Annotated in this window: 104 protein-coding genes and 1 tRNA gene (1 of these 105 only partly in view); 65 read left to right on the top strand and 40 right to left on the bottom strand. The window is 65.6% G+C overall.

Annotated elements, in window-relative coordinates; translation table 11 throughout:
• Both xerD and QX041_RS18935 read right to left on the bottom strand, forming a co-directional pair.
• On the bottom strand, positions 1-652 hold the 5' portion of the coding sequence (gene xerD / locus QX041_RS18940) for a site-specific tyrosine recombinase XerD (protein WP_316166245.1). Its footprint begins 305 nt before the window's first position; only the first 652 of its 957 coding nucleotides appear in the window; the start codon lies at positions 650-652; the stop codon falls past the left edge of the window.
• Positions 653-823: 171 nt separating this feature from the next.
• Complete coding sequence (locus QX041_RS18935) at positions 824-970, bottom strand: histidine kinase (RefSeq protein WP_315715424.1); 147 nt, start codon at positions 968-970, stop codon at positions 824-826.
• A gap of 155 nt (positions 971-1,125) precedes the next feature.
• On the opposite strand from QX041_RS18935, the gene QX041_RS18930 reads away from it, so the two are divergent.
• The 3 genes from QX041_RS18930 to QX041_RS18920 all read left to right on the top strand — a co-directional run bounded on the left by QX041_RS18930 (position 1,126) and on the right by QX041_RS18920 (position 4,314).
• Positions 1,126-1,791, top strand: coding sequence for a shikimate kinase (locus QX041_RS18930; RefSeq protein ID WP_315715223.1), 666 nt, complete (start codon positions 1,126-1,128; stop codon positions 1,789-1,791).
• Positions 1,788-2,936, top strand: a complete 1,149-nt coding sequence (aroB, locus tag QX041_RS18925; RefSeq protein WP_315825524.1) for a 3-dehydroquinate synthase — start codon at positions 1,788-1,790, stop codon at positions 2,934-2,936. Before QX041_RS18930 ends, aroB begins: the two co-directional genes overlap by 4 nt.
• Before the next feature lie 73 nt (positions 2,937-3,009).
• A complete protein-coding gene (locus QX041_RS18920) occupies positions 3,010-4,314 on the top strand; it encodes an HlyC/CorC family transporter (protein WP_315715225.1) in 1,305 nt (434 codons plus the stop codon).
• 7 nt (positions 4,315-4,321) lie between these two features.
• Here the strand turns inward: QX041_RS18920 and QX041_RS18915 are convergent, their stop codons facing one another.
• Positions 4,322-4,591: a BolA family protein gene (locus QX041_RS18915; RefSeq protein WP_316166243.1), complete on the bottom strand. Its 270-nt coding sequence runs from the start codon at positions 4,589-4,591 to the stop codon at positions 4,322-4,324.
• 110 nt (positions 4,592-4,701) lie between these two features.
• Between QX041_RS18915 and QX041_RS18910 the strand changes: the two genes are divergently transcribed.
• On the top strand, positions 4,702-5,346 hold the full coding sequence (locus QX041_RS18910; RefSeq protein WP_315715227.1) for a J domain-containing protein: 645 nt from the start codon (positions 4,702-4,704) through the stop codon (positions 5,344-5,346).
• 43 nt (positions 5,347-5,389) lie between these two features.
• Here QX041_RS18910 and QX041_RS18905 read toward each other — a convergent pair whose 3' ends face one another.
• Positions 5,390-6,478, bottom strand: a complete 1,089-nt coding sequence (locus QX041_RS18905; RefSeq protein ID WP_316166241.1) for a citrate synthase/methylcitrate synthase — start codon at positions 6,476-6,478, stop codon at positions 5,390-5,392.
• Between the two features lie 81 nt (positions 6,479-6,559).
• Here QX041_RS18905 and QX041_RS18900 point away from each other — a divergent pair, with 81 nt between their 5' ends.
• Positions 6,560-7,783 (top strand): citrate synthase family protein, encoded by a 1,224-nt coding sequence (locus tag QX041_RS18900; RefSeq protein WP_315715229.1) that lies wholly within the window; start codon positions 6,560-6,562, stop codon positions 7,781-7,783.
• A 14-nt stretch (positions 7,784-7,797) separates the two neighbouring features.
• Here QX041_RS18900 and QX041_RS18895 read toward each other — a convergent pair whose 3' ends face one another.
• Positions 7,798-8,454 (bottom strand): DedA family protein, encoded by a 657-nt coding sequence (locus QX041_RS18895; RefSeq protein WP_315715230.1) that lies wholly within the window; start codon positions 8,452-8,454, stop codon positions 7,798-7,800.
• Positions 8,455-8,749: 295 nt separating this feature from the next.
• Here QX041_RS18895 and cobS point away from each other — a divergent pair, with 295 nt between their 5' ends.
• The 11 genes from cobS (at position 8,750) to QX041_RS18840 (ending at position 21,897) form a co-directional block, all read left to right on the top strand.
• Complete coding sequence (gene cobS, locus QX041_RS18890) at positions 8,750-9,748, top strand: cobaltochelatase subunit CobS (protein ID WP_315715231.1); 999 nt, start codon at positions 8,750-8,752, stop codon at positions 9,746-9,748.
• 144 nt (positions 9,749-9,892) lie between these two features.
• Positions 9,893-11,794: a cobaltochelatase subunit CobT gene (cobT, locus tag QX041_RS18885; RefSeq protein WP_315715232.1), complete on the top strand. Its 1,902-nt coding sequence runs from the start codon at positions 9,893-9,895 to the stop codon at positions 11,792-11,794.
• Between the two features lie 66 nt (positions 11,795-11,860).
• Positions 11,861-12,937 carry an esterase-like activity of phytase family protein gene (locus tag QX041_RS18880; protein ID WP_315715233.1) on the top strand — a complete coding sequence of 359 codons (1,077 nt, stop codon included), beginning with the start codon at positions 11,861-11,863 and terminating at the stop codon, positions 12,935-12,937.
• Positions 12,938-13,040: 103 nt separating this feature from the next.
• Positions 13,041-14,153: an NADH:flavin oxidoreductase/NADH oxidase gene (locus QX041_RS18875; protein ID WP_316166239.1), complete on the top strand. Its 1,113-nt coding sequence runs from the start codon at positions 13,041-13,043 to the stop codon at positions 14,151-14,153.
• Between the two features lie 217 nt (positions 14,154-14,370).
• On the top strand, positions 14,371-15,471 hold the full coding sequence (locus QX041_RS18870) for an LLM class flavin-dependent oxidoreductase (protein WP_315825518.1): 1,101 nt from the start codon (positions 14,371-14,373) through the stop codon (positions 15,469-15,471).
• A gap of 183 nt (positions 15,472-15,654) precedes the next feature.
• Entirely contained in the window at positions 15,655-16,077 is a 423-nt protein-coding gene (locus tag QX041_RS18865; RefSeq protein ID WP_315715425.1) for a hypothetical protein, read from the top strand.
• A gap of 322 nt (positions 16,078-16,399) precedes the next feature.
• Positions 16,400-17,947, top strand: a complete 1,548-nt coding sequence (locus QX041_RS18860) for an ABC transporter substrate-binding protein (RefSeq protein WP_316166238.1) — start codon at positions 16,400-16,402, stop codon at positions 17,945-17,947.
• Between the two features lie 80 nt (positions 17,948-18,027).
• Positions 18,028-18,999 carry an ABC transporter permease gene (locus QX041_RS18855; protein WP_316166237.1) on the top strand — a complete coding sequence of 324 codons (972 nt, stop codon included), beginning with the start codon at positions 18,028-18,030 and terminating at the stop codon, positions 18,997-18,999.
• Positions 18,996-19,835: an ABC transporter permease gene (locus QX041_RS18850; protein ID WP_316166236.1), complete on the top strand. Its 840-nt coding sequence runs from the start codon at positions 18,996-18,998 to the stop codon at positions 19,833-19,835. The genes QX041_RS18855 and QX041_RS18850 overlap by 4 nt, the downstream gene beginning before the upstream one ends.
• Before the next feature lie 3 nt (positions 19,836-19,838).
• Entirely contained in the window at positions 19,839-21,449 is a 1,611-nt protein-coding gene (locus QX041_RS18845) for an ABC transporter ATP-binding protein (protein ID WP_315825514.1), read from the top strand.
• Positions 21,450-21,708: 259 nt separating this feature from the next.
• On the top strand, positions 21,709-21,897 hold the full coding sequence (locus QX041_RS18840) for a hypothetical protein (protein WP_315715240.1): 189 nt from the start codon (positions 21,709-21,711) through the stop codon (positions 21,895-21,897).
• A gap of 47 nt (positions 21,898-21,944) precedes the next feature.
• Here QX041_RS18840 and rpsU read toward each other — a convergent pair whose 3' ends face one another.
• Positions 21,945-22,268, bottom strand: coding sequence for a 30S ribosomal protein S21 (gene rpsU / locus QX041_RS18835; protein ID WP_315715241.1), 324 nt, complete (start codon positions 22,266-22,268; stop codon positions 21,945-21,947).
• Positions 22,269-22,726: 458 nt separating this feature from the next.
• Between rpsU and QX041_RS18830 the strand changes: the two genes are divergently transcribed.
• From QX041_RS18830 to QX041_RS18820, 3 genes are all read left to right on the top strand, one after another.
• A complete protein-coding gene (locus QX041_RS18830) occupies positions 22,727-22,933 on the top strand; it encodes a cold-shock protein (RefSeq protein WP_315715242.1) in 207 nt (68 codons plus the stop codon).
• A gap of 136 nt (positions 22,934-23,069) precedes the next feature.
• Entirely contained in the window at positions 23,070-23,306 is a 237-nt protein-coding gene (locus QX041_RS18825) for a transcriptional regulator (RefSeq protein ID WP_315715243.1), read from the top strand.
• A gap of 158 nt (positions 23,307-23,464) precedes the next feature.
• A complete protein-coding gene (locus tag QX041_RS18820; protein ID WP_316166234.1) occupies positions 23,465-23,713 on the top strand; it encodes a hypothetical protein in 249 nt (82 codons plus the stop codon).
• Positions 23,714-23,773: 60 nt separating this feature from the next.
• Here QX041_RS18820 and QX041_RS18815 read toward each other — a convergent pair whose 3' ends face one another.
• Positions 23,774-25,036: a DUF2235 domain-containing protein gene (locus QX041_RS18815; protein WP_315715245.1), complete on the bottom strand. Its 1,263-nt coding sequence runs from the start codon at positions 25,034-25,036 to the stop codon at positions 23,774-23,776.
• A gap of 343 nt (positions 25,037-25,379) precedes the next feature.
• A complete protein-coding gene (gene rpmB, locus QX041_RS18810; RefSeq protein WP_172114511.1) occupies positions 25,380-25,688 on the bottom strand; it encodes a 50S ribosomal protein L28 in 309 nt (102 codons plus the stop codon).
• A 615-nt stretch (positions 25,689-26,303) separates the two neighbouring features.
• On the opposite strand from rpmB, the gene QX041_RS18805 reads away from it, so the two are divergent.
• From QX041_RS18805 to QX041_RS18785, 5 genes are all read left to right on the top strand, one after another.
• The gene (locus QX041_RS18805; RefSeq protein WP_316166456.1) at positions 26,304-27,080 is read left to right on the top strand and encodes a DUF3108 domain-containing protein; all 777 of its coding nucleotides are present in this window, start codon (positions 26,304-26,306) and stop codon (positions 27,078-27,080) included.
• Between the two features lie 554 nt (positions 27,081-27,634).
• Positions 27,635-31,201 (top strand): helicase-related protein, encoded by a 3,567-nt coding sequence (locus QX041_RS18800; RefSeq protein ID WP_316166233.1) that lies wholly within the window; start codon positions 27,635-27,637, stop codon positions 31,199-31,201.
• A gap of 22 nt (positions 31,202-31,223) precedes the next feature.
• Entirely contained in the window at positions 31,224-31,529 is a 306-nt protein-coding gene (locus QX041_RS18795) for an RNA-binding S4 domain-containing protein (RefSeq protein ID WP_315752296.1), read from the top strand.
• A gap of 114 nt (positions 31,530-31,643) precedes the next feature.
• Positions 31,644-31,982 (top strand): ferredoxin FdxA, encoded by a 339-nt coding sequence (gene fdxA, locus QX041_RS18790; protein WP_315715248.1) that lies wholly within the window; start codon positions 31,644-31,646, stop codon positions 31,980-31,982.
• A gap of 501 nt (positions 31,983-32,483) precedes the next feature.
• Positions 32,484-33,314 carry a CarD family transcriptional regulator gene (locus QX041_RS18785; protein WP_316166232.1) on the top strand — a complete coding sequence of 277 codons (831 nt, stop codon included), beginning with the start codon at positions 32,484-32,486 and terminating at the stop codon, positions 33,312-33,314.
• 363 nt (positions 33,315-33,677) lie between these two features.
• On the opposite strand, the gene QX041_RS18780 is transcribed toward QX041_RS18785, so the two are convergent.
• Together QX041_RS18780 and QX041_RS18775 are read right to left on the bottom strand one after the other, a co-directional pair.
• Positions 33,678-35,144 (bottom strand): M48 family metalloprotease, encoded by a 1,467-nt coding sequence (locus tag QX041_RS18780; RefSeq protein ID WP_315715427.1) that lies wholly within the window; start codon positions 35,142-35,144, stop codon positions 33,678-33,680.
• 48 nt (positions 35,145-35,192) lie between these two features.
• On the bottom strand, positions 35,193-35,969 hold the full coding sequence (locus QX041_RS18775; protein WP_316166231.1) for a thermonuclease family protein: 777 nt from the start codon (positions 35,967-35,969) through the stop codon (positions 35,193-35,195).
• Between the two features lie 223 nt (positions 35,970-36,192).
• Between QX041_RS18775 and QX041_RS18770 the strand changes: the two genes are divergently transcribed.
• The 3 genes from QX041_RS18770 (at position 36,193) to QX041_RS18760 (ending at position 39,272) form a co-directional block, all read left to right on the top strand.
• Positions 36,193-37,377, top strand: coding sequence for an ABC transporter substrate-binding protein (locus tag QX041_RS18770; RefSeq protein WP_316166455.1), 1,185 nt, complete (start codon positions 36,193-36,195; stop codon positions 37,375-37,377).
• A gap of 200 nt (positions 37,378-37,577) precedes the next feature.
• Positions 37,578-38,372 (top strand): enoyl-CoA hydratase, encoded by a 795-nt coding sequence (locus QX041_RS18765; RefSeq protein ID WP_316166230.1) that lies wholly within the window; start codon positions 37,578-37,580, stop codon positions 38,370-38,372.
• A gap of 126 nt (positions 38,373-38,498) precedes the next feature.
• On the top strand, positions 38,499-39,272 hold the full coding sequence (locus QX041_RS18760; protein WP_316166229.1) for a hypothetical protein: 774 nt from the start codon (positions 38,499-38,501) through the stop codon (positions 39,270-39,272).
• Between the two features lie 110 nt (positions 39,273-39,382).
• Here the strand turns inward: QX041_RS18760 and QX041_RS18755 are convergent, their stop codons facing one another.
• From QX041_RS18755 to QX041_RS18745, 3 genes are all read right to left on the bottom strand, one after another.
• Positions 39,383-40,189, bottom strand: coding sequence for an enoyl-CoA hydratase/isomerase family protein (locus QX041_RS18755; RefSeq protein WP_316166228.1), 807 nt, complete (start codon positions 40,187-40,189; stop codon positions 39,383-39,385).
• Positions 40,190-40,342: 153 nt separating this feature from the next.
• Positions 40,343-41,500, bottom strand: coding sequence for an acyl-CoA dehydrogenase family protein (locus tag QX041_RS18750; protein ID WP_315752289.1), 1,158 nt, complete (start codon positions 41,498-41,500; stop codon positions 40,343-40,345).
• A gap of 19 nt (positions 41,501-41,519) precedes the next feature.
• Positions 41,520-42,584, bottom strand: coding sequence for an acyl-CoA dehydrogenase family protein (locus tag QX041_RS18745; RefSeq protein ID WP_315715255.1), 1,065 nt, complete (start codon positions 42,582-42,584; stop codon positions 41,520-41,522).
• 233 nt (positions 42,585-42,817) lie between these two features.
• On the opposite strand from QX041_RS18745, the gene QX041_RS18740 reads away from it, so the two are divergent.
• Positions 42,818-43,597, top strand: a complete 780-nt coding sequence (locus QX041_RS18740; RefSeq protein WP_315715256.1) for an SDR family oxidoreductase — start codon at positions 42,818-42,820, stop codon at positions 43,595-43,597.
• Between the two features lie 55 nt (positions 43,598-43,652).
• Here QX041_RS18740 and QX041_RS18735 read toward each other — a convergent pair whose 3' ends face one another.
• The 3 genes from QX041_RS18735 to QX041_RS18725 all read right to left on the bottom strand — a co-directional run bounded on the left by QX041_RS18735 (position 43,653) and on the right by QX041_RS18725 (position 45,340).
• Complete coding sequence (locus tag QX041_RS18735) at positions 43,653-43,919, bottom strand: GlsB/YeaQ/YmgE family stress response membrane protein (protein WP_315715257.1); 267 nt, start codon at positions 43,917-43,919, stop codon at positions 43,653-43,655.
• Between the two features lie 34 nt (positions 43,920-43,953).
• Positions 43,954-44,538 carry a YidB family protein gene (locus QX041_RS18730; RefSeq protein ID WP_316166227.1) on the bottom strand — a complete coding sequence of 195 codons (585 nt, stop codon included), beginning with the start codon at positions 44,536-44,538 and terminating at the stop codon, positions 43,954-43,956.
• 100 nt (positions 44,539-44,638) lie between these two features.
• A complete protein-coding gene (locus tag QX041_RS18725; protein ID WP_410051881.1) occupies positions 44,639-45,340 on the bottom strand; it encodes a hypothetical protein in 702 nt (233 codons plus the stop codon).
• A gap of 370 nt (positions 45,341-45,710) precedes the next feature.
• Here QX041_RS18725 and QX041_RS18720 point away from each other — a divergent pair, with 370 nt between their 5' ends.
• On the top strand, positions 45,711-47,837 hold the full coding sequence (locus QX041_RS18720) for an NAD(P)/FAD-dependent oxidoreductase (protein ID WP_316166225.1): 2,127 nt from the start codon (positions 45,711-45,713) through the stop codon (positions 47,835-47,837).
• A 28-nt stretch (positions 47,838-47,865) separates the two neighbouring features.
• On the opposite strand, the gene QX041_RS18715 is transcribed toward QX041_RS18720, so the two are convergent.
• From QX041_RS18715 to QX041_RS18705, 3 genes are read right to left on the bottom strand one after another with little or no spacing between them, the layout of a single operon-like run.
• Entirely contained in the window at positions 47,866-48,810 is a 945-nt protein-coding gene (locus QX041_RS18715) for a M28 family peptidase (RefSeq protein ID WP_316166224.1), read from the bottom strand.
• 25 nt (positions 48,811-48,835) lie between these two features.
• Complete coding sequence (locus QX041_RS18710; protein WP_316166223.1) at positions 48,836-49,453, bottom strand: fused MFS/spermidine synthase; 618 nt, start codon at positions 49,451-49,453, stop codon at positions 48,836-48,838.
• Complete coding sequence (locus QX041_RS18705; RefSeq protein ID WP_316166222.1) at positions 49,450-50,373, bottom strand: fused MFS/spermidine synthase; 924 nt, start codon at positions 50,371-50,373, stop codon at positions 49,450-49,452. The genes QX041_RS18710 and QX041_RS18705 overlap by 4 nt, the downstream gene beginning before the upstream one ends.
• 394 nt (positions 50,374-50,767) lie before the next feature.
• On the opposite strand from QX041_RS18705, the gene QX041_RS18700 reads away from it, so the two are divergent.
• From QX041_RS18700 to QX041_RS18690, 3 genes are all read left to right on the top strand, one after another.
• Positions 50,768-50,844, top strand: a tRNA-Arg gene (locus QX041_RS18700).
• Between the two features lie 190 nt (positions 50,845-51,034).
• Complete coding sequence (locus tag QX041_RS18695; RefSeq protein ID WP_315715264.1) at positions 51,035-51,727, top strand: flavin reductase family protein; 693 nt, start codon at positions 51,035-51,037, stop codon at positions 51,725-51,727.
• A gap of 81 nt (positions 51,728-51,808) precedes the next feature.
• Positions 51,809-53,914 (top strand): tetratricopeptide repeat protein, encoded by a 2,106-nt coding sequence (locus tag QX041_RS18690; protein ID WP_316166221.1) that lies wholly within the window; start codon positions 51,809-51,811, stop codon positions 53,912-53,914.
• A gap of 38 nt (positions 53,915-53,952) precedes the next feature.
• Here QX041_RS18690 and QX041_RS18685 read toward each other — a convergent pair whose 3' ends face one another.
• From QX041_RS18685 to QX041_RS18675, 3 genes are all read right to left on the bottom strand, one after another.
• Positions 53,953-54,339 (bottom strand): hypothetical protein, encoded by a 387-nt coding sequence (locus QX041_RS18685; protein WP_315752282.1) that lies wholly within the window; start codon positions 54,337-54,339, stop codon positions 53,953-53,955.
• Between the two features lie 238 nt (positions 54,340-54,577).
• Complete coding sequence (locus QX041_RS18680) at positions 54,578-55,615, bottom strand: LLM class flavin-dependent oxidoreductase (protein ID WP_315752281.1); 1,038 nt, start codon at positions 55,613-55,615, stop codon at positions 54,578-54,580.
• A gap of 147 nt (positions 55,616-55,762) precedes the next feature.
• Positions 55,763-55,999 carry a hypothetical protein gene (locus QX041_RS18675; RefSeq protein WP_315752280.1) on the bottom strand — a complete coding sequence of 79 codons (237 nt, stop codon included), beginning with the start codon at positions 55,997-55,999 and terminating at the stop codon, positions 55,763-55,765.
• Between the two features lie 543 nt (positions 56,000-56,542).
• Here QX041_RS18675 and QX041_RS18670 point away from each other — a divergent pair.
• Together QX041_RS18670 and QX041_RS18665 are read left to right on the top strand one after the other, a co-directional pair.
• Positions 56,543-57,574 carry an alpha/beta fold hydrolase gene (locus QX041_RS18670; RefSeq protein ID WP_315752279.1) on the top strand — a complete coding sequence of 344 codons (1,032 nt, stop codon included), beginning with the start codon at positions 56,543-56,545 and terminating at the stop codon, positions 57,572-57,574.
• Positions 57,575-57,588: 14 nt separating this feature from the next.
• Complete coding sequence (locus QX041_RS18665; protein WP_316166220.1) at positions 57,589-58,548, top strand: fatty acid desaturase family protein; 960 nt, start codon at positions 57,589-57,591, stop codon at positions 58,546-58,548.
• A 292-nt stretch (positions 58,549-58,840) separates the two neighbouring features.
• Here the strand turns inward: QX041_RS18665 and QX041_RS18660 are convergent, their stop codons facing one another.
• Positions 58,841-60,901 (bottom strand): ATP-dependent helicase, encoded by a 2,061-nt coding sequence (locus QX041_RS18660; protein ID WP_316166219.1) that lies wholly within the window; start codon positions 60,899-60,901, stop codon positions 58,841-58,843.
• 196 nt (positions 60,902-61,097) lie between these two features.
• Here QX041_RS18660 and QX041_RS18655 point away from each other — a divergent pair, with 196 nt between their 5' ends.
• From QX041_RS18655 to QX041_RS18610, 10 genes are all read left to right on the top strand, one after another.
• On the top strand, positions 61,098-63,410 hold the full coding sequence (locus QX041_RS18655; protein ID WP_315752276.1) for a Tex family protein: 2,313 nt from the start codon (positions 61,098-61,100) through the stop codon (positions 63,408-63,410).
• A 150-nt stretch (positions 63,411-63,560) separates the two neighbouring features.
• On the top strand, positions 63,561-64,205 hold the full coding sequence (locus tag QX041_RS18650) for an NAD(P)H-binding protein (protein ID WP_316166218.1): 645 nt from the start codon (positions 63,561-63,563) through the stop codon (positions 64,203-64,205).
• Positions 64,206-64,446: 241 nt separating this feature from the next.
• The gene (locus QX041_RS18645) at positions 64,447-65,424 is read left to right on the top strand and encodes a TRAP transporter substrate-binding protein (RefSeq protein ID WP_410051878.1); all 978 of its coding nucleotides are present in this window, start codon (positions 64,447-64,449) and stop codon (positions 65,422-65,424) included.
• Between the two features lie 35 nt (positions 65,425-65,459).
• Positions 65,460-67,475, top strand: a complete 2,016-nt coding sequence (locus QX041_RS18640; protein WP_316166453.1) for a HAMP domain-containing methyl-accepting chemotaxis protein — start codon at positions 65,460-65,462, stop codon at positions 67,473-67,475.
• A gap of 59 nt (positions 67,476-67,534) precedes the next feature.
• Positions 67,535-68,227 carry an alpha/beta family hydrolase gene (locus QX041_RS18635; RefSeq protein ID WP_316166217.1) on the top strand — a complete coding sequence of 231 codons (693 nt, stop codon included), beginning with the start codon at positions 67,535-67,537 and terminating at the stop codon, positions 68,225-68,227.
• A gap of 107 nt (positions 68,228-68,334) precedes the next feature.
• A complete protein-coding gene (locus QX041_RS18630; protein WP_316166216.1) occupies positions 68,335-68,640 on the top strand; it encodes a hypothetical protein in 306 nt (101 codons plus the stop codon).
• Positions 68,637-68,816: a hypothetical protein gene (locus tag QX041_RS18625; protein WP_316166215.1), complete on the top strand. Its 180-nt coding sequence runs from the start codon at positions 68,637-68,639 to the stop codon at positions 68,814-68,816. The genes QX041_RS18630 and QX041_RS18625 overlap by 4 nt, the downstream gene beginning before the upstream one ends.
• A gap of 481 nt (positions 68,817-69,297) precedes the next feature.
• Complete coding sequence (locus QX041_RS18620) at positions 69,298-70,299, top strand: ABC transporter substrate-binding protein (RefSeq protein WP_316166214.1); 1,002 nt, start codon at positions 69,298-69,300, stop codon at positions 70,297-70,299.
• 42 nt (positions 70,300-70,341) lie between these two features.
• Entirely contained in the window at positions 70,342-71,115 is a 774-nt protein-coding gene (locus QX041_RS18615; RefSeq protein ID WP_315825493.1) for an ABC transporter ATP-binding protein, read from the top strand.
• Complete coding sequence (locus QX041_RS18610) at positions 71,108-71,935, top strand: ABC transporter permease (RefSeq protein ID WP_315825492.1); 828 nt, start codon at positions 71,108-71,110, stop codon at positions 71,933-71,935. Before QX041_RS18615 ends, QX041_RS18610 begins: the two co-directional genes overlap by 8 nt.
• 10 nt (positions 71,936-71,945) lie before the next feature.
• On the opposite strand, the gene gtdA is transcribed toward QX041_RS18610, so the two are convergent.
• Positions 71,946-72,983, bottom strand: a complete 1,038-nt coding sequence (gene gtdA, locus QX041_RS18605) for a gentisate 1,2-dioxygenase (RefSeq protein WP_315825491.1) — start codon at positions 72,981-72,983, stop codon at positions 71,946-71,948.
• A gap of 102 nt (positions 72,984-73,085) precedes the next feature.
• Here gtdA and maiA point away from each other — a divergent pair, with 102 nt between their 5' ends.
• Both maiA and QX041_RS18595 read left to right on the top strand, forming a co-directional pair.
• Positions 73,086-73,718 carry a maleylacetoacetate isomerase gene (maiA, locus tag QX041_RS18600; protein WP_316166451.1) on the top strand — a complete coding sequence of 211 codons (633 nt, stop codon included), beginning with the start codon at positions 73,086-73,088 and terminating at the stop codon, positions 73,716-73,718.
• Entirely contained in the window at positions 73,708-74,217 is a 510-nt protein-coding gene (locus QX041_RS18595; protein WP_316166213.1) for a MarR family transcriptional regulator, read from the top strand. The genes maiA and QX041_RS18595 overlap by 11 nt, the downstream gene beginning before the upstream one ends.
• A gap of 38 nt (positions 74,218-74,255) precedes the next feature.
• Here the strand turns inward: QX041_RS18595 and QX041_RS18590 are convergent, their stop codons facing one another.
• From QX041_RS18590 to QX041_RS18580, 3 genes are all read right to left on the bottom strand, one after another.
• Positions 74,256-75,869, bottom strand: a complete 1,614-nt coding sequence (locus tag QX041_RS18590) for a benzoate-CoA ligase family protein (RefSeq protein WP_315715283.1) — start codon at positions 75,867-75,869, stop codon at positions 74,256-74,258.
• Complete coding sequence (locus QX041_RS18585) at positions 75,866-77,005, bottom strand: FAD-dependent monooxygenase (RefSeq protein ID WP_316166212.1); 1,140 nt, start codon at positions 77,003-77,005, stop codon at positions 75,866-75,868. The genes QX041_RS18590 and QX041_RS18585 overlap by 4 nt, the downstream gene beginning before the upstream one ends.
• A gap of 112 nt (positions 77,006-77,117) precedes the next feature.
• Positions 77,118-78,071 carry a RimK-like protein gene (locus QX041_RS18580; protein ID WP_316166211.1) on the bottom strand — a complete coding sequence of 318 codons (954 nt, stop codon included), beginning with the start codon at positions 78,069-78,071 and terminating at the stop codon, positions 77,118-77,120.
• 288 nt (positions 78,072-78,359) lie between these two features.
• On the opposite strand from QX041_RS18580, the gene QX041_RS18575 reads away from it, so the two are divergent.
• The 6 genes from QX041_RS18575 (at position 78,360) to QX041_RS18550 (ending at position 84,464) form a co-directional block, all read left to right on the top strand.
• Positions 78,360-79,133 carry a ferredoxin--NADP reductase gene (locus QX041_RS18575; RefSeq protein WP_315715287.1) on the top strand — a complete coding sequence of 258 codons (774 nt, stop codon included), beginning with the start codon at positions 78,360-78,362 and terminating at the stop codon, positions 79,131-79,133.
• A 210-nt stretch (positions 79,134-79,343) separates the two neighbouring features.
• A complete protein-coding gene (locus QX041_RS18570; protein ID WP_316166210.1) occupies positions 79,344-80,909 on the top strand; it encodes an acyl-CoA synthetase in 1,566 nt (521 codons plus the stop codon).
• Positions 80,910-81,125: 216 nt separating this feature from the next.
• Entirely contained in the window at positions 81,126-82,751 is a 1,626-nt protein-coding gene (locus QX041_RS18565; protein WP_315752267.1) for an FMN-binding glutamate synthase family protein, read from the top strand.
• Between the two features lie 81 nt (positions 82,752-82,832).
• Positions 82,833-83,519, top strand: coding sequence for an RNA polymerase sigma factor (locus QX041_RS18560; protein ID WP_315752266.1), 687 nt, complete (start codon positions 82,833-82,835; stop codon positions 83,517-83,519).
• A 96-nt stretch (positions 83,520-83,615) separates the two neighbouring features.
• The gene (locus tag QX041_RS18555; protein ID WP_315752265.1) at positions 83,616-84,137 is read left to right on the top strand and encodes a DUF4142 domain-containing protein; all 522 of its coding nucleotides are present in this window, start codon (positions 83,616-83,618) and stop codon (positions 84,135-84,137) included.
• Between the two features lie 9 nt (positions 84,138-84,146).
• Positions 84,147-84,464, top strand: a complete 318-nt coding sequence (locus tag QX041_RS18550) for a cupredoxin domain-containing protein (protein ID WP_315715292.1) — start codon at positions 84,147-84,149, stop codon at positions 84,462-84,464.
• Positions 84,465-84,475: 11 nt separating this feature from the next.
• On the opposite strand, the gene QX041_RS18545 is transcribed toward QX041_RS18550, so the two are convergent.
• From QX041_RS18545 to QX041_RS18520, 6 genes are all read right to left on the bottom strand, one after another.
• A complete protein-coding gene (locus tag QX041_RS18545) occupies positions 84,476-85,777 on the bottom strand; it encodes a nitrate/sulfonate/bicarbonate ABC transporter ATP-binding protein (RefSeq protein ID WP_316166209.1) in 1,302 nt (433 codons plus the stop codon).
• A gap of 15 nt (positions 85,778-85,792) precedes the next feature.
• Positions 85,793-87,526, bottom strand: a complete 1,734-nt coding sequence (locus QX041_RS18540) for an ABC transporter permease subunit (RefSeq protein ID WP_315825485.1) — start codon at positions 87,524-87,526, stop codon at positions 85,793-85,795.
• A gap of 370 nt (positions 87,527-87,896) precedes the next feature.
• Positions 87,897-89,207 (bottom strand): hemolysin family protein, encoded by a 1,311-nt coding sequence (locus QX041_RS18535; RefSeq protein WP_316166208.1) that lies wholly within the window; start codon positions 89,205-89,207, stop codon positions 87,897-87,899.
• A 256-nt stretch (positions 89,208-89,463) separates the two neighbouring features.
• A complete protein-coding gene (locus QX041_RS18530; protein WP_316166207.1) occupies positions 89,464-91,449 on the bottom strand; it encodes a carbohydrate porin in 1,986 nt (661 codons plus the stop codon).
• A gap of 345 nt (positions 91,450-91,794) precedes the next feature.
• On the bottom strand, positions 91,795-92,076 hold the full coding sequence (locus tag QX041_RS18525) for a hypothetical protein (RefSeq protein ID WP_316166206.1): 282 nt from the start codon (positions 92,074-92,076) through the stop codon (positions 91,795-91,797).
• A gap of 146 nt (positions 92,077-92,222) precedes the next feature.
• The gene (locus QX041_RS18520) at positions 92,223-93,038 is read right to left on the bottom strand and encodes a creatininase family protein (RefSeq protein WP_316166205.1); all 816 of its coding nucleotides are present in this window, start codon (positions 93,036-93,038) and stop codon (positions 92,223-92,225) included.
• Positions 93,039-93,160: 122 nt separating this feature from the next.
• Here QX041_RS18520 and QX041_RS18515 point away from each other — a divergent pair, with 122 nt between their 5' ends.
• The 7 genes from QX041_RS18515 to QX041_RS18485 all read left to right on the top strand — a co-directional run bounded on the left by QX041_RS18515 (position 93,161) and on the right by QX041_RS18485 (position 99,721).
• Positions 93,161-94,162: an ABC transporter substrate-binding protein gene (locus QX041_RS18515; RefSeq protein WP_315715431.1), complete on the top strand. Its 1,002-nt coding sequence runs from the start codon at positions 93,161-93,163 to the stop codon at positions 94,160-94,162.
• Positions 94,163-94,187: 25 nt separating this feature from the next.
• Positions 94,188-94,988, top strand: coding sequence for an ABC transporter ATP-binding protein (locus QX041_RS18510; protein WP_315715299.1), 801 nt, complete (start codon positions 94,188-94,190; stop codon positions 94,986-94,988).
• Positions 94,989-95,071: 83 nt separating this feature from the next.
• On the top strand, positions 95,072-95,800 hold the full coding sequence (locus QX041_RS18505; protein ID WP_315715432.1) for an ABC transporter permease: 729 nt from the start codon (positions 95,072-95,074) through the stop codon (positions 95,798-95,800).
• Positions 95,800-96,783 (top strand): 2-hydroxyacid dehydrogenase, encoded by a 984-nt coding sequence (locus QX041_RS18500; protein ID WP_315715300.1) that lies wholly within the window; start codon positions 95,800-95,802, stop codon positions 96,781-96,783. Before QX041_RS18505 ends, QX041_RS18500 begins: the two co-directional genes overlap by 1 nt.
• Positions 96,784-96,875: 92 nt before the next feature.
• Positions 96,876-97,472, top strand: a complete 597-nt coding sequence (locus QX041_RS18495; RefSeq protein ID WP_315715433.1) for an AprI/Inh family metalloprotease inhibitor — start codon at positions 96,876-96,878, stop codon at positions 97,470-97,472.
• 159 nt (positions 97,473-97,631) lie between these two features.
• Positions 97,632-99,284, top strand: a complete 1,653-nt coding sequence (locus QX041_RS18490) for a PAS-domain containing protein (RefSeq protein WP_316166204.1) — start codon at positions 97,632-97,634, stop codon at positions 99,282-99,284.
• 107 nt (positions 99,285-99,391) lie between these two features.
• Positions 99,392-99,721, top strand: coding sequence for a hypothetical protein (locus tag QX041_RS18485; protein ID WP_316166203.1), 330 nt, complete (start codon positions 99,392-99,394; stop codon positions 99,719-99,721).
• 3 nt (positions 99,722-99,724) lie between these two features.
• On the opposite strand, the gene QX041_RS18480 is transcribed toward QX041_RS18485, so the two are convergent.
• The gene (locus QX041_RS18480) at positions 99,725-101,200 is read right to left on the bottom strand and encodes a PLP-dependent aminotransferase family protein (protein ID WP_316166202.1); all 1,476 of its coding nucleotides are present in this window, start codon (positions 101,198-101,200) and stop codon (positions 99,725-99,727) included.
• Between the two features lie 85 nt (positions 101,201-101,285).
• Here QX041_RS18480 and QX041_RS18475 point away from each other — a divergent pair, with 85 nt between their 5' ends.
• The gene (locus QX041_RS18475) at positions 101,286-102,146 is read left to right on the top strand and encodes a DMT family transporter (RefSeq protein WP_316166201.1); all 861 of its coding nucleotides are present in this window, start codon (positions 101,286-101,288) and stop codon (positions 102,144-102,146) included.
• An 11-nt stretch (positions 102,147-102,157) separates the two neighbouring features.
• On the opposite strand, the gene QX041_RS18470 is transcribed toward QX041_RS18475, so the two are convergent.
• From QX041_RS18470 to QX041_RS18445, 6 genes are all read right to left on the bottom strand, one after another.
• On the bottom strand, positions 102,158-102,871 hold the full coding sequence (locus tag QX041_RS18470; RefSeq protein ID WP_316166200.1) for a hypothetical protein: 714 nt from the start codon (positions 102,869-102,871) through the stop codon (positions 102,158-102,160).
• Between the two features lie 149 nt (positions 102,872-103,020).
• Positions 103,021-103,215: a JAB domain-containing protein gene (locus QX041_RS18465; protein ID WP_315752322.1), complete on the bottom strand. Its 195-nt coding sequence runs from the start codon at positions 103,213-103,215 to the stop codon at positions 103,021-103,023.
• Between the two features lie 73 nt (positions 103,216-103,288).
• Positions 103,289-103,519 carry a helix-turn-helix domain-containing protein gene (locus QX041_RS18460; RefSeq protein WP_083938734.1) on the bottom strand — a complete coding sequence of 77 codons (231 nt, stop codon included), beginning with the start codon at positions 103,517-103,519 and terminating at the stop codon, positions 103,289-103,291.
• Positions 103,520-104,031: 512 nt separating this feature from the next.
• Entirely contained in the window at positions 104,032-106,920 is a 2,889-nt protein-coding gene (locus tag QX041_RS18455) for an ATP-binding protein (protein ID WP_316159290.1), read from the bottom strand.
• Between the two features lie 202 nt (positions 106,921-107,122).
• On the bottom strand, positions 107,123-108,130 hold the full coding sequence (locus QX041_RS18450; protein WP_316159289.1) for an aldo/keto reductase: 1,008 nt from the start codon (positions 108,128-108,130) through the stop codon (positions 107,123-107,125).
• 55 nt (positions 108,131-108,185) lie between these two features.
• Positions 108,186-108,941, bottom strand: a complete 756-nt coding sequence (locus QX041_RS18445) for an alpha/beta fold hydrolase (RefSeq protein WP_015669966.1) — start codon at positions 108,939-108,941, stop codon at positions 108,186-108,188.
• 338 nt (positions 108,942-109,279) lie between these two features.
• Here QX041_RS18445 and QX041_RS18440 point away from each other — a divergent pair, with 338 nt between their 5' ends.
• The 5 genes from QX041_RS18440 to QX041_RS18420 all read left to right on the top strand — a co-directional run bounded on the left by QX041_RS18440 (position 109,280) and on the right by QX041_RS18420 (position 113,212).
• Positions 109,280-110,215 (top strand): helix-turn-helix domain-containing protein, encoded by a 936-nt coding sequence (locus tag QX041_RS18440; protein WP_015669965.1) that lies wholly within the window; start codon positions 109,280-109,282, stop codon positions 110,213-110,215.
• 91 nt (positions 110,216-110,306) lie between these two features.
• On the top strand, positions 110,307-110,978 hold the full coding sequence (locus QX041_RS18435) for a type 1 glutamine amidotransferase domain-containing protein (RefSeq protein WP_015669964.1): 672 nt from the start codon (positions 110,307-110,309) through the stop codon (positions 110,976-110,978).
• Between the two features lie 70 nt (positions 110,979-111,048).
• Positions 111,049-111,339 carry a putative quinol monooxygenase gene (locus tag QX041_RS18430; RefSeq protein ID WP_315706373.1) on the top strand — a complete coding sequence of 97 codons (291 nt, stop codon included), beginning with the start codon at positions 111,049-111,051 and terminating at the stop codon, positions 111,337-111,339.
• Between the two features lie 159 nt (positions 111,340-111,498).
• Entirely contained in the window at positions 111,499-112,389 is an 891-nt protein-coding gene (locus QX041_RS18425; RefSeq protein WP_316159288.1) for an alpha/beta hydrolase, read from the top strand.
• Between the two features lie 97 nt (positions 112,390-112,486).
• Entirely contained in the window at positions 112,487-113,212 is a 726-nt protein-coding gene (locus QX041_RS18420; RefSeq protein ID WP_042340409.1) for an alpha/beta hydrolase, read from the top strand.
• Positions 113,213-113,796 lie beyond the last annotated feature (584 nt).

The raw sequence follows: 113,796 nt of genomic DNA, 5'->3' as shown, positions 1-113,796 counted from the left end.
CCTTCTTCTCGGGCTTCAGCGCATCCAGGGCGGCGAGATAGTCGGCCATCGCCTGGCGCGAGGCCTGGTTCAGCGGCACCAGCCGCTCCTTGTTGCCCTTGCCGCGCACCACGATCATGCGGGCGTCGTTGCGCGCCGCGGTGCGCGGCAGCGCCACCAGCTCGGAGACGCGCAGGCCGGTGGCGTAGAGCACCTCGAGCAGGCAATACAGTCGCAGCGCCCGCAGCCGCTGCGACGGCGAGGCGTCGGCGACCTCGGAGAGCTCCTTGGCGCGGGTCAGCATGCGGTCGACATCGCCGATCGACAGCACCTTGGGCAACGGCCGGCCGCGTTTCGGGCCCGACAGGATGGCGGCGGGATCGTCGCTGCGGATGCGCTCGCTCAGCAGGAAGCGAAACAGGTGCCGCATCGCCGACAGCCGCCGCGCCACGCTGGAGGATTTGAAACCCCTGGTGTCGAGATCGGCGAGATAGTCGCGCAAGGCCTGGGTGTCGGCCGTGGCGAAGCCGTTGGCCTTGCCGCCGAGAAATTCGGAGAGATCGGTGAGGTCGCGGCGATAGGCGTCCAGCGTGTTCTGACCGGCGCCCTGCTCGGCGGCCATCATGTCGAGGAACAGGCTCATCAGCCCGGCGTCGGAGGCCTTGACCTTCATGTCGTGAAATCCGCTGCGTCCGAGGCGATCGAATCACTACGATGTATTCGTGCCGGCACGGCGAGCGGTGACTGCAAATCTGGCCGATATCGCGGCGCCCGGCCGCCTCAGACAACCGCAAAATTCTTAATCAATGCCCTGTGGCTTTTCGGTTCGTCGCAGCGCCGCCGCTCATCTCTTCTGGAACCTGTCCGGCGGGATCGTCACCGTCATCTCGCGCGGCTTCGGATTGACGAAATTCGCCAGCGCGTAGATCGCGCCATAGACCACGCCGACGATGACGGCGATGACGGTCAGGAAGCGGAACAGGCTGGGCATGTCGGTCGCGCAGGCTACCAGAAGGGGAACGGTTTCATCCAACATGTTCGCATCGGCCTTGCAAGCCCGTCGGGCAGACTGGGCAGCTCGCCTTGGCTCGGGGGACGGAACAGGATGCCTTTGAAAGCAGCAGGGGCTGGGTTAGAAGCCTGGAGATGACCGACACGACGCAACCCGCACCCAGCCCAGCCGCTCCGGAGGCCGCGATTCTCGCAGGCCTCGGCAAGCGGCTGATCGTGCTGGTCGGCATGATGGGTGTCGGCAAGTCGACCGTGGGCCGGCGGCTCGCGGCGCGGTTGCGGCTGCCCTTCGTCGATGCGGACACAGAGATCGAGACCGCGGCCGGCATGACCATACCGGAAATCTTCGAGTCGCGCGGCGAGGACTATTTCCGCAACGGCGAGGCCAGGGTGATCGCCCGCCTGCTCGAAAATGGTCCGGCGGTGCTGGCAACCGGTGGCGGCGCCTTCATGCGCGAGGAGACGCGGCGGCGCATCCAGGAGAAGGCGGTCTCGGTGTGGCTCAAGGCCGATGCCGACGTGATCATGCGCCGCGTCCGGCGGCGGGCCGACCGGCCGCTGCTGCAGACCGCCGATCCGGAAGGCACGGTCGCTCGCCTGCTCGTCGAGCGCGAGCCGGTCTACCAGCTTGCCGATCTCACGATCTGCTCGCGCGATGTGCCGCATGATCGCGTTGTCGAGGACTGCATGGAGGCGCTGCAGGCGTTCTTCTCGCCACCGGAGACCGAGGCGGGGCCGGCCGGACCACAACCCGATCCAGTTCAACCCGATCCTCCGCAGGCGATGGGCGCGCTCCGATGACAGCACCACTGAAGCATTCCGATCCGATCATCGTCGACGTCGCGCTCGGCGAGCGCGCCTATGACATCGTCATCGGCCGCGGCGTGCTGGCTTCACTCGGCCAGCGGATCGCGGCGCTGCGGCCCGGCGTGCGCACCGCCATCGTCACCGACCGTACCGTGGCCGCGCATTGGCTGAAGCCGGCCGAGGCGATCCTGGCGGAGGCGGGCATCCCGGCGTCCACGATCGTGGTCGATGAGGGCGAGGGCTCCAAGACCTATGCCGGCCTGGAGAAGGTCAGCGAGGCGCTGATCGCTGCCAGGATCGAGCGCAACGATCTCGTCATCGCGCTCGGCGGCGGGGTGGTCGGGGATCTCGCCGGCTTCGCGGCCGCCATCCTGCGCCGCGGCGTCGATTTCGTGCAGGTGCCGACCTCGCTGCTGGCGCAGGTCGATTCCTCCGTCGGCGGCAAGACCGGCATCAATTCGCCCCAGGGCAAGAACCTGCTCGGCGCCTTCCACCAGCCGGTGCTGGTGATCGCCGACACGGCCGTGCTCGACACCCTGTCGCCGCGCCAGTTCCGCGCCGGCTATGCCGAGGTCGCCAAATACGGCCTGCTCGGCGATGCGAGCTTCTTCGCCTGGCTCGAGGCCAACCATGCCGACATCGTCAAGGGCGGTGCGGCGCGTGAGCACGCGGTCGCGACCTCCTGTCGCGCCAAGGCGGCGATCGTCGCCCGCGACGAGCGCGAGACCGGCGACCGGGCGCTGCTCAATCTCGGCCACACCTTCGGCCATGCGCTGGAGGCCGTGACCGGCTTCTCCGACCGGCTGTTCCACGGCGAGGGCGTCGCGGTCGGCATGGTGCTGGCGGCGCAGTTCTCGGCCGAGCTCGGCATGCTGCCGCCCGACGACGTCGTCAGGATCGAGCGTCACCTTGCCGCGGTCGGTCTGCCGACCCATCTGCAGGACATCGCCGGCTTCGCCCAGGAGGGGATCGGCGACGCCGATCGGCTCTTGGCCTTGATGGCGCAGGACAAGAAGGTCAAGCGCGGCAAGCTCACCTTCATCCTGATGGAAGCCATCGGCCGCGCCGTCATCGCGAAGGACGTCGATCCGGCGCGCGTCCGCGACTTTCTCCAGGCCAAATTGCGCAGCAGAAGCTGATCCCGGGCTTTACGCCGTATTGAGCAGTGCCAACGGATCATCGGCGGCCTCCCTACAGAGCGACATCGGCGTCATGGACTGGTTCACACTCTCCGTCGTCATCCTCCTCCTCGCCGCCTCGGCCTTCTTTGCGCTGAGCGAGACCGCGCTGACCGGTGCCTCCCGCGCCTCGATGCTGCGGCTGTCGAAGCAGGGCAATCGCGATGCCGATGTGGTGTCGAGCCTGTTCGACATGCGCGAACGGCTGATCGGCGCCCTGCTGCTCGGCAACAACATCGCCAATATCGGCGCCTCCGCGCTGGCGACCGGTATTTTTACCGCCTGGTTCGGTGAGGTCGGCGTGCTCTACGCGACCGGCGTGATGACCGCGCTGGTCGTGATCTTTGCCGAGGTGCTGCCGAAGACGATCGCGATCAATGCGCCGGATCGCGTCTCGCTCGCGGTCGCCAGGCCGATGCGCGCGACTGTGTTCGTGCTCGGTCCGGTGCTTGCCGTGATCGAGGCGATCGTGCGCGGGCTGATGCGGCTGATCGGCTTCAAGGTCGGGGCCAATCAGCCGATCCTGTCGCCGACCGAACGCCTGCGCGGTGCCGTCGATCTGTTGCATCATGAAGGCAAGGTCGAGAAGCAGGACCGCGACATGCTCGGCGGCCTGCTCGATCTGCGCGAATTGCAGGTGTCCGACGTGATGGTCCACCGCACCGAAATGGTGATGGTGAATGCGGACCTGCCGCAGGAGGAACTGGTGCGCGAGGTGCTCGCCACCGAGTACACACGCATCCCGCTGTGGCGCGGCACGCCGGAGAACATCATCGGCGTGCTGCATGCGAAGGACCTGCTGCGTGCGATCCGCGCCGCCGAGGGCGATGTGTCGCACATCGACGTTGCTTCACTGGCGCTGCCGCCGTGGTTCGTACCGGAGATGCGCTCCGTGTCGGAACAGCTGAAGGCGTTCCGCCGGCGCAAGACGCATTTCGCGCTCGTGGTCGACGAGTATGGCGAGGTCGAAGGCATCGTCACGCTGGAGGATATTCTGGAGGAGATCGTCGGCGACATCTCCGACGAGCAAGATGTGCAGGTCGCGGGTGTGCGCCTGCAGCCGGACGGGTCCGTCGTCGTCGATGGCTCAGTGCCGATCCGCGATCTCAATCGCGCGATGGACTGGACGCTGCCCGATGAGGAAGCAACGACAGTTGCCGGTCTCGTCATTCACGAGGCGCGTTCGATCCCCGAGCGCGGCCAGAGCTTCACGTTCCACGGCTTCCGCTTTCGCGTGCTGCGCCGGGAGCGCAATCGCATCACCGCGCTGCGCATCGTACCGGTGCCGCGCGGCGAAACCGAGGAGGCGCGGCCGCGCCGTGCGGGCACGGCGTTCTAATTGGGGATCAAGCCTCGCCCGGCGCCTTCGCATGCAGCGCGAGCGCGTGCACCGAGCCGGCAAGTTCCGCTGCCAATGCGGCGTTGATCAGGCGGTGGCGATCGACACGGCTCTTGCCGGCGAAGGCCTGCGACACAATATACACGCGGAAATGGGTCTCACCGCTCGGCTGATGGCCCACATGGCCTTCATGCAGATGTGATTCGTCTTGAACATCGAGGCTTTCGGGCGAGAAAGCTTCGCGCAACTTATCGATGATAGCATCTCGGGTCCGCATGGTCTCTGGAAATACGCATCAAATTATTTTTCGTCAATCGGCGGTCCCCGCCTGAGGTATTCGCAATGTCAAGACTTGAAGCTTTTCGCGTTGCGTAGTCAAAGTCCGCCATGCCGATCGATTCAAACAAATTCTTCGACTCCATCCGCATCAAGCCCAAGAAACAGGCTGCGCGGCAGCCGGTGGTGCGCGAGGAGGCCCAGCCCTGTCAGTGGCCGGACTGCAAGAACAAGGGCTCGCATCGCGCGCCCAAGGGACGCGAGAACGCGCGCGAGTATTGGCACTTCTGTCTCGATCACGTGCGCGAGTACAACCAGTCCTACAATTTCTTCTCGGGGATGAACGCCGAAGCGGTCGCGCGCTATCAGAAGGATGCGCTGACCGGACACCGCCCGACCTGGAAGATGGGTGCCAACACGTCGGCCAAGCGCGGCACCGGCAGCGCCGAGGGCGATCTCGGCGATGCCGCCGATCCGTTCAGCGTATTCGCCGAGATCAACGGCCGCGGCAGTTGGCGTCCGGATCCCCGCTCGGCTCCCAAGGCCGAGACGCGCAAGGTCTTCAACGCCGAGCGCAAGGCGCTGCAGGTGATGGGCCTCGGTCCCGACGCGACGCTCGAGGATGTCAAGGTCAAGTACAAGGCGCTGGTGAAGCAGCACCATCCCGATGCCAATGGCGGCGACCGCTCCACCGAGGATCGCCTGATCGAGATCATCAAGGCCTACAACTACCTGAAGACGGTGGTGAAGGGCTGACGCGCGGCAGCGCGCGAGGCTGCCGCACGTCGCGTTGAAGGTATCAGGGCTTCGGCCCGATATAGGCCGAGCTCGGCCGGATCAACCGCCCGGTGCGCTGTTGCTCGCGGGCATGCGCCGTCCAGCCGGCGGCACGCGCCACCGCGAAGATCGGCGTGAACGCCTGGCGCGGAATCTTCAGCGCATCGAGCAGGATGGCGGTGAAGAACTCGACATTGGTGTCGAGCACGCGCTCCGGATTCTTCCGCCGCAGCGCTTGGCGAATGTAAGCCTCTACCTCGCTCGCAAAAGGCAGATCAGCCCCGCTGCCCGCCAGCCGCTCGATCGCGCCCTTGAGCACGTCGGCCCGCGGATCGCGCACGCGATAGATCCGATGCCCGAACCCCATCAGCCGCTCGCCACGGCCGAGCGCCGCGTCGACCCACGGCCTGATGTTGTCGCGCGTGCCGATCGCGTTGAGCATTTCCAGCACCGGCTCCGGCGCGCCGCCATGCAGCGGGCCGGTGAGCGCGCAATAGCCGGCGGTGACTGACGCGAACAGGTCGGCCTGGGTCGAGGCGACGACGCGCGCGGCGAAGGTCGAGGCGTTCATGCCGTGATCGCTGACGGTGACGAGATACGTGTCCAGCGCCGCCACCTCGCCGCTCTCGGGCGTGTCGCCGCGGACCATCCGCAACGTGTCTGCGGCGTGACCGGCGTCAGGGTCGGGCGCGATCGGCTGTGTTCCCTGGGCGCGCTGGACCAGGGCGCCGGCGATCACCGGGCAGGCGCCGACGATCGTGGCTTCGTCGTCGAGCCCGGGTTCGGACCGCAGCGCCGCGACGGCGGCGCGGAAGCCGTCGATGATCGACAGGCCGGAGGTCGCGGCGAGCAGCTCGGGCAGCCGGGCAAAGGCACGCTCGCGGGCACGGCCAAGGCCGGCGCGGACCTCGGCCTCGCCGACGGTGCGCTTCGTCGCCGCGCTCCATAGCCGGGCGGTCACGCCCTCGAAGCCGCTGGCGGCGGCGAGATCGGCCACACGCGCTCCGGCGATGATGAGCTCCCCCCGCTGGCCGTCGACGTGGCTGAGCACGGTCTCGGCGGCGGCGATGCCGTCGAGGCCGATGGGGGTCTTGCCGAGCTGGATGGTCATGGCGGGTCTCCTTCGAGAATGATCACGCTGACAAGATCCGCCCAGTCGACAACTTGATCAATCTTGATTAAGCTGATCAATATGAAAAAAGACAGCGGCCTTTACCTATCTGCTCGTGAAGCTTCGGCGGAACTCGCGATCTCGCCGGCCACCCTCTACGCCTATGTCAGCCGCGGACTGGTCCGCTCCGAGCCGTCTCCGAATTCGCGCAGCAACCGCTATCGCGCCGAGGACATCCGAGCCCTGAAGGAAAGGCGCGCACCGGCCCCCGAGCCGCGCGCCTTCCGTAGCTTCGATGCGGACCTCCCCGTGTTCGATTCCGCCGTGTCGACGATCACCGAAGCCGGTCCGATCTATCGCGGCGTCAATTGCGTCGACCTGGCCGTGCGCGGCACGCTGGAGCATGCTGCGACGCTGCTGTGGGACGTGACCGCGCTCGATCCGTTTGCGCCAGGCAACCTTCCGGCCGTGTCGGAGGAGATGGGTTTCATCGCCGATGCTGCGCGGCGCGCGGCGCCGATCGACCGCGCCATCGCGGTACTGGCGCTGGCGACACATGCTGATCCCGCGGCTTTCAACCGCGCTCCCGACGGTCGGGCGCTGGTCGGCGCGCGCATCGTTCGGCTTGTGGTCGCAACCATGTTGAACCAGCCAGCGTCAGCCGATCCGCTCCATGTTCAGGTCGCGCGGAGCTGGGCGCCCGGACATGAACATGCGCCGGACCTGATCCGTCGCACCCTGGTGCTGCTGGCCGATCATGAGCTGAACGCGTCGACCTTCACCGTCCGCTGTGCGGCGTCGACGGGCCTCAGCCTCTACGATGCCGTCATCGCGGGTCTTGCGGCGCTCAAGGGACCGCAGCACGGCGGCGCCGGCGTCCTGGCGTCGCAGCTGGTGAAGGCACTCATCGATCGCGATGTCGCGCCGCTGATCCGCGAGCGGGTGGCGCTCGGCGAGCGCTTCGCCGGCTTCGGCCACGGCGTTTACAAGCACGGCGACCCTCGCGCCATCTCGCTCCTGGAGGCGCTGACGCGCGCCGGTGCGCCGCGCAAATTCACCCGCGAGGTGCCCGAGCGGATCGCGGAAGCGACCGGTGAATTCGTGAACATCGATTACGCGCTGGCCGTGCTGGTTCACAGCCTGCGGCTGCCCGCGGGAAGCGAGCTGGCGCTGTTCGCGATGGCGCGCTGCGTCGGCTGGATCGCCCATGCCTGCGAGCAGCTGCAGTTCGGCCGCCTGATCCGGCCGCGCGCCCGCTACACCGGACCCATCCCGGGGCGCGGCGCTACCCTGGAGACGCTCTAGCGACCGCCGTCCGCCTATTCCGCCGTGCCGGCCGCCAGCTGAGTTTCGCGTCGCTTCCGCACGAGCCACAGCACGAGCCAGACCACGATCGTGCCCGCGACAGTCGCGATGATCCAGGTGGACTTGGCGATATGGCTATGATGCGGAATGCCGCCATAACGGTGCAACAGCTGCACGGCGAACACTCCGGGCAGGACATGGGCGCCGGCCCACAGCACGATGGCAGGGATGTTCACGGCGTAGAAGCGGGGCGGAGGGATGTCGAGCGCGCCGGCCGTGATCGGTACGACGGCGCGGATCGGCGCGATAAAGCGGGCGAAGAAGATCGCCAGGGTGCCGAAACGGTGGAACAGGGCCTCGCTCTGCGCCACCAGGCGCGGATAGTTCGAGAACGGCCAGCTCGTCAAGATCTCGCGCTGCCTGCGATGGCCGACCCAGAACGCCCCGCCGTCCCCCAGCACCGCGCCCAGGATCGCCGCCGCCAGCACCCATTGCAGGGTCAGCTCGCCGCCCGGAATCAATGCGCTCAGCGCCAGGATGATGGTCGTGCCTGGAACCACCGAGCCCACGATCGGGATCGCCTCCAGCAGGGCGGCCAGAAACAGGGTGAGATAAGCCAGTCCCGCATGCGCTGAGACGAAGGCAATGAGGGGATCGAGCAGATGGGCCACGCGGTTCCTGTTGGTGCAGAGGGTGGGCGGGGAGCTCCTCGATAAGTAGGAACCCCGGCTCCGGGTGCCACGTCGAGATCCTGGGAAGAGCCGGTGGGCGGAAAGGTGGCACGATTCGCAGGGCAGCCTTTCGAAAACGGCCACTCATGCCTATCTCGATGATATAACGACGGAACTTTGATCAAGGCTTAGGCTTCTGCCCGCGCGTGCTCTCTGCTAGGCTGGCGTCGAAGCCCTTCAACCGCAGCCAAACATGAAATCTGGTTTCGGGAATGCCCGGGACCTCGGAGGATGAATGACGACCGCCGCTACGACCAATGCGCAGGAGATGACCGGTGTGCCCGACATGAAGGTGTCGGTGCGGCAGGTGTTCGGGATCGACAGCGACCTTGAGGTGCCGGCCTTTTCCGCAAGCGACCCGCATGTTCCCGAAGTCGACGCCGACTACCGCTTCGACCGCGCCACCACCCTTGCGATCCTGGCTGGCTTCGCCAAGAACCGCCGCGTGATGGTGACTGGTTACCACGGGACGGGCAAGTCGACCCATATCGAGCAGGTCGCGGCGCGACTCAATTGGCCCTGCGTGCGCGTCAACCTCGACAGCCATATCAGCCGCATCGACCTCGTCGGCAAGGACGCGATCGTGGTGAAGGACGGCAAGCAGGTCACCGAATTTCGCGACGGCATCCTGCCCTGGGCGCTGCAGCACAACGTCGCACTGGTGTTCGACGAATATGATGCCGGCCGCCCCGACGTGATGTTCGTGATCCAGCGCGTGCTCGAAGTGTCGGGCCGCCTGACCCTGCTCGACCAGAACAAGGTCATCAAGCCGCATCCGGCGTTCCGTCTGTTCGCGACCGCCAACACCATCGGGCTCGGCGACACTTCGGGCCTCTATCACGGCACCCAGCAGATCAACCAGGGCCAGATGGACCGCTGGTCGATCGTCACCACGCTCAACTACCTCGCCCATGACGAGGAGGTCGAGATCGTGCTGGCCAAGGCCAAGCACTATCAGAACCCACAGGGCCGCGACACCGTCAACAAGATGGTGCGGCTCGCCGACCTCACGCGCAACGCCTTCGCCAATGGCGATCTGTCGACGGTGATGAGCCCGCGCACGGTGATCACCTGGGCCGAGAACGCCGAGATCTTCAGTGACATCGGCTTCGCCTTCCGTGTGACGTTCCTCAACAAGTGCGACGAGCTCGAGCGTCCGCTGGTCGCGGAATTCTATCAGCGCTGCTTCAATGCGGAGCTGCCGGAATCCTCCATCAACGTGGCGCTGAGCTGACACACCGGCGTCGTTCTGGCCTCGGGCCGGGACCCATACGCCGCGGCCTCTCTCGTCGGGTGATGCGGAAGAGCGAGTGCGAACAAACGAACGCCGGTGGTTATCGGGCCTGGCGTTCGCCGGGACGATAGCCGCAGGAATCAGATGACCACACCGAGCAACAAGCCCCGTCCTGGCGTCAAGGAAGCACCGACCGAACCTTTCAAGAGGTCGGTCACGGGGTGCCTGCGCGCGATCGCCAGGGCGCCTGAGCTCGAAGTCTCCTTCGCGGCCGAGCGTCCCGGCCTCGCGCCGGGCAAGGCGCGGCTGCCGGAGCCGGCGCGCAAGATGACCAAGCGCGACGCCGCCGTCGTGCGCGGCCATGCCGACTCGATCGCGCTGAAGCTCGCCTGCCATGATCCGAAGATCCATCGCAAGCTGATCCCGGGCAATCCGCAGGCGCGTGGCGTGTTCGAGGCGGTCGAGCAGGCGCGTGTCGAGGCGATCGGTGCAAAACGCATGGCCGGCGTCGCCAAGAATCTCACGGCGATGCTCGACGACCATTTCCATCGCGGCAAGTATGACGAGATCACCGACCGCGCCGACGCACCGCTGTCGGATGCGCTGGCGATGCTGGTGCGCGAGCGGCTGACCGGCATGGCGCCGCCGAACGCGGCGCGCAAGGTGGTCGATCTCTGGCGTCCGTTCCTGGAGGACAGGATCGGCCAGCGCCTCGATGAACTCGGCCGTTTCACCGAGGACCAGGCCAAGTTCGGCGACCTGGTTCACGATCTGCTCTCGGCGCTGGATCTCGGCGACGAGCGCAACGCGGATTCGGAAGAGGACGAGGACAACGACGACAATCGCGATGGCGACAATGAGCAGTCCGGCGCCGAGGGCTCGCCGGATTCCGACGCTGCCCAGGAGATGAGCGCCGACCAGGCGCAGACGACGTCGGACGAGATGTCGGAGAGCGCGATGGAGGCGGCCCAGGCCTCGGCGTCTGACACGCTCGACGACGGCGAACTCGGCGACGACGAGACGCCGGGCGAGGCGACGCGTCCGAACCGCGGCGGCGCCAACGAGCCGCGCGGCCCCGAATATCACGCCTTCGCGCCGAAATTCGACGAGGTCATTGCCGCGGAAGACCTGTGCGACCATGACGAGCTGGAGCGGTTGCGCTCCTATCTCGACAAGCAGCTCGCGCATCTGCAGGGCATCGTGGCGCGGCTCGCCAACCGGCTGCAGCGCCGGCTGATGGCGCAGCAGAACCGCGCCTGGGAGTTCGATCTCGAGGAGGGCATCCTCGATCCGGCGCGGCTGTCGCGCGTCGTCATCGACCCCTATCAGCCGTTGTCGTTCATGCGCGAGAAGGAAGCGACCTTCCGCGACACCGTGGTGACGCTGCTGCTCGACAATTCCGGCTCGATGCGTGGGCGGCCGATCACGGTGGCCGCGACCTGCGCCGACATTCTCGCGCGCACGCTGGAGCGCTGCGGCGTCAAGGTCGAGATCCTCGGCTTCACGACGCGGGCGTGGAAGGGCGGACAGTCGCGCGAGGCGTGGCTTGCCGCCGGCAAGCCGGCCAATCCCGGCCGCCTCAACGACCTCCGCCACATCATCTACAAATCGGCCGATGCGCCGTGGCGGCGGGCGCGCAAGAATCTCGGTCTGATGATGCGCGAGGGGTTGTTGAAAGAGAACATCGACGGCGAGGCGCTCGACTGGGCGCACAAGCGCCTGCTCGGGCGTGCCGAGCAGCGCAAGATCCTGATGATGATCTCGGACGGTGCGCCGGTCGATGACTCCACGCTGTCGGTCAATCCCGGTAACTATCTCGAGCGGCATCTGCGCCACATCATCGAGGAGATCGAGACCCGCTCGCCGGTCGAGCTGATCGCGATCGGCATCGGCCACGACGTCACGCGTTACTACCGTCGCGCGGTGACCATCGTCGATGCCGAGGAGCTCGGTGGCGCCATCACCGAGAAGCTCGCCGAATTGTTCACGGAGACCCACGCCGCACCGCAGCCTGCGCCGGGGCAAAAGCGCAGGCTGCATTCGTAAGCGGCCGTCGGCCGGCTGCGTCCCTCCTCCGGCTCGGAGGAGGTGGGGGAGGGGGCTCCGCTAACGATGTCGCTGCAGGCGATTGCCGACCGCAGGCGCTTTCTTGCGCTGACCATCGGCGGAGTGTCGGCATTCGCATGGTCCAGGACGGCTGTTGCGCAGCTTGCGCCGGCGCCGGTTCGCAGACGCGTCACCATTGACGAGCACTCCGTCACATCGGCGGTCAAGATCGAGGTCAACGCGCGACCGCTGCCCTCGTTCGACCTCCGCGATCGGACGCATCTGCGCTTCGGGATGCTGCAATATCGCAGCGGCGTGGCGCTGACCTCGTCCTTTCCCGGCTTTGGCGGCCTGTCCGGCATCCGGCTCGATGCCAAGGGTGAACGCTTCCTCGCGGTCAGCGACAAGGGCGGCTGGTTCACTGGCCGCATTGCCTATTCCGGCCGCGAGATCGCGGGGCTCGCCGATGTCGAAGCGGCGCCGCTGCTTGGTCTGGACGGACGTCCCATCACCGATCGCGGTTGGTATGATTCCGAGTCGCTCGCGCGCGATGGAGACATCGTCTATGTCGGCCTCGAACGCGTCAACCAGCTCTTGCGCTACGACTTCGCCAAGGGTGGAACCGGCGCGCGCGGCGAGATCGTGCCGCTGCCGCCGGCCGCCAAGCGGCTACCCCACAACAAGGGACTGGAGGCGTTGGTGGTCGTGCCGAAGGGCCTGCCGCTCGCCGGCACCCTGATCGCGCTCTCCGAGCGCGGTCTGGACCCGAACGGCAATCTGCTGGCCTTCCTGATCGGCGGACCGGCCGCGGGACAGTTCAGCATCGTTCGCAGCAACGACTTCGACGTCAGCGATGCCGTGCTGCTGCCGTCGGGCGATCTTCTGGTACTCGAACGCAAGTTCTCGCTGTTCAACGGGGTCGGCATTCGAATCCGCCGGCTGACGCTGGCGCAGATTGCGCCGGGCGCGCTGGTCGATGGTCCGGCGATCTTCTCCGCCGATCTCGGCCAGGAGATCGACAATCTCGAGGGCATCGATGCGCATGTGACGCCGGAGGGCGAGACCGTGCTGACGCTGGTGTCCGACGACAACTTCTCGATGATCCAGCGCACGCTCCTGCTGCAGTTCACGCTGATGGAGTGAGCTGCGACGCCGCTGCGGCGGCTCGCGTTGACCGCGGCTCGTCCATGATCGACACTCGCGGCCATCAGATCATCGCGTCAACGGTCACAACCTGGAACTCAGCATGAGCGCCCTGTTCACTCCGATCAAGCTGCGCAGTCTCGAACTCGCCAACCGCATCATGGTGTCGCCGATGTGCCAGTACTCGGCCGATAATGGCGCGGCCAATGACTGGCACTTCACCCACATCAACACGCTGGCGCTGTCGGGCGCGGCGATGTTCTGCATCGAGGCGACGCATGTCGAGCCGATCGGGCGCATCACTCCCGGCTGTCTCGGGTTGTGGGACGACGTGACGGAAGCTGCGCTGAAGCCGATCCTGGCCTCGGTTCGCAAACATGCGAAGGCTGCGGTTGCGATGCAGCTCGCCCATGCCGGCCGCAAGGGCTCCAGCCACAAGCCGTGGGATGGCGGACAGCAGATTCCGCTCGCGGACGGCGGATGGCAGACGGTCGCGCCGTCGGCCCTGCCGCACAAGGAGGGCGAGCTCGCGCCGGAGGCGCTCGATCTCGCGGGCCTGGCCCGCATCCGCGATGCGTTCGTTTCCGCATCGCAACGGGCGGCGCGCCTCGGCATCGACGCGATCGAGCTCCACGGCGCGCATGGCTATCTGTTGCATCAGTTTCTGTCGCCGATCGCCAACCAGCGCACCGACAGCTACGGCGGGTCTCTGGAGAATCGCATGCGCTTTCCGCTCGAAGTCTACGATGCGGTGCGCGCCGTCTTCCCTGCGGACAAGCCGGTCGGCATGCGTGTCTCGGCCACCGACTGGGTCGACGGCGGCTGGGATCTCGATCAGACCATCATATTTGCGCAAGCGTTGACGCACCGCGGCGCCGATTGGATCGACGTCTCCTCGGGCGGCGTGTCGCCGTTGCAGAAGATCACGCTCGGACCCGGCTATCAGGTGCCGTTCGCCGCGGCCGTGAAACAGGCGACGGGGCTTCCCACCATTGCGGTCGGTCTCATCACGCAGGCGCAGCAGGCCGAGGAGATCGTGGCCTCGGGCAAGGCCGACATGGTCGCGCTGGCCCGCGGCATGCTCTATGACCCGCGCTGGGGCTGGCACGCGGCAGCAGAGCTCGGCGGACAAGTCGCCGCACCTCCGCAATATTGGCGTTCGCAGCCGTCGACGCAGAAGGAGCTGTTCGGCAAGACGACGTTCGGCGCACGCTGACGTGCAATTGATGACCGCAATGTTGCGCATCAGCGTTGCAAAATTCTGCGGTCATCATTCCGCCCGCGACACGGCTGACGATTGTCGCTGTCCGACGAAGTGCTAGACTTCGCAGACCACGTGCGGCGATGCCGACTCGTCTGGTCGTGTTTCGTCTCGCGTGACGATGAGCGCATCACGAAGATGCGCCGCAATACAAACGCGAGAGGAAAGCGCCATGGAAATCGGATATTTCACGATGCCCTCGCATCCGCCGGAGTGCGGATTGAAGGAAGGGCAGGAATGGGATCTGCAGGTCCTGCGGTGGCTCGACGAGCTCGGCTATCAGGAAGCCTGGATCGGCGAGCATCACACCGCGCCCTGGGAGCCCCACCCGGCACCCGATCTCATTCTGGCGCAGGCCTTCCGTGAAACCAAGAACATCCGGCTCGGGCCCGGCGGTTTCCTGCTGCCCTATCATCACCCGGCCGAGCTCGCCAATCGCGTCGCGATGCTCGATCACCTCTCCGACGGCCGGCTCAATTTCGGCATTGCCGCATCCGGCCTGCCGAGCGACTGGGCGATGTTCAACGTCGACGGCATGAGCGGCCAGAACCGCGAGATGACGCGCGAGGCGCTGGAGATCATCCTGAAGATGTGGTCCGAGGACGCGCCATGGACGTACAAGGGCAAGTACTGGACGGTGACCAAGCCCGACGTGATGTTCGACTTCCTCAAGCCGCACATCAAGCCGGTGCAGGCGCCGCATCCGCCGATCGGCGTCGCCGGCCTGTCGAAGAACTCCGATACGCTGAAGCTCGCCGGTGAACGTGGCTTCATCCCGATGAGCCTCAACCTCAACCCCGCCTATGTGTCGTCGCACTGGGACTCGGTCGAGGCCGGCGCCGCCAAGTCCGGTCGCAAGCCCAGCCGCAGCGATTGGCGGCTGGTGCGCGAGGTGTTCGTCGCCGATACGGACGAGGAAGCCTGGCGTTTGTCCTCCGGCGACATGATGGGACGGATGATGGGCGAGTACTTCCTGCCCCTGCTCGGTCATTTCGGCTTCAAGGACTATCTGAAGCACTCACCCGACGTGCCCGATTCCGACGTGACGGTGGACTATTGCGCCAGGCGCAACTGGATCGTCGGCTCGCCGGCGACGGTGACCGAGAAGATCGAGAAGATCTGGCATGAGGTCGGCGGCTTCGGCACCCTGTGCGTGTTCGGCTTCGACTACAAGCACAAGCCGGAAGCCTGGCACAACTCGCTGCGCCTGTTGAAGCAGGAGGTGATGCCGAGATTGAGCCACCTCAATGCCGGCCTCACCAAGGCCGCCTAGTCTCTCTTGGCGCCAGCATTCACCCTCCCTTTCGGGCAATGCTGGCGTCAAAAGAAATGTAGCTAAAATTTTCGCGCGAGTGCAGCTTCAGATTTGACGTTTGGGTGACGGTCTTGCCGTTAGGACGGATCCAGGCGCCGAATCCGCCGCATGCGTGTGGCGGTCTGACATTGGGGGCAGGTCATGCGGTTTCGCGTCAGGAAGTTTGCCCATATCCTCGAACGCTCGGGTCTGGCTCTGGCGGGCGCCGCCTGCGGCGTCTTCGTCGGGGCCCATGTCGGCTCCAGCGTTCCGTTGCTGACCACGCAGGGCTTCCTGATCGTGATGATGCTGTCTGGGGCACTGGGCTTCTATCTCGGCATCGACACGCCGCAACTGCCTTTTCATCCTCATGAGGAGAACTCGCCGGAGGCGAAGATCGATACGGCCGAATTTCTGAGTGCCTTCGGGACCTTCCTCGCAACCCTCACGGCGTTCTTCGCCGTTGCCATCATCATCCTGCGCGAGGATCCGCACATCGTCTGGACGTCGCTGATCATGGTCGGCTGGATCATCGGCGTGATCATGCAGATCGTTTCCGGCGCGATCGCCCGTCTGCGGCGCTGATTTTCCCTGTTCAATTTTTGGGCTAACGCTGTCGCGAGTTTCATCTTGCGGCGGCGATCGCGGTCGTGTGAGCTCCTGCATCAGGGGCTCGACCTGTGATGCCACGTCGTTCGTGGGCGCATTGCGCGACCGACACAGGTCCTGGCGACGTTTCCAAAGCGTTGCCCGCAGTCGTATTGGAGCCGTTCTACAGCGCTGCGCGCGGACGATCCAACAGTCCATGCGCCCAGAGCAGGCATCACATCAGAAGCTGCATGGCGATATCGCGCACCTTGGCGCGCTTGATGCATCGCGGCCGGTAATGACATTTGGGAAGTTCATCATGTTGAAACGGGTGCTGCTGGGTGTGGTCATTGGCTGCGGACTGTCCGCGGCGCAAGCGGAGGAGCCGAAGGTCGGCGGCGTGGTCAACGCGGTGATCCAGCCCGAGCCGCCCGGCCTGATGCTGGCGATGGTCCAGAACGGCCCGACGCAGATGGTGTCCGGCAACATCTTCGAAGGCCTGCTGCGCTACAGTCCCAAGCTGGAGCCGCTGCCCGGCCTCGCCGAGAGCTGGACCATCAGCCCGGATGCCAAGGTCTACACCTTCAAGCTCAAGAAGGGCGTGACCTGGCACGACGGCAAGCCGTTCACGTCGGCCGACGTGCTGTTCTCGATCGACATGCTGAAGCAGACGCATGCGCGCGCTCGCAACAACCTCGCAATTGTCGAGAAGGTCGAGGCGCCGGATGATCTCACGGTGGTGTTCAGGCTGAAGGAGCCGTTCGGTCCCTTCATCGGCATCTTCGAGGTCGGCTCGATGCCGATGGTGCCGAAGCACCTGTATGAAGGCACCGACTACAAGACCAATCCGAACAACAACGCGCCTGTTGGCACCGGCCCCTTCATGTTCAAGGAATGGCAGAAGGGATCCTTCATCCGGATGGTGAAAAATCCGAACTACCATGAGAAGGGCAAGCCCTATCTCGATGAGGTCTACTGGCAGATCATTCCCGACGCCGCCGCGCGCGCGGTTGCCTTCGAGACCGGCAAGGTCGACGTGCTGCCGGGCGGCTCGATCGAGAATTTCGACGTGCCGCGCGTCTCCAAGCTGCCGGGCGCCTGCGTCACCGGGGCCGGCTGGGAGTTCTTCTCGCCGCTGTCGTGGATGTGGCTCAACAACCGCCACCCGATCCTGGCCAACAAGAAGGTGCGCCAGGCCATCATGTATGCCATCGATCGCGACTTCGCCAAGGACGTGATCTGGAACGGCCTCGGCAAGGTCGCAACCGGACCTTCGGCATCGACCATCAAGTTCTATTCCGACGACGTGCCGAGATATCCGTACGACCCGGCCAAAGCCAAGGCGCTGCTCAAGGAGGCCGGCTACAAGGGCGAGAAGATTCGCATGCTGCCGCTCGCCTATGGCGAGACCTGGCAGCGCTGGGGCGAGGCGGTGAAGCAGAACCTTCAGGACGTCGGCATGAACATCGAGACGATTGCGACCGACGTGCCCGGCGGCAACCAGAAGATCATGGAGTGGGACTACGACATCGCCTTCACCTATCTGTATCAGTACGGCGATCCCGCGCTCGGCGTGTCCCGCAACTACATCACCTCGGCGATCGCCAAGGGCCAGCTCTTCAACAATGTCGAGGGCTATTCGAACCCGGAGGTCGACAAGCTGTTCGCGGAGGGCGCCACGGCGCCGACCGACGCCAAACGCAAGGAGGCCTATGACAAGGTGCAGAAGATATTGGCTGAGGACGTGCCCGTGGCCTGGCTGCTCGAGCTCCAGTTCCCGACCATCACCAAGTGCAAGGTGAAGAACCTGATCACCACCGGCATCGGCGTCAACGACGGGTTCCGAGACGCTTGGCTCGACAAATAGCGGTGCACTCCGGGGCGCGGCCATGATCCCCGCGCTCCGGTGTTTCGCTGTCCCGCCGAGCTGACCTTCACGGACCTTTCATGCTCTCCTTCATCGCCCAGCGCGTCGTGAAAGGCGTCATCGTCCTTCTCGCCATCATCGTGCTGAATTTCTTCCTGATCCGGCTGGCGCCGGGCGATCCGGCCGTGGTCATGGCCGGCGAGGCCGGTGCCTCGGACCAGATCTTCGTGGCGCAGTTGCGCGAAAAATTCGGCCTCGACCGTCCGCTGCCGGAGCAGCTCCTCATCTACGTCAAGGGTATCGCCAGCCTGGATCTCGGCTTCTCGTTCCGTCAGCAGGCGCCGGTCGCCGGGCTGATCGCCGAACGATTGCCGGCGACCCTGCTGCTGACGCTCACGGCGTTCGCGATCTCGCTCGGTCTCGGCGTCCTGTTCGGCGCGCTCGCCGCGCGCTTCGCCGGCACGATCCTCGATACTGCAATTACCGTGCTCGCGTTGATCTTCTACGCGACGCCGCTGTTCTGGATCGCGCTGATCGCGATCCTGCTGTTCTCGGTCTGGGTCGATTGGTTGCCGAGCTTCGGCTATGAAACGGTCGGTGGCGGCTATACGGGAGTCCGCCACGCGCTCGACGTCGCCGCCCATCTCGCGATGCCGGCCGCGACGCTCGGCCTGTTCTTCATGGCGACCTACACCCGCATGACCCGCGCTTCGATGCTCGAGGTCAAGCGGCTCGACTTCGTCAAGACCGCGCGCGCCAAGGGCCTGCGTGACGGCGTCATCCTGCGCCGCCACGTGCTGCGCAACGCGCTGCTGCCGGTGGTGACCCTCGCCGGCGTCCACGCCGGAACGCTGGTCGGCGGCGCGGTATTGACCGAGACCGTGTTCGCGTGGCCCGGCATCGGCCGGCTGATGTATGACGCGCTGATCCAGCGCGACTACAATCTCCTGCTCGGTGTGTTCGTGGTCTCCTCGGCGATGGTGCTGATCTTCAACCTCGTCACCGACCTCGTCTATCGCCTGGTCGATCCGCGCATCGAGTACGCGTCATGAGGCAGTTCTGGCGAACCATGCTGCGCAGCCCGAGCGGCATCATCGGGCTGATCATTCTCGCACTGGCGATCGTCGTCGCGGTGGCCGGCCCGTTCTACTTTCCCAACTCGCCGTGGCGCATGGCGCAGCGGCCGTTCGTTCCGCCGTTCACGCTGTCGAAGGTCCCGCTCGGCACCGATGCGCTCGGCCGCGACGTGCTCGCCGGCCTGATCTTCGGCGCGCGCGTCTCGCTGCTGGTCGGCCTCGTCTCGACATTGGTGGCGTTGATCGTCGGCGTGCCGCTCGGCGCCATCGCCGGCTATTTCGGCGGCCGGGTCGATGACGCGCTGATGCGCTTCACCGAGTTCTTCCAGACCATCCCGAGCTTTGCGCTCGCGATCGTGCTGGTCGCGATCCTGCAGCCGTCGATCTATTCGATCATCGCCGCGATCGGCCTCGTCAGCTGGCCGCCGGTGGCGCGCCTGGTCCGCGGCGAGGTGCTGAGCCTGCGGACCCGCGAATATGTCCAGGCTGCGGTCGTCACCGGCCAGAGCAATGCCTGGATCATCTGGCGCGAGATCCTACCCAACGCGCTGTCGCCTGTCATCGTGCTGGCCTCGCTGATGGTCGCGACCGCGATCCTCCTGGAGTCCTCGCTGTCGTTCCTCGGCCTCGGCGATCCCAACCTGATCTCCTGGGGCTATATGGTCGGCGCCGGCCGCACCGTCATTCGCCAGGCGTGGTGGATCACCGTGTTTCCCGGCGTCGCGATCCTGGTGTCGGTGCTTGGCCTCAATTTGATCGGCGAGGGCCTGAACGATGCGCTCAACCCGCGCCTGTCGCGCGAGGGCAGGTGAGCCGTGGCTGATCCCGTCGTTGCCATCCGCAACCTCCGTATCGCTTTGCCGCCGGGCGCCGAGCGCGCCCACGCCGTCGACGGCGTCTCCTTCGATCTTACCGCGGGCAGGATCGTCTGCGTGGTCGGCGAATCCGGCTCGGGCAAGTCGATGTGCGCGCATGCGCTGCTCGGGCTGCTGCCCGATACGGTGAAAGTGGAGAGCGGCGAGATGCGCTTCGAGGGGCGCGACCTGCTTGCCGTCGATGAGGACGGCTGGCGCGATCTGCGCGGCCGCCGCATCGCGATGGTGTTCCAGGAGCCGATGACCGCGCTCAATCCCTTGATGCGGATCGGCGAGCAACTGATGGAGGTGTTCGAGGCGCATGATCTGCTGAACCCCCGCGAGCGCCGCGCCAAGGCGCTGGCGCTGGTGCGCGAGGTCGGCCTGCCCGATCCCGAACGGATCATCCGCGCCTATCCTCATCAGCTCTCCGGCGGCCAGCGCCAGCGTGCGATGATCGCGATGGCGCTGGCGCTCGAGCCTGCGGTGCTCGTCGCGGACGAGCCAACCACCGCGCTCGACGTGACGACGCAGGCGCAGATCCTCAAGCTGATCCGCAACCTGCAGGCCAGCCACAACATGGCGGTGATGTTCATCACCCATGATTTCGGCGTCGTCGCCGACATCGCCGACCAGGTCGTCGTTCTGCGCCATGGCAAGGTGGTGGAGGAGGGTACGGCCGCCGCCGTGCTCGGCCAGCCGCAGCACGACTACACCAAGGCGCTGCTCGCCGCCGTGCCGTCGTTCGACCCGCCGCCGCGGCAGTCACGCGAGGCTGCGCCTCGGGCGGTGGAGGTGATCGGCCTCGACAAGACCTATGTGACGCCGACCGGCTGGTTCCGCCCGAAGCGCGAGACGCGCGCCGCGCATGCGGTCAATTTCGCGATCCACCAGGGCGAGACGCTCGGACTCGTCGGCGAGTCCGGCTCGGGGAAGTCATCCGTTGCGCGTCTGGTGATGCGGCTGATCGAGGCCGATCGCGGCACGGTGCGGATCGGCGATGTCGATCTCACGGCGCTGGAGGGTCGCGCCTTGCGCGCGCAGCGTCACCGCATCCAGATGATTTTCCAGGATCCGTTCGCCTCGCTCAACCCGCGCCGCAAGGTCGGCCGCATCATTGCCGACGGCATGGTCGCGCGCGGCACGCCGCTCGACGCGGCGCTGAAGCGCGCCCAGGATCTGCTCGGCATGGTCGGGCTCGACGCCGGCGCCATCGGCCGCTATCCGCACGAATTCTCCGGCGGCCAGCGTCAGCGCATCGGCATTGCGCGCGCGCTCGCGCTGGATCCGGAGATCATCGTCGCGGACGAAGCAGTGTCGGCGCTCGATGTGTCAGTCCAGGCGCAGGTGTTGCGGCTCCTGGAAGATTTGAAGGCGCGCCTTGGTCTGTCGATGCTGTTCATCACGCATGACCTGCGGGTGGCCGCGCAGATCTGCGATCGGATCGCCGTCATGCAAAAGGGCGAGATCGTCGAGCTGAAGCCGACCGCGGCGCTGTTCGCCAATCCCGAACACGCCTATACGCGCGAGCTGCTCGCTGCCGTTCCCGGCCGCAAGCACGGTACGGCGTGATTTGCGTAAGCCGGCCGCCGGTCGGAACCATGGAGCATCGTGCCGGGTCGGGTTCAAATGCTTGCAACATCTTCGGCGTATTTGGATTATAGTAAGACTGGACCCCGATGGGGCCGCAGGGTGGTCGCCCGAGCTGGTACGCGCCAAGACAGCGGGCTCGTGCTCCCTCTACCCGCGGCCTTCATTGAACCGTGCCGTGCTGCGCCAGTCTCGACAGGATGTCGCAGCGGCGTTCACCATCCCAACGAGGACTCTCATCATGTCGGAGCGCAAGCCAACGGCCGCCGTGCGCGAGGCTCAAAAAGCCTTCAAGCCGGCCGAGCCGACGAGAAGCGATTATGAAAAGGCGCAGAGCGCCTTCGATCAGAACCGCGAGCGACTGAAGGCCGAGCGATTGGCGCGTGAAGCGGCTGACGGCGCCGGCAAACAGCCGAAGAAGCTGGCGTGAACCGCCAGCCTCTTCCCGTCGATTTCGGCGGGCATGCCGTCGCTTGCTCAGCTGCGCGGGGGCGTAGCGGTAAGCTGGTCCCGCGGCCGTTCACGATCGGTGTGCGTCGAGGTCGTTGAGGGGAGCGCGCCCGGCCGCGCTGCGGGTACCTTCTTGACCGGCGCCGGCAGCAACCCTTCGCGGATGGCCTGCTTGCGCGCGACTTTGCGATGGCGCCTGATCGCATCGGATTTCTCGCGCGTCTTGCGCTCCGATGGCTTCTCATAGGATCTGCGGCGCTTCATCTCGCGGAATACGCCTTCGCGCTGCATCTTTCGCTTCAGGATGCGCAACGCCTTCTCGACGTCGTTGTCACGAACAAGAACCTGCAAAAGTGTCCTCCTTGTCTTCATCTCTATCGATGAAATTCGGTTGGCAAAGCCGAGCGGCGCTGCGGCGGGGCGAACGGCGCGCTCAGCAGAGCGGCGTCAATGAAACGTGTTGCTCACAATGTTATGAGTCACGATACGTGCGAGACACGGTGATCCCCTTCGTCGGAAGGCGGGAGCACGAGTGTCTCTCAGCCATCGATGGCCATGCCGTTACCGATGGTGCTGTGAAGATAGGGGCAATCTGCTGATATTGCCAGCGCGAGCCGACTCAACGGTTCCGGCCCTCGGCAAACTATATTTGCCGCGCGGCCTTGTAATCCCCGAGAAAATCTCTACCTTGAGGTAGTTCGATTAGCCGCTGTGCCTTTCTGAATGTGCCTGTGGGCTATTTCCAAAAGTCATCGCTCAGTTGAATGAGATCGCGTGATGGTCGCGCGGTGAATGATTTGGAGATAGACATGCAGGGTACGGTCAAGTGGTTCAATGGCCAGAAGGGCTTTGGTTTCATTCAGCCGCAGGATGGCGGGAACGACGTGTTCGTTCACATCAGCGCTGTTGAACGCGCTGGTCTCGCCGGTCTGGCTGAAGGCCAGAAAGTCAGTTTTGAGGTCAAGACGGACAAGATGCGCGGTAAAACCAGCGCAGAAAATCTCGCGCTGGTCTGATCGCACTGATCTGACGTCTCTGACGTCTTGGGCCATTTCACGGATGTACTGAAATGGCCGGTTTGCCCGCTCGATCCTGTATTGAGCGGGCTTTCTGCGTCTCGACGGTAACCCGCGTTTCCGGAAGGATCAGTCGATGGCCACCAAGAAGATGTCAGAACGCTCCCCCGAAAGCATTGCGCGGTCGGAGCGCCAGCGCGTCGCCGCCGAGGACGGGGCGAAGGCGCGCGCCGAATGGGATCAGCGCGCGACCGCGGTCCGCAAGAACATGGAGCGGCTGCGCGTGTTGCGGCTCGCCAAGGAAGCGGAAGCTGCGCAAGCGGGTTCTGACGCGGCGCCTGCGCCGAAGCGGCGGAAGAAGGTCGCTCGCTAGGGCGGTTTCGTCTCGCCTTCCGACGTCGGCTGCCCGGTGGAACTATCGGAACTTCAGATCCGTTGCCGGTGCTCGAACAGACGGGCGATCCATGCCTGATCATTACGTCTCAACCGCGTCCCGCGTACAGACCCGACCTTCGTACCGAGGAGGCTGACGTGGCCAAGTCGACAGCTACAGACGTTCGCATCGCCAAGGACGAGACGCAGCGTGGAGGCCAGACGATCGCATTCGCGCTCGCAATCGGCGCCACGCGGCAGGTCTGTCATCTCGAGACCTGCTTTTGCACCCGCAACCAGGCGTTCGCCTATCTGCAGCGAAACCGCACGGCGTTCGAGCAGATGGCGCGCGAGCAGTTCGCCCGTGGCGAGGTGACCGACGGCGTCATCCATCTGCACATGATCTGAGGCGATCCGCCACACGCGGGCCTCTGAAGACGCTGCCCGACGCGCAACGCGCCGTTGCTGCTACTCCGCCTTCTGTTTGACCGGAAGCGGGACGCGCTCATAGGACGCGGGCAGATTGACGGGCCGGTAGTCCTGCGATTCCGCGATCCGCATCAGCACGCTCTCGTGGATGAACGCGCCCTCGGGAATGAAGCGCGGCTCGCAATTCGGAACGTACAATCCGAAATGCGCCTTGCGCTCCGGCCACTCCTTGTACGTCGCGCTCTTCGGCAGCCATTCCAGCAGCCGCCAGGCCGGCGTCATCGAATCGTGCAGGGGGCCCTGGACGCTCGGCGCCACATAGGAGAACGGACTGTTCTTGCGCTGCACGCCCCAGGCGAGCTGATTCACCGTGCGCGGATTGACCGTCAGCCCGGCCTCGACCGCCTCGTCGATCATCCACAGCAGCGGATATTTCGAAGCCGCCGACCGCACCTCGGGATAGCCGCCGCCGACGTCGGAATGCACGCCGGCGAACCACACCTGTTTGGCGTCCTGCGGTCGCGCCTGCGCCTTGTTGAAGCGGTTCGGCGTGAAGGTCTGCGGCATCCCCCACGGCTTCAGCCGGAACATGCAGCGGCGCTCGTCGATCGCCGCAGCCTGACGGAAGATCTTCACGCTCGGGTTCTCGATCGTGAAGGCGAGCTCCTCGAGGCTCGGCAGCGCAAACAGCCGGTCGGTGCGCGGCACGATCACGCTCGCCACCGTGTCCCACACGCCGACGAAATGGATCGTCGGCCAGCGCGTCGAGGTGATCCGCGCGAACTGCGCGGCCTGGTCGGCGCGGCTCTCCGGGATCGGCCCGTCCTCCTCGGTGCTCTCGAGCTCCTTGGTGATGCCGCGCCCGGCCTTCGGATTGTCGGAGGAGTACTTCTTGTAGGCAATCACGCCTGGGCCGACGAGATTGATCTGACCCGGCGAGATCAGCCCGATCTTGTGGATCAGCCCGGCCAGCACGCGCACGGTGTAGGCGCCCCGCGAGAAGCCGAACAGGAAGATGCGATCGCCGTCCTGGTACTGCGTGGCCAGGAAAGAGTAGGCGTTGATGACGTTGTCGTCGAGGCCGTAGCCCGTCGCGAGCCCCAGCACCATGTTGAAATTGGCCTTGAAGCGATGCCAGCTGTCGGGCTGCGTCAACGTGCCGACGCCGGGATCGTAGAACACGACCTGATGCGGTGTCGTCTTGTCGGTCTTGCGCAGGCACCGATAAAGCTTGAGCACGTTCGAGATGTTCTCGCTGATCTCGTTGCCGGTGCCGTCGCAGCAGATGACAATATTCTTCATGGCAAAGGAATGTCCGCAATAATGCTACCGCAACGAGTGTAGAGCATCCGGCTGGTGTTGGGGAGGTCGGTTCCCTATGGCACTTCGTCTGGGTCGCTGTTGCGCGCGGCGCGGCGGACATCGCGAAGTGACTGCGGGGCGCCGTTGTACGAACGGATGGTCACCCGACCAGTCCTGCCGCCCCACGCCTGCTGCCCGTGTCCAGAGTTGTCAGTTGGTCACGGCATCCGCAAGCAAAACGGCCGGATCTCTCGACCCGGCCGTTTCGACATCTCGTTCAGCTTGAAGCCGCGCCCGTGACGCGTCCGGCTTCTGCATCAATCCTGAATTTCGGCGCGCTCTCTCAGCTCGCCTTGGCGACCGGGGCAGCGTCCGCCGCCTTCTTCTCGATGGCGCGCTTCAGCTCCAGCGCGCGCGGCGACAGGGTCGCGGCGTTGGCCTTGAGCAGATAGGCATCGAGGCCGCCATTGTGGTCGACGCTCTTGAGCGCGTTGGTGGAGACGCGCAGGCGCACGTTGCGGCCGAGTGCATCCGAGATGAAGGTCACGTTGCACAGGTTCGGCAGGAAGCGCCGCTTGGTCTTGATGTTGGAGTGGCTGACCTTGTGGCCAACCTGGGGACCCTTGGCCGTCAGTTCACAGCGCCGCGACATGGCAATAAATCCTCTCTCATCCCCGCACCCTTCGTCCGCCTGTGTCGGCGGGCCGCGGGGGTCCAAAACTCGTCCAGCTCGTCTCTGGGAGATGCGGTCGTATAGGGGGGATGCGGCTTTTCGTCAAGGTTTTGAAGGCCGCAGCGAATAGAGGGAGCCGGGCCGGCGAACCCGAAGGGCGCGACCCATGCATCCTCCTGGTCGGGCCGAAATCGCCAACCAGCAGAAAAGCAGGCGTATAATCAATAGTATAGCCGATAGTTTAGACCATATAAAGGGCGCATTCGGACGTGATGGATGGATATCCCGCGAACAGTCCGAAATGCCGGAATGGCGGCATGCTGGCGCGGTCGGAGGTTCGCGGCTCGGTTCCGGCAGAGCTGCGGATGACGGTCTGAGTGCTGTTCAGCTGCAAAGCGCTGGACAAACCGCCATTGTCGGACGGTTCGCGTTGTTTGAAGGCGTTTTTGGCTTAAGTAGCAAGGACGGCGCGTCGGATCGGTCCGGCGCTCAGGCAGGCGGATCGGTAGGATCATTCGTCACGTGACCATCATCTCGGTTCCCTCATTTCTCTCCTGTCGCCTGGCCGCGGCCGGGGCAGCGCTCTGCCTGTTGTTGCTGGCGCAAAACGCCCAGGCGCAGGCTCGGTTGGACGCTCAATACGAGGCTTCCCTGGCTGGCATCCCCGTCGGCAAGGGCACCTGGGCGGTCGAGATCGGGGATGATCAGTATGGTGCCGCGGCTCAGGGCGGCACCGCCGGCCTGCTCAAGAGCTTCTCGCAAGGATCAGGCACCGGCTCGGTGCAGGGGCGCGTCGTCAACGGCGCCCTGGTCGGCCAGAGCTACCAGGCCTCGACCACGACGGGAAAGAAATCCGAGCAGATCCGCATCAATCTGCAGAACGGTACTGTGAAGGACTTCGCCATCGAGCCGGCGCCTCCGGTCGATCCCGACCGCATTCCGGTGACGGATGCCCACAAGCGTGGCGTGCTCGATCCGATGACGGCCTCTCTGGTGCGCGTGCCGGGCAACGGCGAGCTGCTGTCGCCGGACTCGTGCCGCGGCGCTGCGCCCGTGTTCGACGGCCGCATGCGCTACGAGCTCAAGCTCGACTACAAGCGCATGGAGAACGTCAAGGCAGACAAGGGTTATCGTGGCCCGGCCCTGGTCTGCGCGATCTACTTCACGCCAGTCGCGGGCTACATCCCGGACCGGCCGGTCATCAAATATCTGGCTCAGGCCCGCAACATGGAGATCTTCTTCGTGCCGATCGCCGGCACCCGTGTGCTGGTGCCGTTCAAGATGGTGATCCCGACCCCGCTGGGGACCGCGATGCTGGAAGCGACGTCGTTCATCACCCAGGCGGCGCCGCACGTCGCCAAGACCCAGTAGTGCGTCGTTTCGCTGCTCCTCCACATCGGAATCTCGTCGTTGCGGCACAGCCCCGTCAGCGGCCGTGGCGTGAAGGCCTGACGGCATGCCGTCCGCTATCGCTTGAATCCGATGGAGATTCGGGGTTCGCGCTGCATGATCTCCGGACTGACGGGCTCATGAGCTCCGATTTGTCGGGACCCCCTATGGATACTGTCTGCTGCGCGTGAATCCGTTTGACTCTTCCCTGATTCTGATTCGACTCGGGACGCGCTGAACGCGCGCCAGTTCCATCGCGAAAGCGTTGCTTGTGGAGCCCGCGAAAACTTGATCTAGTGCTGGCTTGATGGCAGAGCGCGAGATGTTGCGGTGAACGAAGCCGGAAAGCCGACGGAGTCAGCGATTCCTTCGCGATTCGTTCTCAAGGCGTTCCGAAGCTTAAGCTGCGTCACTATATGCGTCACAATGTGAGACAGGGGTCAGCATCGCAGCCTCTCCAGACACACGATTATTCCGCATCCGTCGCGCGTGAACGGCGCGCTTCCAACGCCGGCTTCGAGACCCACATTTAACGAATGGCTTTTTCGTCCTCTTCGGCTGCCTCGCCTTTCGAGCGCACGTCCGACCGCGCTCCCGGAAGCGGCGTCACCGCCGTGCTCGGCCCCACCAACACCGGCAAGACGCATCTGGCGATCGAGCGCATGCTCGCGCATTCCTCCGGCATCATCGGACTGCCGCTGCGGCTGCTCGCGCGTGAGGTCTACAACAAGATCGCCGATCGCGTCGGCAGCGAGGCCGTCGCGCTGATCACCGGCGAGGAGAAGATCAAGCCGAAAAATCCGCGCTACTGGGTGTCGACCGTCGAAGCGATGCCCAGGGATCTCGACGTGTCGTTCCTGGCCGTCGACGAGATCCAGATCGCGTCCGATCTGGAGCGCGGCCACGTCTTCACCGACCGCATCCTCAATCGCCGCGGTCGCGACGAGACGCTGCTGCTGGGTGCTGCGACGATGCGTCCCATCATCGAGCGCCTGCTGCCGGGCGCGTCGATGGTGACACGGCCACGATTGTCGCAACTCGAATTCGCCGGTGATCGCAAGATCACGCGACAGCCGCGCCGGACCGCCATCGTGGCGTTCTCGGCCGACGAGGTCTACGCCATCGCCGAGCTGATCCGCCGCCAGCATGGCGGCGCCGCTGTCGTGCTGGGATCGCTGTCGCCGCGAACCCGCAACGCGCAGGTGGCGATGTTCCAGAACGGCGACGTCGACTATCTCGTCGCCACCGATGCGGTCGGCATGGGGCTCAACCTCGACGTCGATCACGTTGCCTTCGCGTCCGACCGCAAATATGACGGCTATCAGTTCCGCCGGCTCACGCCGTCGGAATTTGCCCAGATCGCCGGCCGTGCCGGACGCGCGACGCGCAATGGCACGTTCGGCACCACCGGACGTTGTGCGCCATTCGAGCCCGAGCTGGTCAATGCGCTTCAGAACCATGCCTTCGATACCGTGAAGGTGCTGCAATGGCGCAACTCCCGGCTTGATTTCGCGTCCTTGAGCGCGCTTCAGGTCTCCCTGGCGGTCGCGCCGGCGCATGAGGCGCTGACGCGCGCGCCGATTGCGGAGGATCTGCGCGTGCTCGATCATGCCGCGCGCGATGCCGAGGTGCGCGACATGGCTCACGGCGCGGCCGCGGTCGAGCGTCTGTGGGAAACCTGCCAGATTCCCGACTATCGCAGGCTGGCGCCGGCCGCCCATGCGGAGCTGGTGACCACCGTGTTCGGCTTCCTGATGCAGAAGGGGCGTATTCCGGACGCCTGGTACGCGGCCCAGGTCGATCAGGCCGACCGCGTCGATGGCGACATCGATACGCTGTCGGGGCGGATTGCACAGATCCGTACCTGGACCTTCGTGGCCAACCGGCCCGACTGGCTGCGCGACCCTGATTATTGGCAGGGGATTACCCGCGAACTCGAAAATAAATTGTCAGACGCCCTTCATGAACGGCTCACGGAGCGTTTCGTTGATCGTCGTACCAGTGTATTGATGCGGCGCCTGCGGGAGAACAGTGTTTTGAATACGGAAATCGGCAAGACCGGCGAAGTGATCGTTGAAGGGCACGCGATCGGCCGCCTGGATGGATTCACCTTCGCGCCCGACGCCGCCGAAGCCGGCTCGGAGGCCAAGGCCTTGCAGGCTGCTGCCCAGAAGGCGCTGGCCGGCGAGATCGAGGCGCGCGCCGAGAAGCTGTCCAGCGCGCCCGACGAGCACATCGTGCTCACCGCCGACGGCACGGTGCGCTGGACCGGCGACGCGGTCGCCAAGCTGGTCGCGGCCGACGACGCGCTGCATCCGCGCCTGCGCATCATCGCCGACGAGCGGCTGACCGGTGCTGCGCGCGACAAGGTCCAGGCGCGGCTCGATCTGTGGCTGAAGACGCATATCGAGAAGCTGCTCGGCCCGCTGTTCGAGTTGTCCAAGGCCGAGGACATCACCGGCATCGGCCGCGGCATCGCGTTCCAGCTGGTGGAGGCTCTCGGCGTCATCGAGCGCGCCAAGATCGCCGCCGAGATGAAGGATCTGGACCAGCCGTCGCGCGCCACCTTGCGCAAGTATGGCGTCCGCTTCGGTGCCTACCACATCTACGTCCCGGCGCTGCTCAAGCCCGCCGCGCGCGCGCTCGCTGCGCTGCTGTGGGCCGAGAAGCAGGGCAATGTCGACATGTCCGCGCTGACCGGCGCGCAGCATCTGGCGAGCTCGGGCCGGACCTCGTTCCCGGTCGACAAGGCGCTGCCGCGCGATGCCTATCGCGTGCTCGGCTACAAGCAGGCGGGCGAGCGCGCCGTGCGCGTCGACATCCTGGAGCGGCTGGCCGACCTAATTCGTCCCGCCCTGGCCTGGCGCGACAATGCACCGGGCGAAAAGCCGGCCGGCGCCTTCGACGGCCGCGGCTTCGTGGTGACGCAGGCGATGACCTCGCTCACCGGCTCGGCCGGCGAGGACTTCGCCTCGATCCTGCGCGCGCTCGGCTATCGCATGGAGAAGCGCCCGCCGCTGCCGCCCAAGCCGATTGAGAAGCCCGTCGAGGCTGCTGCCGCCGCGGGAGCCGCTGCGGAAGCCGCTCCGGCTGAGCCGGCAGATGCGCAGGCCATGCCGGGCGAGGACCTCGCAGTTGTCGCCGGCGAGCCGGCCGACGAGCAGGTTCCCACCGTCGCGGAGGCCGCAGTCGCTCCGGTGACCGAGCAGGCCGTCGCCGTGCCCGCGGTGGTCGGTGAGGAGCAGGCGGAAACCGCGTCGGTGTCGGCCCTGGCATCGCTGCCGACTGTCGATTTCGTCACGCCGGATGTGGCGGACGAGGCGTCCGTGGCCGAGACGGCTGCCGAAAGCGTCGTCGCCGAGGCGGAAACCGCCGTCGCTGCGGATGCGCCGCGGCCCGAAGCCGCTGAGGCCGTCGCGAACGAGGCAACGAGCATCGGCGACGCTTCGGCTGAAGCCGCCGCGGCGGAAACTGCTGCTGGATCGACCGCTACCGAGGCTTCTCCCGCCGAGGCCGCGCCTGCTGCCGAGCCCGTCCTGGTCGAGGTCTGGCGGCCGGGCGGGCGCTCGGAGGAGCGCCGGCCGCGTCACGACCATCATCATCGCGGCCGGCCCAACCGTCCGCAGCATGAGCGCGGGCAGGCTGCCGGCGGCGGCCAGGCACCGGCCGGGACCGCTCCGGCCGAGGGCGGCGAGGCGCGCGAGCGCCATCACCGCGGCCATGGCCGGCGCGACCGGATGAAGGAGTTCGGCAAGGACTTCCGCAAGGGCCCGCCGGAGGCTGGTGCGGCTCCACCAGCCGAGGGCGCATCGACACCGGCGCGCGAGGATCGCGGGCCGCGCCGCGATCATGATGCCAAGGGGCGCGACCAGAACCGGGATCGCAACAAGGGTGGCAAGTTCGGCGGTGACCGCGAGGGGCGCGGCGGCCGCGACTTCGGCAAGGGGGGGCGCGACAAGCGCGACAGCGGCCCGGCGCTGCGGCCCTACGCATCGAGCAGCGGCGGCGGCCGGGATCGCGACCGTCCGGTCGATCCCAATTCGCCGTTCGCCAAGCTCGCCGCGCTCAAGGAGCAACTCGCGGGGAACAACCGCAAGGACTGAGCGGCAAGATCGGTTGGCAAGATTGGTTGGAAGGACAACGCCGACGTCCGACACCCCGTCAGAGCGCCAGCGCCTCGACAAATGGCTGTGGCATGCGCGGCTGGTGAAGGCGCGCACCAGCGCCGCGGCGCTGGTGTCGTCGGGGCACGTCCGGGTCAATGGTGTGCGCGAGACCTCGCCGGGCCATGGGGTGAAGACCGGTGATGTGCTGACCATCGCGCTCGATCGCAGCGTGCGCGTTCTCAAGGTGACCGGCTTTGCCGAGCGTCGCGGCGATGCTGCCTCGGTGCGCGGACTGTACGATGATCTGGATGGCGGACGATCCTGATCTATTGCGCCAGAGCAATGTCCGGTTCAGTTCTTCGCCCCGCTTCACTTGCGGCACATCACGTCCTGCGCTAGTCCAAGCCAGCCGAATTGTCGATCCGTTCCGGAGCCTTGGATGACTTACGTCGTCACCGAAAACTGTATCAAGTGCAAATACACCGATTGCGTTGAGGTCTGCCCGGTAGACTGCTTCTACGAGGGTGACAACATGCTGGTCATTCATCCGGACGAGTGCATCGATTGCGGCGTGTGCGAGCCGGAATGCCCGGCCGACGCGATCAAGCCGGATACCGAGCCGGGTCTGGAGAAGTGGCTGGGTGTGAACGCTGAATATGCCAAGTCCTGGCCCAACATCACCCAGAAGAAGGACCCGCCGGCCGACGCCAAGGAGCACGACGGCGAGGATGGAAAGTTCCAGAAATATTTTTCGTCGAAGCCCGGCGCCGGAGACTGACGGTCGTCTCGCTACCTGCGAGGCACCAGCGCGCCCCGTCCTGCGGGGCGCCATCGCGCCGATCGAAATCGTTGCGCGGAAACAATGGCCTAGAACACCTCATGCGGTGAGCGGGAACCGCTGCATGAGTTGTTCTATTCCGGCACGTTGCACTTAACCCTAACTTCGTGGATCCGTCACAATACCGCCCCTGCGGCCTCTAAATCATTGATTTTTGCGGCAAATGTGCTATATATAGCACATTCTCAGAGCCGAACCCGGCCATGCGTAACCTTTTTTGGCCGCCCTTTTAGGTTCCCGCAACATCAAACAGGGGCGTGGCAGTTCCGCGCGCAGGCTGTGTCACAGAAAACGCGTAAAAAGAGTGCTTCCAAGAGTACAAAAAAAGCCGCCGCGGCCAGCCGCAGCGTTTCCAAGGGCCGTGCCCGGGCTCCTGTAAAGGAGATTCGGGCTGCCGCGAAGGCCTCGGCTGCCAAGTCCACCAAGAACAAAAGAAGCGCAATGCCTGAAAAGACTGCCAAGACTGCCGCGAAAGCATCCGCCGCGAAGACCACTCTTGCAAAGGACTCTGTTGCCAAGGCTGCGCCTGCCAAGGCCGCCGCTGCGCCCAAGGCTGCCACCAAGACCGCCGTTCCCGCGGCCGCTGCCCCTGTTGCCAAGCCCGCCGTCGCCGCCAAGCCGGCTGTTCCCGCCGCGGCCGCGCCGCGCGTCGAGGAAAAGAAGCTGCCGACCCAGCGCCAGGGCTTCAAGACCAACGAATTCGTCGTCTATCCGGCTCACGGCGTCGGCCAGATCCTGGCCATCGAGGAGCAGGAGATCGCGGGCGCCAAGCTCGAGCTGTTCGTCATCAACTTCATCAAGGACAAGATGACGCTGCGGGTGCCGACCGCCAAGGTCGCCAATGTCGGCATGCGCAAGCTGTCCGACCCGGCGCTGGTGAAGAAGGCGCTGGAGACCCTGAAGGGCCGTGCCCGCGTCAAGCGCACCATGTGGTCGCGTCGCGCCCAGGAATACGAAGCGAAGATCAATTCGGGCGACATCGTCGCGATCGCCGAGGTCGTGCGCGATCTCTACCGTTCGGAGTCGCAGCCCGAGCAGTCCTACAGCGAACGCCAGCTCTACGAAGCAGCGCTCGACCGTCTGTCGCGCGAGATCGCCGTCGTGCAGCACTCGACCGAGACCGAGGCCGTCAAGGAGATCGAGACGCAGCTCGCCAAGAGCCCGCGCCGCGGTGCCAAGACCGAAGCCGATGCGGTCGCCGAAGGTGATGCCGACGCCGAGGGCGATGATATCGACGGCGACGACACCGCCGTGGCCGACGAGGCCGCCTGATCGACCGTTTGCGCGTTTTCTAATTAGTTGCTTAGCAAAGCCCGGCCGCGAGGTCGGGCTTTTTGCTTTGCGCGTTTCGCCGCGACCCTCGCGCGGCTGGACAGACGATAGCGGATTGTCGCCAAAGGCCGCACCATCACATAAAAGGCCGCAACCGTAGCCCGCTCGCGCCCCGCGCAGGCCGACCGGAGCAGCGATACCGGCGCGCTGGCGCGGCTCAGGCAGATGGTCGCCTATATCGAGCGGCGCGAGCCAGTGTTCGGCGGAGCGCAACCTGCGCGACGACCGCCGTCAGGCTGGCCGTTCTGAGCAGATCATTTCCGAAGTCGTGGGCCGGCTGCTGGAAGGCGCGTTCGCGTCCGCTCACTCCACCACGATCTTGACGCGGTCGCGGACCTTGACCTGGGCGCGGGCGTCGAGGCCGTTGAGAACGCGGAAGCGCTCGACCGGGCGGTCGACGCCGGTCATGCGGTGCGCAAGCGATTCGACGGTATCGCCCGGCTGCACGGTGATCACCTTGATCCGCAGCGGCCGGGCCGACTGGATCTCCTCCAGGCTGAGCCGGCGGAACGAGTTCACCGTCTCCCGCGCATTGCGCTCGCTCTCGGTGGATTTCTGCCGCGAGGCGAAGATGAAACGGTAGACGTCGCTGCCGACGCGCAACGCGTAGACCTTGAACTGCCAGGGATCGCCGCTCGCCGTGGTCGAGGCCGCTGGGAAGCCGTTGATCGTCAGCTCCTCGGTCGCCGACTTGTCGACGTTCTCCATCCAGCCGGAATTCAGATAGTCGCCGAGCGTCTGCTGGGCCGGCACGCGCACCACGTCGAAGCGCATCGCCTGCGCGCCGCCTTCGCGCACGCCGATCACCGCCTGCGCGGTGTTGTCGAGCGTGAAGTTCTCCGGCGCCTGGAAGGTGAAGCCGAGCTTCGGATGCAGGAAGCGCCGGCCGCGCACGAAGCCCTCGCTCGGGTCCTCGCCGTAGACGATGTTGTCGACTGCAGCCAAGTAGGTCTCGCGGTCATGCTCCCTGGCCTCGGGGGAGACGTATTGCTTGGCGATGGCGGCGGCGTTCTGCACCCGCTCCGGCGTCGCCGGATGCGACGACAGGAAGTCCTGCGCGCGCGGGTCGATTGCGACTTTACCGGCCTTCAACTCGGCATTGCGCTCCATCGAGCTCAGGAAGCGCGCCGCGCCGTAGGGATCGAACTTCGCCTTGGCGGAGATGCCGACGCCGATGCCGTCGGCCTCGAACTCCTGAGTGCGCGAGAAGCTCGCCATCGTCAGCTTGGTCTTGGCGAGCGCCAGCGCCGTCAGGTCCGGATCGTTGCCCATGTCTGAGACGACGCGGGTCACCACGGCGGCCTGCCGCGCCTGGTCCTCGCGGATCGCGGCATGGCGCGCCAGCACGTGCGCCATCTCGTGGCTCAGCACCGACGACAATTCGGAGGTGTCGTTGGCGAGCGCAATCAAGCCGCGTGTCACGTAGAGCTGGCCGGTCGGCAGCGCGAAGGCGTTGACCGCACCGGAATTCAGGATCGTGACCTTGTAGCCCTGGTCGGGGCGATCGGACACGGCCACGAGCCGGTCGACGATCTTGCCGATCAGGCCCTCGAGCTGGGGATCCTCATAGGCGCCGCCATAGGTTGCGAGAATGCGCTCGTGCTCGCGATCACTCGCCGGCGTCGTCTGCACCATCGCCGGCTTCGGCCGTGGCGTCGGCATCGGCGCCGTCGCCTGCTGCAACTTGCCCATGTCGCTGCAACCGGCCAACGCCAGTCCCAGGCACAGCAGCGCCGGTGCGATCCGCGAACCGCAGTTCATCACCGTCATGCGCTTTCGAACAGACAGGTTCACGTCGCTACTCACGTACCTCAGCGGTCAATTCCCGCTCAAAATCTCGATCTGGGCAGTCTGTGTCAGTTCCAGTCTCGGACCCGCATGCGCCTCAACCCAACCGCGCACGCGAACCTGCCGATTCGCAAGTGATTTGACGTCGATACCGGCACCTTCCAATACCGCCATCATACGCTTTGGAATAATCACCGCGAAGCCCCGTGTCCAGCTACGAGCGAAGTTCAGATAAGTTGTTGTCCCCGTCTGTCGTACGGACAACACCTTCCCTTCGACAACCGTAAATAGCCCTACGCGAGACAAAATATCGTCTGGACTTTCCGTGTTTTTTATGACGGTCCCAATCTTCCAGAGGCCGCGCCCGGCGCTGCGTGCCTCGGCTTCCGCCGCGCCCAGGCTGAGGGCGCAATCCCGGTCGGGCAGGTCGACCCCGCGCAGCACGGCGCCCTGCCGGAGCAGCTCGCTCTGCACTGGCTGGTCTGCGCCGGCCACGAACGCGAAGGCCCGCTGCCGGCCATAGCGGTCAGGGGTGTCGTCCTCTCCGCGCAGCACGACGTCGCGGCCGCGCAGCAGCACGCCCAGCGCTTCCATCGACGTCGCGCGCTGCTCCTCCGGCGGCACCTCGATGCCGGCGAGCCTGACCTCGCGACCGTCGTCGAGACGGAAGCTGCGTGCATCGATGATCTCGCTGACGTGGCCTTCGCCGAGCTCCGCGAACATGCACGGTGTGGCGTGACTCGCCGACATCATCGCGATGGTCGCGACGCTCGCGCCGAGCGCGATCAGCCTCCGTCTGCTCCGCATCCTGCGCTCTCTCGTCATGCTGCATCATCGCACGAAATTTCCATTCCACTGAGCGGAAAGCGGCGACCGGCGACGCTTTTGCTGAGCGTGCTGAGCGCTTGCCGCATGCGAAAGCGTGGGCCATGATGCGAACTATCAAAGAGGCCGTCGCCATGTAGCGACGCGCCCGGCAGGGAGGATATCGATGAGCAGAACCATCCGCGGCGCGGCGGCGTCGTTGTTCATGCTGGCGTCGGCGCTGACGTTGTCCGCAGGCGTGGCGCATGCGCAGAGCAAGCCGCCACTGAAGATCGGCGGCATTCTCGACATGTCGAGCCTCTACGCCGACATCACCGGTCCCGGCAGCGAGACCGCGGCGAAGATGGCGGTGGAGGATTTCGGCGGCGAGGTGCTGGGCCGCAAGATCGAGGTGATCGCGGCCGACCATCTCAACAAGGCTGATCTCGCCGCCAACATCGCGCGCGACATGCTCGACAACCAGGGCGTCGAGATGATCTGGGATGTCGCAGCCTCCGCCACCGCGCTGGCCGCCGGCGAGATCGCCAAGGCGCGCAACAAGATCATCATCTTCAATGGTCCCGGCTCTGTCAGGCTCTCCAACGAGGCCTGCGGCCCGTTCACCGTGCACTACGTGTTCGACACTTTTGCGCAGGCCAACGTCACGGGCCTGGCGGCGGTGAAGTCTGGCCTCGACAGCTGGTTCTTCCTGACGGCGGACTACGCGTTCGGCCAGGATCTGGAAAAGGACACCACCGCCGTGGTGGTGAAGTCGGGCGGCAAGGTGCTCGGCAGCGTGCGTCATCCGCTCAACACCTCGGACTTCTCCTCCTTCCTGCTGCAGGCCCAGGCCTCCAAGGCCAAGGTGATCGGGCTCGCCAATGCCGGCGGCGACACCATCAACGCGATCAAGCAGGCGGCCGAGTTCGGCATCAGCAAAGGCGGCCAGAAGCTGTCGCCGCTGCTCGCCTTCGTCTCCGACATCGACAGCGTCGGGCTCGAGACGGCGCAGGGGCTGCTGGTCGCGGAAGCGTTCTACTGGGATCTCAACGACGACACCCGCGCCTTCACCAAGCGCTTCATGGAGCGCACCAAGCGCGTGCCGACCTCGGCCCAGGCCGGCGTGTATTCCTCCGTCACGCACTATCTGAAAGCCGTGAAGGCCGCGGGCACCACGGATGCGGACGCCGTCATGAAGCTGATGCGGGCGACCCCGATCAACGACATGTTCGCCAAGGGCGGCCGCATTCGCGAGGACGGCCGCATGGTGCACGACATGTATCTGTTCGAGGTCAAGAAGCCATCGGAATCGAAGAGCAGGTCCGACGACTACAAGCTGCTCGCGACCGTGTCTGGCAACGAGGCGTTCCAGCCGCTGGAAGCGTCGCGCTGCCCGCTGGTGAAGAAGTGACGGCCGGGGCGACGGCATTCCGGGGCGCGCCTGAGCAAGGCGCAAACGCTGCCGCGACATCCGTCGTTCCGGGGCAACGCGCAGCGTTGAACCCGGAACCTCGATGTGAGTCCATCAGCTCGGGATTCCGGGTTCGACGCTGACGCGTCGCCCTGGAATGACGGAGACATAACACCGGGAAACAACAAGGAGCGCCGGCCATGACCACCAACACCACAGTTCTGCAGCACCTCGAGTCCGGCCTGCTCACGATCACGATGAACCGGCCGGAGCGGCGCAACGCGCTCAACAGCGACTTGACCAAGGGCCTGGTCGAGGCGGCGCATCGTGCGGCCAATGATCCGGATGTGCGCGCCGTGCTGCTCAAGGGCGCCGGCGGCACGTTCTGCGTCGGCGGCGACGTCAAGGCGATGGCCGAAGCCAAGACCGCGCCCTCGTTCGAGACCAAGGTGACGACCTTGCGCGAGCGCATGGAGGTGTCGCGGCTGCTGCACCAGATGCAGAAGCCGGTGGTGGCGCAGATCGACGGCGCGGCCGCCGGCGCCGGCCTGTCGATCGCGCTGGCCTGCGATCTGCGGGTGGCCGGCGAGTCGGCCAAGATCACGACGGCCTTCGCCAAGGTCGGGCTGTCGGGCGATTTCGGCGGCACCTATTTCCTCACCCAACTGCTCGGCAGCGCCAAGGCACGGGAGCTGTATCTGACCTCGCCAGTCCTGACAGCGCAGGAGGCGCTCACCCTGGGCCTGGTCACCAAGGTCGTGCCCGACGCCGAGGTCGAAGCGGCCACGCGCGCGCTGGCGATGTCGCTGGCGCAGGGGCCGAGCGTGACGCTCGGCTACATCAAGCGCAACATCAACAATGCCGAGACGATGACGCTGGAGGCCTGTTTCGACGCCGAGGCGATGCATCACTCGCGCTGCAGCGACACCGAGGATCACAAGGAGGCGGCGAAAGCCTTCGTCGAGAAGCGCGCGGCGGTGTTTCAGGGCCGATAGCTCCGCGTTCTCCGTCATTGCGAGCGCAGCAATCCAGGGTTATGGCCTGAGCTCTGGATTGCTTCGCGTCGCTCGCAATGACGCCGCGGGCTTGTGTGAACAGGGGATTTCGCAAAGAGGGCTGCGATGGCTTACCTCCACCTCCGTCAGATCTGCCTGGTCGCGCCCCGGCTCGAGCCGGTGGTCTCGGACATCGCCGCGATCATGGGGCTGGAGGTCTGCTACCGCGATCCGCATGTCGGCAAATACGGGCTGGAGAATGCGCTGCTGCCGGTCGGGCCGATCCTGCTCGAGGTGATCGCGCCGACCCGCGAGGACACCGCGGCGGGACGCTTCCTGGACAAGACCGGCGGCCGCGGCGGCTACATGGCGATCTTCGCCTGCGATGATCCCGATGGCCGTGCCGCCCGTGCCAACGAGATGGGTGTGCGGACCGCCAACGTCATCGATCATCCGCCCTATCACGGGGTGCAACTGCATCCCCGCGACTGCCGCGCCGCCTTCATCGAGCTCAATCACACCGAGGGCAGCGACGATGTGCTCGGCCCGTATCCGCCCGCCGGGCCGGATTGGACGCGAGCGATCCGCAGCGACGTGACGTCGGCGCTGACCGAGGTGGTGCTGCAGAGCCCCGCGCCGGCTTCACTTGCCGCGAATTGGGGGCGCATTCTCGATGTGGTGCCGACGGCCGGCAGCGATGGTGTTGAGCAGTTGTACTTGCCGAACGCCCGTATCCGTGTCGAACCCGGCGAGCGCGAACTCATGAGCGGCCTGACGTTCCGCGTCGCCGATGCTGCACGTGTGGCCGACGCTGCGCGCGCCCGTGGCTATGCGGTTTCAGGCGGTTGCTTCACAACTGGCGGCGTTGCCTTCGCGTTGCAGGGGGCGGTCGCCAATTAGTCGATCGGCATGCCCGAGCTTGACCGGGCATCCACGTTCTTCTTTCCTCGTATCAAGACGTCATGGCCGGGACGAGCCCGGCCATGACGTCGATCGAAGCTCGCGGTTCGTCACCGCCCCTTGAAGTTCGCGAAGCGCCGCTCCTCCGTTGCCTTGACGCCTTCCTTGAAATCCTCGGTCGCGCGCAGCCGGGTCTGTTCGGCGAGCTCGTGCTCGGTTGCTGTCATCACACGGTCGGCGAGATTGGCGCGCATCGTGGCGCGGGTCGATAGCAGGCCGAGCGGCGAGCATTCGGCGATTTCCGCGGCGAGCTTCATCGCAGCTGTCCGCACCTGGTCCTGCGGCACGCATTCATTGGCGAGGCCCATCCTCAGCGCTTCCTCGCCGGTGACGCGGCGGCTGGTGTAGAACATCAGCTCGGCGTTGTTCTTGCCGACCAGTTCCGGCAGCGTCACCGTCAGCCCGAAGCCGGGATGGAAGCCGAGCTTGGTGAAATTGGCGGAGAAGCGCGCTTCCGGACAGGTGACGCGGAAGTCGGCCGAGACGGCGAGGCCGAGCCCGCCGCCGATGGCGGCGCCGTGCACGGCGGCGACCACCGGTTTCTTGCAGCGGAAGATCCGCACCGCCTGCATGTAGAGATGGTTGATCGCCCCGAGGCTGTCGGCCGGATCGCCTTTGGCGCCGGCCGCTTCCTGCGCCTGGCGCGCCGGATCGGTGAAATTGGCGCCGGCGCAGAACGCCTTGCCCTGCGCCGCCAGCACCGAGGCGCGGATCTCGATGTCGCGGTCGAAGCCTTCGAGCGCGTCGGCGATCTGGTTGATCAGCGCAATGTCGAAGAAATTGAGCGGCGGCCGGCGAATCTCGATCAGGCCGACATGGCCGTGGATCTCGACGCCGATGTCAGGGAAGTGGGTCATGGTGGGTCTCCGATTCTGCTTCTCCAGCGTCATTGTGAGCGCAGCGAAGCAATCCAGACTGTTGGTGCGGTCCTGGATCGCTCTCTGCGCTCGCGATGACGGAGCTACTTCCCCGCGCGTGCGGCTGCGACGATCGCGGCGTGTCGTCGACCCTCACCTTAATCCCAGCCCGCGCGCGATGATGCCGCGCAGCACCTCGGTGGTGCCGCCCTGGATCGTCAGCTTCGGCGCGGTCTGCATCGCAAAGGTCAGCTGGTTCTCCAAGGTTTCGCGATTTCCTGCGTTCTCCTCGACGAACGCGGCGAGGTCGCGGACGCGGTGCGGCAGCTGCTGCTCCCAGATCGTGCCGACGTCCTTGACGATCGAGGCCTCGACCACCGGCTCCTTGCCGGCCTGCAGCATGCCGGCGACCGACACCGACATCCGCCGCATCGTGTGCAGCTGAGCCACCAGCCGGCCGATGCCCTCCGCGCTGCGCGTGTCGGGGTTGGGACCGACCGCGCGCACCAGCTCGGTCAGCACGTAATAGGTTTCGAGGAAGCGCTCCGGTCCCGAGCGCTCATAGGCGAGCTCGGAGGTCGCTTGCTTCCAGGCGCCGTCGATCTCGCCGAGCTGATGATCGTCCGGCACGAAGGCGTCGGTGAAGACGACCTCGTTGAACTCCTTCTGCCCGGTGATCTGCCCAATCGGGTTCACCTTGATGCCGGGCGTTTTCATGTTCACCAGGAACTGCGTCAAGCCATGACGCCTGTTCTCCTTGGTCGACGGCGAGGTGCGGAAGATCGCGATCATGTAGTCGGCCATGTGCGCCGACGTCGTCCAGATCTTCGAGCCGTTGATCAGCCAGCCGCCCTCGGTCTTCGTCGCGCGTGTCTTGGCGGCGAACAGGTCGGAGCCCGAGTTCGGCTCGCTCATGCCGATCGCGAAGCACAGCTCGCCGCGGCAGATGCGCGGCAGGATGTCCATCTTGATATGCTCGGGCGCGTAGCGCAGCAGGATCGGCCCGCTCTGCCGGTCGGCGACGAAGAAGCGCCTGACCGGCGCGTTGGCGACGCGCATTTCCTCGGTCACGACGTAGCGCTCCAGGAACGAGCGCTCGTGGCCGCCATATTGCTTCGGCCAGGTCATGCCGATCCAGCCGCGCGCGCCGACGCGGGCTGCAAACTCGCGCGCGTCGGCGTCCTCGCGCTTGGGCTGGTACGGGTTGAAGGTGCCGGCCGCGATCTCATCAGCGAGGAAGGCGCGCACCTCCTTGCGCAGCTCCTCGCATTCCCTCGGCAGCCGGATCGGATCGAAACGAAGTGCGCTCATGCAACAATCCTCTTCGTGGTCAGCGCGAGGCGACCAGCGGCCACAGCTCATCGGCGCCGCGCGCAGCGACGCGCTTGCCGAGCTCGACGGCCCAATGACTCTCGGAGCCGAAATCGTCGCGCCAGGCCAGCGCGCGCAGCGAGAAGCGGTGCAGGATGTGCTCGGTGGTGAAGCCGATGGCTCCGTGGACCTGATGCGCGATCGCCGCGCCCTTCTCGGCGGCCTCGGCGCAGCGGATCTTGGCCGCGGCGGCTTCGAGAAACACCGCCTCGTCGAATGCGGCGGCCCGCGCGATCGCATCCGCGGCGGATGTCGCGGCCGCGCTCGCGGCGGCGCTCTCACCGGCCAGCCGTGCCAGGTTGTGCTGCACCGCCTGGAATTTGCCGATCGGCTTCTCGAAGGCGACGCGCTCACCCGCATAGTTGACGCTGATCGCGAGCAGCCGATCCAGCGCGCCGGCGATCTGCAGTCCGCGGGCGACGCCGCCCATCAGCATCAAGGTGGTGGCGTCGAAGCCGGCCGGTGCCGGCCGGCATGCCAGCGGCATGATCTTGTCGAACGTCACCGTGTCGCTGGGATCGTTGGCGAGGTTGAGGCCCGCGTCGATGCGCAGCCGCGCGGTCTCGACCAGCGCGATCGACACGCCGTCTCCGCCCTCGGCGAGCACGGCAACGTGCTGCGCCGTCCTTGCGAACGGCACGCCGCGGGCACGGCCGGACAAGGTGCCGTCAGTGTCGAGCGTGATCCGGTCCCTCGGATGAGCCGGCGCGATCGTCATGGCGCCGTCGGGGGAGGCAATGCCGCCTTGTTGCAGCAGCCAGCCCGCGAGCAGCGTCTCGGCCAGCGGCACCGCAATCGCAAAACGGCCGGCGGCATTGATGATCTCAAAGCCATCGGCGAGGTCAGTGCCGGCGCCGCCGAACTCCTCGCCCACCCAGGCGAGCGTCAGGCCGGCCTCGCTCAGCGCCCGCCACAGCGGCGCCGTCCAGCGGCCGTCCTTGTCGTGGTTGATCGTCTGCGGGTCGGCGAGATCGGCGAAGATCCTTTCCGCGGTCGCAACGACGATGTTCTCAGCTTCCGCCACAGCGCTCCTCGCCCTCGTTGTCGTCGGTCTCGGCGCGCCATGTCCTGCGCGCGCCGGCGATGTTTTGCCGGCATGATGAGCGCAAGCGACGGCCCTGACAAGCGTAGCCCGCTGCAGGGCCCCGTCCGCTCGCCGCATGGAGGCGAGCGATTTCCGCGCTGCGGAGATTGTGCCGATTTTGCAGATGCAGCGATGTTGGCTAAGAAGAAGCAAGGCAAACAGGGAGGTGCGGAATGGCTGAAGGTCTGTGCGCGGTCGTGACGGGGTCGGCGTCCGGCCTCGGAGCCGCGACCGCGTTGCTGCTGGCGAAGGCCGGCATGCGCATCGTCGTGAACTATTCGAACAGCAAGAGTGAAGCCGAGCAGACCGCTGATCTCTGCCGCAAGGAAGGAGTCGAGGTCGTCGTCATTCAAGGCGACGTGTCGCGCGATGAGGATTGCCGCAAGATCGTCGCCGCCGCTGCGGCTTGGGGCCGGCTGGATGCCCTCGTCAACAATGCCGGCACCACCAAGCACGTGCCGCACGATCAGCTCGATGGCCTTTCGGCGGAGGATTTCCAGCGCATCTTCGCAGTCAACACCATCGGCCCCTTCCAGATGGTGCGCGCCGCGCGGCCGCTGCTGGAAGCGGCGGCCAAGGCGACGGCGCGTGCGTCCGCGGTCGTCAACGTCTCGTCGGTAGCCGGCATCAGCGGCATCGGCTCGTCGGTCGCCTACGCCGCCAGCAAGGGCGCGCTGAACACGATGACGCTATCGCTGGCGCGCGCCCTGGCGCCTGCGATCCGCGTCAACACCGTCTGCCCCGGCTACATCGATACGCCCTGGTTCACCAAGGGCCGCGGCGAGGCCGGTGCCAAGCAGGTGCGCGATGCGGTGGTCGCGCGGGTGCCGCTGCGCGCGGCTTCATCCGCTGAGGACATCGCGCAGCTCGTGGCGTTCCTGGCGAGCCCGGCGTCAGGCCACATGACCGGCGAGGTCGTGCGCATGGATGCGGGGATGCATCTGTTGGGGTGAAATCGTCATGGCGAGCGGCCGCTGTGGTCGCTCGCCATGACGTGGCGCGCGGCCGTTACCGATTGAAATCGCGGATCGTGCCGCTCGCGACCAGCCTGTTCCAGATGAACAGCACCACGATCGCGCCGAGGGTTGCGGTCACGTAGCCCGCGCCCTGGTCGGGGCTGTAATGGCCGATGGCCTGCCCGATGGCGGTGGCGATGAACGCGCCGACGATTCCGAGCACGATGGTCAGGATGAAGCCGGAGGGATTGTTGGGACCCGGCGATAGAAGCCGCGCCAGGAAGCCGGCGACCAGCCCGACGATCAGAATGTGCAGCATGAGTCTCGTCCTTCCCGTCAACGATCGCGGAGCGTCAGATCCGGCCCGCCAACTCATGCTCGGTCGGCAGCCGACCGTCCGGCGTGAGCTGATCGATCACTTTCGGCAGGTACTGGCTCAGCCCGTTCAACAGCTCGTCGCGCGACAGCCCGCTCTGCGCGGTGAGCTGATCGATCTGATCGGCGCCGAGCGCATTGGCGAGATCGCCGGGCGAGATCGGCTTGTTCTCGCCGGGGGAGACCCAGGAGTTCGCGGTGTCGCCATGGCCTTTGTCCTGGAACTGGCGCAGGAGATCGCCGAGCCCGCCCGACAACACGCTGCCGGCCGCGCCGCCCGCAAGCAGGCCGCCCAGGCCGCCGGCGATGATGTTGCCGAGGCCGCCACCAAGCGCACCGCCGAGCGGTCCGCCTTGATTCCCGGTCGGCTGGGGCGGCGGGACTGGCGCAGGCGCCGCGTTCGGCTGCTGTCCATTCTGCGAGAAATGCTTCACCGCTTTCCACGCCAGCAAAGCGAGGATCGCCATCGTCATCGGCGACATGCCGCCGTTCCTCTGCGTGGTCGGATGACTCGGCCCGCTCGGGCCGTTCTGCATGCCGTTGAGGATATCGAGTAGACCCATGACCTGCTCCTGCGCCCCGCGCCGACAAACCTATGGGCTTGCACGCGGCGTTACAAGCCGCGGTCAGATTCGTCGCACAGGGGAACGTGTCGCGCGCGGCTCAGTTCCGGGCTTCGGCCCGTTTTGGCGCCTTGGCTCCGGGCGGTGCGGCTGCGGCCTGGCTCGGGCCGGTGAACATCCGCTTCAGCTCGTCGAGCTTCTCCGACAGGACTGGAAAGTTGCACGAGAACGAATCGCGGCGCCAGCCGTCCTTGGCGCATTGCGCTGCCTTGATGCGGGCGCGTGCCTCCACGTTCGACGCCGGCGGTGGCAATCCGCCCTGCGCGGTCGCGGCCGGGGGCTTGTTCGGCCGTTGCGGCGGCGGGGCCGGCATGGCCGGCTTCGGCGGCTCGATCGCGGCCCGCGCCGTCATGTCCCGGAGCGAGGGCTGGAGGTCCTGCGTTTGCGGCCGCGACATCATCGCCGAACTCATGTTGGCGTGGCGCTGGCGCTCGAGGTATTGCGTATACTGCTGGTCGATGAACTTCTGCTCTTCGGCCGTGGGATTGGGGCCGGCGATGTCGAAGCTGCGATCCTGCATGAAGTCGTAATAGACGTAGCCGCCGCCCGGCTTCCGTCTCCCGGCAAATTTCGCGTTGCATTGCGCCAGCGCCGCCGTCTTCTCCTCCTTGGAGGCGGACTTCTCGGCAGCGTCGGCACACTCCTCGAAATCCGTGGGGGAGCGGCTCCACCATTCCGCATGCGCGCGTTGAGGTTGCACGGCAGGCAGGCAGGTGATCGCTGCAAAGACCAGTACTGGCAGGCGGGGTGGGTACACGAACGGTAATCCTCAGCGGCTCCCCGCCTCAGATGACGGGAGATTGTCGCCATTTTGCGGCGGGGTGTGACTCCAATGCTGCGTAAATTGAGACTTTCTTCTTTATCTGCCGTGGTTCCGTGATCTCGTTGCCACAGTCGGGCCGGCAATGACGGCAGCGCCGTTCGTGAATCGCGCCTTGCTGTGGCGCCGGAACGATACGCAGCATTTTTCCACCATTTTCATCCCGCCGTAGTTGACGAAACTAATCTTGACGTTGGAAAGATTGGTGTTGACGAGACCGGGCAAGCGCTCCTATGAATATCTTGACAATGGAAAGATGAGCTGCGCCGCCCGGTGCGGAGGAGAGGCTGCGATGAAAGTGTTCCTCACGGTCAAGCTGGCGCTGTTGCCGTTCGTCGCGTTCTGGACCCTGCTGGCCTGGCATCAGCCGGCATGGGCGGTGTGGTCCGCGCTGGCCCTGGCGCTCGCCGCCAACGTCTGGCGAGCCTCCCGGAGCGAGCTCGCGCTGCTGGAGCTCGGAAGCCTCGCCCTTTTCGTCGTGCTGGCGATCGCCAACGACGTCGCGCCGAATTGGACGGCCGGCAACGCGCTGTGGCTGTCCTTCGCAGGGCTCGGCCTCATCAGCTTCGCTTCGCTCGCCGTCGGCCGTCCCTGGACCGCGGACTATTCCCGCTCGGCCTATGCCGACAGCGCCTCGACGCCCCAATTCCACCTGATCAACATGATGATGACCGGGCTCTGGGGCGTCCTGTTCCTGGTCCTCGGCCTGTGCCGCTGGGCCGGCGTCGCCTCCTGGATCGCGACGATGATCGTCGTCGGCGGCGCGCTGATCTCGATCTTCGGCCCGCGCTTCGCAATTCGCCAGGCCTTGCTGCGCATGCGGGCCGCGCGCGAGGAGTGCCATTGGCCGGCACCGGGCTTCACCCCCGCGGCCGGCGTCGACTGCGACGTCGCGGTGATCGGCGCCGGAATCGGCGGGCTGACGGCCGCCGCCCTGCTCGCGGAGTCCGGGTTGAAGGTGAAGGTGTTCGATCACCACGTGGTGCCGGGCGGCTTCTGCCACACTTATCTTCGCAAGGCTCACCACGACAACAAGCCGGTGCTGTATCGCTTCGATGCAGGGCCGCACGATTTCTCCGGCGTCTGGCCGGGCGGGCCTGTCGACAGCGTGCTGCGCCGGCTCGGCGTCGCCGACCGCATCCAGTGGCGGCGGGTCACCCACTCCTACCGTCTCGCCGGCCGCCGCGTCGACGTGCCAGCGGACTGGCGTGCTTATGTCCGACTGCTCTGCGAGATGTTTCCCGCCAGCGCGGACGGGCTCACCCGGCTGTTCGACACCATCCATGCCATTTTCGAAAGCATGTACGCGACGGGGCAGGGTCGCAGCGGCATTCCCGGCATGCCCGCCACATTGGAGGAGATGCTGGCCTTCCCGCGCAAGCATCCGCAGGCGTTCAGGTGGATGAACCGCCCGTTCGATGAGCTCGTCGCCGCCCATGTCTCCGATCCCGAACTCATCTCCTATCTCAATGCGCTGTCGGGCTATCTCGGCGACGGCAGCGAGACGCTGAGCTGCGCCCAGATGGTCCCGATCTTCGGCTACTATTTCAAGGGTGGCTTCTATCCGGTCGGCGGCTCCGGCCGCCTCGCGGACGTGCTCGCCGAGGCGGTCACCGCCAGGGATGGCGAGGTGCATCTGAAATCTAGGGTCACCCGCATCCTGGTCGAGGAGGGCCGCGCCGTCGGCGTCGTGCTCGGCAACGGCCGCACGGTCCGCGCGCAGGCGGTGGTCTCGAATGCCGATCTCGGCCGTACCTTCACCGAGCTTCTGAGTCCCGACGATCTGCCCGCCGGTTTTCGCGAGCGTGCCCGCACCCTCGCGCCGGCGACGTCGTGCTTCTCGGTGCATCTCGGCCTCGACATGGTGCCCGACATCGCGCCCGCCACGCATCTCGATACGCCGATGGGAATCGGCCTTGCCGTGATGTCCAAGCTCGACCCGTCGGCGGCGCCAGAAGGCCATGCGACGATGACGATCATCACCCTCGTGCCGCACGATCAGGCCACGCGCTGGTTTCCGGGCGAGGGCGGCGACGACTGGAAGGCGTGGCGGCGCTCGCCGGACTACGAGGCCCGCAAGCAGCAGCTCGGCGATGCCATGGTTGCCGCTGCCGCGACCGTCATTCCCGACTTGTCCAGGCATATCGTCTATCGGACCGACGCCAGCCCGGTGACCTATGCACGCTATGATCTCGCCAGCGCCGGCGCGATCTATGGCGTGGCGCAGTCGGGACGGCTGAAGGGCGCCAAGGCGCCGGTGCGCAATCTCGTCATCGCCGGCGGCGGCAATGCCGGAGCGGGCGTCGAGGCCGTGGTGATCTCGGGCGCGGAGGCGGCCGAGGCGCTGGTGCCGGGTCTGCTGGCGCGCGCGTCGGCAGTCGCGTCGGACGCGGTGACGGCGCGGCCGCGGGCGGCGTGAGCGCGGCGCCTGCCGCAGCTCGGGCGTATCAAGGCGTGTAGAGGTAGCGCAGCAGGGTGCGGCCGACGGTCTCCAGGCTCTGCGCCGAGCACTGCTCGATCGTATCCTGCGTGGTGTTGAAATAGGGCTCGTAGTCGAAGTCGATGACGAGGAAGCTCGGAATGCCGGCCTGCTGCAGCGCCGTGTGGTCGTCGCTGATCGGATACGCCGTGGGCTCCGGCGAGAACGCCGATGGCGCGATACGGCTGCCGATGCTCCAGAACCTCTTGACCTCGGGCAACGCCGAGTCCAGCGACGACGGCTCCGGCTGCAGCTTGAGATCCTTGTCGCAGACCATGTCGAAATCGACTGCCTTCTCCGGCTTGTGCGTCGGATAATAGGTCTTCAGGTTGGCCGCGAAATGCGGCGAGCCCAGCGGGCGCCAGGTCGGATCGCCGGCGCCGAGCGATTTCGGCCCCTCCTCGCCGTCGAAGAAGATCATGTCGATGCCGACGTCGGGCTTCGGCGACAGCGACAGCACGCGTGCGGTCTCGAGCAGCAGCGCCACCGCCGAGGCGGAGTTGTTGGCGCCCGGCATCGGTGCGTCCGGCGATTTGGGATCGCGATAGGCCTTGATGATGCTGTCGTAATGGGTGGCGACGATGACGCGCCGCGGGTTCTGCACCTGGAAGCGGGCGATGATGTTGGTCAGCGGGATCGCCTTGCCGTCATCGCCCTTGGCGGTGAAGCTCTGCGTGAGCACGGCGTCCGCCGCGCTCTTGGCCATCGCTGCCTTGATGTAGTCGATCGTTTTCTGATGTCCCGGCTCGCCCATCGATCGCGGCGTGAACCGCAGCAGATCGGCGATGACAGCCATTGCGCGCTGACCGTCCCACAATTCGATCTGCGCGTCCGCGGCGTAGGCGGTCGGCGACATCAGCAGCAATACGGCCGCTGTCGCGGTGGCGGCGAGGCGAGGCCAGAACTCAGTCATCCGCAAAGCTCTTCAATGATGGAAATCAGGACGTCTTCTTGCCGAAGGGAATGAACAGGATGCCGGCGCAGCCAGCCAGCGCCACGGCGAAATAATAGGTGATCGCGCGCGAGCCGATCGTCGGAATCAGCGCAAACGTCGTGACCAGCGTGCCGACGACGTTGCCGATGGTCGAGACGCCGTAGACCAATCCGGCGACACGGCCGGCCTCGCTGGCCGAGCGCGTCAACAGGCTGACGGCGATCGGCGAGAAGGTGCCGAGCAGGGTCAGCGGCACCAGCAGCAGCGCGGTCGAGGCCATCAGCGTCGCCATCGGTCCGTCGCCGATGCTGTCGAGGATGTCGGCCATGACGGTGTCGGCGGTCGCCGGCACCAGCGCCATGTAGGCGGCGGCGATCAGGATCATGGTGCCGATGGTGCGCGTCGTCGGCTGCCGGTCGACGATGGCGCTGCCGGCGAAATAGCCGATCGCGAGCGCGCACAGCACGGTCGAGATCAGGCTGGCCCAGGCGCCGATGCCGCTGCCGAAATACGGGTTGAGGTAGCGGCTGCCGAGCATCTCGAAGCCCATCAGCACGCAGCCGACCAGGAACGAACAGAGATAGATCGCCAGCATGCCGGCGCGGGACACCGGCGCGCTCATGGCAGCTTCTTGTTGTGGCGCTCGATGCTCTTCAGCGCCTCGACCGGCGCGAAGTCGTCGGTCAGCACCTTGGCCTTGGCGTCGATCACCTGGCCGTTATCGATGTCGATGCGCTTGCGCTGCGCCAGCATGTCGGCGAGCTTGTAGCGGAAGCCGAATTCCTTGTCGCGCTCCTGCGCGATGGCGGCGAGATCCTCGGGCTTCCGCTCGTCGCCGGGATAGGCGACCATCACGATGTTGCCGCCGGCCTCGTAGAAGTCGACCTGCGGGAACACGCTGTGGATGGTCTTGACCGCGGCGTCGAACAGCATGGTCGACGGCTCGACGTTCTGCGCCACCACGCCGCCCTCGGCGAGATGCTCCTTGACGAGCTGGTAGAATTCCTTGGTCAGCAGGTGGAACGGCACGAACGGTCCGCGATAGGCGTCGATCAGGATGATGTCGTAGCGCTCCTTGGATTCCTGCACGAACAGCCGGCCGTCGCGGTTGGCGACGTGGAAGTTCGGCTCCTCCTTGATGCCGAAATACTTCTTGGCGAGCTCCAGCACGGTCGGATCGAGCTCGACCGAGGTCACCTGCATCTTGGGCAGGAAGCGGTGCAGGTACCAGGCGGTGCGGCCGCCACCGAAGCCGATCTCCAGGACCGAGCCGACATTCTTTGCGTACATGACGCTCGCGGTCATGAAGCGGGTATAGTCGACCGGCAGATCGAGCTCGTCCTGGGTGTTGTAGACGCTCTCGGTATAGATGCGCCGGTTGTGACCGAACGTCATGCTGCGGTAGGGCGCCTGCTCATAGACATAGATGTTGTTGTAGAGCGACTCCTTCGACTCCAGCAGGTGGCGGGTGTCCTGCGCGCTTGCGGCGGCGATGGAGAGGAAGCTTGCGAACACGCCTGAAATGACCGACCGGATGAGCATCGACTTGTCTGTGTCCCTCGGCTGAAATGGGCAGGCGCGCTGAATCAAGCGGATCTCGTGGCGCCGGACGCCTGGCCCGGCCACGAGATGCGCTCAGGCACGACCAATACGGCAATCCCGAGGCCGGGTTCCGGATTGGCGCCGTTCTCTTAGACCATCGGCTGCCGTCCGGATAGTCAAACCGCCCCTCCCAAACGGGGGTGTGATCGGGCATGAGCGGCCCCGCTCTAACCGGGATCGCGCGGCTGCGTTCCCGTCGCCGTCCCCTCAGGGGACCCGAACATCGTTGTGCCCCGGTCGGCCGCCCGGTCCAGGCTCCGACCGGAGAGGCTTCCGGTCGGTGGCCGGGTCTGCTATGGAGGCGGCGAAGCAGGTGCACTTCGGTGCAGGCTCCGGTCCCGTAGCTCAGCTGGATAGAGCGGCGGTTTCCTAAACCGTAGGTCGCATGTTCGAGTCATGCCGGGATCGCCATCTGCCGCAGCCTTGCACGCGCAGACAATCTCCAGATCAAACCCAGGGCGCGCCTGATCCGGCCCGTTCGGGAATCGGGTGGAGCGCTTCGCTGCCATCGAGGAACTTCTTCGGGTGAGACGGCGGCCTGAGCCCCGTCCGCGCGGCGCGCGCAATCGCCGCCGAGATGCATCACCCTGGAGAGCTTTCCATGCATACGACCATCGAGCCGGGCATCCTCTATTTCGGGACGCCGGTCGTCCTCATCAGCACCGTCAACGAGGACGGCGGCTTCAATCTCGCGCCGATGTCGTCGGCATTCTGGCTCGGCTGGCGCTGCATGCTGGGCCTCGCCGCCGGATCGAAGACGCCGCAGAACATGCGCCGCACCGGCGAGTGCGTGCTGAACCTGCCGTCGGTCGATCTCGTCGCCGCCGTCGATCGCCTGGCGCTGACCACGGGATCGGACCCGGTGCCGGCGATGAAGCAGCGCAAGGGCTATCGCCACGTGTCCGACAAGTTCGCCGCCGCCGGGTTGACCGCAACGGCGTCGGAAACCGTTGCGGCTCCGCGCGTCGCGGAATGCGCGGTGCAGCTCGAAGCCCGCATCGAGTCGGTGCATGGCATCGCCGACGACGACGCGATCCTGAAGGGGCACATCCAGTGCTTCGAGGTGCGGGTGCAGCGGGTCCATGTCGATGAGGCCATCCTGATGGACGGTACGCGTGACCGCATCGACCCGGACAAATGGCGGCCGCTGATCATGAGCTTCCAGCAGTTCTATGGCCTGGGCGCGCGCCTTCACGAGTCGCGGCTGGGCACCATTCCGGAGGCGGCCTATCGCACGCCCGACGTCGAGCGCGCCCGCGAGGCGGCCATGCGGATGGAGGTGGCGGCAGGCTGAGCCGGCTCGGCCTGGAGTCTCGCCTGAAATCGCCCGGCCGCACGTTGAAGCTTGCATTCGAGTGCGAGAGGTGGGGACATCATGGGGGCTGTGGCTGCCGACCGGCTGCTGATCGAGGCGGCTGATCATTACAATGCGGGGCGCGCCGGTCCGGCCAAGGCGCTGTGCAGCGACATCCTCCAAGCGGTGCCGGATCATCTGCCGGCGTTGCATCTGTCCGCGATCCTCGCCTTCGCCGACGGCGGCATGGCGGAGGGTGCGGAGCTGCTCGGGCGCGTCTTCGCCCGCGATCCCCACCATGCACCGGCCTATGTCACGCTCGGCGATGCGCTCGCCGTGAAAGGCGAGCGCAAGGGCGCCGCCGATGCGTTCGCGCGCGCAGCGGCTTTGCGGCCGCTCGATGCGGCGATTCACAGCAGGCTCGGCAGCGCGCTGCTCGAGCTGTCGCGCTTCGCCGAGGCCGAGGCCGCCTATCGCCATGCGCTGACGCTCGATCCCGCGCTCGGGCACGCGCGCTGGAATCTCGCGCTCGCCTTCAACCGGCAGGGGCGACTTGCCGAGGCGGAAGCGGCTTATCGCGAGTTGCTCGAGCGCGAGCCCTCCTATCCCGGTGCATGGCGGGCGCTGGCGCATGTGCTCGCCGACCAGGCCAGATATGACGAGGCCGTGCCCGCCTATCTGCATGCGCTGGCGGCGCAGCCGGCCGATGCGGGCCTCCACCTCGCCCTCGGCGACGTGCTCTACAAGCAGCGCGCCTACGCTGACGCCGCGATCCATTACCGCCGCGCCGGCGATCTCGCGCCCGGCGATGCCAACGCTGCACGGCTGCTCGGGCACGCGCTGCATGAGGCCGACCGCCCGGCCGAGGCCGTCGAGGCCTATCGGCGCGCCGCCATGCTCGATCCCACCGATGTGGTCGTGCTCAGCAATCTCGCGGCCTGCCTGTGCGGGACGGGCCAGCTCGATGCGGCCATTGCCGCCTGCGAGCACGCGCTGGCGCTGCAGCCCGATCACGCCCCGGCGCATACCAATCTGGGCATCATCCACGAGATGCGCGGCGAGACCATCGAGGCCGTCGCGGCGCATCGCCGCGCCGTCGCCTCCGATCCCGGTTACGCCAAGGGTCACGCCAACCTCGCGGTGGCGCTGCGCAACGCGGGCGACATCGACGCGGCGCTGGCCGCCTCGCATCGTGCGATCGCGCTGGCGCCCGACAATGCGCTCGCCCGCTACAATCACGCGCATTTCCTGCTGATGTGCGGCGACCTCGTGAACGGCTTTGCCGAGCATCGCTGGGGCCGCGACTGTCCGGACCTCTCCGCGGGCATGCCCCGCTTCGACGCGCCGCAATGGCAGGGCGCGCCGCTCGACGGACGCACGCTGCTGCTGTTCGCCGAATATGGCATCGGCGATGCGCTGCAATTCGTGCGCTACATCGATCGCGTCAGGATGATGGGGGGACCGGTCGTGCTGCAGGTGCAGCCGGCGATCGCGCCGCTGCTGCGCTGTCTGGAGGGCGTGACCGTGGTGCCACGCGGCGCGCCGCTGCCGCCATTCGACCTGCAGGCACCGCTGATGGATCTGCCGCGCATCTTCGGCACCACGCTGGAGACGATCCCGGCCGAGGTGCCTTATCTCGCGGCCGATCCGATCAAGATGGCCGCGTGGCGCAACGTGCTCGGGCGCGCGCCGTCGTTGAAGGTCGGCGTCGTCTGGGCCGGCAATCCCAGGCACAAGGGCGACCGCCAGCGCTCGCTCACCGCGCAGGCGGTGCTGCCGCGGCTGGTGATGCCGGGCGTGCAGCTCTATTCCTTGCAGAAGGAGCCGCGGCCGGACGATGCGCTAGGGCTCGCCGAGCTTGGCACCGACGTCATCGATCTCGCGCCGTTGCTGAGCGACTTCGCCGAGACCGCGGCCGCCGTCGCCGCGCTCGATCTCGTCATCTCCGTCGACACGTCGGTGGCGCATCTCGCCGGCGCGCTCGGCCGTCCGGTCTGGGTGCTCTTGCCCTATGCGCTCGACTGGCGCTGGTTGCGCGATCGCGCCGACACCCCGTGGTATCCGACCATGCGGCTGTTCAGGCAGGAGAAGCCGATGGCTTGGGACGGTGTGCTGGCGCGGACGGCAGGGGAGCTTGCGCGGCTGGCGGCAGGCGAGCGCGGGCCGTTGTTGCCCGGGCTGGTATGAGGCGGTGAGCGATGTCGAAGGCTGACAGGGCCTGACGCTTATCGCATGGCCATGCGTGCGAGACCGGTCTGATCCGAGCGCGTGGACGGAAACGACAATCGCCACAAGCTGAAGAGCATCGGGAGTTGGAAAACGAAGCTGATCGCCGCAGCGCCCGCCAGCACCTCGAAACGTTGTGCCTCGATCAGGGCCTTGGCGCTCGGGACCACGTGGACCAGGCCGTCGGCGACGTAGACAAGCGCAACGGTCCGCCAGATGTTGGCGGACAGCCAGCCCATCCTGAAGGCGTGATCGAACAGCGCGAGCAATCCGCCGAGCGCGAGCGTCGAGCTCGCCATGTGAGACGGCGTGTCGTAGAAGCCGGGCTCCAACGCGGCCTGGACGAACCAGAGTCCGTAGACCACCGCGACGATCTTCAGCAACATCAGTTCGTTCCCAGGCTCGCGAGCTTGTCGTCTGCCTCCGGGCAACCGATCGGATTGCGCCCCCTTGATCGGAGCAGGCACGCGCGACATCGAGCCTACGATGCGTGTCACGAAGGCTCTATTAATCGGCTCGCTTGGATTGTCCTGAACGAGCCGTTTTGCTCGCGCCTTTGATCCAGGTCCCGTGATGCAAGGGCCGGGCGCAGTTGCGGACATGGTGAAGGACCGCGTAGCCGGCCTACTGCTCCGCCAGCAACTCCCTCACCCTCGGCACCACCACCTTGCCATACAGCTCGATGCTCCGCATCAGTTTCGCATGCGGCAGCGGACCGGCTGAGTATTTCAGCTGAAACCGCGACAGGCCGAGCGCCTTGATCGTCGCGGCGATCTTCTGCGCCACGGTCTCCGGCGAGCCGACATAGAGCGAGCCGTGATCGGCCTCCTGGACGAACTCGTCGCGGCCCATCGGCGGCCAGCCTCGCTCGCGGCCGATGCGGTCGCGCATGGTCTTGTAGTCCGGCCACAGCTCCTCGCGCGCCACTTCGTCGGTGTCGGCGACATAGCCCGGCGAATGCACGCCGATCGGCTTCGTCTCGCGGCCGAACTGCTTGAGCGCGCGATGGTACAGCTCGACATAGGGCGCGAACCGTTTCGGGTCGCCGCCGATGATCGCGAGCATCAGCGGCAGCTCGTAATGCGCGGCGCGCACCACGGACTCGGGACTGCCGCCGACGCCGATCCAGGCCCTCAGCCGTCCATGCTCGACCGGCGGATAGACCAGTTGATCCCTGAGCGGCGGGCGCAACCGGCCCTGCCAGGTCAGTGGCTGCTGCGGCAGCAGGCTGACGAACAGATCGAGCTTCTCCTCGAACAGCGCCTCGTAGTCCTTGAGATCGAAGCCGAACAGCGGGAAGGACTCGGTGAACGAGCCGCGGCCGAGGATAACCTCGGCGCGGCCGTTCGACGCCGCGTCCAGCGTCGAGAAGCGCTGGAACACGCGGATCGGGTCATCCGAGCTCAGCACCGTCACCGCCGAGCCGAGCTTGATCTTCGTGGTGCGCGCGGCGATCGCCGCCAACGCCACCTCCGGCGCCGAGATCGCGAAATCGCCGCGATGGTGCTCGCCGAGCCCGATGAAATCGAGCCCGAGCTGGTCGGCGAGCACCGCCTCCGCGACGACGTCGCGGATCACCTGGGCATGCGAGGCCATCGCGCCCTCCGCGTTGCGGGTGACGTCGCCGAACGTGTCCAGGCCGAATTCGATCGCTGTGCTCATGTCTCATTCCGTTGCGTCGGGCCGTCATACGGCCTCTGCTCGTCAGCTGGAAGGGGCCGCACCGGATTGCAAGCGGAGGAAAGCGAAACACAAGGTTTCCGTGAGCTTGAGCGCATCACGAGAAGGTTGGGCCGTCGCCATTCTCCGTCATTCCGGGGCAATCGTCGATGCGCAGGCGCGGAGCGGCTGCGTGTTGACGATTGAACCCGGAATCTCGAAGTCGTTCAGAATGGACGCAAGACAATATCGAGATTCCGGGTTCAAGGCCTCTCGGCCTTGCCCCGGAATGACGGTGGTCGTGATACCGAGCGGATCAGACGGTCCGGACGACCGGCAAAAATTTTTTCTTTCGTTTTTCCAGAAAGTATGCTCTACTGCGCCCATCCTGCCTCATCGATGAGGGGCGTACGCGCGGTCGTCACGAGACGCGAGGCAGGGATGCGGTGGCCGTAGCGGGTCGCAGCGCGGTGTCGCGCCGACGAACGATCCGATGCGGACAGTCAAGTCGCGTGGTCCTGGCCTCCCGATGCTGAGGTCAAGCCGGATGATGGTGCGGAAGCGCATCACGCCGACGATGGGGGCAACACAGCCGGTCCCCAGGGAGAGCGCGAAGCAGCTGTTAAGACCATCGCGCAGGGAAGGCCGGGATGTTCCAGCCGAACCTGTGGTTCCTGCCGCCTGCATTTTTTTCGCAGGCGGGCCATGGGGGCGGCGAGCTCCCGGTCTTCCCTGCGCCCTCACGTTTCAGAGGGCACGCGATCCGGACAAAGCTCGGGCTTGAGCGGCCGCGAGGGTACGAACCCATGGCCTCGGCTGATGCGATTGCCGCCCGCGCCTCCTGCGCGGTCATGCCATGCCAAAAAATGGGCGTGTGGCCCGGCCGCGCATCACCTAGGCTCCGTTCATCGATCACACGGGATGACGTGCATGGCGGCGGGCAGCGACTATCAGATCTTCGAGGCGGGCGACGTCGTGCTGCAATCGGGCGTGACGTTCCCGTCGCTGCGGCTCGCCTACAAGACCTATGGCACGCTGAACGCGGCCAAGGACAACGTCATCCTCTATCCGACCTCGTTCGGCGCCCAGCATGTCGACACCGAGTGGCTGATCGCGCCCGGCGGCGCGCTCGATCCGAGCAGCTACTTCATCATCATTCCCAACCTGTTCGGCAATGGTCTGTCGTCGTCGCCTTCGAATACGCGCGAGCTGTTCGGCGACGCGCCGTTCCCGGCCATCAGCTATCACGACGCGGTCGCGGTGCAGCGCCGGCTCGTTGAGGAACAGTTCGGGATCAGCCGGATCGCGCTGGTCTATGGCTGGTCGATGGGCGGCATGCAGGCCTATCACTGGGCCGCCTGTCATCCGGACATGGTGGAGCGTGCGGCGGTGGTGTGCGGCAGCGCGCGCTGCTCGCCCTACAATCACCTGTTTCTCGACGCGGTGAAGGCGGCGCTGATGGCCGATCCCGCGTTTCGCAACGGCCGCTTCGCCGGGAAGCCGGTGGCCGGCCTGCGCGCGATGGGGCGGATCTATGCGGGCTGGGCGATGTCCTACGAGTTCTACCGCGACGAGGTCTGGCGCGAGCAGGGCTTCGGCTCGCAGGAGGACTATCTCGCCGCCACCTGGGACTTGGCCTTCGCGCATCGCGATGCCGACAACCTGCTGGCGCAGATCGCGATCTGGCAGGGCGGCGATATCAGCAGCTGCGCGGCGTTCGGCGGCGATCTGGATCGGGCGCTCGGCGCGATCACCGCCCGCATGTTGCTGATGCCGGGCCAGACCGACCGCTACTTCGATTGGCGCGACAACGAGCGAGAACTCCCCAAGCTCGTGAACGCCCGCTCCGCGGCGCTGCGGCCGATCCCGTCGATCCACGGCCACCGCGCGGGCAATCCGATCCGCATCCCGGCGGACCGCGATTTCATCAACGCCAACGTCTCCGCCCTTCTCCAGAGCTGACACCCGAGCTCGACATGACCGACGTGCCCACCGACGAATTCGCGCCCCGTCCGAAGCGGCTGACACCGCCGGTGCTGCAGCAGCTCTGCACGCGCTCCAACATGCAGGGCGCGCTACGCACGCTCAGCCATTACGGCGCGATCATCGGCGTGGGTGCGCTGATCGGAGCGATCGCATCGACGCATGGTGTGCTCTGGGCGCTGTCCTTGCTGCCGGTGCAGGGCGTGCTCATCGCGTTCCTGTTCATGGCGGTGCATGAGACCGCACACAAGACCGCCTTCGACAGCCGCAGGCTCAACCTCGCGGTCGGCTATCTCTCCGGCTTCCTGATCGGACTGCCTTATGAATATTACTGCCTGTTCCATTGGGAGCATCACCGCCACACCCAGGATCCCCTGCGCGATCCGGAGCTGATCGTCGGCCCCAAGCCGCGCTCCGAGACGCAACTCGCGATTGCCTATTCCGGCCTGGTCCAGGTGGCCGGCCGTCTCAGGCTGCTGCTGAAGCATGCGGTGACCGGCGAGGTGACGGTTCCGTGGGTCCCCGCGGGCCGCCGGGCGATCGTCGTGCGGGAGGCGCGCGCCTATGTCGCGGGCTATGCACTGCTGCTCATCGCCTCGCTGGTGCTGCACAGCGCGCTGCTGCTGTGGGTCTGGGTGCTGCCGCTGCTCGTCGGACAACTCATCCTGCGGCCCTATCTCTACGCCGAGCACACCGGCTGCGATCATGCGAGGAGCGCCTTCCAGAACACGCGGACCACCCTCACCACGCGGTTTGTGCATTGGCTGGCCTGGAACATGCCGTATCACGTCGAGCACCATGCCTATCCGGCGGTGCCGTTCCATGCGCTGCCGAAGCTGCACGCGATCGTCGACGGCGAGATCAAATATCGCGGGCAGGGATACGTCGCCGTGACGCGGCAGACCTGGGCGTGGTTTCGCGCGCAGTGGAAGGAAACGAAGTCTCATCCATGATGAGTTTGGATCCGAGTTATCGCCGCTCGGCCGGTGCGCTCCCTCTCCCGCTTGCGGGGGAGGGCTGGGGTGGGGGCGCCACAACGGCAGTCTTTCCAGAGCATCCCTCACCCGCATCGCATCTCTCGATGCGATGCGACCTCCCCCGCAAGCGGGGGAGGCGCAGACCGACCACGTCGCCAGGGATGTCAGCAAGCCATCGTGCCCGACCGGTGCGCGTCCTCCCGGCACGCCCCTTGTGGGAGAAGTGCAGTGATTGGCGTCGTGTTGATATGGTCGCAGCGACGCTGGCTCACCGCCATCGCTCGCGCATCCGCGCGCCGAGATCGATGCGCGGCCCGGAGCGCGCATATGCCGACCCCGGCTGCGCCCGCGGCCAGCTGGCGCGTTCGAACAGCGGCACCAGCGCTTCCGGAATGAACCGCGTGCGTGAGGCATAGACATGACGATCGCCGCGCACCGGCTGGCCGTGGACGAAGAACCGCTGCGGCACCAGGAGATGCAGATCGTCCTTGGCGCGGGTCATCGCGACATAGAGCAGCCGGCGCTCCTCCTCCAATTCGGCGCTGGAGCCGGCGCCGAGATCGGACGGCATGCAGCCGTCGACGACGTTGAGGACGTGCACGGAATTCCACTCCATGCCCTTGGCGGAATGGATGGTGGAGAGGATCAGATAGTCCTCGTCGAGCAAAGGCACGCCGGACTGATCGGAGGTGGCGTCGGGCGGGTCGAGCGTCAGCTCGGTGAGGAAGCGCTCGCGCGACGGATAGCCGCTCGCGATCTGCTCGAGCTGCAGCAGGTCGGCGGCTCGCACCTCCGCATCCTCATGAACGCGCTCGAGATGCGGTTGATACCAGTGCCTGACGCGCTCGATATCTCCGGGCCATTCCGAGACGCGCAACTGCTCCAGCGTGCGCACGAACGCGGTCCAGTCATCGCCAGCGCGCGCCGGTGCGGGCTGCTCGCACAGGCGCGCGATCGGATCGGCACTGTCGCTGGCGGCATCGAGCAGCCGCTGCGCCGACGCCGGGCCGATGCCCGGGATCAGATGCAGCACGCGGAAGCCGGCGATGCGGTCGCGCGGATTGGCCACGAAGCGCAAGCAAGCCAGCACGTCCTTCACGTGGGCGGCATCGAGGAACTTCAGCCCGCCGAACTTCACGAACGGGATGTTGCGGCGCGTGAGCTCGAATTCCAAGGGACCGCTGTGCGACGACGTGCGGAACAGCACGGCCTGTTGCTTCAGCACAATGCCTTCCTCGCGCTTCGCCAGCACCTGCTCGACGATGTAGCGCGCCTGGTCGGTCTCGTCGCTGACCGTCACGAGCTGCGGCTTGCGCGGGCTCGTGCGGTCGGTCCACAAATTCTTGGTGAAGCGCTCCCGCGCCAGCCCGATCACGCCGTTGGCCGCCGTGAGGATCGGCTGCGTCGAGCGGTAGTTGCGGTCCAGCGTGACGATGTCGGCGCGCGGACTGAACTGATCGGGAAATTCCAGGATGTTGCGCACGGTGGCGGCGCGGAAGGCGTAGATCGACTGCGCGTCGTCGCCGACCACCGTCAGTCCCGCGCCGTCGGGCTTCAAGCCGAGCAGGATTTGCGACTGCAGCCGGTTCGTGTCCTGATATTCGTCGACCAGCACGTGGTCGAAGCGATCGCCGATCTCGCGCGCGATGATGTCGTCCGCCATCATCTGCGCCCAGTACAGCAGCAGGTCGTCGTAGTCGAGCACGGCATTGGCCTGCTTGGCTTCGACATAGGCCGCGAACAGGCCCTTCAGCTCGCCGGCCCATTCCGCGCACCACGGAAAATGCCGTACCAGTGCCTCGTCGAGCGGCATGTCGGCGTTGACGCAGCGCGAATAGATCGCGAGGCAGGTTCCCTTGGTCGGGAAGCGTCGCTGCGTGTTGGACAGGCCGCGTTCGTGCCGCACCAGATTCATCAGGTCGGCGGAATCCTCGCGATCATGGATCGTGAACACAGGGTCGAGGCCGACGCGCTCGGCGTAGTCGCGCAGCATCCGCGCGCCCAGGCCATGAAACGTGCCGGCCCAGGTGAGCGCGGCCGTGATCGGCTCGGCCTTGCCGCCCAGCACCTTGCGGGCGATGCGCTCGACCCTGCGGCTCATCTCGCTCGCCGCGCGGCGCGAGAACGTCATCAACAGGATACGGCGCGGATCGGCGCCATTGACGAGCAGATGTGCGACGCGATGCGCGAGCGTGTTGGTCTTGCCCGAGCCCGCGCCGGCAATGATCAGCAGCGGCGGGCCAGGCGCGGCGCAGGCACCGCCATGCTCGACGGCGCGGCGCTGCTCCGGATTGAGATCGTCGAGATATGTCGCAGCCGTGGCCTGCACGAATCGTCCCTCAGCCTGCAAGAATCAGTGATTTGCGCCGCATGTGCAACGCGATGGCCCGGTCGCGGCAGCGTTTTACATGATTCGCAACCGGTCTTTTTTGTCACGGTTGCCCACAGAGCGTCTGCCAGCCGCTTGCGCTGGCGCGCGTGCACTCCTATCCAATCAGCCCCGTCACGAATCTCGGAAGAACACCGTGTCGAATTTTGCCTCCATCATCGCTGCTGAGCTCTCAGTCAAGGATGCCCAGGTCCAAGCCGCGATCGACCTGCTCGACGGCGGCGCGACCGTGCCGTTCATCGCGCGCTATCGCAAGGAGGCGACCGGCATGCTGGACGACACGCAGTTGCGTACGCTGGAGGAACGGCTGCGATATCTGCGCGAGATGGATGCACGGCGCACCGCGATCATCGAGAGTATCAAGGCGCAGGGCAAGATGACCCCCGAGATCGAGCTGGCGCTGGCGACCGCCGACACCAAGGCCCGGCTCGAGGACATCTATCTGCCGTTCAAGGAGAAGCGCCGCACCAAGGCGCAGATCGCGAAGGAAGCCGGGCTCGAGCCGCTCGCCGACATGCTGATCGGTGATCCGATGAAGGCGCCGGAGGTCGAGGCCAAGGCCTTCATCAAGAAGGATGGCGACAACCCGGTCAAGGACGTCAAGGCCGCCCTCGACGGCGCCCGCGCGATCCTGGTCGAACGTTTCGCCGAGCATGCCGATCTCGTCGGCTCGCTGCGCGAGGAGATGTGGACCCGCGGCGCGGTGAAATCGTCCGTGCGGCATGGCAAGAAGACCGAGGGCGCCAAGTTCGCCGACTACTTCGATTTCTCCGAGCCGTTCACCAAGCTGCCGTCGCACCGCATCCTGGCGATGCTGCGCGGCGAAAAGGAAGAGGTGCTGCAGCTCGATTTCGGCGATGGCGAGCCGGAGGATTCGAAGGACCCGACGCTGTATGAGAACCGCATCGCGGTGACCTTCGGCATCTCGCGCCAGGGCCGCCCGGCCGATCAGTTCCTGTCGGACTCCGTGCGCTGGGCCTGGCGCACCCGCATCAAGACCTCGCTGGCGCTCGATATCCGCATGCGGCTGTGGCAGGAGGCGGAGAAGGAGGCGGTGCGCGTGTTCGCGGCCAACCTGCGCGATCTGCTGCTTGCCGCGCCGGCCGGCGGCCGCGCCACGCTCGGGCTCGATCCCGGCTTCCGCACCGGCGTCAAGGTCGCGGTGATCGACCGCACCGGAAAGTTCGTCGATCACGCCACGATCTATCCGCACGAGCCGCAGCGACAGTGGAACGAGAGCATGCTGACCCTGGCGCAGCTCTGCGTGAAGCACGGCATCGATCTCGTCGCGATCGGCAACGGCACAGCGTCGCGCGAGACCGAGAAGCTCGTCAACGATTTGATGAAGCTGAAGCCGGATCTCAAGCTGACCAAGGCGATCGTGTCGGAAGCCGGCGCGTCGGTCTATTCGGCCTCGGAGTTCGCTGCGAAGGAATTCCCCAATCTCGACGTCTCGATCCGCGGCGCCGTCTCGATCGCGCGCCGCCTGCAGGATCCGCTCGGCGAACTCGTCAAGGTGCCGCCGGCCTCGATCGGCGTCGGCCAGTATCAGCACGACCTCAACCAGTATGAGCTCGCCCGTGCGCTCGATGCCACCGTCGAGGACTGCGTGAATGCCGTCGGCGTCGATCTCAACACCGCCTCGGCGCCGTTGCTGGCGCGGGTGTCGGGCATCGGCGAGAGCCTGGCTCAGAACATCGTCGCGCATCGCGATGCCAACGGTCCGTTCCCGACCCGCGACAAGCTCAAGGAGGTGCCGCGGCTCGGACCGAAGGCGTTCGAGCAGTGCGCCGGCTTCCTGCGCATCCGCGATGGCGACAACCCGCTCGATGCCTCCGGTGTCCACCCGGAATCCTATCCGGTCGTGAAGAAGATTCTCGAGACCACCAAGAGCGACATCAAGGTGCTGATCGGCGACACCAAAACCTTGAAGACGCTCAATCCGGCGAAATTCGCCGACGAGCGCTTCGGCGTCCCGACCGTGACCGACATCATCAAGGAGCTGGAGAAGCCCGGCCGCGATCCGCGCCCGGAGTTCAAGACCGCGACCTTCCAGGAGGGCGTCGAGAAGATCACCCATCTCAAGCCCGGCATGATCCTGGAGGCGACCATCACCAACGTCGCGGCCTTCGGCGCCTTCGCCGATATCGGCGTGCACCAGGACGGCCTGATCCACATCTCGGCGATGTCGGAGAAGCGCATCAACGATCCGCGCGAGGTGGTGAAGCCGGGGCAGGTCGTGAAGGTCAAGGTGCTCGACGTCGATGTGCCGCGCAACCGCATCTCGCTGACGCTTCGGCTGTCCGATCCGCTGCCGGCCAAGGGCGAGAAGCGGACCAGCGCACGGCCGCCCGCGGGGCGCATGACCTCGCGTGAGGAGAAGCCGTCTGGCGGCGGCGCGTTCGCCGCGGCGATGGCCAAGGCCGCAGAGCGGCGCAAGGGCGCCTGAGGCGAATGGTGACGAGGCGCCGCGGAGGGAATGTCTCGTCTGCGGCGTCATATCTGCGGCGCCATGGCATTCGGCGTCGTGTCGTTGCGGTCTTCCCTATCTCCGCGGCCAGGCTTACCTTGGGCGGCGAGTTGTGAGTGGGGACCGCGCATGACGAACCGGACCGTGATCATTGCCGGCGCGACTGGGCTGGTGGGACGGGAGCTGCTTCGCGGTCTGCTTGCCGACCCGGCCGTGGATCATGTGCATGTCGTCGGCCGCCGCGCGCCGACTGACCATTCGCCCAAGCTGACGGCGCATGTCGTGGATTTCACTGCGCTGCCGTCCCTGCCGCTGGCCGACGAGCTCTACCTGGCTCTCGGGACCACGATCAAGGTGGCCGGGAGCCAGGCCGCCTTCCGCGCCATCGATCACGACGCCAACCTCGCCGTCGCCAAGGCCGCGCTCGCGAGCGGCACTAGGCGCGTTGGTCTGGTCAGCGCGATGGGCGCCGACAGCAGGTCGCCCGTCTTCTATAGCCGGGTGAAAGGCGAGCTCGAGGACGATCTGACCGCGTTGCCCTTCGAGGGACTGGTGATCGCGCGGCCTTCGCTGCTGGTCGGCCCGCGGGCGGAGCTCGGACAGCCGAGTCGTCCGGGCGAGGAATGGGGCAACAGGCTGAACAACATCATCGGCTTCCTGATCCCGGCGAACTACAAGCCCATCGCGGCGGCGGACGTCGCCAACGCCCTGCTGATGGCTGTTCCTACGGTTGCCGGCAAGCGAGTGATGCTGTCAGGGGCCATGCGCCGATGATCGAGCCTGCCGCTCTTGCGTAGCGGCCTGGTCTCGCTATTTACGGTAAATCGAAATCTGATATCGCGCCGCGCCTCAGGCTCGGATCGACTAGTCGACTCCCCTCCGTGGTTTTACGGCTCTCTCGCATGCGACTATCAGCGAGTGAATGGCTGGAGCGGGCAAGACGGGAATCGCATCTTAACATCTTAACCATATATCGCTGTTAGTTGTGCATCGAGGAAAAACAGCCCGGTGTTTCATGCGCAGACAGCTGCTTGAATTTTGCTTCTTGGCATTGATGGGAACCCTGCTCGGATCCCAAGCGGCGACGGCGTCTCCGCGAATGGTGTCGCTGGTCTACAACTCGCAGATTCAGAACCCGCAGCAGGTCGGGTCGGACGAATTTCGCGTGAAGCTGCAGGCGTTGGCCGGCAAGCGGCTCATCATTGATGAGCGTGCGGGCAACGCATTCGGCAGCGAGGCGGCGGTGCTGGCTGCAACCCGGAGCGGCGCAGTGGACGTGGCCGTGGTGTCCGGCGGCATCGCCAGCGCGGTGGTCCCCGAGCTTGGCGTCTTCGACATCCCGTTCCTGTTCCGCGACACTGCGCATGCCAAGGCGGTTGCGCAAGGGCCGGTCGCCGCCGCGATCGGCGCCAAGTTCGCCGACAAGGGACTGGTGCTGCTGGCGCTGGGCAAGCAGGGCTTTCGCAATCTCACCAACTCGAAGCGCCCGGTCCGTACCGTCGATGACGTCAAGGGACTCAGGATCCGCGTGATCCCCAATCCGGTCTACCAGATGACTTTCAAGGCGCTCGGCGCCGACGTGATGCCGATGGATTTCCCGCTGGTCTATGCCGCCCTCAAGGACGGTCGGCTCGACGGTCAGGAAAATCCGGTTGCCACCATCGCGGCCAATCGCTTCGACGAGGTGCAGAAATATCTGACGCTCACCGGGCATTTCTTCGCGCCGATCGCCTTCGTCGCCAACCGCGCGATGTTCGACCATCTCGATGCGGCGGATCGTGATGCGCTGGTTGCCGCCGCCAAGGCGGCTGCGGAGGTCACCTGGCAGGCCCAGCTCGATGCGCAGAAGCTCGATGAGTTGCGCAAGACCGGCATGGAGGTGATCGAGACGTTCGACCGCAAGACCTTCGTCGATGCGGTCAGGCCGCTCGATGCCGACTTCGAGAAGCGCTTCGGCAAGGAGCTGCTCGCCACCATCAGGTCCACTCCGTGAAACAGCCGGGCAAATCGATGAAATTGTCTTCTCTGATGTCTTGGATCGGCGTCCGCCCGCGCATCTTCGGCGGATTCGCCCTGATCCTGAGCTTCCTGGTGTTGCTCGGCGGCTTCGCCATGGTCCAGGTCGGCCGCATCGGCGGCACCGTGGATGAACTCGTTACCAGCGCGGCCGGGGACGCCGGCATGTCGCAGGTGCGTGCCGCGCTGCTCGGCGCCAACGGCGCGGTCGAGAGATTCGTCCGGACCTGGAACGTCGGTGACAAGGATGCGGCCAGCAAGGCCATCGACGCTGTCGGCGGTCTCGCCGATCAGGTCGAGAAGCAGTCCGGCAGCCTGAAGGTGCTGGCTGACGGCGTGGGGCCGGTACGGAGCGCGCTGGCGGCCTACCGCTCATCGTTCGTCGCCGCGGCCGAGGCCGTGGACCGCCTGCGGGCGGCGACGACCAAGACCGACGCATTGGGCGCCGTTGCCGGCATCAACATGGGCGGCATCCAGGTTGCCCTTGCCAATCGTGCGGGCAGCGAGCCGCTGATGAATCCGTTACGCCTGGCCAGCGTCGTCGACGCGGTTCGCATCGCGATGATGCGCTATACTAACACGTTATCGAATGGCGATGCCGACGATGCCAGGCTCACCTTCGTCTATGCGAAGCTCGCGATTGCCGATACGGAGGCCGAGATCGCGGGTGTCGATGATGCCAAGCTGAAGGCGCTGGTTGCTGCGCTGAAAGAGGCTCTCACGGCGGATGCCGCCGCGCTCGAGGACGTGATCAAGGTGGCCGCTGACCTGCGCGCCAAGCAGGCGGAGCTCGCCAAGGCGAGCGCCTCGATCGATACCCAGGTCAGCCAGATCAACCGGCAGCTTGGTACCGCGCGTGCAGAGCAGGCCGCGAGGACCGGCGTCGCGGTCGAAGATACCAAGCAGACCGTGATCGTGACCGCAGCCGCAGCGGTGATATTCGGAGCGGTGCTGGCTTGGCTGATCGGCGCCAGCGTGTCGACCCCGATCCGCGGCATGACCGACCGCATGCAGTCGCTGGCGGCCGGCGAATTGGATCAGCCGATTCCCGGCGGCGAGCAGCGCGACGAGATCGGCCGGATGGCGCGCGCCGTGGAGATTTTCCGTGACAACGCGCTTGCCGTGCGCCGCATGGAGCAGGAGGCTGCGGCACAGCGTGAAGCTGCGGAGGCCGAGCGCGCCCGCATGATGTCCGATCTGGCTGGTCGATTCGAGCAGGGCATGCAGGGTGTCATCACCGGCGTCGGCGGGCGTGCGACCGAGATGGGCGAGAGCGCCAGCGAGCTGGCGCGCGTCGCCGAACGCGGCCGTGGCCTTGCGGAAGCGGTCGCCAGCCGGGCCGAGCAGGCCTCCGTCAATGTGCAGACCGTGGCCTCGGCGACCCAGGAGCTCGCGGCCTCGATCAGGGAGATCTCCTCCCAGGTCCAGCGCTCGGTCACGGTGTCGACCCGGGCGACGCACGAGACGCAGCGGACATCCGAGCTGATCGACGGGCTGTCCAGCGCGGCGGAGAGGATCGGCACCATCGTGCAGCTGATCCAGGCGATCGCGAGCCAGACCAACCTGCTGGCGCTCAACGCCACCATCGAGGCGGCGCGCGCCGGCGAGGCCGGCCGCGGATTTGCGATCGTCGCGAGCGAAGTGAAGAACCTGGCGTCGCAGACCGCGCAGGCGACGGAGCAGATCTCGAGCCAGATCGCGACCATCCAGAGCGCGACGCAGGAGACGGTCGGCGCGATCGCCCAGTTCGGCACGACCGTGCGGGAGATTGCCGAGATCTCCAATGCGATCGCCGCCGCGGTGGAGCAGCAGGGGGCGGCGACCAGCGAGATTGCCCGCAACGTCGAGCAGGCGGCCAGCGGTACGGCGGCGGTCACGCAGGAGATCGGCGACGTGCGCAACGTGGCCGGGCAAACCGATGCCGGCGCTGAAGCTGCGCTGGCGGCGGCCGCGGCGCTGCAGCAGCAGGCCGCTTCGCTGAAGAGCAATGTCGCCGACTTCCTGCAGACGATCCGGACCGCGGCCTGAGCTGCAAAGTCGGTGGCGACTGGAGTTGACGCAAGGAGCGCAGGCTCACACTCTGGGGCATGACCGGGTACCAGCCGCGTTCCCTTGCGTTTCCCGTCGACGGCGCGGACGTCGTGTCCGCGCTGTTCATGGCCCCGCCGCGGCCGCGCGCCTGTTTCGTGTTCGCCCATGGCGCGGGCGCCGGCATGACCCACGTCTTCATGAACCGAGTGGCCGCAAGCCTTGCCGCGCGCGGCATCGCGACGCTCCGCTTCCAGTTTCCCTATATGGAGAAGGGCAGCAAGCGCCCTGATACGCCCGCGCTCGCCCACGCCGCGGTGCGGGCTGCCGTGGCGGAGGCCGCGCGGCTCTGTCCGGGGCTGCCGCTCGTTGCGGGCGGCAAGTCGTTCGGGGCGCGCATGACGTCGCAGGCGCAGAGTGCAGCGCCGCTGCCAGGCGTGGCCGGGCTCGTCTTTCTCGGCTTTCCGCTTCACCCCGCCGGCAAGCCCTCCATCGCGCGCGCCGATCATCTCGATGCGATCGAGGTCCCGATGCTGTTCCTGCAGGGGACGCGCGACAAGCTGGCGGAGATGGAGCTGCTCGCGCCCGTCGTGAAGCGGCTGGGACCGCGCGCGACCTTGCATTGGATCGATCAGGCCGACCACGCCTTCCACGTGCCTGCGCGCTCCGGCCGGAATGATCAGGCCGTCATGGAGGACCTGACGGAGGCGTTTGCGGCGTGGCTGGAGACTCTCGAAGCGTGTGCCGGCTGACGCGCCGAGCGCCTCTTTCGGAAAAAATGGCATGAGAACAAAAATAGAACTTTTCTGCCGCCGGAGGTTGAGGCATAGTCCTATTGAAAGGTAGGGGAGGGGGTTCGATGAAGTCAGCAGTGGTGGCGCTATCGGTGTGCGCGCTTGGCGTGCTGATGATCTCTGCAGCTCCATCGCTCGCCGATGCCAGGCTGACCGGCATGGTGGTCGTGAAGGGAACTTGCCAGAAGCTCATCGTCGCGGGAAAGGATCGCAGCTCGGAATGCAAGGGCGCGCTGCTCAATACCGACTATGACGATCAGCGCACCGGCTTCTACTTCACCTTGCTCGACGGCAGCGTGGTCACGTTCTCGAACCGCGGCGATCTGCAAGAGCAACCCGGCCTGACAAGTTCGTCACGCCGGTCGACATGATGATCATTGGCCAAAGTCGCAAGACGATCAACAAGGTGACGGCCAAGGGGCAATGCCGTCACGGCAATCCATTCAAGGGACCCGACCTGCTCGAATGCACAGCCGACAGCGAGATCGGCCGTTTTGAAGGGCTATTTCTGTCCAATGGCGAGAAGCCGGTGATGCAGACCTTCTGAGGCCGTTACCCCTGCGCACAAGCAGGATGGGCCAGCAGGAGAGCTCGTCGCGGCGTCGCCGGTCGTCACTCGCGATCGTACGGTCCACGCGGCAAAATCCGGCCCGCTCGGCAATATCCACTTTGTCAGAAGATCGCGATGAAAAAGACAGCTTCATCCGTTTGGCTGCTGGCCCTCGGTGCGGCGAGCCGCCGGCCATGTCGGTCCGTGCAGAGGACGGATTGAAAGGGATCGAGACGTTTCACGGCCCCTGCAGGAAGCTCACGGTCGCGGCAAAGGACCGGACCGCCGATTGCAAGGGCGTTTAGCTCAATACGCGTTACCGTGACGGACGAGGCGGCTTGGAGCAAGACGCCCGGCCTCTGAGGCTGCGATCTCCCGACTCCCGAAAATTTGGCGCGACATCAAGCGCGAAATATTGCAACAAGTCGGCGTCGTGGGTGAGGCCGGGCGTGCGGGTCGCCAGAACTTGGAGAGTGTGATGTTCCGATACGTTGGGGTCGTCCTGGGGCTGCTCTGGAGCCTCGTATCGATCAGCACCGCGCTGGCCGACGACGCCAAGCTCCGGATCGGCGTTCTCCGGCTGTCCTCGTCCGCGCCAGTGTTCATCGCGTTGGACAAAGGCTATTTCCGCGAAGCTGGACTGGACGTCGAGCTGAAGTTTTTCGATGCAGCGCAACCGATCGCCGTGGCGACGGCCACCGGCGACGTCGACGTCGGGGTGACCGCCTTCACCGCAGGACTGTATAACCTCGCAGGCAAGGGCGCGTTGAAGATCATCGCCGGTATGAGCCGTGACCGCCCGGGCTTTCCGCTGATTGGCTACTTTGCCAGCAACAAGGCCTATGAGGCAGGTCTCAGGACGCCGAAGGACATTGCCGGCAAACGCGTGGCGATGACCCAGGTCGGGTCGAGCTTTCACTATTCGGTGGGGCTGCTGGCCGATAAATATGGCTTCAAGCTCGCCGACGTGAAGATCGTGCCGCTGCAGTCGATGTCCAACATGTCGGCGGCCATCAAAGGGGAAACCGTCGACGCGGCGCTGATGCCGGTTTCGGTGGCGCGCAAGCTGATGGAGGAGGGCGCCGTCAAGCATCTTGGCTGGGTCGGCGACGAGACGCCGTGGCAGGTCAGCGGCGTGTTCGCGGGGCCGAAAATCTTGGCCAACACGGCGCTGGTCGGTAAGCTGCTGGCGTCGCTTCAGCGCGCCGAGCGCGAGTATCATGATGTCGTGCTCGCCTCGGTCAAGGACGGCACCGCCGCCATCGACGACAAGACCAAGCCGTTGCTCGAGATCATCGGCAAGTACACGAACCTGCCGGTCGAGCAGGTCGTGGGCAATTGCGCCTATATCGATCCCGACGGCAAGCTCGATGTGAAGAACATCGACAGCCAGATCAAATGGCTGCAGGCTCAGGGGTTCGCGGACCAGGGCTATGATGCGGCCGCGATCATTGCCAAAGGCTTCGTGAAGCCGGATTGATGAAGGCAGGCGCAGCGCGGGCCTGCAGCGGGATCGCTTGACATGGACCTGATCGCCGAGACCATCAGCCACCGTTTCGACGCGCTCGATGTGCTCGATGGCGTGTCGTTCACGGTCGGAGCCGGCGAGGTGGTCGCCCTCGTTGGGCCGTCCGGCTGCGGCAAGAGCACGCTGCTGGCAATCCTCGGAGGGTTGTTGCAGCCAAGCAAGGGACAGGCGGTGCTGCGCGGAGCTCCGCCGCCCGGCAGCCTCAATCCCCTGACGTTCGTGTTCCAGGACTTCGCGCTGCTGCCGTGGGCAAGCGTCGCCGACAATGTTGCCTTTCCGCTCCTCCATACATCCCTGTCGACGCAGCAGCGCGCCGCCGCCGTCGACGATGCGTTGCGGCGAACCGGCCTGGCAGACTTCCGGACCGTCTATCCCAAGCAGTTGTCGGGCGGCATGCGACAGCGGGTCGGGATTGCCCGGGCGCTGGCGGTCCGCCCGGCGATCCTGCTGATGGATGAGCCGTTGTCGGCGCTGGACTCGCAGACCCGCGAACTGCTGATGGAGGACTTCGTCGATCTGCTCGCCGACGGCACCATGGGCGCGGTCTATGTCACGCATAATCTCGAGGAGGCCGTGCGGCTCGCCGACCGCATCGTCGTGCTGTCGCGTCGTCCCGGCCGCATCCGGAAGGTCGTCAGCGTCCCGGCGACGCGGCGCAGCCGCGGCGATGCCGGAGTACGCGCGCAACTGCTGGACCTGCAGAACGAGCTCTGGGGGCTGATCCGGACCGAGGCAATCGATGCCGAGCGCGAGGTTCAGAATGCTTGAACGCTCCCCGGCCGGAACGCCTGAGGTCGTCGGCAAGCAGAGCCGGAAAGTGCCGTTCCGGGGCGGCGGCTTCACGCCAGCCGCAAGCCGATGGGCCGGCTGGCTCGCGCTCGCGGCGGCTCTCGGCCTGTGGCAACTCATCGGCAGCCTCGCACTGGCCAACCCATTGTTCCTGCCGGCGCCGCTGACGATCTTGCGCGCCCTGTATCGATTGGCCGAAAGCGGCGCGCTCTGGCAGCATGTCTCGGCATCGTTCGTGCGCATTGTATCCGGCTGGGCGCTCGGCACGGCCACCGGCATCGTCGTCGGCTTCGCGATCGGCCTCTGGCGCATTGCGCGCAGCATCGGCATCACGTTCGTCTCTGCGCTGTTTCCGATTCCGAAGATCGCCGTGCTGCCGCTGCTGATTCTTTGGCTCGGCATCGGCGAGCAGCCGAAGATCGCGACGATCGCGCTGGGCGTGTTCTTCTCGACCACGATCTCGGTCTATAGCGGCGTCGATGCGGTGCCGCGCAACCTGATCCGCATGGCGCAGAGCTTCAACGTGCCGTTCCCGACCATCGTCCGCCGCGTGATCTGGCCCGGCGCGCTGCCGTCGATCCTCGCCGGTTTCCGCATCACCGCGTCGGTCGCGCTGATGCTCGTGGTTTCGGCGGAGATGATCGGCGCCGAGACCGGCATCGGCACCTTCGTGCTGCAGGCCGGCAATCTGATGCAGACCGATCAGCTGATGGCGGGGATCCTGATCCTGTCGCTGTTCGGTCTCGCCGTCGGCCGGCTGATCAGCATGCTCGAAGCGCGGCTCCTGCGCTGGCGCTGATCCGGCGGTGTCAGGCGTTGCCGCGGTCTTCCCGGAACAAGTCGAGCTTCTCCTGCACCGGGCGATCCGAGAACGAGAACAGTACCGCATCCTCGTCCGGCTCATGGCTGACCCATTGCCAGCTCGGAACGACGAACAGGTCGCGCGGGCCCCATTCGAAGGTCTGGTCGCCGATGCGGCTGCGGCCCCTGCCTTCGATCGCGGTGAACACGGTCGCGTCGGTCGAGCGATAGCGCGCAGTCTTGAAGCCCTTCGGCAGCAGCTGGATGAAGGTGCCGATCGTCGGCATCGCGAAATCACCCGTCTCCGGGTTGGAGAATTTCAGCTTCAGCCCGTGGCAGGCGTCCCATTCCTCGCTCCGCTTCGCGTTCTCCAGCGCCTCGCGCGTATAGGCGTAGGGATAGTTGAAGATCGGCGATGTCCTGGATTTGCGCTTCGCATCGACCGGCAGCAGATTGTGGCCGTAGCGGGCGAAGCTGTCGCCCGCGGGGCGCGCGACCTTCTGCTGGTCCTCCTGCGCGCCTTGCGCGAACGACGCGTCGAGAAACTGCACCAGGGGAATGTCGAGGCCATCGAGCCAGAACATCGGCTCGGTGGTCTCATTGCCGTGATCGTGCCAAGTCATCGACGGGGTGATGATGAAGTCGCCCGGCTCCATCAGGGTGCGCTCGCCCTCGACGGTCGTGAAGGCTCCCTTTCCTTCCAGCACGAAGCGCAATGCGGACTGGCTGTGCCGATGGGCGGGCGCAACATCGCCTGGGATCACCATCTGAACGCCGGCATAGAGCGATGTGGTGATCTTGGACTGCCCGCGCAGTCCCGGATTCTCCAGGATCAGCACGCGCCGCTCGGCTTCCTTCGCCGTGATCAGCCGCCCGGCTTCGACCATGTAGTCGCGGATCGCCGCGAACTGCCACAGATGCGGGCGGCAGGCGCTCTTCGGCTCGGGCGTGATGAGATCGCTCATCACGGTCCACAGCGCCGTCATGTTTTCGCCGTCGATCTTCTTGTAGAACGCCTCGCGCTCCGGTGTCGAAACCGCGGCCATGCGCGCCTCCCATGATCAGATGTCGTTCTTGATTGACAGTATACTGCCAATTTGATTACCGTCAAATACAACCAGAGCTGTCGCATCGGGAGGACTGCCATGATGAAGCTGCACGGCTATTTCCGCAGCAGCGCATCCTATCGCGTCAGGATCGCGCTCAACCTCAAGGGTCTCACGGCCGAGCATCTGCCGCATCACCTCCGCAAGGGCGAGCAGCGCGCGCCCGCCTATCTCGCGCTCAATCCGCAGGGTTTGGTCCCGGCGCTCGAGGACGACAGCGGCGCCACGTTGATCCAGTCGCTTGCGATCATCGAATGGCTCGACGAGACTCATCCCGAGCCGCCGCTGCTGCCGAAGGATCCGTTGCGACGCGCCCAGGTCCGCGCCTTCGCGCAGGTGCTCGCCTGCGACACCCATCCGGTGCAGAACCTGAAGGTGCTGGCGCGGCTCCGGGAGCTCGGCCTGCCCGAGGACAAGGTCACGGCCTGGGCCGGCTGGGCCAACCGCGAGGGGCTTGCTGTCTGCGAAGCGCTGATCAAGCATGAGCCTGGCCCATTCTGCTTCGGTGCGGCGCCAACCTTGGCCGATCTCTGCCTGGTGCCGCAGCTCGGCAATGCACGCCGCTTCGGCGTCGATGTCGCAGCGTTTCCGCGCCTGCTGCAGGCCGAAGCCGCGGCGAAGGCGCTGCCGGCCTTCGCCGCTGCTGCTCCGGAGCGTCAGCCCGATGCCGAGTAGGCCGGCCGACATCACGATGGACGCAGTCTACACCAAGCCGGGCTATCTGTTCCGGCGGATGCAGCAGATTGCCGTGTCCATCTTCGTCGAGGAGTGCCGCGAGTTCGACCTGACGCCGGTGCAATATGCGGCGCTGGTCGCGATCCAGACGCACCCCGGCATCGATGCCACCAGGCTGTCGGCGGTGATCGCCTTCGACCGTTCGACGCTCGGCAGCGTGATCGAGCGGCTGGAGAGCAAGGGCCATATCGAGCGCAGGCCGTCGGCCGAGGACAAGCGCGTCAAGCTGCTTTATCTGACCAGGGCGGGCGGAGCCCTTCTCCGTGCGATCATGCCGGCGGTCGATCGCGCCCAGGCCCGCATGCTGGCGCCGCTGAAGGCCGCGGATCGCAAGATGCTGATGGCGTTGCTGGCGCAGCTCGTCGATCTCAACAACGAGGTGTCGCGGGTGCCGCTGCGCGCCGAGGATGCGCTGGAGCATCTCGGCAAAACCGGCTGATCGCGGAACTCCGCAGTTGTCGGGCGCAAGGCGTAGGCTCACAGCCGCATCACCGCCTGACGATCGATCTTGCCGGTGCCCGTCTTCGGCAATTCGTCGATGAAGACGATCTCGCGCGGATATTTGTAGGGCAGCAGTTTCGCCTTCACGTAGTCCTGAAGCGCCTTGACGGTCGGGATTTGGTCGGGGGATCCGCCGTTGGTGACCACCACGGCCTTCAGGCTCATGCGACGATCCGGCAGCTCGTGCGCAAACACGGCGCATTCTCTGATATCGGGATGCTCGGCGAGGCAGAGCTCGACCTCGAGCGGATAGACCCATTGGCCGGAGATCTTGACCAGGTCGTCGGCGCGGCCGCGGAAGAAATGGAAGCCGTCGGCATCGCGCACGAAACGGTCGCCGGTGTAGATCCAGCCGCCATCGCGGATCGTCTCCGCGGTCTTGTCCGGACGGTTCCAGTAGAGCGGCGTGTTGGAGTCGCCGCGTACCCAGAGAATGCCCTCTTCGCCGTTGGCGACCTCGCGTCCTTCGCCGTCGCGCAGCGCGATCTCGTAGCCGGGAACGCGCAGTCCGGCGGCGCCGAGCTTCTTGCGGTCCTCGCGGTTCGAGAGATAGACGTGGAGAACCTCGGTCGAGCCGAGACCTTCGACGATCTCCAAGCCGGTCAGGCTCTTCCAACCGTTGAAGACCTCGGCCGAGAGCACCTCGGCCGCAGAAACCGCGAGCCGCAGTGACGAGACGTCGGCCTGCTTCGCACCCTCGGCCTTGGTGAGCGCGGTGTAGAGCGTCGGCAGGCCGAAGAACACGGTTGGTCGGAAGCGGCCGATCGCATCGAAGATGGCGGCGGGTTTCGGCTGGCCGGGCAGCAGCAGCGTCGTCGCTCCGGCCGAGAATGGAAAGGTGATCGCATTGCCGAAGCCGTAGGCGAAGAAGATCTTGGGCACCGAGAAGCAGATGTCGTCCGGCTTGAGCCGCAGCACGTTGCGGGCGAACGCCTGCTCGCTATAGGCCATGTCGTGCTGCAGATGGACGATGCCCTTGGGGCGTCCGGTGGAGCCGGACGAATACATCCAGAATGCCATCTCGTCGCGGTGGGTGTCGGCCTCCGCCAACTGATCGGTGAAGTTGGGCAGCCACGCATCGACCGCGACCGTCGTTGCGACGGCGGTGGCCGGCGCCTCGCCATTGACGACGACCAGTGTACGCAGCGCGGTCTCGGCGCAGGCCTGTGCGTCGAACCGTGCGGCAAACTCGGCGTCGGCGACCGCGATCTTGGCGCCGGAATCAGCGAGATAGAATTGCAGCAGATCCGGCGGCGTCAATGTGTTGATCAGCAGCGGCACGAAGCCGGCGCGCACTGCGCCGAAGAACGCGGCCGGATAGGCCGGTGTATCGTCGAGGAACAGCAGGACCCGGTCGCCGCGGCTGAGCCCGAGCGCGGTGAAGCCGTTGCCCCAACGGCAGGCGTCGGCACACAGCTCGGCATAGCTGCGCTGGCCGGCCGGACCGATCAGCGCAGTCTTGTTGGCGTTGCCCTTGGCGAGGTTGTCGAACAGCACGCGGCTGGCATTGTAGCGGGCGGGAATTGCGAAGCCGATCTCGCGCGCGCCGGCGCTGTCGCGCGGAACCTGGTCGGCGATCTCTCTGGTCATGCGCGTGCTCCCGTGCTCCGAGATGCCTCGTAGCGGGCCATGAACTGCGGAGCCATCGCGCGCAGCCTGGTCTCATCGATGCGCCCGGACCGGGTGATGTAGCTGTAGGCAAAATCCAACAGGCTGAGCGTCATGTGAGCCGGGAAGGACTCATACCAGTCGCTGCTGGTCCGGGCCGCCGTCACCAGCTTCTTCACGATCGGCTGGCGCTCGGCCTGATAGCGGGCGAGGCCGTCCGAGAGGCTGGTCTCGGCATCGAGCGCCTTGGCGAGCGCGATCGCGTCCTCGATCGCCAGCCGCGTCCCGGAGCCGATCGAGAAGTGCGCCGTATGCAGCGCGTCGCCGATCAGCACCATGTTCCGGTGCCACCAGTGCTCATTCCAGACCCAAGGGAAATTGCGCCATACCGATCGGTTGGAGACCAGCGCGTGACCATCGAGCGTGGCGGCGAACACCTGCTCGCAGACGCGCCGGGATTCATCGACCGACATCTCGGCGAAGCCATGGGCGTGCCACGTGGCGCGATCGCATTCCACCAGGAACGTGCTCATGTCCGGCGAATAGCGATAATGGTGCGCGTTGAAGCTGCCGCGGTCGGTCGCGACGAAGGTCTGCGACAGCGTGGCAAAGGTCTTCGACGTGCCGTACCATGCGAACTTGTTGCTGGAGTAGGAGACGGAGAAGCCGAAATCGCCTTCGAAGCTGCGGCGAACCAGCGAGTTCAGCCCGTCGGCAGCGACGATGAGGTCGTAGCCTGCGAGCTGGTCCAGCGACTGGATGGTCGTGCCGTAGCGGGCGACGACGCCCACGCTCTCGGCGCGGGCCTGCAGCAGCTTCAACAGCTCGAGCCGGCCGATCGCGGAAAAGCCGACGCCGTCGATCTCGACAGTCTCGCCGCGCAGATTGAGCGTGATGTTGTGCCAGCTCTCCATGTGCGGCGCGATCGCGTCCACGGTGTCGGGATCGTCGGCGCGCAGGAATTCGAGCGCCTGATCGGAGAACACGACGCCAAAGCCCCAGGTCGCCCTGGCCGGATTCTGCTCGAACAGATCGACCACGGCGGCGGGGTGCCGCTTCTTCCAGAGATAGGCGAAATACAGCCCGCCAGGGCCGCCGCCGAGCACGGCGATGCGCAAGGGCGTCCTCCACATTGACAGTATACTGTTTATTTTGGATCGGAGACTAATCCCTCATCTCGATCGAGGCCAGGGAAATCTTATTGCTGGAAATCGGGCCAGCGGCCGCAAGTCATCCCGACCGGCCTCTGCCGAAGATCGCGTCGAGCGCGGCGAAATATGTGCTTTCGACCAGCTCCGGCGCATGCCGGCCGAGCGCCTCCATCTTCACGCCCGAATTGATCTCGAGCACCTGCCAGTGTCCATCGGCCAGCACGAGGTCGACCGATGCGTAGCGGATGCCAATGACGCGTGCCGCCGCGGTGGCGAGTGCGGCACAAAGGTCCCGCTGCGCGCCTGGTTCGAGCAGCACGGGCTGAGCTCCGAATTCGAGATTGTGCCGCCAGCTCAGCAGGCGCTGCTCGCCGCGCGGCACGACGGCGCGCCAGGCCGACGCGTCGAATTCCGCATCGAGGTGCCGCAGGAGTTGCGCGTGCCCCGTGGCCGGAGTGGCCGCCAGCGCGAGGGCGAGCAGCGGCTTCACGCCGTCGCCGGCCACGATGGGGCGCTGCTTGCGGTAGACGATCAGGGACGCGTCATCGAGCTGCACGACACGGACTTCGTCGACGATGTCCATGAGCGGCGCGATCGCGACATTCGCGCCGGTCTCGAAGATGCTGTTCACTGCGCGCAGCAGGTCATCCTTCGCCGTGACGCGGACGACCGACCGTCCAGAGGTCCCCTCGTTGGGCTTGACCACCAGCCCGCGCGGATGCGTTTCGAGCAGCGCCAGCGCGGCCTCGGCCGTCTGCCCGGACTGGCCGCCGAGGGCCGGCGCCAGAAAGAATGCGTGTGGAACCGCGGCAATCCCGTCGGCTCTCAGCAGCGCCGAGGTCGCCGCCTTGTCACAGGCCAGTCTGTGCGCCACCGCACTGTTCAGGCCGAGATCATAGCCGAAGATCAGGTGACGCCGGGTGGCATCCTCGAGCACCAGCAGCCAGCCGTCCTCCCGCACGTCGAGCGCGATGCCTCGTTCGGCGCAGTAGCGGGTGATGGCGGCGAGCTGGGCCTGCGGATGGTTAATCATTGCTCAAGGATTGGGCCAGAGATGCGGAATTAAAGTGCTGGAAAATCGGAATATCGGCAAGTAAATTACCCATATCGTTTGTGTACGAACGAACAGCCGATCGAGGCGAATCCGGACATCAGCCGGCATGCATTTGATCGTGATCAATGGTGCGTCCATGCGGGTTGATTATTCGCTGTTTTCACGTACATCAGGCGCCGAAATCGCTGGATCTATAGGGGTTTTGCGGTCCTGCCTCCGTCACGACTTGCTTCTTCCAACTTCAGCCCACGTGAAAAAACAAACGACATGAGCGCGTTCTATAAAGAGAAAGTTCTTTCCGTTCACCACTGGACGGACACCCTGTTCTCCTTCCGAGCCACCCGCGATGCGGGCTTCCGCTTCCAGAATGGTCAGTTCGCGATGATCGGCCTCGAGGTCGAGGGCCGCCCGCTGCTGCGCGCCTACAGCATGGCCAGCGCCAATCACGAGGAGGAACTCGAGTTCTTCAGCATCAAGGTGCAAGACGGCCCGCTGACCTCCCGGCTGCAGAAGATCAAGGAAGGCGACACCATCCTGGTCGGCCGCAAGGCGACCGGCACGCTGATCCCCGACAACCTGCTGCCCGGCAGCCGGCTTCTGCTGCTGTCGACCGGCACCGGCCTTGCCCCGTTCGCCAGCCTGATCAAGGACCCCGACGTCTACGAGCGGTTCGAGAGCATCGTGCTGGTCCATGGCTGCCGCCAGGTCGCCGAGCTCGCCTATGGCGAGAGCGTCGTCGCCAAGCTGCGCGAGGACGAGTTGTTCGGAGAACTGCTCGACGGCAAGCTGCAGTATTATCCGACCGTCACACGCGAGCCGTTCCGCAACCGTGGCCGCATCACCGACCTGATCTCGTCGCAGCAGCTGTTCAACGATATCGGCCAGCATGAGCTCGATATCGCCAAGGACCGTATCATGATGTGCGGCAGCCCGGCGATGCTGGAGGAGCTCAAGACCATGTTCGAGTCGCGCGGCTTCCTCGAAGGCAGCGGCAACGAGCCGGGCCATTTCGTGATCGAGAAGGCCTTCGTCGAGCGCTGAGCCGTCGCCCCTTCGTCTCCGACTTTTCTGAAAGAGCGCCTCGACGCAATCGGGGCGCTCTTTTCGTTGGCAATATCCTCCTTGCGCGTTTCGAAGCGGCTGTGCGATTTTCGGCAGCAAGACCGGACCTGCAGACGTCCGGCGCGACACAGGGAGGGGACTTGGATTGCCTGAGCGGCGGCCATCCCCGATACAATAAGGGGTACGGCCATGGATTCCATCGTTCGCAGACAGACGCTCGGTGACCTCCTGCGGCGGAGCGCGGCGCGCACGCCGGGAAAGACGGCCGTGATCTGCGGCGAGGTCAGCTGGACCTACGCCGAGTTCAATGCCATCGTCGACCGCCTCGCGGCCGGCCTCGCCATCCGCGGTGTCGGCAAGGGCGAGCGCGTGGCCATCCTCGCCCGCAATTCGCATGCCTTCGCGGCCTTGCGCTTCGCGCTGGCGCGGCTCGGCGCCGTGCTGGTGCCGATCAACTTCATGCTCAAGCCCGAGGAGGTTGCCTACATCCTCAAGCATGCCGGCGCGCGGCTGCTGGCGACCGACAGCGGCTTTGCCGGCGTGGCCCGCGCCGCCAAGACGCTGGTGCCGGCGGTCGAGCAGATGATCTGGCTGCCGTCGGAAGGTCCGAGCGAGCGGCAAAGCGACATGATCGACTTTGCGGAGCTCGCGGCGTCGACGGCGACGGTGCCTGCCGTCGAAATCGCCGGAAGCGACGTCGCGCAGATCGTCTACACCTCTGGTACGGAGTCGCTGCCGAAGGGCGCCATGCTCACCCATGACGCCGTCATTTGGCAGTATGTGAGCTGTATCGTCGATGCTGGCATCGCCGCCGATGACGTCACCCTGCACGCGCTGCCGCTGTATCATTGCGCGCAGCTCGACGTGTTCTTCGGCCCTTCGATCTATGTCGGCGCGACCAACATCATCACGGCGTTTCCGACGCCCGACAATCTGCTGCCGCTGATCGCGAAATATCGGATCACATCGTTCTTCGCGCCGCCCACCGTCTGGATCTCGATCCTGCGCTCGCCGCTGTTCGAGACCACCGACGTATCCACCTTGCGCAAGGGCTATTACGGCGCCTCGATCATGCCGGTCGAGGTGCTGCGCGAGCTGGCGCAGCGGCTGCCCAAGGTGCGGCTGTGGAATCTCTACGGCCAGACCGAGATCGCTCCGCTGGCGACGATGCTCGGACCCGAGGATCAACTGCGCAAGCCAGGCTCCTGCGGCCGCGCCGTGCTCAACGTCGAGACGCGGGTCGTCGATGACGACATGAATGATGTCGCACCAGGCGAGGTCGGCGAGGTCGTGCACCGCTCGCCGCATCTGATGCTCGGCTACTTCCACGACGACGAGCGCACCGCCGCCGCCTTCCAGGGCGACTGGTTTCACTCCGGCGATCTCGCGACCATCGACGGGGAAGGCTACATCACCATCGTCGATCGCAAGAAGGACATGATCAAGACCGGCGGTGAGAACGTCGCCAGCCGCGAGGTCGAGGAGGCGCTCTATCTGATCCCGGAAGTGTCGGAGGTCGCCGTCGTCGGCCTGCCGCATCCGCGCTGGGTCGAGGCCGTTGTGGCGATGGTCGTGGTCAAGTCCGGCTGTGAGCTGACCGAGGCGGCCGTGCTCGAGCAGGCTTCGGCCAGGCTGGCCTCGTTCAAGACGCCGAAGCGGATCGTGTTCGTCGATGCGCTGCCCAAGAACCCCAGCGGCAAGCTGCTGAAGCGGCAGTTGCGCGAGACGCATTCGGGGCTGTTTGCGCAGGGGTAAGCGGCTGCCGTCGTCGAGCAACGCGTAGCGGCGCCGGGAGTCCCGGAGGCCGGCCCGGCGCTGCGGCTCGATCCCGCAGCGCGGCAGTCGATAGAAGGCGGCTATCGACGTTGTGATATGATCGATGGCCGATTGCGCGCGCTTGTGTAACGATTGCTTCGCGATATCAGTAGTATCGTGATCAAAGATCTTCCACGAGCCGCCCCGAGGCCTTCCATGGATACGCTGCTGCTCCCGTTTTCGCCGCGCTTCATCGTGCTGACGATCTGCGCCACGGCGACCGCTTTGCTGCTGATCCTCGGCATCTACGACCGCAAGATCTTTGATCTCGTCCTGATCCCGCTGTTGATCTTCGGCGCGCTCACCCTGCTCGGCGTGCGCGACCTCATGCAGAAGAGCCACGCGGTGCTGCGCAACTACCCGATCGCGGCACACCTGCGTTTCCTGCTCGAGGAGATGCGGCCCGAGATGCGGCAGTATTTCTTCGAGAGCGAGAAGGACGGCATGCCGTTCTCGCGCGACACCCGTGCGGTGGTCTATCAGCGCGCCAAGATGGTGCTCGACAAGCGCCCGTTCGGCACCCAGGAAGACGTCTACCGCGAGGGCTATGAATGGATGCACCATTCGATGTCGCCCAAGCCGCGTGCGGAGGAAAAATACCGCATCACCATCGGCGGCCCCGACTGCGCAAAACCCTATTCCGCCTCGGTGTTCAACATCTCGGCGATGAGCTTTGGCGCCCTGAGCCCGAATGCGGTGCGCGCACTCAATGGTGGCGCCAAGCGCGGCGGCTTCGCGCACGACACCGGCGAGGGCGGCTTCAGCCCGTACCATGCCGAGATGGGCGGCGACATCATCTGGGAGATCGGATCCGGCTATTTCGGCTGCCGCCGCCATGACGGCACGTTCGACCCCGACGCGTTCGCGCGGGTCGCAGCCGCCGAGCAGATCAAGATGGTCGAGCTCAAGATCAGCCAGGGCGCCAAGCCCGGCCACGGCGGCGTGCTGCCGGCGGCGAAGGTGTCCGAGGAGATCTCCAAGATCCGCGGCGTCGCGATGGGCGAGGACTGCATCTCGCCGGCGGCGCACCGCGCGTTCTCGACGCCAATCGGGATGATGCAGTTCATCGGCGAGATGCGGCGGCTGTCGGGCGGCAAGCCGGCCGGCTTCAAGCTGTGCATTGGCCATCCCTGGGAGTTCCTTGCGATCTGCAAGGCGATGCTGGAGACCGGCATCTATCCCGACTTCATCGTGGTCGACGGCAATGAGGGCGGCACCGGCGCGGCGCCGCTGGAGTTCATGGACCACCTCGGCATGCCGATGCGCGAGGGCGTCAATTTCGTGCACAATGCGCTGGTCGGGCTGAACGTCCGCGATCGTATCAAGATCGGCGCCTCCGGCAAGATCGCCACCGCCTTCGACATGGCGCGCGCGATGTCGATCGGCGCCGACTGGTGCAACTCGGCGCGCGGCTTCATGTTCGCGCTCGGCTGCATCCAGTCCTTGAGCTGCCACACCGACCGCTGCCCGACGGGCGTCGCGACGCAGGATCCGACGCGCGCCCGCGCGCTGGTCGTGCCGCACAAGCTCGACCGCGTCTACAACTATCATCACGCGACCCTGCATGCGCTGGCCGAGCTGCTCGCCGCCGCCGGCCTCGAGCATCCGCAGGATCTGCGGCCCATCCACTTCTCACAGCGGACGTCGACCACCGATGTCTCCTCCTTTGCCAAGCTGTATCCATCGCTGCGGCCGGGCGAACTGCTCGAGGGCACCCAGGACGTCCGATTCCGCGACGCCTGGGCGATGGCGCGAGCCGATACGTTTGCGGCGGTGCAGTGAAACGCCTTGCGTGATCGTTCTTGGGAACTTTCCGGCTCCAATTCCATCTAAGCCACGTGTACTCAGCTTGGATGATCGACAATGCCTTGGACCACAGCGACCACGGTCTCCGCGGCGACGAGCGGCGAGGATGACCTGATCCGACGGGCGAAAGCCCGCGACGAGGCGGCCATTCGGGCCATCCTGCAGGCCAACAACCGCCGCCTGTTCCGGATCGCCCGCGGCATCCTGCGCAACGACAGCGAGGCGGAGGACGTCGTGCAGGAAACCTATGTCCGGGCACTCACCCACCTGGACGCGTTTCGCGGCCAGTCCAGCCTGTCGACGTGGCTGGTTCGCATCGCGATGAACGAGGCGATGGGGCGGCTGCGCGGGCGGCGACCGGCACTGCAACTGGATGCGGAGCGAGAGAACAAGCCTCGGGCCGAGGTGATCCAATTTCCCGCCACGTCGAGCGATCCGGAGAAGTCGGTGGCGCAGCGCCAGATCCAGGCCGTTGTCGAACGGGCGATCGATGACCTGTCCGAGCCGTTTCGCCTGGTGTTCATCGCCCGCGTGATCGAGGAGATGAGCATCGACGAGACGGCGGACTTGCTCGGATTGAAGCCCGAGACCGTGAAGACGCGCCTGCATCGCGCCCGCGGCATGTTGCGCGAGAACGTCGAAAAAGAGATCGGTCCCGTCCTTCTGGACGCGTTTCCCTTCGCCGGCCCGCGTTGCGAGCGGCTGACCGAGGCCGTGCTCGATCGTCTTCGACGTCCGACCTGAAGATTCTCGGGAACGTCGGCTCCCGCTTTTCATCCAATCCCTGTGCAGTCATTCACCCGCCGGCCACGAGGTCCGGCGGCACAGGAGATGAGAACCATGTTCAAGCATATCGGTACGATCGCCCTCGCGCTCTGCCTCACGAGCAGCGTCGCCCTGTCGCAGGGCGCCAAGCTCAGCGATCCGCAGATCGCGCATATCGCCTACACCGCCGGCGAAATCGACATCAAGGCGGCGAAGCAGGCCTTGGACAAGTCCGGCAGCAAGGAGGTCAAGGAGTTCGCGCAAGGCATGGTGCGGGACCACGAGGCGGTCAACAAGCAGGCCCTCGCCCTGGTCAAGAAGCTGAAAGTGACGCCGGAAGACAACGACACCAGCCGCGCGCTGTCGAAGCAGGCGAGCGAGAAGCTCGACGAGCTCAGCAAGCTCAAGGGCGCGGCATTCGACAAGGCCTATATCGCCAACGAGGTCGCCTACCACAAGACGGTGAACGGCGCGCTGGAGACGCAGCTCATTCCGTCCGCAACCAACGCCGAGCTGAAGGAGTTGCTGCAGACCGGCTTGAAGCTCTTCCAGGGCCACGAGCAGCACGCCGAGCATGTCGCGGCGGATCTGAAGTAGGACGATCCGATGCTGTCGGGACGCATCACTCTCGTGAGTGTGGTTGTGCTCGCCGCCATGAGCGTTCCGGCGCGCGCTGCCACGATCCGGATCTTGGTGGACAAGCTCGAATTCTCGCCGGCCGCGGCTTCGGCCAAGGTCGGCGATACCGTCGAATGGGTCAACAAGGATGCGCTGGCTCATACGGCCACGGCGCGGGATGGCGCCTTCGATGTCACTTTGCCGCCGAGCAAGACGGTGAGCTCGGTCCTCAAGAAGGCGGGCACGGTCGACTACTACTGCCGCTTTCATCCCAACATGAAGGCGACACTGACCATCGCGCCGTGACGCCGTTGGCCTCAATGCGGGTTCTCCAGGCTGAAGGTCTCGGACTGCTCGTCATAGGCGAACAGCTCGGCATAGCGGCCCCATGACACGATGGTGTGCAAGGTCTCGTCGGCGTAGTGCTCGGACATGTAGTCCTCGAGCTCGATGCGGAAGCGCGCAGCCGGAGCGGCGTGCGAGGGGCGGTCGTCGAGCACGCGGCGGATCAGCCCCATCAGCGGCACGTTCTCCATCAAATGCTTCGCGAACAGCTTCTTGCGCTCGTCGGTCTCCTGATGGGCGAACCGCCGTCCGTCCTCGGTCAAGGTCAGGTCGCCTTCACTGAGCTGGGCGAAGCGCAAGAGCTGAAGCGCTTCGGCCAGCGGAAAGATCTCGTCGACCTCGAGCTGCAGATGGCCCGCCAGCACCGGCAGGTCGGCATGCCCATTATAGGGTTCGCCGGCGAGCGTCTCGATCAGGCCGGAGATCGAGTTCGACGACACGTGGTTGAGCACCATGCCCACGCCGGCGCTGGCGGTGCTCGGCAGCTTCGGCTCGGGCCGCTGCGTCATGCGGGCATAGAGACTGTCGACGAGCTGGCGGAACGCGGGATCGAGCCGGTTGCGCGGATGCGGCAGGTCGATCCTGAACTCGGCGGCGACGCGGCCGGGATTGGACGAGAACACCAGGACGCGGTCGCACATCAGCACCGCTTCCTCGATGTTGTGCGTCACCATCAGCACCGACTTGATCGGCAGCCGGCCGTCGGTCCAGAGATCGACGAGGTCGGTGCGCAGCGTCTCGGCGGTGAGCACGTCGAGCGCGGAGAACGGCTCGTCCATCAGCAGGAGGTCAGGATGCACGACGAGCGCGCGGGCAAAGCCGACGCGCTGGCGCATGCCGCCGGACAGCTCCTTCGGAAAAGCCGATTCGAAACCGTCGAGACCTATCAGGTCGATCGCGGCCAGCGCGCGTTTGCGCCGCTCGGCACTGTCGACACCGAGCGCCTCCAGGCCGAGTTCGACGTTTTGCAGCACGGTGAGCCAGGGAAACAGCGCGAACGACTGGAACACCATGGCGACGCCAACAGGGGGGCCGGCGATGATCTCGCCGCGGCATCGTGCTTCGCCTGAGGATGGCGACACCAGGCCGGCGATGATCCGCAGCAGGGTCGACTTGCCTGAGCCGGAGCGTCCGAGCAGGCCGACGATTTCGCCGGCTCGGATCGTGAGGTCGACCTTCTCCAGCACGACGAGATCCTCGCCGCTGCCCTTCGGGAAGAGCCGGCTGAGGCTCTTGATCTCGATCAGCGATGTGTCCTTGACCTGGTCGCGCATGATGATCTCTCCCGGTCAGCCGAGCCGCAGCCGGCGCTCGCCGAAGGCATACAGCGGCCGCCACAGCAGCCGGTTGAACAGAGTGACGAGGATGCACATCACGGCAATGCCGAGTACCACGCGCGGAAAGTCGCCGCGCTCCGTCGCCGCGGCGATGTAGGCGCCGAGCCCCGACGCCGTCAGATGCGTGTCGCCCCAGCTCGCGACCTCGGCGACGATCGCCGCGTTCCATGAGCCGCCCGAGGCGGTGATGGCGCCGGTGATGTAATAGGGGAAGATTCCGGGCAGCACGACCTTGAACCACCAGCGCCAGCCGGTCAGGTGCAGGCTCGCGGCCGCCTCGCGCAGGTCGGTCGGGAAGGCGCTGGCACCGGCGATGACGTTGAATAGGATGTACCATTGTGTGCCCAGGATCATCAGCGGGCTCAGCCAGACATTGGCGTCGAGGCGAAAGCGCACGATCAGCACGACGAACACCGGGAAGGCGAGGTTGGCCGGGAAGGCGGCGAGGAACTGCGCCAGCGGCTGGATGCGCTCGGCGAGCTTGGGCCGCAGCCCGATCCAGACGCCGACGGGGACCCAGATCAGCGACGCCAGCCCGATCAGCACCACCACGCGGATCAGCGTGATCAGGCCATAGCCGATGGCGGAGAGGACATCGGCGGGCGCCAGCGTGGCCGAGAGGTAGAGGTACGTCTTCCAGCCGGCATAGGCGCAACCGAGAACGACGACGGCGAGCCAGAGGCCGTCGACGAGCTGCGACGGTGGCGCGTGCCGCACCGGGCCGCTCCAGGTTTTCGGCCAGTTGATCCGCAGGTTCGAGACGGCGCGATTGACCGCGGCGAACGGGACGGACAGCGAGCGCAGCGCGCGGGTGCGCCGGAACAGGTCGAGCATCCACGAGCTCGGCGGATTGCCCGAGGCGGTCTGCTCGAAGCGGAATTTGTCGGCCCAGGCCACGATCGGACGGAATAGCAGCTGATCGTAGGCGGTGATGACCAGCAGCATGGTCAGCAGCGCGGCGCCGATCGCGGCGAGATCCTTCTGCTGAATTGCCAGCGCGACGTAGGAGCCGATGCCGGGCAGGGTGACGGTGGTGTTGCCGACCGTGATCGCCTCGGAGGCCACGACGAAGAACCAGCCGCCGGACATCGACATCATCGCATTCCAGATCAGGCCGGGCATCGCATAGGGGACGTCGAGCCGCCAGAAGCGCTGCCAGCCGGAGAGGTGGAAGCTGCGCGTCGCCTCCTCCAGATCCTTCGGCACGTTGCGCATCGACTGGTACATGCTGAAGGTCATGTTCCAGGCCTGGCTGGTGAAGATCGCGAACACGCAGGCGAGCTCGGCGCCCAGCACCTTGCCGGGGAGCAGGTTCATGAAGAACACGACGGTGAAGGTGAGGAAGCCGAGGATCGGCACCGACTGCAGGATGTCGAGCAGCGGGATCAGCACGATCTCGGCGCGCCGGCTCTTGGCCGCCAGCGCGGCGTAGACGAAGGTGAACACGAGCGAGCACGCGATCGCGAGCAGCATGCGCAAGGTCGTGCGCAGCGCGTAGAGCGGAAGGTTGGCCGGATCGAGCGACACCGGGGCGGTATCCAGCGCCGACAGCGGCTGGGTGGTCTGCTCGCCGCCATAGACGATCAGCACCATCGCGCCCACCACGATCACCAGCGCGACCACGTCCCAGATGTTGGGACGGACGGCGTCGCGCAGCACTGTGGTCCGGAGCTCCTGAAGCATCATCGGCGTGTCTCGTCTCGTCGTCCGCAGCCATCGGCGGTGGCTGCGGACGGTGCTTGTCATGGCGTATGGGCTGGTTCGCGCCGGCTGGGCTGCCGGCCGAATCCGTACCCTAAGTGCCCTGTGTGATGGTTTGATATCAAGCGGCGGCGGCCGGGATCCGGTACCACATGTCGGCCTATCAAAGGATACGCAGGCCGCGTCTTCACGTTCCCGCGACATCGGCTGTCCGGGGTATGCCTGATCGCGCGCCACTCGCTCGATCTGCGCCTCCGCCGCGTGCGAGGGAGGTCGCATCGCATGGCAGATGCGATGCGGGTGCGAGAATGCTCCGGCGGGGCGCACTGTCGTTGCGGCGACAGCACGGGTTCAGCTACCCCACATTCGGCTCGCCGCCCTCCGGCGCGAGCCTGGTCGCCAGGATCTTGTCGATGCGGCGGCCGTCGAGGTCGATGATCTCGAAGCGCCACCCCTGCAGCTCGAAGCTCTGGCCGACCTCGGGCACGCTGCCGAAGTGCTGCAGCACCAGGCCGGCGACGGTGTGATAGCCGCGATGTGGCGGCACCTCGATGGCGAGGACGTCGGCGAACTCGTCGAGCGGCATCCAGCCGGAGACCAGCAGCGAGCCGTCGTCGCGGCGGACGCAGGCGGGCTCGGGGGGACCCTGCTCGGACGAGAATGCGCCGACGATCGACTCCAGAATATCCGCCGCGGTCACGACGCCTTCGAACGCGCCGTATTCGTCGTGGACCAGCCCCATATGCACGGGCGCTACCTTGAGGATCGCGATCACGTCGCGCGCATCGACGGTGGAGGGAATGATCGGCACCTCGCGCACCAGGCTGCGCAGGTCCGGCGTCTCGTCGCGCAGATAGGCCGCCAGCAGGTCCTTGGCCTGGAGCACGCCGATCGGGCGGTCGCGCTCGCCGTCCGACACCGGCAGTCGCGAATGCGGGCTCCTGGCGAGCAGCTCGCGAATGGCCTTGGGATCGTCGTTGAGGTCGACGACGTCGACCTCGGGACGCGGCGTCATGATGGCGCCGACCGGGCGGTCGCCGAGCCGCATCACGCCGGCGATCATCTCCTTCTCGCCCGGCTCGAGCACGCCGGCAGTCTCGGCCTCGCGCACCAGATGATGGATCTCCGCCTCCGAGACCTTCTCCTCGGCCTCGCCGGAACGGCCGAGCAGCGTCAGGATCAGCTTGCCGGAAAGGTCGAGCAGCACGACCAGCGGCAGCGACACCTTGGCGAGCACCTGCATGGCCGGCGCGACGCGGACGGCAATCGCCTCGGGATCACGCAGCGCGAGCTGCTTCGGCACCAGCTCGCCGACGATCAGCGTGGCATAGGTGATGATGGTGACGACCAGGCCGACGCCGACGATGTCGGCGACGGAAGCCGACAGGCCGAGCTCCAGCAGCGATTGCGTCAGGCGCTGGCCGAGCGTGGCGCCCGAGAACGCGCCGGAGAGCACGCCGACCAGGGTGATGCCGATCTGCACCGTCGACAGGAACCGCCCCGGGTCGGACGCCAGCGTCAGCGCCCGCCGCGCGCCGGACACGCCTTTCTCGGCCAGCATGGCCAGCCGGGCCGGCCGCGACGAGACGATCGCGAGTTCGGACATCGACAACAGCCCGTTGACGACGATGAGGACGACGATGATGGCGAGTTCGACTGAGAGCATTTCGACCTGTGAGCGCCCGAAGGGGCGGGGAATGGAGACAGGTCCTAGCATATGGGGATGGCAAGCGCCCAATGCCGCATTGCGGTAAGCGCATGGGGGACTGCACCCTGCGGCAGGTCAGCTTGGCGCACCGACGGGCGCATCATCCTCCGCTGTCGTCCCGGCCTTGAGCCCGGACGACACCCATTTGTGGCGCGAATTGTGGCTCTCATCGGCGCTCGACTGCCGGCCTCGGCGGCGGCGCAGCCTGTCGCCCTCAGAAATCCCCGTGCAACCGCCCGGAGAAGATCGACACCGGGCCGCGGTCGGCGTTGTAGGCGGGGTTGTTGACGAACTGGTAGTCCGCCGTGAAGGTCAGGTATTTGTTGATCGAGTAGGCGTAGTAGGCCTCGATGATGTTCTCGCGTCGATAGTTCAGCGCACCATCGCCGATCAGCGGGCCGAGGCCGCCGGCGGCGAGGAAGGCGCGGTGGTCGCGCGACAGCCCGTTGGTCACGCCGGCGAGGCCGATCGTATCATCGGGACGGCCCCAGCGCGTGCCCTTGATCGAGGTGCCGAACGACAGGCTGTTGTCGATGTCGGTGAAGGCCATGATCTCGGTCTTGCCGTCGTTCCAGCTCCAGCGGCCGAACAGGCCGAGCTCGTCTGACAGCGTCTGGTCGAAAGAGACGACGTAGCCGTATTTGGGGCGGCCGCGGCGGGTCTGGGTGATGTCGGCATTGAGCGCGGGATTGTCCAGCGTCTCGCGGTAGCTGCCGGAGAAGGTGTTGTTGAAGAAGCCGATGGTGCGCAGGTGGCCCGGCTGCGAGAACAGCTGATAGCGCGTCTCCAGCTCGACGACATAGCTGCCGCGCCTGAACACGTTCGTGTCGAAATTGTTGGAGTTCGAGGTGGCGTCGACCAGGAAATAGCCGGCGCGCAGCGCCCAGTTCCTCTGGTTCAGCTCGGCGGTGGCGCCATAGGTCAGGCCGAGCTTGTCGGCGGCGTAGTCGAAGGCACCGGGCGCCCAGATCGACCAGTTCATGAAGTCCTTGCGCGCATCCTTGGCGTAGGCGTTGCCGTCGAACACGTCGAGCACCGGAAATTTGCCGATCTGCACCGTGAGACGCGAGATGTCCTGCTTGCCGGACAGCTGCAGCTGGCCGCTGCCGAGCTGCTCCTGCTCGCCGCCGAAGCCGAAGGTCTGGCGCAGGAACAGCCGCGAGGTGTTGTAGTGCGGATAGGGGAAGTCGGACTTCTGCGCTTCGCCATTGGGGAAGCCGCCGAGTCCGACGGTGTTGCTGAGGCCGAAGCCCTGCAGCAGCTCGGGATTGTAGTAGACCTCGCCGCCGTCCCACAGCCGCGCGTTGATGTACAGGCTGTTGCTCCAGGTCTCCTGGAATTGGCGCGCGGGTGTCAGGCTGTTGGCGCCGGTGTAGGCGGCGCGGAACGCCGGATAGCCCTGGCCGATCACGGTCGCCTGGCCGTGGATCTCCCAGCGGTCGGATTCGGGATCGGACGGATCGCTCTTGAGCTTCAGGTCGGGACCGCTGGCGAAGTCGAGCTTCCGGTTGAGCCCGACCCGCAGGGTCTGGAAGTCGAGTTGCGAATTGTAGCTGGCGCCGTTGGAGAAGCGGACGCCACCGTTCTCGAAATGGCTGTAGAGATATTCGAGGCGCCAGCTCCAATGCGGCGCAAAGCTGCGTTCGATGCCGGCGCCGGCGGCCCAGCCGAGCCGCGTCGTCAGCAGTTTCTCGGTGTCGCCGGCTGCATTGGTGTTGATGAAGCGGCCGCCGGTCCAGGCAAGTCCGCCGGTGGCATAGACCAGCCAGTCGCCCCTGATGTAGCCGACGCGGCCGCGGGCGGTGGCGACATAGTCCCACAGCTCCGAGACGTTCGAGCCGGGCGTGCCGAGCATCGCGACGGTGTGGTTGGAGGTGAGATAGTTCGGAAAGCTGAAATCGCCCTCGAGCCCGAGCAAGAGCCCGGAGCGGGTGACCCAGTTGTAGCCCGCCTGAACGCCGCCAGTGAGACCGCTGAAAGGGCTGCCGGTGCTGACCGTGCCGCTCGGGTCCGTCAGGGTCGCCCGGCCGTGGTCACGTGTATAGCCGGCATGGACGCCGACATAGAGGCCGGTCCAGTCGAACACCGTCTGCGCCATCCGGGCCTTGACCGGCAGGTCGGCGGCAGCGGCGGGGGCAGCGAGCGCGGCGATCATGGCGCCGGCCGCGATCACTTCCCGGGTGCAGTTCGAACGGATCATGGCGGCGGATTCCCAAGGCAAGGCAAACGACACAGGCAACGTCACAACTGATTGCCCGCGCACAGTCACGAGAAGATTACGGAGTCGTCGATGTTTGATCGGAAGTGTGGATGACACGCGGCAATTCAGGGATGATTTATATTGCGATTAATTCGCAAGAGCAAGCGTGGGGCGATCTGACCCGGTTTCTGATCGAGGGTGTTGCGCCCACGCAACAATCGGCCCGCCCGGGCGGCCGGGCGGGCTGTCGAGATCGCAGATCGGGGCAGGTAGACGCCCGGCCGTGGCGAATTTGGCGAGGCGAGCCTTGGCCGCGGCTGGGCGGGGCGCGACGAAAGCCCAGCATCAATAGCCGCAGGCCCTGACGCGGCCGACATACTGGCCGTAGACGTTGTACTGCGGCACCCAGCGGCAGTACCGATAGCCACCGCCATAGTAGTAGCCGTCGTTGCTGGCGGCGATGGCGCTGCCAACGACGGCGGCGCCGACGAGGCCGGCACCGACGCCCCAGCCCCAATGGTGATGATGGAAGCCGTTGGCCGCGGCAGGCGTCGACGTTGCGGCGATGCTGCCGGTCACGGCGAGAGCGGTCAGCGCGAGGGCGGCAATCTTGGTCCTGATCGACATGGTGAAGGCTCCTGTTTGTTGTTGCGGCGGCCGGCGTCGGCCGCTTGCCAAATTGGACGGAGCCTTTTCGAAACCGGTTCGAATCGCCTGATCGCGATCGACGCCGTTCGAAGATTCATCAGAAGATCCAGAGTGTTATATCTGGCTCAGCCGCCCGGCAGGGGGCCGCGGCCAAGCGCGTTCACGTCGAAGTTATCGACGTCCTCCAGCAGCGCACAGAACGCCCGCGCGCCGTGGTCGAGCACGCGCTCGCCCTTCTCCGCCGACGCCTGCGTGGCATCGCCGACCGCGCCGCCCGCATTCAGGTCCTGCGTCTGCCAGGCCATCGGCGCCGGCCGCTGCGTCGAGAGCACCTTGTAGGTCGTTTCCATCTCAGCGCCGCGCGAGGGAAAAGCGGCGATCGCATCGCTGCGCACCAGCGTGGGATGGCGGGACAGCATGATCGAGGTCTCGACGGCGCCGCCGTGAATGCCGTGCCGCAGCTCATCGGGCGAGAACAGGCCGTCGGGCGCACCGAAGCGCGACCACGACGTCGTCACCACCAGCATGCGGTGATCAGCGCGCAGATCCTGTGCGACCAGGGTCATCGCGGCACTGTTGCCGCCATGGCTGGTGACGATCACGAGCTTCCTGATCCCGGCGCGCGCGACGCTGTCGCCGAGCGCACGCCAGCTCCGCAGCGCGACCTCGGTCGGCATGGTCAGCGTGCCCGGATAGTCGATATGCTCGGTCGAGATCCCCACTGGCTGCACCGGCAGGACCGTCACCGGCAGCGACGGCGGCAGCAGCGCGCGCACCTGGGCGAGATAGGCCTCGGCGATGTAGACGTCGGTGCCGAGAGGCAGGTGCGGGCCGTGCTGCTCGGTGGCGGCGAGCGGCAGCACTGCGATCCAGCGCGCGCTCTCGGGCGTTGCCACAGCGGGCCAGTGCAGCTCGGTCCAGTCGCGGGGCGGCAGGGTCATCGTGCGGGCAGTTTCCTTCGTCCGTGGGGCAGGGTAGGTATCACCCGAACGATCTTAACATGTTCAGCCAGAAAGAACCGGGGAGACCAGACATGGCGCAGGCGCTTCTGCCGCGAACGTTAATGGCGGCATTGCTGGTCCTCGGCGGGACTTTGGGCGGGACGATTTCGGCGGCCCACGCCCAGACCCTGGACAAGGTCTCGTTCGGCACCAACTGGGTTGCCGAGGCCGAGCATGGCGGCTTCTTCCAGGCGGTCGCCGACGGCACCTACAAGCGCTACGGTCTGGACGTGACGATCGTGCCGGGCGGTCCGAACGAGAACAACCGCATGCTGCTGATCTCGGGCAAGATCGAGTTCTTCATGGCCGCGAACACGCTGATGTCATTCGACGCGGTCGCCAACAACGTGCCGGTGGTGTCGATCGCGGCGATGTTCCAGAAGGACCCGCAGGTGTTCCTGACCCACCCGGAGTCCAGGATCACCAAGCTCGACGAGCTGAAGCCGCTCACCCTGTTCGTCTCCAAGGAAGGCATCTCCAGCTACTATCAATGGCTGAAATCGGAATACGGTTTCTCCGAGAAGAACGTCCGCCCCTACACGTTCAATCCGCAGCCCTTCATCGCCACGCCGCAGAGCGCAATGCAGGGCTATGTCACGTCGGAGCCGTTCGCGGTCGAGCGCGCCGCCGGCTTCAAGCCCGGCGTGATCCTGCTCGCAGACAACGGCTTCAACACCTATTCGACCCTGATCGAGACGCGGCGCGACCTGATCGAGAGCAAGCCGGACCTGGTGCAGCGTTTCGTCGATGCCTCGATCATCGGCTGGTACAACTACATCTACGGCGACAATTCGGCGGGCAATGCGCTGATCAAGAAGATGAACCCGGAGATGACCGACGACCTGCTGGCCTATTCGGTCGCCAAGATGAAGGAGTACGGCATCGTCGATTCCGGCGACAGCGTGGAGAAGGGCATCGGCGCCATGACGGAGGAGCGCATCGCCAGCTTCTTCGACAAGATGGTGCGGGCCGGCGTGGTCAAGTCGACGATCGACTATCGCAAGTCCTACACGTTGCGTTTCGTCAACAAGAGCGTCGGCATCGATCTCCGGCCGAAGAAGTAGGACGCTTGAGCGGCACTTTCAGCAAATGAGCTCCCCCCTTTCGTCCGAGCGCGCCGTCGCGACCGCGGTACGCCTGCGCGGCGTCACCAAGGTGTACGAGTCCGGCGTCGCCGCGCTGGGGCCGATCGATCTGACCATCGCCAAAGGCGAGTTCGTCTCGCTGCTGGGCCCCTCCGGCTGCGGCAAGTCGACGGCGCTGCGGCTGATCGCAGGCCTCGCGCGCCCGAGCGGCGGCGCGGTCGATGTCGCGGCGTCCGCGTCCGAGACGCATCCGGGCCATCGCATCGGCTTCGTGTTCCAGGAGCCGACATTGATGCCCTGGACCAGCGTGCGCGACAATGTCGGATTGCCGTTGAAGCTTGCGCATGTCCCGGCCATGGAGGCGCGGCCGCGGATCGATGCGGCCTTGGCGCAGGTCGGCCTGTCGGATTTTGCCGATGCGTTCCCGCGCGAATTGTCCGGCGGCATGAAGATGCGCGCTTCGCTGGCGCGGGCGCTGGTGACGCGGCCCGACATCCTGCTGATGGACGAGCCGTTCGCGGCCCTCGACGAGATCACGCGCTTTCGCCTCAACAACGACCTGCTGGCGCTGTGGCGCAGCCTGAACATGACCGTCCTGTTCGTCACCCATTCGGTGTTCGAGTCGGTCTACCTGTCGCAGCGCGTGCTGGTGATGACGGCGCGGCCCGGCCAGCTCAGTGCCGAAATCCGGATCGACGTCGACTCGCGCGATGATGCGTTCCGGGCCTCGCCGGACTACGCCGCATACTGCCGTCGCGTGTCCGACGCGTTGGCGCCGGCCTACACCGGAGTGCATGCGCTGTGAGCGGTGCCTCCGAGCGAGCGACATCCGTTGCGGGCGAGCGGCTGGCGAGCCTCGCCTTTCCGGCCTTGGTTTTCGTCGCAGCGATGACGGCGTGGGAGTTGGTGGTGCGCGTCAACGGCATCCAGCCCTATGTGCTGCCGGGGCCGCTGCTCATCCTGAAGACGTTGGTTGCCGACTGGGACATTCTGGCGCAGTCGCTGCTGACGACACTGGTCACCACGCTCGAAGGCTTCATCGCCGCCGCGCTCGGCGGCATCGCGCTGGCGCTGTTGTTCAACCAGTCGAGATGGCTGGAATGGGCGCTGTTTCCCTATGCCGTGGTGCTGCAGGTCACCCCCGTGATCGCGGTCGCACCGCTGCTCCTGATCTATCTGCCGCAGCAGACCGCGGTGGTCGTATGCGCCTGGATCGTCGGCTTCTTCCCGGTGCTGTCCAACACCGCGCTCGGGCTCAACTCGGTCGATCGCAATCTCGCCGGCCTGTTCCAGCTCTACGGCGCCTCGCGCTGGCAGACCTTGCGCTATCTGAAATTGCCCGCCGCTCTGCCCTACATTCTCGGCGGTCTGCGCATCGCCGGCGGCCTGTCGCTGATCGGCGCCGTCGTCGCCGAGATCGCCGCGGGCAGCGCCGGCGCGGGCTCAGGGCTCGCCTATCGCATCGCCGAATCCGGCTATCGTCTCAACATACCCCGCATGTTCGCAGCGCTGGTGCTGCTGTCGGTCGCCGGGATTGTCATCTATGGCTTGCTGGCGCTAGTTTCGCACCTCGTTTTGCGGCGCTGGCACGAGAGCGCGCTTGGAAAGGACAACTGATGGCGGCCACTTCGTCTGACAAGATCGATGTTCTGATCTATGGGCCGCTGCGGCCGATCCTGGAGAAAGGGTTCCCGGACGGCTTCACCGTGCACCATGCGACGACGCAGGCCGATCTCGAAGCGCTGCCGGCGGACGTGAAAGGGCGGATCCGCGGCGTCGCCGTGACCTTCCACACCGTGAAGACCGATGCCGCCGTGATGGCGATGCTGCCGAAGCTGGAGATGATCGCAAGCTTCGGCGTCGGCTATGACCATATCGCGGCCGCCCATGCCGGCCAGCACGGCATCATCGTCACCAACACGCCGGACGTGCTGACCGAGGAGGTCGCCGACGTCGCGCTCGGCCTGCTGATCGCCACCTGCCGCGAGTTCATCAAGGCCGATCGCTTCGTGCGCTCCGGCGAGTGGACGTCGAAGCCCTATCCGCTGAGCGTCGGCTCGCTGCGCGACCGCACCGTCGGCATGGTCGGCATGGGCCGCATCGGCCAGGCGATCGCGCGCCGGCTCGAAGCCTCGCTGGTGCCGGTGGTCTATCACTCGCGCAACCCGGCGGCGGGCGTCACCAACAAGCACTATCCCGACCTGCTCGCGATGGCCAGGGACGTCGACACGCTCATCGTGATCGTGCCCGGCGGCGCCGGCACCAACAAAATCGTCAACGCCGAGGTGCTGAAGGCGCTGGGGCCGCGGGGCGTCGTCGTCAACGTCGCCCGCGGCTCGGTGATCGACGAGCAGGCTTTGGTCGAGGCGCTGAAGTCCGGCACGATTCTCGGGGCCGGCCTCGACGTGTTCGAGAAGGAGCCGGTGGTGCCGGACGCGCTCAAGGCGATGGACAATGTCGTGCTGCTGCCACACATCGGCTCGGCTGCCATCGTAACCCGCAACGCGATGGATCAGCTGGTGGTCGACAATCTCAAGGTCTGGTTTGCCGGCAAGCCGCCGCTGACGCCCGTTCCGGAAACGCCGGTGAAAGGCCGCTGATGAAACGCTCGCTCCCAATGCTGATCGCGCTGCTGTCGTCAGTGGCGAGCGTCCCTGCCGTCGCGCAGGACGCCGCCGGCCTGAAGAAAGCGATGATCGGGCAGTGGGAGCTTGCGACCACCGAGCGCAGCAAGACCTGCGTCGTGACCCTGAAGCCGGACGCGGCGCCGCGCGGGCAGAAGCTCGAGCTGGAGCCGAGCTGCGCCGCCGCGCTGCCCTTCACCAAGGACATCGCCGGCTGGAACGTGAAGGGCCTCGACATCGTCAGTCTCCAGGCCGCCAATGGCGAAGCGGTGATCGACTTCACCGAGGTCGAGGCCGGCATCTTCGAGGGACTGCGCCAGGGCGAAGGCGTCTACATCCTGCAGAACCTGGCGGCGGCGCGGTCGCTGGCGAAATCGATGGACCAGATGATCGGCGACTGGGCCATGGTCCGCGGCAATGGCGCCACGATCTGCAGCCTGGTGCTGACCAACAACGACGCCGGCCACGACAACTTCCAGGTGTTCGTGAAGCCGAAATGCGACCCCATGATCGCAGCGTTCGCGCCGAGCCAGTGGCGGCTCGAGCACGGCCAGATGATGCTGATGTCCGACCGCGGCGAGACCTGGCGGTTCGAGGCGGACGACAATGCGCAGTGGCGGCTGGTGCCCGACAGCGCCAATCCGCTGATCATGCTCAGGCAGTAGGACGAGACGCGCGCCGTTGAGCGCCCTTGCCGTGCGGCGGGCAAGCTTCTTCCGGCATCGGATTTGGTTAACGGCCGGTTACACGCCTGTTCCACTGATTGGAACTTGTTGTTTACGCATCTTGCGTCTGATGGTTGTACTCCATCGAGGGGGACCGCCATGCGTGAGTTGTTGCGCCGGTTCAACAGGTCGCTGCCGTCGTTCAGCCTCAACGACAAGATCTCTGCGGCTGCGGCCGCGTTCGCCGTCCTGGTGATGCTGTCGACACTGGGCGCGCTGTCGGCGCTGCGCGAGCAGCGCCTGTTCTACGATCGGCTCGAAGCGCTTTCCATTGCAGCCCGCAACATCGAGCGCACCAACGCGCTGATCTACGCGGTCGTGATGGAATCGCGCGGCATCTACATGTCGTTGGACCGCACCGTCGCGCGGCGCTACGCCGATTCGCAGCTTGCGAAGATCGCGCAGCTGAGCAAGGTGGTCGACGAATGGGAAAGCCGGGTCACAGATGACGACGCCGCGCTGTTCGCCCCGTTCAGGAAGCGGATCGATCAGTTCGTCGCAATCCGCACCGAGATGGCGCGGCAGACGATCTCGGTCGGATCGTCGGCGGCGCGCGAGCTCGGCGACAATGACGAGAATCGCGCGGTGCGCACCGCGCTCAACGAGGACCTCGAGAAATTGTCGCGGCTCTATGCCGACCGCACCCGCGAGCTCGGCGAGGCGGCCGACGCGCGCGGCATGGCCGCGTTCTATCTGGGCGCGCTCGGGGCGGTGATCATCGTGCTGATCGCGGCCGCGGCGCTGGCGCTGCGCTGGGGCGTGCTGATGCCGCTGCTGGACATCGCCCGCGTCACCGACCGCATCGCCGCCGGCCGCATCAAGCTCAAGATTCCCCATGCGCGGCGCCATGACGAGATCGGACGGGTCGCCCATGCGGTGGAGACTTTCCAGAACGGCGCCTTCCGGATTCAGGAGCTCGAGCAGCACGAGGTCGAGATCGAACGCCAGCACGCCGACATCCTGCGCGAGCACGAGCGGCTGGAGCAGGGCGCGCTCAGCAACCAGCAGCGTCTGGATGCCGCAGTCGCCAACATGGCCCAGGGCCTGATCATGCTCGACAGCTTCGGCTATGTGCTGATCGTCAACGAGCAGTACCGCAAGCTCTACGGCGTTCCTGCCTCGGTTGCGAAGCCCGGTGCGCATGTACGCGAGATTCTCGCACACCGCGCCAAGCTCGGCCTGCTGCGTGAGAAGCCGTCGGAGTTCCTCGCCGCGCTACGGGAGCGCATGAAGGCGCGAAGGGCCGAGATCGTCGAGGTCGAGCTCGCCGACGGCCGCATCATCCGCATCTCGGAGCGTCCGATGGAAGGCGGCGGCTGGATCGCCACTCATGAGGATTTCACCGCGCAGCGCCGTGCCGAGCGCAAGCTCGTGCGCGCCGAATATTTCCTCGCCGCATTGCTGGAGAACATCCCGCAGGCGGTGCTGGCCAAGGATGCGCAGTCGCTGCGCTACATGTTCGTCAATCGCGCCGCCGAGCGTCTGTTCGGCGTGCCACGCAGCGACATCATCGGCCGCACGCCGGGCGAACTGTTCTCCGCGCCGACTGGCGCAATCCTCGAGGAAGCCGCCCGCGACCAGCTCGCAGAGCACGGCGACGATGAGCCGCGAGCCCATAGCATCCTCACACCCGGGAACGGTCCGCGCGACATCGTCGTGCGCCGGCTGCCGGTCTCGATCGGCGAGGGCGAGCCGAGATATCTCCTCAGCATCATCGAGGACCGCACCCAGGCTCAGCGCGTGGCGGCATGATGCGCCGCGTGGCAAGGCCGTGGATTGCCCTGCCTTGACGTCGCCTTGATCTGCATCAAGAACGGCCGCGCCGGGCGGACTAGCGTGCCCGGAACGGAGGCTTGTCCATGATCCGACGTCTGGGGATTTCCTTTGCTACCCGCCTTGGCGCTGCGGCGCTGCTCACGCTCGCCGTCGTCGCGCCGGTGCATCAGGCTGCCGCGCAGGACGTACTCGGCGGAGCGATCCTCGGCGGCGCCGGCGGAGCGATCCTGGGCGGCGCGATCGGCGGCGGCCGGGGCGCTGCGATCGGCGCCGTGATCGGGGCCGGTACCGGAGCTGCAATCGCGGCCGATGGCGAGCGCCGTCGTGGCGGCTATTATTCCTATCGCAACGGCTGCTATTTGCAGCGCGGCGACGGCTCATGGGTCCGCGCGCACCCGCGCTACTGCTACTAAGTCTTATCGGTCGGCTGAATTGACCGCCTGGTGGCGCGACGAACGCGCCGCCGGTGGCTTTGTCGCGCGCTCCAGCGCGTTGATGACGCGCGGATCCTCGCAATGCGCGACGTTGAAGCGCATCATCGTCGCGGCGGATTGCGCCGCGCTGAAGACGTCGCCGGGCGCGAGCACCACGTGTTCCTCGAGCGCGGCCTGGGCCACCTCGATCGCCGTACAGCCGTCCGGCAGCCTGCACCACAGATGAAAGCCGCCGCGTGGCATCAGCCATGGGGCGATACCGATGCGCTGCAGCCGTGCCGCCACGCGCGGCCGCGCTCGCGCAAGCCGTGCGCGCAGGTCCTCGACGTGCTTGCGGTAGCTGCCGCTGGTCAGTACCTGGGTCAGGGTCTCCGCGGCGAATTGTCCGGGACCGCCGAAGCCGGTCGCGATCTGCAGGTCGATCAGCGGTTCGATCCAGTCCGCGCGCGCCGCGATGTAGCCGCAGCGCACCGAGGCCGACAGAGTCTTGGAGAAGCTGCCGACCAGGATCACCCGCGTCAGCCCGTCGAGTGCGGCGAGCCGCGGCGACGGCTCGGGTTCGAAATCGCCGTAGATGTCGTCCTCGACGATGATCGTGTCATGCGCCGACGCGGCGTTGAGCAGCCGGTGCGCCGTCTGCAGCGACAGCGTCGCCCCGGTCGGATTGTGCAGACCGGAGTTGGTGATGTAGAGCCGCGGGCGCTCGGCCGCGAGTATCGCCTCGAACTGCGCGATGTCGGGTCCGCCCGGCGTCATCGGCACGCTGATGATCCGTGCCTGATGCGCGCGCAGCAGCGCGAGGAAGTTGAAATAGCAGGGATCGTCGACCAGCACGGCGTCGCCGGCACGCAGCAGCAGGCGGCAGATCAGGTCGATCGCCTGCGTGCCAGACGAGGTCAGCACCAACTGCTCGCTGAACGCGTCGATGCCGATGCCGGCAAGGCGGCCCTGCAGCAGCCGTCGTAGCGCCGCCGATCCTCGCGCTGCGCCGTAGTCGCTCAGCACAGGGCCGGCGCTGCGCGCCAGCGCGCGGACCGCGCGCCGCAGCGCGTCCTGCGGCATCCACTCGGCCGGCAGCCAGCCGCAGCCGGGCGTCAGCGTTCCCGGTCCGGCGTCGAGCGACTGCCGCGACACCCAGAACGGGTCGACCGCGCGCGGGCGGCGCGGCTCGCGATCGGCGAGGGCCAGCGGCGGCAGCGCCGTGTCGGCGACATAGAAGCCGGAGCCGCGCCGGGCACGGATCACGCCCTCGGCGGCGAGCCGGTCATAGGCCTCGACCACCGTGGCCGGCGACACGCCCATCGCCGCGGCGAAGGCGCGGATCGAGGGCAGGCGCTGGCCGGCGCTGAGCGCGCGTGTCGCCAGACGCTGCCGGATCGCATCGACCACGGCGATGGTCCGCGAGCCGCCTCGGCGGGAATCGGGCGTCCCTGGTCCCAAGTGTGTTGCCCTTTGCATCAGTACAGATTGTCGAAATTGTATCGGTTTGTCGCTGCCGCAACAAGCCTGATCGGGCTATGGGATCTGCGAGGAGGAGCCGTGCATGAAGGGTTCGATCGAAGGCTGGGGGAACGGCATCATCGGCATGGCGATCTTCAGCGGCTCGCTGCCGGCGACGCGGGTGGCACTGGAGGGCTTTTCGCCGCTGTTCCTGACGGGCGCACGCGCGACGCTCGCGGCCGTGCTGGGCGCGCTTTGTCTCATGCTGTTGCGGCAGCCGCTTCCCGGCCGGCGCGACCTGGTGTCGCTGGCGGTCGTGTCGCTCGGTGTCGTCATCGGCTTTCCGCTGCTCACCGCCCTGGCGCTCCAGCACATCACCTCGGCCCATGCGATCGTGTTCGTCGGTCTGCTGCCGTTGTCGACCGCCTTGTTCGGCGTGCTGCGCGGCGGCGAGCGGCCGCGGCCGCTGTTCTGGCTGTTCGCAGCACTTGGTGCTGCGGCGGTCTCGGGCTTCGCCCTGTCGCGGGACGGCGTCGCGGCGCCGATCGGCGATCTCGCGATGATCGCTGCGATCGTCGTCTGCGGCCTGGGCTATGCCGAGGGCGCCATGCTCACGCGCCGGCTCGGCGGCTGGCAGGTGATCTCGTGGGCGCTGCTGTTGTCTGCACCGCTGATGCTGTCGATGGCGGTGCTGACGCTGCCCGGCGCGTCACACGACATCACGGCCGCGGCGTGGCTGGGCCTCGCCTATGTCTCCGTCTTCAGCATGTTCGTCGGCTTCGCCTTCTGGTACCGCGGGCTCGCGCGCGGCGGCACTGCGACGGTGGGCCAACTGCAACTGCTGCAGCCCTTCCTCGGCCTCGGCTTCGCGAGCCTGCTGCTGCATGAGCCGGTGTCGGCAACGATGATTGCCGCAGCCGGAATCGTCGTCGTCTGTGTGGCAATGGCGCGCCGCTGGGCATGAGCCGTCGGCGGCTATTTGCGATGATAGAGTCCACTGAAGCTGACGCCGGCACCGCCGCAATCATTGTTGTCCTCGACCAGCAGAAGCGCGCCGATTCGCTGCAGGCGCACGCGGCACTCGTCGCCGGCATTCGGCCGCTCGAACGGTGTGCTGCCGTCGTCGACGAAGGCGATCAGGCCGCCCTTGGGCTCTGCCGTCGCGCCGAGCGATCCGTTGCGCAACTCGCGCCCGGCCGGCAACACCTGATCGCCTTCGATCCTGAGCCGGTTGCCGGCCTCCTTCCTGATCGTCAGTCCCCCTCCAGGGTGCTCCCAGCTTCCGGACCAGTCGGCCGTCGCCGGCGCGGCCATCGGCTCGACGGCGGTGAGGGCTGCGCGTGGCAACCAGCCGGTGGTCCAGATCTGGGCCTTCGCATGCGGCTGCTGGTAGCTGACGCAGACGAAATCGCCGCGGGTCCTTCCGATCAGCACGAGGTCGTCGCGGACGAGGTACGCCTTCTTCCGGCAGGCGTCGGTCGCAGCGGGACAGCCTGCGGCCTTGAAGTCATCGTCATAGGGGCTCTTGACGAAGTTCACGCGTGGCTGGCCGCTCACTTTGGCGACGACGAGCGGCCGCGCATCGTCCCAGCCGATGCCATTGCAATTGGCGGGATCGTTGGCGTCGTAGGCAGCCGCCGCCGTGACGGTCAGGACGCCGAGGATCAGTCCGATGAAGGGCGCGCGCATCCGTCATTCCTCTCCACGCTTCGCCCGCATTAGCCGGCGCGGGAAGACGTCCGGTTCAAACCGGCCCGACGTTTCGTCCATCCCGCGGCGATCTTTTGGCAGCTCCGACCGCAGCACGCTGCATGCGTCGTCTCGTCGGCGTCGCGCCTTCACATCACCCCGATGCTCTTCAGGCTGGTGTGGCCATTCCTTCCGACGATGATGTGGTCGTGAACCGTGATGCCCAGCGGCTTGGCGATCTCCACGATCGTCTTGGTCATCCGGATGTCGGCCTGCGACGGCGTCGGATCGCCCGAAGGGTGATTGTGCATGAGCGTAGCGCCGCAGCTATGTAATTGAAGAATAACGGATTTAGCAGGCCGACCATCAAGCGGGGGACGGAGAGTGGGGACGGTAGTGCACGCCAAATCGTGATCATCACGCCTGATCAGGCCCAGTCATCGGTGATCGTCCTGGCGCACGGCAGGACACCATGTTTCTCTTGTCCCAAGCATCGAGTTCGCCAACCGGATATAGGACCGCTTTCCCGATTTTGACGAAGGCGGGTCCGACGCGCATCGCTCGCCAGTTGCGAAGGGTCCCGACGCTGACCGCGCCACGGTAGCGCTCCGAGACTTCCTCTGGCGTCAGATATTTTCGATCGTCCATTGCCGCACTCCCGATCACGCGACCATGAATTCAGTAATTCACGGTCCTGAACGCTCTCGGAAGCTGGATGCATTGTCGATAGTGAAAGAGAAGGCTAACGGCCACGCAAAGGCGTATCGTCCACGTCAACCCGAGATCGAGCCGAATATTTCGACGAGATCGAGCACGTGAAAATCACGAAGGACATGCTCGAGCCGAAGGACCTCCGGAAGATCCTTCTCGTCAGCCCGGATCGAGCTCGGAACTCGGACCCGCGGCGTTTTCACAGAGTTAGGGTCAAAAGCGACCGTCACAGCGCAATCGCGTTTTGGTCCGCTTTCCCTCCAACACCGGACGCAGCCGGCGTCGGTGGCAAGGTCAGAGATGGACCAGAAGCGGAAGTATCCGCGAGAGTAGCGGATGCCCGAGGCATTTGCCGCGCTCCAGAAGTCGAGTAAAAATCCAATCAGAACTCGTAGCCCTTCTGACCGATGGCTTGCCAGTTGCACCAACTTGTGCTCGGGGGCATGTTTTTAGAGTCCTACGCCACTTGTACGGTTCTCTATCTGAGCCAACAATCGGGAGGCACGAACAAGGTCTTGCGTACCAAACCCTTCGGTGAATTCGCCAAAAATCGGAGCGAGCAATTGAACCGCGTCCATCTCGCGGTTTGTCGCCGCCCAATGAGCGGCGAGGTCGGTGGCGATCCGAAGCGCGAAAGTTAACGCGCCGATAGCGCGAGCTTCAGCCAGCGCCTCCTTTAATAGCTTTTCAGCGCGGACTGTTTCGCCATCCTCAAGAAGGATAGATGCATTGACTCGCTGAAGTTCCGAGCGGCACCAGCGCTCGCCCTGCCTTTCCTGATAGTCGATGGCGCGCGTGACGGCGTCACGCGCTTGCGCGATCCGCCCTTGCCGCAGATAAGCACGAGCGAGGAAAGCCAGATAGCTGCCGATCCGCATCAGAAAGCGGCATTCGATCAGTTCGTCAATCGCGGCCCGAATATCCTCCACCGCGCGCGGATCGCTGCGCAATTCGCGCAGGCAGGCGGAGAAATAGCGCTCGACCGAAACCCAGCGCCAGATGCGCTCGCGTTCCAGATTGCGACGCAGGCGTTCCGTGAACATATCGAGCGCGTCAAGATCGCCGATTTCAAGCGAGATAGGAAGTGCGGCGAGCCCAAGTGCGTTCGACTGCGACACCCAATGGCCACCGCGGTCCGCAGCATCAACGGCCTCACGCGCCAGTCGAGCGGCGTAGTCGGCCTGCCCCTGCATCCACACTACAAAAGGCATGTTGGTGCGGACGGTGATGAAGCGGTAGACCTCATTCGCATCCTTGCGCGAACGCCCCCGGACTAGCGAATGGGTTGACGCGAGACGATCGAGAACCGGGCGGCTTTTGCTTAATTCGCCGGCGAAGGCGTGGGCCCAGGCCAGGGCCTTGTCGGCTTCGGATGTCGCCGTCGAATCGGGGTCTCGGTCGGCCAGCGAGGTGGCCTCCTCGAGATAAGTGATGGCACGTGCGATCTCGCCGATCTGGAGCAGATAGAACGCAAAACCCGTCAGCGCGCGCTGCTGAAGGTCGACACTGTCAGCACGCCTTGCGAATGCGATTGCGTCAAGCCAGGTGACTTCGTTCTCGTTCGAACTCTTGCGGGCGTAGAAGAGGCTCCATCCGAGGGCACAGGCGAGCTTTGCCTTGGACAGATCGTCGCATGGAACGCGCTTGGCCAACGCGAGTGCGACCTCCAACCGCGCTTGCGCCTCCGACAGGATGGAGGTCTCCGACCACAGGGTGATCGCAGCAACCGCAAGCCTGATTCCGAGGATGTCATCGCCCTGCTCGCCGAACGACCATGAAAGCGCACTTCTCAAATCGGCAATGCGGCCAAGGTAGCGCTCGGTCCAATCGGTCGGCTCGCGCCATTTCCAATCCTCCTCGGATTGCTCGAACAGCGCAGCCATGCGCTCCGCATGGCGGCGCATCGCCCCGCTGCACGCCGGATCGCCCCGACGCCGCTCGGCGGCATAGCGACGCGTGCTATCGAGCAGCCGGTAGCGCAGGCTCGCGCCCCGCGCCTGCGCGCTCAACAGTGATTTGGCGACGAGACTGCCGAGTGCGGTCGCGACGTCGATCGGCGTGAGACCTGCCGCTTCCGCGACGAAGACCGCATCCTCGTGCTCGAACCCGTCACTGAACACTGACAGCAGGGCGAAGAGCCTGGCTTCCGTCTGCGACAGCAGCCGGTAGCTCCAATCGATCGTTGCCATCAGGGTTTCATGGCGCGGCGGCCCGGCGGCGGCCCCGGTCGCGCTAAAGCCAAGCCTCTGATCGAGGACGACCAACAGCTCCCGCGGGGTGAACCTGCCGATCTGGGCGGCAGCCAATTCGATGGCTAGGGGAAGCCCGTCCAGCGAATGACAGACCGCTGCGATGGCGTCGCAATCCTCGTCGACGAACTCGTAATCCGACCATTCGGCGGCGCGTCGAACGAACAACTCCACCGCCGGGAATCTGACGGCCTGATCCACCGACAGCCCAAGGCCTGAACTCGGAGCAGATAGAGAGCCAAGCCGCACGACGTGCTCAGTGGTGGTGCCGAGCGGCTCGCGACTCGTGGCAAGCAGCCGGGATGGCGATGTGTCCGTCATGAACTTGCTGGCAAAGATCGTGGCGGCTGGCAGCACATGCTCGCAATTGTCGAGGATGAGCAGCATCTGCCGCGGCCTCAGATAGTCGAGGACAGCAGCCAGCCCCATGTCCGTATTGCCTCGGATACCGAGTGCCGTCACGAGCGCCGCGCCGAACAGAGTAGGATCGGAGATTGTCGCGAGATCGATGAAGCAGACGCCGTCGCGATACCTTGACACGAACGCCTGGGCGACGGCCAGGGCTACGGTCGTCTTACCGATCCCTCCTGCGCCGGTCAGGGTCACGTGCCTGTCCTCGGCGAGCAGATCGGCGATTTCAACGATATCGGCTTCGCGGCCGACGATGCCGCGCGGCGATGGCGCATGCGAAAGCGGGAGCGGATCGGCCAGCGCAGGCTCCCCCTCGATCTCGCCGATGCCGACCCGGACATCGGCGATGAACTTGTACCCACGCCGCGCCACGGTCGCGATGTAGATGGGCTCGATCTGGGTATCTCCCAGCGAGCGCCGCAAGCTCCACATATTGACCTTAAGATTGCTGTCGTGGACGAACGTGCCCGGCCAGGCTGCCGCCATCAGCTCGTTCTTGCTGACCAGCTCGCCGCGGCGCTGCACCAGCAGCCGCAAGAGCTCGAAGGCGCGTCCGCCAATCTTGACGGGGCGCTCGTCTAGAAGAAGCAACTGACGGCCGGGGACCAGTCGAAACGGGCCGAAGCTGAATGTCAGCTTCTGTCGAGGTGCGCCCCGTTGCCGTCTGGCCGTCCGCATTTCGCATTGCCAATCGATCGAAGAGATCGCTTGGTATTATCATGCACTGCAAACTTGTTGAAGTGAGCCGTTCTGACTTTCACGACCGCTGCGCAAAACCACGCGGGTGTGGCTATTTTTTTGGCTTGCGAAGAACCGCTGTGCTCACAATCTCGACGCTTCATTGGTCGGAACCTCGGCGAACCACCCTCTCACACCCACTTCAACCGGGGAGCGGAGCTGCGGAGTTGACGAGCGCCTGCGAGCGCAGCTCGCGCCAGAAATCGACGGGGACGACTTCCTCGAGCGCGGCGCGATCCTCGGCAATGCGGCCTGGACGGCTCGCGCCGGGAATGACGGCAGCCACCACCGGGTTAGCCAGCACGAACTGGAGGCCCGCCGCCTTCATGCTGATGCCGTAGCGGTCGGCGATTGCCTTGATCCTCCCCACCTTGTCGATGATTTCCGGGGGCGCCGGCGCATATTCAAAATTCGGGCCGCCGACGAACGCGCCCGAACTGTAGGGGCCGCCGACGACAATCGCGAGCTCATGCTCCGCAACCATCGGGATCACACGCTGAAGCGCCCTCGCATGGTCGAGCAGCGTGTAGCGGCCCGCGAGAAGGAAGCCGTCGGGGCGCGGCTCTTCCAGCGCCAGCAGCAGTTCGATCGGCTCGACCCGGTTGACGCCGAGGCCCCACGCCTTGATCACGCCTTCGTCGCGTAGCCGGTCGAGCGCCTTGAACGCCCCCTTGCGTGCGCTTTCGAACACCGAAAGCCATTCGTCGCCGTAGAAGTCCTGCGCCACGTCATGCACGAAGGCGATGTCGATGTGGGAGGTCGCGAGCCGCTTCAGACTGTCTTCGATCGAGCGCAGCGTCGCGTCTTCGGAATAGTCGTTCACAATCTTGTTCGGACGCCCGTATTTGAACACATCCCCCTTCTCGCCGAGGTCGCGGGCGCCGACATCCTCGATCTCGTCCAGGATCAATCTTCCGACCTTGGTGCTGACGACATAATCGCTTCGCGGCCGGTCGGCGAGCGCGGCGCCCATGCGGATCTCGGCAAGACCCGCGCCATAGAAGGGCGCGGTGTCGAAATAGCGGATGCCGTCGTCCCAGGCCGCACTCACCGTCGCGAGCGCTTCCTGCTCCGGGATGTCGCGAAACATGTTGCCGAGCGGCGCCGCGCCGAAGCCCAATCTTCCCGGCAGAATATTCTTGAGGGCCATGTTGCGTGTCCTCGTCTGCGACAGGCAAGTCCGCCCGTGCGCGGCGCCGCCCGTCTCATTCGGTCGCGGAGGTATCCGCGCTTCTGATGAAGGCCGCGACCTCGCGCGGATGCGACAGCATCACCGCGTGGCCGCTTTTGATCTCCGTCACCTTCGCGCCCGAGCGCTTGGCCATGGTGCGCAGCCAGGTCGGCGGGATAATGTGATCCTCCATCGTGACCATGTAATAGGTCGGCTTGGTCTTCCAGGCCACGCGGTCGACCTTGGACTGCACCGCCTGCAATCCAAACGGCAATTGCGCCGCAGCCATGAAGCGCGCGGTCGCAGCGTCGACGCCGCCGGCGAAAGAGGTCGGGAATTTGTCGCGGTCGACGAAGATAAAGTTGCCTTCGACGACGAGCGGACCCTTTTGCTCGCCGGCGGGCACTGAGCCTTCCGACAGCGTGCTGACAGACTCTCCGGCGTCGGGAGCATATGCCGCGAGATAGACAAGGCTCTGAACCTTCGGATTGTCGCCGGCCTCCGTGATGACCATGCCACCATAGGAATGTCCGACGAGGATGACCGGATGCCGCGCCTTGGCGATCACGCGTTCGGTCTCCGCGACATCGTCACGAAGCGAGATCGTCGGCTGCTGGACGACGAGCACTTCATAGCCCGCATTCGAGAGAATGTCGTAGGTGTCCTTCCAGCCCGAGCCGTCGACGAAAGCGCCGTGGACAAGGACGATGGAAACGGTTTTCTCGGCGGCCACCGCGGGGACGGCCGTTGCGATCGACATTGCAACAAGCGCGGAAATAAGCGGCTTCATAGCAGGCTCCGATCCTTGATACGGCGACATTGCCGTTTGATGAGCTTCATTAGCGCAGCTGAGAAGTTGCGGTATTCCCGATTCCTGCGCGACGATGGACGCATCTTGCTCATCTTCGATGAGAGCAGCTTTCGAAGCGGCGGTGCGCGTGCTCCAACCTTTTGCTTTGCTTGCCTTTTACTTCTTTTAACCGTGCCGCCTCTGGACTTCGCTATCGGTCCTTGTGAGAAATTCAGGATCGGCGTGGCAGCGGGCCGGGGCTGCACTCATTTACCGGATGGAATGATCGCTCTCTTGCGATACGGGGCCGGGATTCGCCGCAACTTGCGGAGGTCGTGATGGCACTCGTGACTCATGGAGATCAGAAGTACCAGAACAGCGAGAAGCTCGCGGCGGCCAACGATTGGCCAGGGCTGAGCATCGAACATCGCAAGTTCGAAGCGGGGCGCCAGGCGACGCCGGTGCCTATCTGCACCGAACTGGTAATGCTACTGTCCGGCGGCGGGATGGTGTGTCGCACCGGCAACGGTGAAGTCCAGAAAAGCCTCGCGCGCCCCGGCATGAGCTACCTCGTTCCGGTCGGGACGCAGGAGAGCCATCTCGAGCTTTCGGACCGGATGGAGTGTCTTCACCTCTACCTCCCGCCGGCGCTGCTGGACCAGAGCGCGCTTGCGGACTTCAATATCGATCCGGCAAGGATCGAGATCGCCTACGCCCACGGTCTGACGGACCAGGTGCTCTTCCACATCTGCTCGCCGCTTCGGGATCTGCTTCATCGTCCGCGCCAGTCGACTGACGCGCTGTTCGTGGAGGGAATTCAAGTCGCGCTTGCAGCGCATCTCCTGGGCAACTATACGATCGACCGCTGGCGTGCGCCCGACAGGTCTCCGTCGCTCGATCCACGGCGCCTGCAGCGCGTGCTCGATTATATCGAGTCGTCTCTGGGAGACGAAATCAGACTCGAGGATCTGGCGGCTCAGGCCTGTCTCAGCCCCTATCATTTCTCCCGGCTGTTTCGCGAGGCGACGGGATTGTCACCGCACCGATACGTGACCGATCGGCGCGTCCAGGCTGCGCGGCACGAGCTCGCGCGCAACCGACTGTCGCTGGTCGAAATCGCCCTGGAGTTCGGTTTTGGCTCGCAAGCAAACTTCACGCGCGTCTTCCGCAAGGCCGCAAGCCTTACGCCGGGGCAGTATCGCGAGTTGTGCTGCGGCCAGATCGAGGTGAATGCCGATCGTTCCGATGCGGAGTACCGCAGGGATTGCTCATGATCCCGCAGGATTCGGAAATACGGTTCTGGGCCGCGCGGGTAGTGTCGTTGCGGCGCTCTTCGACTTTATGGATACCTCCAGGAAACGAATCATGACTCAACACGTCCTGTTTATCGTCAGCAACGCAGCGGTGATCGGCCCGCAAAATCGTAAGACGGGCTTCTTTTTCGCCGAGGTCGCGCATCCGTTCGATGTTCTTGACAAGGCAGGCATCGCCGTTGAGTTCGCTTCCTTGAGAGGCGGATGGACGCCCTACGATGCCTACGACGAGAAAGATCCTGCGGAAAAGGCCTTTCTTGAAAGCAAGGCTTTTCGCCGCCTCAATCGCAGCCGCAAACTTGCCGAGGTGGATGCTGCGGATTTTGATGCCATTCTCGTGCCCGGCGGGCTCGGGCCGATGGTCGACATCCAGCGTAACCCCATCGTTCAAAATGCAGTCGTGCGCGCCTGGAGCACGGGAAAATTCGTGACGGCCGTTTGTCACGGTCCGTGCGCGCTTCTCGGGGTGGACCTTGGCGATGGCAAGCCATTCGTGCAGGGCAAGAAGCTGACTTCGTTCTCGAAGAAGGAAGAGTACGACTACGCGCGCGAAGATGTTCCCTACGAACTTGAGGACGCCCTGCGGGCAGAGGGCGCCGAATATACGTCCGTGGCAAACTGGGAACCTCACGTTGTCGTCGATGGACGTCTCATCACCGGCCAGAATCCCGCCTCAGCCGGGCGCCTGGCAAAAGAGCTGCTGGCAGCACTGAGAAAATTATAAGACAGGCAGCCGAACATCGCCTGGCTGAACTGAAGCCAGCAGTCACTCTGAAAAGTTTTGGTCGATCGCGATGCCGTCGAAGATTACTGCTCTTCTGGTTGCTCACCCCGGCAAAAGCGATGAGCTGAGAGAACTTCTGGTCGGCCTTGCGCCGCATTGCAGGGCAGAGCCCGGTAATCTGCGTTGGGACGTTTGGCGCGACACTTCGAACGATCATCGTTACGTCCTTGATGAGCTCTACCGAGATATCACTGCGGTCGAAGCACATCGCGCCTCGCAACATTACCAGGCCTACTTGGCCAGGGTTCCCGAACTGGCCGAACGTACGGCAGTAATCGCGGAATCCGTAGACGTGAGATAATCGGGTTTGAGGAACGACGTACCGTATAAAGGAGTTGCCATGCGCCTTTCTTGCGCGACTCTCATCGCCTTAACCATTGTAAGCGCACATCCATCGCTCGGGAGGTCCACGGCTTCTGCATGTGGACCGGGGGCAACGCCCGCTCATCGTTGCGGGCCAATGCCCGGCGGCAGCGTAGGCGATTTAACCGTTCATTACCGCACGGCCGCCATCAGCGGCGTGAACGTGTTCTACCGCGAAGCTGGGCCAGCAGATGGGCCCGTCGTTCTCCTTCTGCACGGCTTTCCGACGTCCTCACACATGTTCCGCAATCTGATTCCGAATCTAGCCCACCGATACCGTATCATCGCGCCGGATTACCCCGGCTTCGGGCAAAGCGATGCGCCGGATCGCAACCGCTTTTCCTATAGTTTTGCGAACTATGCCGAGATGATCGACGCCTTGCTGAATCAACTCGGAGCGAAACGCTACACCATGTACGTCATGGATTACGGCGCACCGGTCGGCTATCGCCTCGCCCTCAAGCATCCGGAGCGCGTGACTTCCCTCATCATCCAGAACGGCAACGCTTACGAAGAAGGATTGCGGGAAGCTTGGGACCCGATCAAGGCGTATTGGAGGGAAGGAACGGAGGAGCGGAGGAATGCGCTTTCATCCCTCGTCTCTCTCCGCGCGACTAAATTCCTATACACCGATGGCGTCCGCGATCTGACGCGCATAAGTCCTGACAATTGGGTGCAAGACCAAGCGCTGCTGGATCGTCCCGGCAATAAGGACATTCAGCTCGACCTGCTCTACGACCACGCGACCAATATCCCGCTTTATCCGGCGTTCCAAGCGTTTTTCCGCGAAAGGAAGCCGCCCGCTCTAATCCTCTGGGGCAAGAACGACAAGGTCTTCGCTGAAGCCGGCGCACATTCCTATTTGCGCGACTTGCCAGACGCCGAGTTACACATCCTCGACACCGGTCACTTCGCACTTGAGGACCAACTCGACGTGATGGCGCCGCTGATCAGCGACTTCCTCGACCGAACGAATGAACGGCCCTGACGCAAGACTTTCGCACGAACTTAAAGGTAGCCGATCTATCACGACGCCCCACAACACGAAAGGAATTCCTGTGAACTATTTGGCATCTCTGCTGGCAATGTGCGCGCTCGCTATCACGTCGAACTCCGCGGGAGCTCAGCAACAGAAAACGACATCGGTCGTCCTTGTGCACGGCGCGTTTGTCGATGGCTCAGGCTGGCAAGCGGTATACGATCTCCTTAAAAAGGGCGGATACGAAGTGCTGGTGGTCCAGAATCCGACCATCACGCTCGAGGGTGACGTCGCCGCCACGGAAGCCGTGATCGCAGCAGCCAAATACCCTGTTGTGCTGGTTGGCCACTCGTATGGCGGCATGGTGATCACACAGGCTGGCGACAATCCGAAGGTCAAGAGCCTGGCTTACATCGCGGCCTTTGCGCCGGACGCTGGCGAATCTGCCGCATCCCTGAATGACTGGCCGGCAGAGCCTGGCGAGGCGAAGGCGCCCCTGCTGCCGCCGCAAGACGGTTACCTGCTGGTCGATCCCGTGAAGTTCCCGACTTCCTTTGCGGCGGATTCCCCTGCGGCGCTGACTGAGTTCATGGCGGCCGCGCAAGTGCCATGGGGACTGAAAGCCGTCGAAGCCAAGACCACAAAAGTGGGCTGGAAGGCAAAGCCGAGTTCCTTCCTGATCCCGTCTCAGGACCGCATGATAACCCCCAGTTCACAGAGAAAGATGGCTAAGCGAAGCGGTGCGCGAGTGGAAGAAATAAATAGCAGCCACGCAGTGATGCTGTCTCATCCGCGGGAGGTGGCCGCGTTTATCGAGTCTGCCGACCGGTAATCGACGCAAAACGGATCAACTTATTCGAGGCCTAGCGACGCTAATGAAGACGGCGGGTTGTGTGCTGATGGGTCAGCGCAGGATGCATCAACCTCGGGGCGCGCGAAGGATTATGGCCTTCGTACGCCAAGCCCGTCGTACAGCTCGTCTATCCGCAACCAACGAAGCGCGGGCGCAGGTTGTTTGTCCTCTCAGCGATGCCCAGACAGATCGCAATTCTGATCGCGCATATGCTCGGCCCAGCGCTGCAAATACATTCAGCAACTGGATTGATTAGAACAGGCTGGGGTGCGTCATTCGCTGGCAGAGTGCTTTCGCGAGTTGCGGCTATAGCGTGTGGAAGCAGCTGCTCAGTATCGTCTGGTGATAGTAACCGATTGCTGGTCTAATTCGCCAAAATTTCTCTATACCGTCCGCGTGGGCTAAGGAGCCGTTGAACAAAGTGCGGATGTCTCTGGACCAAAACCAGTCTTTCGCCGGGGATGCTGCCGCTGATCGGCTTTGGGTCGATTCCGTTGAAAAAGTCGGCAGTAGTTTCGTCGTGAACGCCATCTGTTTCGAGGACGAATTGGCGCGGTGTGGTT

The organism is Bradyrhizobium sp. SZCCHNRI2009, assembly GCF_032485115.1.
Classification (GTDB): Bacteria; Pseudomonadota; Alphaproteobacteria; order Rhizobiales; family Xanthobacteraceae; genus Bradyrhizobium.
Note: the sequence above shows the minus strand (reverse complement) of the source record. Positions and strands in the feature narration are given on the sequence as shown.

Bases quoted from the DNA above. Each gene is read 5' to 3' on its own strand.
- QX041_RS18935 (WP_315715424.1), bottom strand. From the start codon at position 970: ATGCCCAGCCTGTTCCGCTTCCTGACCGTCATCGCCGTCATCGTCGGC.
- QX041_RS18930 (WP_315715223.1), top strand. From the start codon at position 1,126: ATGACCGACACGACGCAACCCGCACCCAGCCCAGCCGCTCCGGAGGCC.
- aroB (WP_315825524.1), top strand. From the start codon at position 1,788: ATGACAGCACCACTGAAGCATTCCGATCCGATCATCGTCGACGTCGCG.
- QX041_RS18920 (WP_315715225.1), top strand. From the start codon at position 3,010: ATGGACTGGTTCACACTCTCCGTCGTCATCCTCCTCCTCGCCGCCTCG.
- QX041_RS18915 (WP_316166243.1), bottom strand. From the start codon at position 4,591: ATGCGGACCCGAGATGCTATCATCGATAAGTTGCGCGAAGCTTTCTCG.
- QX041_RS18910 (WP_315715227.1), top strand. From the start codon at position 4,702: ATGCCGATCGATTCAAACAAATTCTTCGACTCCATCCGCATCAAGCCC.
- QX041_RS18905 (WP_316166241.1), bottom strand. From the start codon at position 6,478: ATGACCATCCAGCTCGGCAAGACCCCCATCGGCCTCGACGGCATCGCC.
- QX041_RS18900 (WP_315715229.1), top strand. From the start codon at position 6,560: ATGAAAAAAGACAGCGGCCTTTACCTATCTGCTCGTGAAGCTTCGGCG.
- cobS (WP_315715231.1), top strand. From the start codon at position 8,750: ATGACGACCGCCGCTACGACCAATGCGCAGGAGATGACCGGTGTGCCC.
- cobT (WP_315715232.1), top strand. From the start codon at position 9,893: ATGACCACACCGAGCAACAAGCCCCGTCCTGGCGTCAAGGAAGCACCG.
- QX041_RS18880 (WP_315715233.1), top strand. From the start codon at position 11,861: ATGTCGCTGCAGGCGATTGCCGACCGCAGGCGCTTTCTTGCGCTGACC.
- QX041_RS18875 (WP_316166239.1), top strand. From the start codon at position 13,041: ATGAGCGCCCTGTTCACTCCGATCAAGCTGCGCAGTCTCGAACTCGCC.
- QX041_RS18870 (WP_315825518.1), top strand. From the start codon at position 14,371: ATGGAAATCGGATATTTCACGATGCCCTCGCATCCGCCGGAGTGCGGA.
- QX041_RS18865 (WP_315715425.1), top strand. From the start codon at position 15,655: ATGCGGTTTCGCGTCAGGAAGTTTGCCCATATCCTCGAACGCTCGGGT.
- QX041_RS18860 (WP_316166238.1), top strand. From the start codon at position 16,400: ATGTTGAAACGGGTGCTGCTGGGTGTGGTCATTGGCTGCGGACTGTCC.
- QX041_RS18855 (WP_316166237.1), top strand. From the start codon at position 18,028: ATGCTCTCCTTCATCGCCCAGCGCGTCGTGAAAGGCGTCATCGTCCTT.
- QX041_RS18850 (WP_316166236.1), top strand. From the start codon at position 18,996: ATGAGGCAGTTCTGGCGAACCATGCTGCGCAGCCCGAGCGGCATCATC.
- QX041_RS18840 (WP_315715240.1), top strand. From the start codon at position 21,709: ATGTCGGAGCGCAAGCCAACGGCCGCCGTGCGCGAGGCTCAAAAAGCC.
- QX041_RS18830 (WP_315715242.1), top strand. From the start codon at position 22,727: ATGCAGGGTACGGTCAAGTGGTTCAATGGCCAGAAGGGCTTTGGTTTC.
- QX041_RS18825 (WP_315715243.1), top strand. From the start codon at position 23,070: ATGGCCACCAAGAAGATGTCAGAACGCTCCCCCGAAAGCATTGCGCGG.
- QX041_RS18815 (WP_315715245.1), bottom strand. From the start codon at position 25,036: ATGAAGAATATTGTCATCTGCTGCGACGGCACCGGCAACGAGATCAGC.
- rpmB (WP_172114511.1), bottom strand. From the start codon at position 25,688: ATGTCGCGGCGCTGTGAACTGACGGCCAAGGGTCCCCAGGTTGGCCAC.
- QX041_RS18800 (WP_316166233.1), top strand. From the start codon at position 27,635: ATGGCTTTTTCGTCCTCTTCGGCTGCCTCGCCTTTCGAGCGCACGTCC.
- fdxA (WP_315715248.1), top strand. From the start codon at position 31,644: ATGACTTACGTCGTCACCGAAAACTGTATCAAGTGCAAATACACCGAT.
- QX041_RS18785 (WP_316166232.1), top strand. From the start codon at position 32,484: ATGCCTGAAAAGACTGCCAAGACTGCCGCGAAAGCATCCGCCGCGAAG.
- QX041_RS18780 (WP_315715427.1), bottom strand. From the start codon at position 35,144: ATGACGGTGATGAACTGCGGTTCGCGGATCGCACCGGCGCTGCTGTGC.
- QX041_RS18775 (WP_316166231.1), bottom strand. From the start codon at position 35,969: ATGCGGAGCAGACGGAGGCTGATCGCGCTCGGCGCGAGCGTCGCGACC.
- QX041_RS18770 (WP_316166455.1), top strand. From the start codon at position 36,193: ATGCTGGCGTCGGCGCTGACGTTGTCCGCAGGCGTGGCGCATGCGCAG.
- QX041_RS18765 (WP_316166230.1), top strand. From the start codon at position 37,578: ATGACCACCAACACCACAGTTCTGCAGCACCTCGAGTCCGGCCTGCTC.
- QX041_RS18760 (WP_316166229.1), top strand. From the start codon at position 38,499: ATGGCTTACCTCCACCTCCGTCAGATCTGCCTGGTCGCGCCCCGGCTC.
- QX041_RS18755 (WP_316166228.1), bottom strand. From the start codon at position 40,189: ATGACCCACTTCCCTGACATCGGCGTCGAGATCCACGGCCATGTCGGC.
- QX041_RS18750 (WP_315752289.1), bottom strand. From the start codon at position 41,500: ATGAGCGCACTTCGTTTCGATCCGATCCGGCTGCCGAGGGAATGCGAG.
- QX041_RS18740 (WP_315715256.1), top strand. From the start codon at position 42,818: ATGGCTGAAGGTCTGTGCGCGGTCGTGACGGGGTCGGCGTCCGGCCTC.
- QX041_RS18735 (WP_315715257.1), bottom strand. From the start codon at position 43,919: ATGCTGCACATTCTGATCGTCGGGCTGGTCGCCGGCTTCCTGGCGCGG.
- QX041_RS18730 (WP_316166227.1), bottom strand. From the start codon at position 44,538: ATGGGTCTACTCGATATCCTCAACGGCATGCAGAACGGCCCGAGCGGG.
- QX041_RS18720 (WP_316166225.1), top strand. From the start codon at position 45,711: ATGAAAGTGTTCCTCACGGTCAAGCTGGCGCTGTTGCCGTTCGTCGCG.
- QX041_RS18715 (WP_316166224.1), bottom strand. From the start codon at position 48,810: ATGACTGAGTTCTGGCCTCGCCTCGCCGCCACCGCGACAGCGGCCGTA.
- QX041_RS18710 (WP_316166223.1), bottom strand. From the start codon at position 49,453: ATGAGCGCGCCGGTGTCCCGCGCCGGCATGCTGGCGATCTATCTCTGT.
- QX041_RS18705 (WP_316166222.1), bottom strand. From the start codon at position 50,373: ATGCTCATCCGGTCGGTCATTTCAGGCGTGTTCGCAAGCTTCCTCTCC.
- QX041_RS18695 (WP_315715264.1), top strand. From the start codon at position 51,035: ATGCATACGACCATCGAGCCGGGCATCCTCTATTTCGGGACGCCGGTC.
- QX041_RS18690 (WP_316166221.1), top strand. From the start codon at position 51,809: ATGGGGGCTGTGGCTGCCGACCGGCTGCTGATCGAGGCGGCTGATCAT.
- QX041_RS18685 (WP_315752282.1), bottom strand. From the start codon at position 54,339: ATGTTGCTGAAGATCGTCGCGGTGGTCTACGGACTCTGGTTCGTCCAG.
- QX041_RS18680 (WP_315752281.1), bottom strand. From the start codon at position 55,615: ATGAGCACAGCGATCGAATTCGGCCTGGACACGTTCGGCGACGTCACC.
- QX041_RS18675 (WP_315752280.1), bottom strand. From the start codon at position 55,999: ATGGGCGCAGTAGAGCATACTTTCTGGAAAAACGAAAGAAAAAATTTT.
- QX041_RS18670 (WP_315752279.1), top strand. From the start codon at position 56,543: ATGGCGGCGGGCAGCGACTATCAGATCTTCGAGGCGGGCGACGTCGTG.
- QX041_RS18665 (WP_316166220.1), top strand. From the start codon at position 57,589: ATGACCGACGTGCCCACCGACGAATTCGCGCCCCGTCCGAAGCGGCTG.
- QX041_RS18650 (WP_316166218.1), top strand. From the start codon at position 63,561: ATGACGAACCGGACCGTGATCATTGCCGGCGCGACTGGGCTGGTGGGA.
- QX041_RS18645 (WP_410051878.1), top strand. From the start codon at position 64,447: ATGCGCAGACAGCTGCTTGAATTTTGCTTCTTGGCATTGATGGGAACC.
- QX041_RS18640 (WP_316166453.1), top strand. From the start codon at position 65,460: ATGTCTTGGATCGGCGTCCGCCCGCGCATCTTCGGCGGATTCGCCCTG.
- QX041_RS18635 (WP_316166217.1), top strand. From the start codon at position 67,535: ATGACCGGGTACCAGCCGCGTTCCCTTGCGTTTCCCGTCGACGGCGCG.
- QX041_RS18630 (WP_316166216.1), top strand. From the start codon at position 68,335: ATGAAGTCAGCAGTGGTGGCGCTATCGGTGTGCGCGCTTGGCGTGCTG.
- QX041_RS18625 (WP_316166215.1), top strand. From the start codon at position 68,637: ATGATGATCATTGGCCAAAGTCGCAAGACGATCAACAAGGTGACGGCC.
- QX041_RS18620 (WP_316166214.1), top strand. From the start codon at position 69,298: ATGTTCCGATACGTTGGGGTCGTCCTGGGGCTGCTCTGGAGCCTCGTA.
- QX041_RS18615 (WP_315825493.1), top strand. From the start codon at position 70,342: ATGGACCTGATCGCCGAGACCATCAGCCACCGTTTCGACGCGCTCGAT.
- QX041_RS18610 (WP_315825492.1), top strand. From the start codon at position 71,108: ATGCTTGAACGCTCCCCGGCCGGAACGCCTGAGGTCGTCGGCAAGCAG.
- gtdA (WP_315825491.1), bottom strand. From the start codon at position 72,983: ATGGCCGCGGTTTCGACACCGGAGCGCGAGGCGTTCTACAAGAAGATC.
- maiA (WP_316166451.1), top strand. From the start codon at position 73,086: ATGAAGCTGCACGGCTATTTCCGCAGCAGCGCATCCTATCGCGTCAGG.
- QX041_RS18595 (WP_316166213.1), top strand. From the start codon at position 73,708: ATGCCGAGTAGGCCGGCCGACATCACGATGGACGCAGTCTACACCAAG.
- QX041_RS18590 (WP_315715283.1), bottom strand. From the start codon at position 75,869: ATGACCAGAGAGATCGCCGACCAGGTTCCGCGCGACAGCGCCGGCGCG.
- QX041_RS18580 (WP_316166211.1), bottom strand. From the start codon at position 78,071: ATGATTAACCATCCGCAGGCCCAGCTCGCCGCCATCACCCGCTACTGC.
- QX041_RS18575 (WP_315715287.1), top strand. From the start codon at position 78,360: ATGAGCGCGTTCTATAAAGAGAAAGTTCTTTCCGTTCACCACTGGACG.
- QX041_RS18570 (WP_316166210.1), top strand. From the start codon at position 79,344: ATGGATTCCATCGTTCGCAGACAGACGCTCGGTGACCTCCTGCGGCGG.
- QX041_RS18565 (WP_315752267.1), top strand. From the start codon at position 81,126: ATGGATACGCTGCTGCTCCCGTTTTCGCCGCGCTTCATCGTGCTGACG.
- QX041_RS18560 (WP_315752266.1), top strand. From the start codon at position 82,833: ATGCCTTGGACCACAGCGACCACGGTCTCCGCGGCGACGAGCGGCGAG.
- QX041_RS18555 (WP_315752265.1), top strand. From the start codon at position 83,616: ATGTTCAAGCATATCGGTACGATCGCCCTCGCGCTCTGCCTCACGAGC.
- QX041_RS18550 (WP_315715292.1), top strand. From the start codon at position 84,147: ATGCTGTCGGGACGCATCACTCTCGTGAGTGTGGTTGTGCTCGCCGCC.
- QX041_RS18545 (WP_316166209.1), bottom strand. From the start codon at position 85,777: ATGCGCGACCAGGTCAAGGACACATCGCTGATCGAGATCAAGAGCCTC.
- QX041_RS18540 (WP_315825485.1), bottom strand. From the start codon at position 87,526: ATGATGCTTCAGGAGCTCCGGACCACAGTGCTGCGCGACGCCGTCCGT.
- QX041_RS18535 (WP_316166208.1), bottom strand. From the start codon at position 89,207: ATGCTCTCAGTCGAACTCGCCATCATCGTCGTCCTCATCGTCGTCAAC.
- QX041_RS18530 (WP_316166207.1), bottom strand. From the start codon at position 91,449: ATGATCCGTTCGAACTGCACCCGGGAAGTGATCGCGGCCGGCGCCATG.
- QX041_RS18525 (WP_316166206.1), bottom strand. From the start codon at position 92,076: ATGTCGATCAGGACCAAGATTGCCGCCCTCGCGCTGACCGCTCTCGCC.
- QX041_RS18520 (WP_316166205.1), bottom strand. From the start codon at position 93,038: ATGACCCTGCCGCCCCGCGACTGGACCGAGCTGCACTGGCCCGCTGTG.
- QX041_RS18515 (WP_315715431.1), top strand. From the start codon at position 93,161: ATGGCGGCATTGCTGGTCCTCGGCGGGACTTTGGGCGGGACGATTTCG.
- QX041_RS18510 (WP_315715299.1), top strand. From the start codon at position 94,188: ATGAGCTCCCCCCTTTCGTCCGAGCGCGCCGTCGCGACCGCGGTACGC.
- QX041_RS18505 (WP_315715432.1), top strand. From the start codon at position 95,072: ATGACGGCGTGGGAGTTGGTGGTGCGCGTCAACGGCATCCAGCCCTAT.
- QX041_RS18500 (WP_315715300.1), top strand. From the start codon at position 95,800: ATGGCGGCCACTTCGTCTGACAAGATCGATGTTCTGATCTATGGGCCG.
- QX041_RS18495 (WP_315715433.1), top strand. From the start codon at position 96,876: ATGATCGGGCAGTGGGAGCTTGCGACCACCGAGCGCAGCAAGACCTGC.
- QX041_RS18490 (WP_316166204.1), top strand. From the start codon at position 97,632: ATGCGTGAGTTGTTGCGCCGGTTCAACAGGTCGCTGCCGTCGTTCAGC.
- QX041_RS18485 (WP_316166203.1), top strand. From the start codon at position 99,392: ATGATCCGACGTCTGGGGATTTCCTTTGCTACCCGCCTTGGCGCTGCG.
- QX041_RS18480 (WP_316166202.1), bottom strand. From the start codon at position 101,200: ATGCAAAGGGCAACACACTTGGGACCAGGGACGCCCGATTCCCGCCGA.
- QX041_RS18475 (WP_316166201.1), top strand. From the start codon at position 101,286: ATGAAGGGTTCGATCGAAGGCTGGGGGAACGGCATCATCGGCATGGCG.
- QX041_RS18470 (WP_316166200.1), bottom strand. From the start codon at position 102,871: ATGCGCGCGCCCTTCATCGGACTGATCCTCGGCGTCCTGACCGTCACG.
- QX041_RS18460 (WP_083938734.1), bottom strand. From the start codon at position 103,519: ATGGACGATCGAAAATATCTGACGCCAGAGGAAGTCTCGGAGCGCTAC.
- QX041_RS18455 (WP_316159290.1), bottom strand. From the start codon at position 106,920: ATGCGGACGGCCAGACGGCAACGGGGCGCACCTCGACAGAAGCTGACA.
- QX041_RS18450 (WP_316159289.1), bottom strand. From the start codon at position 108,130: ATGGCCCTCAAGAATATTCTGCCGGGAAGATTGGGCTTCGGCGCGGCG.
- QX041_RS18445 (WP_015669966.1), bottom strand. From the start codon at position 108,941: ATGAAGCCGCTTATTTCCGCGCTTGTTGCAATGTCGATCGCAACGGCC.
- QX041_RS18440 (WP_015669965.1), top strand. From the start codon at position 109,280: ATGGCACTCGTGACTCATGGAGATCAGAAGTACCAGAACAGCGAGAAG.
- QX041_RS18435 (WP_015669964.1), top strand. From the start codon at position 110,307: ATGACTCAACACGTCCTGTTTATCGTCAGCAACGCAGCGGTGATCGGC.
- QX041_RS18430 (WP_315706373.1), top strand. From the start codon at position 111,049: ATGCCGTCGAAGATTACTGCTCTTCTGGTTGCTCACCCCGGCAAAAGC.
- QX041_RS18425 (WP_316159288.1), top strand. From the start codon at position 111,499: ATGCCCGGCGGCAGCGTAGGCGATTTAACCGTTCATTACCGCACGGCC.
- QX041_RS18420 (WP_042340409.1), top strand. From the start codon at position 112,487: ATGTGCGCGCTCGCTATCACGTCGAACTCCGCGGGAGCTCAGCAACAG.